This window comes from Psychrobacter proteolyticus, assembly GCF_003350005.1.
Lineage (GTDB): Bacteria > Pseudomonadota > Gammaproteobacteria > Pseudomonadales > Moraxellaceae > Psychrobacter > Psychrobacter proteolyticus.
In genome coordinates, this window is the sequence record NZ_QLKS01000003.1 from 519,042 (window position 1) to 618,874 (window position 99,833).

Genomic DNA, 99,833 nt, shown 5'->3' on the forward strand with positions numbered 1-99,833 from the left:
TGAATGTCTTTACGCTTCATTCTCATGGTTTTTTTGGAAGCGCCTACTATCTCTTCGTCACCAAACTTTATGCTGCCAGCATTGGCTCTCACTAAGCCGATAATCGTTCTCGCTAACGTTGACTTACCGCAGCCCGACTCACCTACGACGCCTAAAGTCTCGCCAGCGAATAGCTCAAACGAGACACCATTGACCGCTTTTAAAGTATCAGGCTTTTGCCAAAAGTACGTCCCTTTTTGTTTAATATTAAACGTCGTATGCACATCTTGCACTTGTAGTAATGGGGCCTGGCTATTTTTAACCATGTCTACATTGGGTAACGTCATCCCTTAGCCCTCCAGCGTTGATAGATGATTGGTATCAGTGTTAGTATCGGTTGTCATGTCCTTGGTAACGTCTGCTGAATCATCAACCTGCATCTCAGGATGCCAATGGCAAGCACGTTGACGCTCATGGGGTAAAAACTCAAGCGGCGGTGGTATATCACGGCAGATATCCATCGCATGCGTGCAACGCTCATGAAAAGGACAGCCAGTCGGTAGATTCAGTAGATTTGGTGGACTGCCAGGAATGGTATCAAGCTTACCTTTGTCATCATCGAGACGCGGAATGGCTTTTAATAGACCAATAGTATAAGGATGCGTCGGTGTGTAGAAAATTTCTTCCGTTTCCCCATATGCCATAGTACGACCAGCGTACATCACGAGTACCCGATCACAGATACCAGCTACCACACCCAAGTCGTGAGTAATCATAATAATAGTGGTACCAAAGTCACGCTTTAGCTCGTTTAACAGCACCATAATCTGTGCTTGGACGGTCACATCAAGTGCGGTCGTTGGCTCATCAGCAATCAGTAGTTTAGGACGACATAGCAGCGCCATCGCAATCATTACCCGTTGGCGCATACCTCCTGAAAACTCATGCGGATACATACCAATCCGTTTTTTTGCCTCAGGAATTTTGACCGCATCTAACATACGTATCGACTCCGCCCACGCATCTTTTTTGCTCATACCCTTATGCAGAATCAACACTTCAGCAAGCTGATCGCCTATTTTCATATAAGGATTAAGGGAGGTCATCGGATCTTGGAAGATCATAGCGATTTGCTCAGCACGAATCTTATTCAATGCTTTTTGCGACAAACCTAATAGCTCATTGCCTTCAAATTTTACGGAGCCTTTGGTACGGCCGTTCTTTGCCAGCAGACCCATGATGGCGAACGCCGTCTGTGACTTGCCAGAGCCTGACTCACCAACGATACCCAACGTCTCACCCTCATGCAGATTAAAGTTCAAACCGTTCACTGCGGTCACAAGTCCATCTTCGGTCGTGAATTGTACAGATAAATCTTTAACTGCCAATAAACTGCTTTCTTGACTGACTTGTTTGACCTGATCGACTTGGTTATTGAGCACTGAGTCAGCGCCCACTTTACGGACAGTAGAGTCTATTTTCTCAGGTACGCTATTGCTATCCTGTATTGACATGATGTTGTTCTCCTAGCGAGCTTGAGTCTAGCGGTCTTTAGGGTCAAACGCATCACGTAGACCATCGCCGATAAAGTTAAAACAAAATAAAGTAATGACCAAGAAAGCCGAGGGAATCAAAATTTGCCAAGGCGCAACTTGCATTGTTTGTGAACCCTCTTGGAGTAGCGCACCCCAACTTGTCATTGGCTCCTGCACACCAAGTCCTAAAAAGCTCAAAAACGACTCAAATAAAATCATCGTCGGCACTAGCAAAGAGGCATAAACCACAACCACACCAAGCACGTTGGGTACGATATGACGCAGGATAATATTAAAACCTGATACCCCGCCGACGTGTGCCGCTTCGATAAACTCTTTACTCTTCAGACTCAGTGTCTGACCACGGACAATACGAGCAACATCAAGCCAAGAGACCAAGCCAATAGCGACGAAAATCAAAATGAGGTTACGACCAAATATTGTTACTAGTAAAATCACAAAAAACATAAATGGAAAGGCGCTTAGAATCTCTAAAAAGCGCATCATAATCATATCTACCTTACCGCCTAGATATCCCGATGTTGCGCCATATACCGTACCAACCAATACCGCCACCGTGGCACCAGCGATACCCACCAATAACGATATTCGCCCGCCGACTGCGGTACGCACGAGTAGGTCACGACCGAGCGAGTCAGTACCGAAGTAGTGCTTGTTTTCAATCGACGGCGCAGATTGCATAAAGTTCCAATCAGTCTCTGCATAACCAAAAGGCGCTAGCATGGGCACAAAGATGACAAACATACCGACGAGTAATAGGATAAAAAAGCTCGTCACTGCCGCCTTGTTTTGATAAAAGCGGCGCCATGCATCTTGCCAAAGGCTGCGGCCTTTTATCTCTTTAATAGGCAGTTCCATAAGCTCGGTTGGCTGGTCTACGGTCAGGCTCATAGTCGTCCTTTTACTCATTTAATTGAGAATCTGATATGTATTTTTAAGTGATAATTAGCGTTTATAGGGTGTGATTTAAGTGGCCATTAATACCAATATCAATATTGAATTTTTGGATCAATAATGGCGTATAAAATATCGACGATGGCGTTAAAGGCAATCGTCAATACACCAACCAAAATGGTCAAACTAAGTACAACGCCATAATCACGATTCAGCGCACCATTCACAAATAACTGCCCGATACCCGGTAAACCAAAAATAGTCTCGATTACGATAGAGCCAGTAATGATGCCGACGAATGCAGGACCTAAATAAGAGATCACAGGTAATAATGCAGGTCTGAGCGCGTGCTTCATCACGATTCGACGCATTGGCAACCCTTTAGACTTTGCCGTACGGATATACTGACTATTCATCACCTCAATCATCGAACCACGCATGATACGTGCAATACTAGCCACGTAAGCCAATGCTAAAGCTGTAACGGGCAATACTAGGTTTCGCACTGCTCCATCATTCCAGCCACCGGCTGGCAACCACTGTAAAAGAATCGCAAATACCAGTACCAATAAGGGGGCTTTTACAAAGCTTGGAATCACGACACCCGTCATGGCAAACGCCATAAGAATATAATCCATCCAAGAGTTTTGCTTGAGCGCAGCTATCACCCCAAGAATAAGCCCTAGAACCAGTGCTAATATAAAAGCGTACAAGCCAAGCTCCATTGATACCGGAAACGACTGCGATAACAACTCATTGACCGTATAGTCTTTATATTTAAAAGATGGGCCAAAGTCGCCTAGAGCCAGCTGTTGTAAATAATGAATATACTGTAGCCACATAGGATCATTGAGGTTGTATTTGGCCTCGATATTGGCCAACACAGCTGGCGACAAACTACGCTCACTAGTAAAAGGACTGCCCGGTGCCAAACGCATCATAAAAAAAGACACGGTTATCAAAACAAACATGGTCGGAATGGCTTCTAAAATCCGCCGAAAAATGAGCTTTAGCATAATGCCTCTTTATAAGGTTACCTGTACAACAACGCTTGATTTCAAAATGCTCGTTTTGAGTATTTACGCCACTTTCAGATTTTCTCTGGTCCATAGCAGACGGACGCTATCAATCGGAATTGCTCCTTTTCATAGCGCCTGCTGATAAGACTATTGGATTTCATTCTTTGATGATCAGTGTTTAATGATCAGTGCTTGGCGATAGAGATATCTTTACCTTGCCAGTTGTCTAGAGGATCTTTCGTTGAAAAGCCGATGACGTAAGGTTTTACTAGACGAGGGCTGACATAATGATAGATATTAAGTAGCCCCATATCCTGATCTAACTGTGCTTCCGCTTTTTGATACAAGCTTGCACGTTGCTCAGGCGTGACGCCCGCTTTTAACGTTTGAGCCATTAAGCGATCAAAATTGGCGTTGGCGTACTTACCGTAGTTGCCGCTATTGTCAGATTTGGCAATATTCAAAAATGCTGAAGGTTCGTTGTAGTCGGCACACCAGCCAGCACGAGCGATTTGATAATTGCCGTTACGGCGCGTATCAAGGTAGGTTTTCCATTCTTTATTGGTCAAGGTTACATCGACGAAACCGAGCGCTTGTTTCCATAACGAAGTGGCGGCAACTGCGACCTTTTTATGATTGTCATTGGTGTTGTAAAGCAGCTCAAAGGAGAGCGGATTACTCTCGTTGTAACCAGCTTCATTTAGTAGTTTTTTGGCTTCAGCAATACGCTTCTCTTTATCCCACGTGGACCATTCTGGTTTGTTTTCTACCTTGCCATTAGCTGCTATAGGTGTGAGCTGATAAGCCGCTGTTTGGCCTTGTCCAATAACTTTATCGGCAATGGTGTCACGATCTAGTGATAAGGCTAAGGCACGACGTACTTTAGGGTTGTCGAAAGGAGGCTTGACGGTATTGAACTCGTAATAATAGGTACAGAGATAAGGTGAAACTCTAAGCTCATCACCATTTTTCTCTTTCAAAGAAGCAAACTGCTCGGTTGGAATCTCATTATAAGTGACGTCCACTTCACCAGCCTGATAGCGTGCTACATCGGTCGTGCTAGAAGGAATAGGTAGCATCGTGATGGTATCAAGCGTTGTATTGGCATTATCATAATAAGAAGTATTACGTGTCAAAACGAGCTCATCGTTAATCTGCCATTTACTGACTTTATAAGGGCCGTTGACGACGATATTGGCAGGATCTGTCCATTTATCACCGAATGCTTCGATTGTTTTTTGATGCACAGGTTTGACGGAATTATGGATAAGCATATCTGGAAAATAAGGTACTGGCTCTGATAAAGTTACTTGCAGTGTTTTTTCATCAATTGCCTTTACTCCAAGTGTATCTATACCTGCAGCACCTTCAACGATTTTATCGGCCCCAACCACTTTAGCATCAACCAAATAGCTTGAGTAAGGCGACGCTGTATTTGGATCGACTAGGCGGCGCATGCTATAGACAAAGTCTTGCGCAGTAACTGGATCACCATTTGACCACTTAGCATCACGTAGTTTGAAAGTCCATACTTTGTTATCCGGACTCTCCCACTCAGTTGCGATTCCTGGAATGGTTTTACCGTCTGCATCGGTATTGGTTAGCCCTTCAAATAACTGACGACCAATATTAGACTCAGGTACACCAGACACTTTATGTGGATCAAGCGATTCAGGCTCTGTTCCATTATTAATGACCAGCTCTTGAGTATCTGCTAGTACGTTTGGATCAATATTGGCTGATGAGCTGGCATTATTGCTTGCCGTATTGTCACTACAGCCAGTTATAAACATAGCCAGTACAAGAGCAGTAGGTAAAAATACAGCAGTACGAGGGGAGAGAATGTTGTGGGTCATATAGCGTCCTAGCGGGCAGGTGGCGATCAGATTAACTAATCTAGTAGTAAATCCATTTACAGTTAATATATCGTTTTCATATGCATTATTTACGTCGTTAAAGGCCATAATCTGACCAGTAACTTTGCAATGATTATAGTTATCTAAATTGTTTGAAGTGTCTGTCTAGATGACTACCATCTGTTCATAATGCGTGTTAGAAAACTATTGGTAATAGTAATAATAAAAAAAGTTATCGATGTCAACAATTTTTCAGTCCATAGAAAAAACGTGAATTTAGTCAAACATCTGCATATACTATTAATGAGTAAAAACGAACAAAAAACATACTAATTTACGGAATTCTACAAGGATTTAAACGGTTTTTTTATGAGAAACCCATCACTCGTCAAAATTCTACTATTATGTTATAAATTGTATCTGACATATGTTTGACATTTTATAGTGCTTACGAACTAATACTTGGAATAGCATTCTATTATTAAGCGTAAGACATTTGATAATTTAGATAATCATATGGAAGAGCATTCATATGATACGTTCTAGTGCGACCTTGAGTAGCATGGTGATTAATTAATCATATTCGCTGTAATTCATTGAGTCATGTTACCAATGATTTTTCTTTTTAGTTTCTCTCTAAAAAGCCCTAGTCATTAGAGAATCCTGCTGAAACCCATAAATCAAATAGCATGAACAGCTCTAGATCAGTGTGAGCGGTAACACAAAGAATATGACCGATGTAAGCCAAGCTTTCTATAACAAAATCCCGTTAGCGCAAATGTATCCAACTCCTAGACGACCAGTCTATTTTTAAGTATAGTGTCTTTGTTAGTCGATAACCTCTAAGCATCATTATCATGGTATCGTTTCTACTAGAAGAAAAAATACATCGATGAATGATCTCAATGACATGATGTTTATAGTCGGTTATTCATACACTTATACATAAATTGAATCATAAATACATAAAGGAAATCATCATGCGTAGTGCTATTCATAACAGCTTTGGCAAACCTTCTGACGTATTAAGCGTTGGCGACAGCCCCATGCCGCAGCCAGCTGCCAACGAAGTCCGCGTCAAAACCATTCTCTCCCCTATTCATAACCATGACTTGCTGACCGTAAGTGGTCAATACGGCTATAAGCCTGAGATGCCAGCCATCGGTGGTAGTGAAGCGCTAGGCATTATTGATGCCGTGGGCGATGACGTCACAGATCTAAGCGTCGGCCAACGTGTGGCTTGTGCTAGTGTGCACGAGACATGGGCAGAGTATTTTGTTGCACCTGCCAGCATGGTATTTAACATGCCTGATAGCATCGAAGATGAGTTGGCTGCACAGCTGATTGCTATGCCGCTGTCTGCCCTAATGCTATTAGAGTTCCTAGAAGTAGATAGCGATCAATGGATTATCCATAACGCGGCAAACGGCGCTGTCGGTAAAACGCTTGCGATGCTAGCAGCAGCACGCGGTGTAAATACGATCAACCTAGTACGTAGTAAAGATGCGATAGAAGAGCTGACCTCGCTCGGCATCAAAAACAATGTCGTCACAGCTGATGATGACTGGAAAGACCAAGTTCGCGCTATCATTGGTGATGACAAAATTACAGCAGCCGTCGATTCAGTTGGTGGTGAATCGAGCAACGAGCTACTATCATTACTTGGCAGCAAAGGCACGCTGGTCTCATTTGGTATCATGTCAGGCAAACCAATGGCACTAGACGCTGGTAGCTTGATCTTTAAGCAAGCGACTGTGAAAGGATTTTGGGGCAGCAAAACCAGCCAAGAAATGGACCTTGATAACAAACAACGTCTGATCGATGAGTTACTAGAGCGCGCTTCAAATGGCGACTTAAAGCTACCTATTGAAGCTATCTATAGTCTAGATGACATCACAACTGCCGTCTCTGGAAAAGTACAATCAAGCAAAAAAGGCAAGGTCATCCTAAGACCTTAAGCGATACTTTACCTTGCAGTGACTGTCATTGAAGGCATCATAAATATGAAAAGTCCATTTGTATTACTCGTCAGATAATACCGTGGGCTTTTTTATTTTAACAGTGCTGTTGTTATGATGATTCTAATGCAGACATATACACAAGCAATTACTTATCAACCCAAATAATAATATTTAATAAGGATATAACCATGTCTAACGATACAACCTTCAAAGCCTTAGTCGTCGAAGAAACCAGCGACGGCCAATTTAAAAAAAGCATTCAAGAACGTAAATTTAGTGACTTACCAGAAAATGACTTGCTCATCGAAGTCCATTATTCATCGTTAAATTATAAAGATGCCATGTCAGCATCAGGTAACAAAAGAATCACCAAGAACTATCCCCATACGCCAGGTATCGATGCCGCTGGCGTCGTGGTCAGTGACAAGTCTGGCACTTTTAAAGAGGGGCAAGAGGTCGTCGTATTCGGCTATGATCTCGGTATGGATACAGATGGCGGTCTCGGTCAAATGATCTCAATCCCAGCAGACTGGGCGCTGGCTTGTCCAGAAACGCTGACGCTAAAAGAAGCGATGACCTATGGTACTGGCGGTCTCACCGCAGCGTTAAGTGTGCAAAAGTTAGAAAAAATGGGTGCAAAACCAAGTGATGGTCCAGTTGCTGTAACAGGCGCAACAGGCGGCGTCGGTACGATCAGTATCGCTATCTTAAAGCAGCTCGGCTATGACGTGATTGCGTTCTCAGGTAAGCCAGAGCAAAGCGAGCATTTGAAAGAGCTTGGCGCGAGCGAAGTACGTCATCGCGATACGATCAATGAAATCGGCAGCAAGCCTATCGGCCGTGAGCTGTGGGCCAATGCCATTGATACGCTCGGTGGCGATTATCTAGCTAATTTGCTCAAGCAAACCAAAGCAGGCGGCGCAGTGACTAGCTGTGGCCTAGCAGGTGGCGCTGAGTTTTCTATGACGGTCATGCCATTCATCACTAGAGCAGTATCATTATTGGGTATCGACTCAGTTTATATCCCATTGGCGGACAAAGAAGCCATCTGGAAACGTGTCGCCACTGATATGAAACTGCCTAATCTTGAAAGCTATGGTGAAGAAATTACGTTAGAGCAAACGCCAGAATACCTAGATCGCTTTATTGATGGTAAGACGGTGGGGCGTTATGTGGTAAATGTGAAGGGTTAAATTTTAGTTTTAAAACAATTAGTATTGATAAAAAAGCAGTGCTGAGAGGTGCTGCTTTTTTTTAGTTTCAGAAATAGCCTTATTCATACTTAACTTATTTGAAATAAGTCGTATAACGCCTTAAAATCCAACCTTGCTCTAACTCACCATTAATCTCAACCTCGACAAGAAGCCATGAACGATCGGACTTATTTATAACTCTTGCAATAGTTCCAATTGGTAAAGACTTAATCACATTAGAATGCATACTAGGTTTATCACGAAGATTAAGTAGACTGACCGTAGCAAATCGATGACCTTTTAATGCTTGACGGTCAAATGTAACAGATGGCGCTCTTGTGAACGCGTTTACTTCTTTCTGAGTTGTTAATACATCTAATTCTGCTTGAGCTTGCTGGACATGAGGAGTTATTAATATACCCATAATCAAAAACATGAACGGTATTAGATAAGAGTGGTAGATATAGGATAAATATTTCTTATCTTCATCTGAATATAACCTGAAATCCTTTCCTGATTTAACTTCATCACTTATATCAGAATCAATTGCAGATATCGGTTTTTCAGAAAATCTTGTTACGTCTTCTTGCATCAAATTAGTGCTTATGATCTCTTCAAACTGAACGTCATTTAGTCTCGATATTGCTTTAAAAGACTCAAGATTGCGCAACGACTCAAACTGTTCAAAAATACTTGAATACTCTGATGAAATAGAATTAGCTAAAGCTACTCGGGATTGTAGCTCTCTTGCAAGTCTAAAAGATTCGCTTGCTTCAAATGAAGTACGCACTGTATCAAAAGCACTTCTATATGGTTCTAGTGAGTCCCTAATTAGATTTACCGATGACATCATATTTTCATATACACTAGTGCCTCCTGTACTTTGTATCAGACTGTCTCTTAAAGACATAAGACTATTATTATAGGCACTCATTCCCTTCTTCAATTCAAGAAAAGTATCTTGCACAGCCATTGCTTCTGGGACTCTTAGCTGAGCATTCATTGCTATTGTCCTATGGTCTACAATACTGCTAGAAGCGAAATCCACTGGTTGAACAGCTTTTCTTACAATCTCTCCTAAGCTCTCAGCTGGGCTAACATGCTCATATTGGTTTGCTATCCCCTGTATACTGTTTAATTTTTCGAGCTGGTAGGATAACGGGTTCATTTGACTCTGAACTTTATCAAACATTTCTAACATCGATGGTAGTTTGTATTCTTTTCTAGGTTCTTCATCCATTTCCAAATTCCTTTTATTGAACCGTTTTTAATTGTCCAAAATAAATTTTAAAGATAGCACAATAGTTAGTGAGACAGAGCGCTAGCTTTTACTTGTCTTCTACTTCTTTGAATAACAAAAAAAGCACCCAACCAAGTTGAGTGCTTTTTTATTGCCTATGATCACTGTTCGAGGCTTAAAGCTTACTAATGATCTCATTTAATTGCTCATTAAACGCCTCATCCGTCACTTGTTCTGCCTCAACATCGTAGTTATCAAAGAAATTGGCCAGTGACAATGCACCTTTAACATCCGCTGCAAAGAACGGCGCTGAGCCTTTAGCAGCAGCAAGTACGCTTTGTGCGCCGCTAGGCCCTGGTGAGGTGGCAAGCATAATCATCGGCTTGTTTTGATAAACCTTCATGTCGATGCGTGACGCCCAATCAAACAGGTTTTTATAAGCAGAAGTGTACGAGCCGTTGTATTCGGCAAAGGAGATAACCACCGCGTCCGCTTCACCAATTGCTTGATAAAAATCATGCGCAAATGCAGGAATGCCACTTTCTTTTTCACGCTCTTCGCTAAAGATCGGCATCTCAAGGTCATGAATATCGAGCAAGATAATATCTACATTATTGATGGCATTATTAATCTGCGTGGCTGCATAGCGTGCCAGCTTTTGATTGATTGATTTTCTGCTGTTGCTGGTGCCAAAGGCAAGTACTTTCATCATAAAATCCTTATGGGTTGTGAGTTATATAGAGGCGATATCACGCCGCTTGTGCTTTGAGCATGGCAGCGCTTGCGACTGCTAACAGCGCAGTAAAGCCCGCCATAAGTAAATAAAATGGCTATAAGCCAATATTGCGATGAGGGCAGAAAACACCAATAGCACCAGCAACAGAGCCGCGTTTGATGACGCAATAGCTTTAAGAATACAATTATAGTGTCCATTCTATGAGAAGAACGACAGCAATACTAATTTATGTCAAAATAAAAAATATCTAAGTAGTACCATCTTTACTTAAGCACAGTAAAATAATGTGAGCATATTACTTCTTATTTTTATCACTGATGAGAATGTTGCGAGTAGATATGGTTAATCCAATCCATGAAATAGCGTAGCTTTTTAGGTAAGTGCCGTTTTGATTCATATACAATGGAAACGGGCATATCTTGGCAACAATACTGCGGTAGAACGATAACGAGTTTTTTTTGCTGTAAATAGTTTGTAATACCACCTTCTGGTAACTGAATAATACCTAACCCATTTAGTCCAGCAGATAAATAAGCATCTGTTGTACTGACCGAAATCAAGCTTGACATCGCGAGGTTATGATTAGTTCCTGAAAAATAATATTCAAATGCAGCATTATTTTGTCGCCGATTAGGGGCGTAATCGACGATAAAGTGATGGCTCAAATCTTCGAGCGAGGTCGGCGAACCATATTTTTTTATGTATTCTGGGCTGGCGCAATTAACCATTTTCATGGTGCCAAGACGCTTTGCGATGAGCTCGCTATCATCAAGCTCTCCTACTCGAATCACACAATCAACCTGTTCTTTGATGGGATCAATTCGGTAATCAGCGCCAATGACTCTAATTTGGGTCTGGGGATGCCTATCAAACCATTCTTGCAATCTAGGCATGACAATCGTAGACAAAAATCGACTAGGCATATCGACGCAAATGGTTCCTGTGAGTATTGGGCTTTGCATTTGGAATTGCAAATCTAAAGCCTCAAGCTCTTCAAGTAATAATAAACATTGCGGTAAATAACGTTCGCCTGCTTCCGTTAGGCTCACTCGCCGAGTACTTCGCTGTAATAAACGAGTGCATAAATGTGCTTCTAACTGACTTACTGAATTCGATATTGCTGACTTAGGGGCATTTAAATTTTCTGCCGCTTGAGTAAAGCTTCCTGTTTGCGCGACAGCCACAAAGCGTCGCATTGCTTCTATTTTATCCATCAATTTTCTTATTATTCCATTATCAAGAACAGTTTGATTGGATTTTGACCATTTATCAAGCTGCAATTATTCACTAACCTATCTCTGTTACAAGCGGTTCAAATTAACGAAAGTAAAAAGGTGAAAGAATGAATAAGATTGTATTAATTACCGGTGGTAGTCGTGGACTTGGTCGTAGTGGTGCACTTGAATTAGCAAAACAAGGCACGGATGTCGTTATTACCTATTTACATAATAAGCAAGCAGCACTTGAAGTCGTTGCTGAAGTAGAAGCTCTAGGACAGAAAGCAGTTGCTATGCAACTTGATAGCCGAGATTTTGCTTCTTATCCAGAGTTTGTTGAAAAATTAACACAGAAATTGAGTAAGGTTTTCGGTCGTGACCATTTTGATTATTTAGTCAATAATGCAGGTAATGGATTGCATAAGCCTTTTTCTGAAACATCAATGGAAGAATTTGATGATTTGTATCAGGTACATTTAAAAGCACCCTATTTTTTTACTCAAGCATTACTTGGGCTAATTACAGATGGTGGGCATATTCTTAATGTGTCGTCAGGTTTGGCACGTTTTAGTCTGCCAGGTTCAAGTGCTTATGCTGTGATGAAAGGTGGCGTTGAAGTGCTAACGCGTTACTTGGCAAAAGAGTTGGGTGAGCGAGGTATTAGTGTTAATACAATAGCACCGGGGGCAATAGCGACAGACTTTAATGGTGGGAGTGTTCGTGATAATCAGCAGATAAATACTTTCGTGAGCTCCGTTACTGCAAAAGGCAGGGTTGGTGAAGCACAGGATATTGGCGCGATGATGGCTATGTTACTTTGCGATAAAAGCTATTGGATAACTGGTCAGCGTATTGAAGCTTCAGGTGGAATGTTCTTATAGATTTTATCTGAGGGTGTTCAGAATTCTGTATTAGTTAATGTTGACTAAATATCTAAGATGTCACCGAATCGACATTCAAAATGAATAGACAGTGATATCCAAAAAAATTTCCATTACTTATTGGATGAATTGGTCAACTAACCTTGATATTTCACCAAAAATAGCACAAATAAAGCCCACGCTATCGTGGGCCTTATTTATAATTAACAGTGCTATCTAAGGAGGGATTATTCCCATTCAATCGTTGCAGGAGGGATTATTCCCATTCAATCGTTGCAGGCGGCTTGCTCGACACATCATAAGTCACGCGTGATACTTCAGCGATTTCATTCATGATGCGGTTCGATACCGTCTCGATCAGATCATACGGCAGATGCGCAAAGCGAGCCGTCATAAAGTCTACCGTCTCAACTGCACGTAGCGCGATTACCCATGCATAGCGGCGGCCATCGCCGACCACGCCGACAGATTTGATTGGTTGGAATACCGCAAATGCTTGTGCCGTCTTGTCATACCAGCCTGAGCGCTCAAGCTCTTGCATAAAGATTGCATCTGCCAAACGCAGGATATCAGCGTATTCTTTTTTGACTTCACCAAGGATACGCACGCCCAAACCTGGACCTGGGAACGGATGACGATAGATCATTTTGGCTGGTAACCCTAGCGTAATACCAAGCTTGCGTACTTCGTCTTTGAACAAATCACGCAACGGCTCAATTAGTTTAAATGCCAAATCATCTGGCAAACCGCCTACGTTATGGTGGCTCTTAATGACGTGTGCTTTGCCTTGATGCGACTTAGCAGATTCGATGACGTCTGGGTAAATCGTACCCTGTGCCAAGAACTCAACGACTTTACCATCACTCTGCTCGCTCACTTGACGCGCGCTATCAGCGAATACGTCGATGAAGGTTTTGCCGATGATTTTGCGTTTTTTCTCTGGATCAGACTCACCTGCTAGCGCATCTAAGAACAAGTCTTCTGCATCAACACGGATGACTTTGACACCCATGTTTTCTGCAAAAATTTGCATCACTTGGTCGCCTTCATGCAAACGCAATAGACCGTTATCAACGAATACACAGGTCAGCTGATCGCCAATGGCTTTGTGCAATAGCGCGGCAACGACTGAACTATCAACACCGCCCGATAGACCTAGCAGTACTTGCTTGTCACCGATTTGCTCTTTTAGCTGTGCGATACGCATATCAGCGATATTGTCTGGCGTCCACTCACCTGCACATTCACAGATTTGATGTACGAAACGACCAAGCAGCTCTTGACCTTGTAGCGTATGCGTCACTTCTGGGTGGAACTGTAGACCGTAGTATTGCTTGTCGTCATTTGCCATAATCGCGATCGGACAGCTTGGCGTGCTAGCGATGATGTCGAAGCCTTCAGGTACTTCGATGACCTTATCACCATGACTCATCCAAACATTTAGCTTGGCAGCCGCGCCGTCAGTCTTGCTGTCTTCGATACCGTCAGTCAGCTGCGAGTGACCATTTACTTCGATGGTCGCCGCACCAAACTCATGAATATCACTGGCATGGACTTGCCCGCCAAAACGATCTGCCATCGCTTGCATACCGTAGCAGATACCTAGTACTGGTACGCCTAGATCAAATACCGCATCGTTGATACGTGGGCTGTTTTCTGCGTGGACGCTCTCAGGGCCGCCTGACAAGATGACGCCTTTTGCGCCAAAATCAATGATGCGCTGAGTGTCGATATCATAAGGGAACATCTCACAAAACACCCCAGAATCGCGCACACGGCGAGCGATTAACTGGCTATATTGCGAGCCAAAATCGAGGATTAAGATGCGATCTTCTTTGATTGCAGGAGTGGCAGCAGCAGTGGTCATAAATCGATATCCATCAATAGATAAATTGGTGCCCTATTTTAACAAGTTTACGCCCTCTATTGGCTATTAGATGGTTAATTATTCGCGATTATTATTCGCGTACACCCTCAATTTGAATAATTACTCTCTAAATAATGATAAAAATAAGCAAAGAGTAAACAGCAAACTCAATTATGAGGAAACTATCTTCCTCTCTATTAATCAGCCACTTGCTAGGTTTACTACGTAATATCACTCAAAGCTGAGTGCATACGATTCAACCCTTCCCTCAATATTGCTTTAGGACAGGCCACATTTAGGCGCATCTTTAAATGTCCCTCCTCGCCATATTTAATGCCGGCGTTTAGCTCAACTTTGGCAGCTCTAAGCGCGTCATACAGCGCCTGATCGTCTTGGCTATATGCTGAGCAATCTAGCCAAATTAGGTACGATGCTTCTGGCCGCATGATTTTAATATCAGGCAAATGCTCATTTAAAAACTGCACGGTCAATTCAATATTGGCTTCGATATAACTAAGCGCCTGCTCTAGCCACTCACCGCCGTACTCATAAGCACTACGCATGGCTGTATACGCAAATAGATTCAGCTCGTACTCATCATTTAACTGCTGCTGATGACTGATTTTTTTGATTAGCGCCTTATCTTTAGCAAATATCATAGAGCCTTTGATACCTGCAATATTAAAGGTTTTGGTCATCGAAGTCAGGCTGATGACGTTGTGCTCATAGCCTTCTGCAAGCGTTAAAAATGGTGTAAACGTATGATCAGTCAAGGTCAAGTCTTGATGAATTTCATCACTAACAATTGCCACATTGTGCTTTTTACAAATGGTCAGTAGCGCTCCAAGTTCGTCCCTCGTCCATACACGCCCGCCAGGATTGTGTGGATTGCACAGTAGATAAAGCTTAACCTCATGCTCGATGATTTTGGCTTCGATATCAGCCAAGTCCAAATGATATTTACCTTCGACTTCCTTTAATGCAGAGAGCACAAGCTTGCGGCCATTTTGCTCAACCTTGCTCATAAAAGGCGTATAAATAGGATCGTTGACCATTACCGCCTCGCCTACCTTGGTAAAGACATTCATCATCAGCGCTAGGCTTGGCACGACACCCGGGGAAAACAAGATATTTTGCTTCTCTAACTGCAAGTCATAACGACTGCCATGCCAGTTAATAATCGAGTCGTATAAAGCGTCAGTAGGCTTGGTATAACCCAAGATACCATGCTGCATGACTTGCTCAACCGCGCTTAATATCGGTGCAGCAGCCTTAAAATCCATATCCGCCACCCATAGCGCAATCGTGTCATCGCTATAGTGCCACTTGAGTGAACCGGTATCACGTCTGTCGATTATTTCATCAAAATTATATTGCATTGGTACTCTTCTTATTTAGAATAATAATGGTTTGGAACGTCAAAAACACAGCGCAATATGTGCACTATATTATAAATATACGCTACGCTATCTGCTCTAGTAGATTAAGGCGTATTCGATTTTTCATAAATAATTAAAGTGCTTTTAGACCTTAATTATCCATTTATCGGCTTAAATAACCTTCAAAGATATAAAGTAAACATTATTTCAATAATGATTAAAAAATAATGCTACATTAAGGTTTCGGACTCTATCTATCATAAAGTTATTTATGCCAGAGTGCGCTGATGTTGCCATGATTATAATCTACCAACATCTACCCAAACTATCTAATAAGCCATCAAGGCTAACAAAAAGGAATGAAGAATGAAAATGGACTTTTTACCGAAATCAGTACTAAAGATTAGTGCCCTCACCTTTGCCATTGCCGCAACTGCTTCTTGCACTGCTATGGCAACAGGAACTGACCATCAAACTGCAAACGCAACTAGCAGCACCGCTATCACTCTTGGCAACGCTGCCACAACTAGCGGCACCAATGATACCGTTGCTATCGGTAGTCAGGCTAATGCAGGATTAAACTCAGCTACTGCCGTTGGCGGTCAAGCTAACGCTGCTGGTCTAGGCTCAACCTCTATCGGTTGGCAATCAAAAGCCACTGCCGAACGTGCGCAAGCATTTGGTCATCTAGCCAATGCAAGCGGTGTACGCTCTACCGCTGTCGGTGAAGCCGCTATGGCAGGTGGCAATAATGATACGGTTGCTGTCGGTAATAAAGCCAATGCAGGTCTAAATTCAGCAACAGCCGTTGGCGGTGAAGCCAATGCCGCTGGTCTAGGCTCAACGTCTATCGGTTGGCAATCTAAAGCCACTGCTGAACGTGCACAAGCTTTTGGTCATCTAGCCAATGCAAGCGGTATGCGCTCTACCGCTGTCGGTGAAGCAGCTATGGCAAAAGGCGCAACTTCGGTCGCTGTCGGTAATAAATCTATGGCAGGCGGCATGAACAGTATCGCTATCGGTAATGAGGCAAAAGCATCTAAGGACAACCAAGTCGTCTTAGGTAACGCTGGACAAGTCCAGTCGAGTACCGCAGCACAATCAGGTACGGTCAGAATCGTCACGATCGATGACAACGGCACTTTAGGTACTATGATGGTTGATTACTACCAAAAAGCTAAATAATTATAGTTGAGTGGTTAACACTGACGCTATTGTAGTCAGTCATACTCGATAAAATAAAAAACCTCGCAATTGCGAGGTTTTTTTGGTTTGCTTGGTGGTGTTTTGGAGTGCTGTGTTAGATTTTGTAGTTATCAAAGTTATTACAAAGCTAGAGCCAATTCTGCCATTTGCTGCTCTATGTAAGTAGACGGTTTCAGCTAAAGTAGCTTAAAGTAATATTTCTATTCTTAATTCACTTTTTTAAAGATATTACACCCTTTCAAAATCTTAGTAAAAGACTCGTTTAGCTTACCAACGGTTGTGTTGAAACTGACCGAACCTAAAACTATGTACATACCCAAATCCATCAAGATCAGGAAATAACGTTAAATGTCTTATATCAAAAGTCTCTGCTAGCTCTTTGAAAGCTAGTTTTTTAAAGGAAGGAGTAATGTTTATGGCTATATATGAATCTATATTATTAGATATAGCTACACTTCCAGACGGTTTATTAGTAACTCCGCTATAAAGAAACTGGGCACTTTGAGATGCTATTCTTTTAGAAACTACTGGCGGTTGCCAAACGAATGGATGATCATAACCTTCTAGCTCATTACACACATCCGCATAAGACCTAACTTCAAGCTCATTTTCATATCCTCCAACAAAGTCTGAATGAAATCCGAAAAGTAGCCCATTTTTTTCTTGCTCAGATGTGCAAGCAAACCATAGACCTATTAACAAATTTCTAGAGCAGTCAAGCAATCTCGTTGCAGCTCCATGATGTTGAAGTTTAGCTAGTAACTCTAGATCTTTAAGCTCTCTATTATTATCGTATCTATAACCTTGATGAGTAGCATGCTCTAACAAAGACTTCTCATAACTTTGCATAATTTGCTCAGTCACTTCTTTATTAGTAATTTTCAACCGTCTGTAAGCTGCACTATGAATAGGCCATTGGATATCACTTTGCCCTCTCCAAAAATAAACATTTCTACGATTTGGAGCATGACTCTTAACTAAGGCTAATAAATCTTCAATGGACTCTGGAGAAGGAACTTTTCCAAACAGCTCACTATCGAAAAACATCATTATCTATATCCCCTTAAACTCAGCCTCACGTCTCTCAACCATCGCCATTACACCCTCTTTCGCATCTTCTGAATGAAACAGCGGTGGTAGATAGCTATGGATATTAGCCAATGCAGTCGCTGCCCCATTACGGCTGGCATCTTGTGCTGACGACAATGCGCCTCTAACACCCAAAGGCGCGGCTTTGCAGATCTCTTGGGCTAGCGTCAGTGCGCGCTCATATTCAGTGCCGTTTGCTACCACTTCACTGACCAAATTCAGCCTATCAGCCGTTTGCGCATCGAATGCTTTACCAGTAAGCAGATATGGCATGGCTTTTTGCCAGCCTGCCGCTGCGACAAACCGTACCGTCGCACCGCCAAATGGCATGATGCCGCGCTGTACTTCCATTTGTGCAAAGTTACAGTTATCACTAGCGATGACCACGTCGCTGTTTAGCATCAGTTCAATAGCCACAGTGAAGCAAGTACCTTTTACCGCGACGACCACAGGTTTGGTACGTAGTTTTCCGCTAATGCCCCATGGGTCGATTTGATCGTCATTAAACTCAAACACGCCATCGTTTAGCTTGTCCTGTAGCTCTACCAAATCTAGCCCAGCGGTGAAGTGATCTCCATGGGCAAATATTAATGCACAGCGCAAGTTGTCGTCCGCCTCATAGCGAGTCATGGCGTCAGACAGTTGGGCAATCATATGACTGTCAAAGGCGTTGCGTTTATTGGCACGATTTAGCCCGACAAGGCAAACATGGCCTTGCGTGTTATAAGTGATGCGGTTTTCTGTGGCGTTACTATCCGTAGTCATGGTTCCATCCTTGTTAAAGTAATTATTTGCATATAATGAGTGGTTATATAGTCAAATCTCGATAATTTATCGGTAGAGATTGAGCGATAAGTCACCTTTAATATAGACACCCTCGTTCTATAACACAAGCCATAGAGATGACTCGCATAGTGCAAAAATCGATAAAAGTTGACCTCATTTACGATAAGTGCAACTATGTTGCAGGTCTAAGTATGGTTCAGAGTATTTTATGGAATTTTGGCACGGTTTTTTGCTCATCACTAGCGTACATCTATTGGCTGCGGCCTCACCTGGCCCTGATTTTGTCTTGGTATCGCAGCAGACGTTGGCAAAAGGTCGACGCACAGGTTTGATCTGTAGTCTCGGTATTACCTTGGGGCTTGCCGTACATATTATTTATTCGGTGTTGGGACTGGCGACTGTCATTGCTCATTCGCAGCCATTATTGACTACTATTAAATGGTTGGGCGGCGGCTATCTGATTTATTTAGGTTGGCAAGGTATCCAAGCCAAGCCTAAAAAACCAGCAGATTTAGACACAGCTCATTTTGTAGAAAAAACACATCCTTTGGAAAAAGCAAACCCGCAAGTGGGTTCAAGCGCTCACGTTTCACAAGATGTGCATGCTAGCCAGACCACACCTGCAGCTAAAGAAGCCACTATCGAAAAATCGTCTAGCAATAGCGAATCTACCTTTGCCACATTGCGTCGCGGATTCCTTTGTAATGTCTTTAATCCAAAAGCGCCTGTCTATTTTGTAGCTATCTTTACTCTTGTATTGTCGCCTGATATACCGCTTTGGCAATTGGCTATTTATGGTGTATGGATGATGGTGTTACAGATGGCGTGGTTTAGTACGGTCGTCATGCTACTCTCTATCCCTGCGGTACATCGACGCTTCCAACGATTTGAGCATTGGATCGACCGCGTATTGGGTACTGCGATGATCGTATTAGGGCTTAACTTGATATTGCGTCACCGATAAGCGACCGATAAAGCGCGGATAAACAATTAGCAACCTGCGAAATCTGCTACACTGGTCACTTATATCCATATATCGTAGCCTGACATTATGACAAGTAAGCCCATGACCCGTATTCCAGCAAATAGTACACACAGAAACAGATCACCGGCGACCGCGAAGAAACTCGGTCAGCTACATCCGCGCAACCCACATCAGGGTCGCTACGACTTTGCGGTATTGACTCGCGCTTTACCTGAGCTAGCTGACCATACCATTACCAATCCTAAAGGTGAGTCGACGATTAATTTCTCGGATCATCAGGCTGTTCGCGTGCTGAATAAAGCACTATTGGCGAACTATTACGGGGTTAAGTTTTGGGACATTCCTGAAGGCTATCTATGCCCGCCTATTCCTGGACGTGCCGATTATATTCACTATATTGCGGACTTATTGGCGCAAACTACTCACGTAAACGCCGATAACACACCGCCAACGGGTAAAGAGATTCATGCCCTTGATATCGGTACTGGTGCCAGTGCGATCTACCCTATCGTCGGTAGTCAGAGCTATGGCTGGCGCTTTACAGCAAGTGATATTGACCCTATTTCGGTCAACACTGCAGCGCTGATTTGTGAAGCCAATCCAAAACTAAAGAGTGCGGTCAAAGTAAAGCTGCAGCCTGAGCCTAAGTTTATCTTTAAGAACATCATTGGTCGTCAAGATTATTTTGATGTCGTGGTTTGTAACCCTCCATTTCATGCTTCATTAGAGGAAGCGATGGAAGCCAATAGCCGAAAGCAGCACAATTTGCAGCGCCATCGTGGTAAGAATGAAAGCGAGCAAATCAGCCGCAGTTCAACCAAATCAGGCAACGCTGCGCAAAACCTAAACTTTGGCGGTCAGCACAAAGAGCTATGGAGTGAAGGTGGCGAAATTGCGTTCTTGACCAAAATGGCAAAAGAAAGCCAGAGCTTTGCCGAACACGTTGGTTGGTTCACAACCTTAGTATCAAAATCTGAAAACGTTAAGCCATTGCAATTATTATTAAAGCAGTTGAACGTCGCTCAAATGCGTATTATTGAAATGAGCCAAGGTCAGAAAAGCACTCGTGTACTAGCTTGGCGTTTTGATACTGATGAAGAATAGTCACTAAGCAAAACTACTAACTTGAGTTTCACGTGAAACAAAAAAGCACCGTTTTGATATTCAAAGCGGTGCTTTTGTATAAATACTCAGTAAAAATCTAAATATATTAGCTAAAAAAACATTACTTTTAGACCAATCGCAATAAGCACGATACCGCCCAATGCTTCAGCTTTATCTTCTAGCCATGTGCCCGAGCGACGTCCCAAATAGACCCCGAGCCAGCCAAATATAGCGGTTACTATAGCGATAATAAGGCAGGCTAACCACGCGTTCAGTGCCAATAAGTTCAGCGTAAACCCTGCTGCCATTGCATCAATACTGGTTGCAACTGCTAACGTAAACATGGTGCGGTGATTGATATGTCCATGCTTACTCGTGGCTGTTACTGTATCACTATCAGTGTTAATAGCATCATCATTGACGTCCAGATCATCACTGTCAGTATCTGACTCATCGGCAGTAAACACTTCATAAAGCATTTTCCCACCTAGAGCAATCAAAATAGTGCCACCAATCCAAGGTGCGGCAGCGGCCAGCCAACCCAACATTGCCGCACCTAATAAGTAACCAATAAGCGGCATGACACCCTGAGCGATACCAAAGTAAAGCGCAGCATAGATAGCCAAGCGCAGTACATATTGATGACTATATTTTTGAGCCTTAGCACCCAACCCTATCGACACTGCAAACGCATCCATCGCTAAAGCAATAGCGAGTAAAATTACTTCAACCATTTGGTTCCCACAAATTATAATTATTAAGTAATAGCAACGTTAAAAAATGAGTTTCACGTGAAACAAAAATACCGCCTTGAATATCAAAGCGGTATTTTTATAAATTGTCAGTAACCAGTTTCAAATTTAAATATCTAGGTTCGATACTGTTAATGCATTCTCTTCGATGAAGATACGTCGCGGTTCAACATGATCACCCATCAAGCAAGTAAACATATGGTCAGCGGCGATAGCATCTTCGATAGTAACGCGTAGCATACGACGGTTTTCAGGATCCATCGTTGTATCCCACAGCTGGTCGGCGTTCATCTCACCTAGCCCTTTGTAACGTTGGATAGCTAGACCACGACGTGCATCAAGCATCATTTGTTGCCATAGATAATCGAAGTCACGTACTGGAATGTCTTTAGTCGTCCCTGCACTTGCTTCACGGCGGATAAAGGCATCGCTCTCAAGCAACGTATTCCACTCGCTTGATAAACGTAGCAGTTTGCCATACTCACCCGAGTTGATAAAGCTAGCATCTAACAGATAATGGTGTGCCAGTTGATGCACATATACTGTGACGCGTGGCAGCCACTGTGCCTTGGTAGATAAAGCCTCACTATCTGACGCTTCACCTTCTTCAGTACCTACTACTGGCGTCATACCCAATAGATCTGCTGCGGCTGCATCCATATTTTTTGGCTGCGGCGCATGAATATTAACCAGTTCAATCTCAGGGCTTAGATCGCTACCGAAGTGATCAAGCTTAGTCTGCATTGCTGCTTTCCAATCCTGCATAGCAGACTCATCATAAGTCATGTCAGTGCTAAGTTTTGGCGTATGCGTCAATGCGTCCAAAATTACCGCTGGGAAACGAATCTGCAAACGCGCTTTGATCAACTGCGTTTGGTTATAATCATTAAGCAGTGTCTCAAGCGCTTGACCAGTAATCGCAGGCGCATCAGCACTGATATGCAGCTTGGTATTGTCAATTGTTGAAGACAATAGATACGCTTTAAGCGCTTCATCATCTTTTAGGTATAACTCTTGACGACCTTTTTTTACTTTGTATAGCGGTGGCTGAGCAATATATACATAGCCGCGCTCGATTAATTCAGGCGTTTGACGGAAGAAGAACGTCAATAACAAGGTACGAATATGCGATCCATCAACGTCGGCATCGGTCATGATGATGATTTTGTGGTAGCGTACTTTGTCAGGATTATACTCATCAGGACCAATACCACAACCTAATGCAGTAATCAGGTTACCCACTTCGGCAGACGATAGCATTTTGTCAAAACGAGCACGCTCGACGTTTAAAATCTTACCTTTTAGTGGCAAAATTGCTTGCGTTTTACGGCTACGACCCTGTTTAGCTGAGCCACCTGCAGAGTCACCCTCCACAATATATAGTTCAGATAATACTGGATCTTTTTCTTGGCAATCAGCCAATTTACCAGGCAGACCTGCAATATCCAAAGTGGTCTTGCGACGTGTCATTTCACGCGCTTTACGAGCCGCATCACGTGCACGTGCTGCATCAATAATCTTATTCGCAATGGCTTTACCAGCACCTGGATTTTCTAGCAGGTAGTCATTGAACTTGTCATGCATGGCTGATTCAACAGCAGATTTCACTTCACTTGATACTAGCTTATCTTTGGTCTGACTTGAGAATTTTGGATCTGGTACTTTTACAGAGACAATTGCCGTCAACCCTTCACGAGCATCATCACCCGTTGCGGCTACTTTCTCTTTTTTGAATAAGTTTTCACGATCCATATAACTGTTCAAGCAACGCGTCAATGCTGAACGGAAACCAGATAAGTGAGTACCCCCATCTTTTTGCGGGATATTGTTAGTGAAGCACAGTACTTTTTCGTTATATGTATCTGTCCACTGTAGCGCGACTTCTACGCTGATACCATCGTCTTGCTGACTGGTAAAATGGAATACTTCGTTGATACCGTCTTTACCAGCATTGATGTAACTAACAAACTCTAGCAAGCCACCTTTATGCTCAAACTCATGACGCTTATCAATACGCTCATCAGTCAAAACAATACGCACACCAGAGTTCAAAAATGATAGCTCACGTAAGCGTTTTGCCAAGATATCGTACTCAAAGATCGTACCGGTAAACACATCACTGCTAGGATAAAAGCGGATTTGTGTACCTGTTTGATCGGTTGCTTCCATCTGTTGGATATCGCTATCAGGTACGCCATCAGTATAAGTCTGATGATAATGATAGCCTTCACGCCAAATATTCATCTCAAGCTTTTGAGACAGCGCGTTAACGACTGATACACCTACACCGTGCAAGCCACCTGACACTTTATAGCTATTGTCATCGAACTTACCGCCCGCATGCAATACAGTCATAATAACCTGAGCAGCTGACACACCCTCTTCTGGGTGGATATCAACAGGCACACCGCGACCATTATCCATCACACTGACAGACTCATCTTCGTGAATAACGATATCAATCTGATCACAGTGACCAGCCAGCGCCTCATCGATAGAGTTATCCACTACCTCAAAGACCATATGATGCAAGCCTGTGCCATCATCGGTATCACCGATATACATACCAGGACGCACACGTACGGCCTCTAACCCACGCAATACGCGAATATCTTTAGAACTATAATCAGAAGGCAATACTTCTGAAACTACCGTAGGCACGGCGGCTTCAGTAGCACTGTCATCTATCAATTGCTCGTGGTCAATAGGTAATGAATCACTCATGTACATTCCTTAATCTAGCCATAATCAGCCATTTACGATTAGCGCACTTATAAAAAGTCCACTACACAATGGCATCTTAGAATTAACGTCTATTATTCATAATCTAAAGTGCATATGAGCAGCTAAACCACTAACCACCATTAGCCTCAAAAAAGGCCGCACAGAGATAAAATTAGTAAATTATTTATTAGTAATAGTCTTTGTTTTTCTAACCGTTGTTAAAACTATTGAAATAAATAAAATACATATTTATCAAATACTTATAGACAATTAAAAAATAGAAATCTTTTCTATGATGCTATCAGATAAATTGCTGAGCACAGGACAAAAATAAAGGGTTATTTTAACATTTTTTTGCTTCTAAGTCACTGTTTACTGAGAGTTTTACGGTCTGTGAAAGGTCGTTTTAACATAGAAACTGTTAGGACAAATAGTATTGGCTAGTGTACTGAATAATGAGAAGTTAAAGTAGATGGGTAATCATCAAAAGTATAAGCAGAAGAGTGAAATATTAGTTAGTAAACAGAATCTCACCTTGTTTCACGTGAAACACATTTGGTTGTAACCAAAGTTCATTAATTAAAGGTAAAATATCATCTGTCAGACTGGTCATGAATACTTGGCAAGGGAGTTGAGCTAGGGTCGATAGCAGTATTTCTATAGCTCTATCATCCAATTCTGCAGTGATATCATCTAGGAGTACAACAGGGGTTGCTTTCGATGATAAATCATCATTGAGTGAGTCACTGCGCTCTTCATCGTTTAGCAACAGTGGTAGTTGCGATAGGCGCAGTGCAGTAATAAGCAGTTTCTTTTCACCGCGAGACAATACATTTGCTGCCTGCTCTTTTAAAGTCGGTAATTTGGTTTGGATACTATGTGCTGAAGCTGCTGTTCTGTGATCTGTCGTTTGGTCGCTTATAGACTCATCAGAACGCCAATGTACATGAATATCAGCACGATGATTGCCTATACGGGTATATCCCAATTGCAAATCCTGCTCTAACCGCTCATTAAGCTGCACATCTAGCGCGACACTGGTGTCATAACCAGCGTTATAGCTTAGGCTCAGTTGCTCAGCGTAAGAGGGCAATAGCTGTACGATACTCTTAGCAAAATAAGGCTGCCATTCAGTAAATACTTGCTCGCGATAATGATGAATCAAAGCAGCATGGTTGCTCAACCCTTTATCCCATGATTTTAGCTCAGTAAGCTGTACTTGAGTTAAATGACGAGTGCTTTTTAGCAAACTATTGCGCTGTTTTAGGAGGCGTTGGTAAGCCATCCATTGTGGATGAAACCCTTGTTTCATGTGAAACACTAACCAATCTAACAGCTGTCGACGGCTAGCGCTTCCCTGCTCCAACATATCCATTGTCGATGGATCTATCAGCAATGTAGGTAGCTGCTCTGTTAAGATACTCTGGTTGTAAACAGTGGTTTGATTGAGACGTAGGATAGTCGTAGCATCTGCTTGCTTTTGAATAGCTAAAGTACGGCTATCATTGAGCTTAGCATGAACAGTCGTGTTATTTTGATGATGTTGGATATAACGTTTGGGCTGGTGATGGCGAAAGCTCTTACCTCTTGATAACAAGAATATAGCTTCAAGCAACGAGGTTTTACCACTACCATTTGCACCAATAATGATGTTGCAGGCAGCAGGCTTTAAACTAATTTGAGTAAGGTTTCTAAGATGGGATATTTGTAGACGTTCAATCATAGTATCGATAGCCGCCCATTAAAGCCTGCTTATTTAGCAGGCAAAAGTTTATTAAAAACCAATATATAGTACTGAAAATAAAGCTCTTTGAAACGTACTATTTCTATTCAATTTTGTTTATTTTTAAAGAAAAACGCACTAGATACGCATTGGCATAATGACATACTGATGGAACTCATCATTTAGTTGATTGACCAATACAGAGGCATTCGATTGGCTCATATGCATTTGTAAATCGCCTTGGATGACACCTAATACATCTTGCAGATAAGCAGCATTAAATGACAACTCCATTGGCTCACCTTGATACTTAGCTTGTATCATCTCGACTGCTTCATCCTGCTCAGCATTATTAGCACGTACTTCGACCATGCCATCGCTAGCAAAATTAAAGACCACACCACGAGATTTTTCATTACTCAAGATGGCAACACGACGTAGAACATCTGTCATTTTTTCCTGACTAAATAAAGCCAGCTTGTCAGTATTGCTCGGCATCACACGGCGATAATCAGGGAACTTACCGTCAATCAAACGTGCGGTAAATGTTACCATCAGATCTTGACTGACCTGTCCTGCACTATCGACATCACCAAATGGCAAACTTACTTGTAAAAACTCTCGGCCAAAACTTAGGGTGACTACGTTGTCTTGATCACCCAACATTTTACCAAGCTCAGAAGCTAAACGCTCAAGTTCAATCACTGCCTTACGCGGCAAGATAGCTTGCATATTGAGATCTTCGCTTACATTGATAACACTACGGGCTAATGCCAATCTATGGCCATCTGTTGCTACCGTGGTCAGTTGCTGCTGTGAAACGTCAAATAACATACCTGTTAAGTAGTAGCGTACATCTTGAATCGCCATTGCAAACTGCGTTTTGTGAATCAAATCTGTCAGACGATTACGGCTAATAGTCAGAGGGGTGATATTTTCAGGGTTACCCAAGCTCGGATAGTCTTCGCTTGGCAATGTTCCTAATGTAAAACGACTCTTACCGCTAGTTAACAAGCAACGCTCATTTGCTTGAGTTGCTAGATTAACTTGCGCCTGTGCAGGTAACGATTTACAAATATCTTTTAGCTTGGTTGCAGGAAGCGTTGTTGTACCTGCTTCTACACAAGCACCAGCAGGCAATTTCAATGTCGATGTCAGCTCTACCTCTAAATCTGACGCTGTTAAGATAAGCTCAGAATCTGATAGCTGTAGCTTGATATTACCCAATATAACCATATTGTGGCGTTTATCAGCGGCTTTGGCGATCAAGTTGATAGCTTTCAGTAACGATTCTCGATTGATCGATAATTGCATGCTTAGTTACTCTTATTTGAATGATTCTTTTATAAAAATTTGTCGTAATGACTCAATAATACCTTGTCTGCTGACGATAATCTACAGAGCATCTGTGCACTTGTATTTTCGATATTATAAACCATCTGTATCTACTAAAACACAATGATATCTGGCGCTTTTATCCTGCCTGTAACATTAGAGCTAGGGTTTTATAATCCTTATCAAATGCAGGATCTGCTGCTCTTAACTCATTTACTTTGTCGCAAGCGTGCATCACCGTCGTATGGTCACGTCCACCGAACGACTGACCAATTTCAGGGAAGCTATCGCCTGTTAATTCACGCGATAAAGCCATCGCTATTTGACGTGGTCTTGCAATACTACGCGTACGTTTACGTCCCATGATATCTTTGACCGTGACATCATAGTATTCAGCAACTATCTTACGAATGTTATCCATATTTACTGCCTGCACACGCATCGCAACGATGTCTTTTAGTGCGTATTGCACCATCTCAAGAGTAATCTGTGCCCCTGTTAAGTTAGCATTGGCAAACACTTGATTTAAGGCACCTTCTAAACGTCTGACATTAGACACCACATTTTGCGCAATGAATAGCGCACATTCCTTTGGTAATACCATACCGTAGGAAGCCGCTTTTTTCTGCAGAATTTGCACTCGAGTATCAATCTCAGGAGGATCAACAGCGACTGTTAACCCCCAAGAAAACCGTGATCTAAATCGTTCATCAAATTCCGTCATTTGGGAGGGATGTCGATCAGAGGCCAAAATAAGTTGTTTATCACCACTAGTAAAATCTGCAAATAATGTTAGAAACTCATTACTACTTTTAGTCTTTCCTGCCAATACATGAATATCATCTACAATTAATAAATCTACTTTTTTTATTTTCTTTTTAAAATCTTCTATTTTATTATTTCTTAATGAATAAACTAATTGATTAATAAATTTTTCAGAAGTGAAATAATAAAAACTTTGATTATTTTTTAAATAGCGATGAGCTACAGAATGCATTAAATGCGTTTTTCCCAATCCAGAAGGACCGTATATAAATAAAGGATTGTGACGATTTTTTGATTGGCGCTTACCAAGTTCATAACAGGCCTTGTAAGCCAGATTATTGGATTTACCTGTAACAAAGGTTTCAAAAGTAAATTCGGGGTTCAGATAACTCAATGACTTTGTATCAGCAGACTCAACTGGCTCATTATGACGCATGTTCGCGTCGATATCAGCTTTTGCGTTGTTGTGATGAATAGATTCAAATTTATGTTCGGATGGGGTAGGGGAGACCTCGTCTTCTACAAACAAAGAACCTGATTGACTGTTATCTTCTACATTGCGACCAGCATTATCAACACGTACGACGACCTCTTCAATACTACCTTGGCTGTGTTTGGTCACCAATTGCTGAATATCTTGAAGATGATTCTTCTTGATATACGTCACAAAATAATCGTTAGGAGCAAGAATGATCAAAGTTTGCGCTTCTTGATGAGCTGACAGAGGTCTCAGCCACATAGTAAACACGTTGTCTTTGACGTTGTAACGCAAATCGTTTAGACATTTATCCCAAATATTTGCTGTGTCTATCATGAAAAATACTGACCTTGTAATCTGAAATAATAGTTATTTTTTAGCAATATAACTTGCTACCTAAGCCTTGATGTTACACGTAACAACTAACCAAAGAGTTTGTACTAATACCCTATATAAAGGTGTATACCAAGTAGCGCCTAATTTAACACAGATACCCTGTGGATAAAACCTTGTTTTTTGTGGACAAGGCTGTGGACAATTTTGTGTATAACTTTTAGAAGCTAGTTATCCATATTTAACCCACAGTTTATCCACAGGATTACCCATAGCCTAGTAAATTGATAATAAAAAGAAAAATAGACTTAGCCACAGATAATCATGGTCCCAATAATAACAATACTATATTTATATTAATTAATTATTATTATAGTACTTGAGTCTAGCTGTGGATAACTTTGTAAATCATAGAATATATAACTATAAAATTTGGTTAACTAGAAATATGTTTTTAAGGAGATATTTCTATTAGGTTCGTATGAGTTATTTCTCATTTGGGGATAAAGCAAATTAGTTTATTGACCAAAACTATACTGAATGGTATAATCCTCCGTTATTACGAATTTAGTCCATTATTTTGATAGGTGAGTTATGAAACGTACATTCCAACCAAGCGTGATCAAGCGTAAACGTACTCACGGTTTCCGTGCTCGTATGGCAACTAAAAAAGGCCGTCAGGTCTTAGCTCGTCGCCGCGCTAAAGGACGTCATCGCCTTACTGTATAATCAGTAGATTGCGATAAGCATGGCTAATAGTGCTTGTTGTGTTCTTATTGTTTATAGATTGCGATAGTCAATCATCACAACTGACACTTAGCCATATATTAAAAGCGCCCACATCGGCGCTTTTTTTGTCTCTATAATTTGTTATTATTTCTTCTATCGTTATTCTACTAGGTTGTACTATGTCCAATACTCTTTCAAATACACCTGCAGCTAGTTTCACTAAACAGCAACGTCTGCTTACTCCTGCAGCCTTTCGTGAGGTATTTGACGCACCTGAGCGCAAGATTCATCAGAGTCATTTAATGGCTTTTGTGCGCACCAACGAGCATGCACAGCCGCGAGTCGGTATGGCTATTACCAAGCGTAAAGTACCTACTGCTGTTGCTCGTAATCTAATCAAAAGATATGTGCGTGAAGAGTTCCGTACAAAAGCTTTTAAAATGGAAAATAAAGATATTGTTTTTATTGTAAAAAAATCTATTAAAGATATAGATAATAAAGAATTAAAAAATCAAATAATTAATATTATAAAAAAAATAGAAAAAAAATAAAATGAATATTTTTTTTAAAAGAATATTTATAAATAAAATTTTTTGTAAAATATTTTTTAATTTAATTGTTTTATATCAAAAAATAGTTAGTCCTATAATACCTGCTCGTTGTCGCTATTATCCAACATGCTCAAATTATGGCAAACAAGCTTTAACATGGCATGGCGCCCGTAAGGGTGGTTGGTTGTTGTTAAAACGTCTTAGTAGGTGTCACCCTTTAGGTGGGCACGGTATAGACTTTGTACCCTTACCCTTAGCTTCTTATAACTATCAATACATATCTTTTACTGATGTACCAAATATTAGCACCCAGGGTCTGGGTGTCTATCGAGACAATACTAGTTATGTTTCACAGCTTAATTATTTGATGAAATTAACATAAAGTCGATCTCTTTAGTCTCAGATAGATACTCTGTTGAGTTACCCACAAGTTATCCACACTCTTGGTATCATTTGAGACAGATTTTTAGTAAAATGATGCACATTTTATGTAAATGACTACTTATGCAGTTGCAATGTGACAGGACAGCTGTGTAGTACAGTCATGACACATGCCCTAATTTTTCATTCCCTAATTTTTTAATCTAGGAAAGGTTTATGCAAAAGATATTTCGGGTGATGATCATCATTGCGATGCTAATTACCGCTTATCTGCTGATTTTGGCATGGCGAGATGATTATGCCGATGCTCCAGCGGTAGATGCGGTGCCAGAAACTACGAGTTCGGTAGGTGCTGACATTCCTTCTACTACTGGTGCAGCAGGTGATATCCCGGTACAGACGTTACCTGTGGATAATAGTGCTGTGACAGCGACTCCTGCGAAAAACGCTGGTCTAATCACGGTAACAACTGATCGCTATGATATAAAAATCAATCCAGAAGGTGGTGATATTGTTTATGCTGCGCTCAAGCAGTATGACGCAACGCTCGATAGCGATAAGCCTTTCGTATTGTTAGAAAACAACAGTAACCGTGTTTATGTGGCTCAATCTGGACTTATTGGTCAGAACGGTATTGATACAGCAGAAGGTAGAGCGACTTATAACCATACTGCTAACAGTTATGTGATGGAAGATGGACAGCAAACGTTGTCAGTGCCGCTTACTTACAAAAAAGACGGCGTGACGATTACCAAAACGTTCACTTTCACTGAAAATAAATATCCAATCGATATTAGCTATCAGATTCAAAACGCGTCTACCAATGCTTGGCAAGGTCAGATGTTTGCGCAATTAAAGCGTGATGATAGTAAAGACCCTGGTATGTCTGATAAAGGCGCGCTGAGCATGGCGACTTATCTAGGCGGTGCTTGGGGTACACCGGATGATCCTTATAATAAGCTGAAATTTGGTGACTTTAGTGATGGTGAGTTGACGACGACTAGCGATAAAGGCTGGGTTGGTATCGTACAGCATTACTTTGTCTCTGCTTGGACGCCTGAAAATTTCACTGGTAAATTCTTCACTCGTGAAACAGGTAGTGATTACTTTATCGGTTTTAATAGCCAGCCAGTAAACGTAGCACCAAACAAACAAGTTACTTTAAATGCAACACTGTATGCAGGTCCAAAAGTTCAGTCTGAGCTAAAAGACGTTGCGGTAGGCCTTAACAAAACAGTTGATTATGGTCTGCTGTGGCCAATATCAAAGGTCTTGTTTGCTATCTTGGAAGGTGTGCATAAGGTTGTTGGTAACTGGGGTTGGTCAATTATTTTACTGACTATCTTAGTAAAAATTGCCTTAATGTGGTTCTCTAATAAGAGCTATTACTCGATGGCTAAAATGCGTGCCATTGCACCAAGACTTAAAGTGCTTAAAGAAGAGCATGGCGATGATCGGATGAAAATGTCGCAAGAAATGATGGCGATATATAAAGAAGAAAAAGTCAATCCGATGGCAGGTTGTCTACCAATCTTGATGCAGATGCCTATTTTCTTAGCCTTATATTGGGTATTAGTAGAGAGTGTTGAGCTGCGTCATGCACCATGGATTTTGTGGATTCAAGATCTGTCAGCGATGGATCCATGGTTTATCTTGCCGTTGTTAATGGGTGCATCAATGTTTGTACAGCAGCAGTTGAACCCGCAGCCAGCAGATCCGATGCAAGCAAAAGTCATGAAGTTCTTGCCGATTATCTTTACTGCATTCATGCTGTTCTTCCCAGCAGGTTTGGTTTTATATTGGACAGTCAACAACTTGTTTAGTATGACTCAGCAATATATCGTCAATAAGAAAGTCGATGAAGAGCAGAAGCGTCGTACGGTAAAGGTGGTTGATTAATTAGTTCTTTGTCAGAAATACAAAAAACCATCGCGCAAGCGGTGGTTTTTTTATACGTGATGGACAAGTGGTAAATGTTATCCACAGCTTATCAACATTATCCATAGTTTATAAACATTAAAACGAAAATATATCTGATGCGGCTACCTTTCAAAGTTTGCTTTGTCAGTATGAGTCCAGACGTCTATAATGGAGCTTTTAAACATTGAGAGTCATTGTGGATTCCTTAGAGACAGCATTAGCCGTACCTAATTCTTCTGAAAAGTCTAATACATCTGGATTGGCTACAATTGCTGCGATTGCAACGCCGCTCGGGCGAGGGGGTGTAGGTGTCATACGTCTATCAGGCAGCCGTGCTTACGATATGGCATGTGCTCTAACAGGTAAGTCTGCTTTTACGCCGCGAATGGCTAGCTTTTGTCGTTTTTATCAAGCTGATGGCACTGTCATTGATGAGGGATTGGTATTGTTCTTTAAAGGTCCGTATTCATTCACAGGTGAAGATGTGATTGAGCTGCAAGGGCATGGTGGTGTTATTTTGCAAAACCAGTTGCTTGCACGAGTTTTTGAGCTAGGTGCCAAGCAAGCGAGTGCAGGAGAGTTCTCTTATCGTGCCTTTGATAATGACAAGTTGGACTTAGTGCAGGCAGAAGCGATAGCTGATGCGATTGATGCGACCAGTACCGCCGCGGCCAGTAGTGCGATTCGCTCTCTGAGCGGTGAGTTCTCACAGAAGATTAACCAGTTATTAGAACAGTTAATTCACCTTCGTTTACATGTTGAAGCAGCGATTGATTTCCCCGACGAAGAAGACGTCGATTTTTTGTCTGATGGCGTCATACAAAGTAAACTTGAGCAAACGCAAGATAAGATACAACAAGTCTTAGCAACGGCAAAGCAAGGTCAGCTTTTGCGCGACGGTATCCATGTTGTGCTAGCAGGTAGGCCAAACGCAGGTAAATCTAGCTTGCTCAACCGCCTTGCAGGGCAAGAGCGTGCTATCGTGACTGATGTCGCCGGTACTACACGTGATACGCTGCAAGAGACAGTTGTGCTCAATGGTTTGACGCTACATTTGACCGATACGGCAGGCCTACGCGAGACAGAAGACACTGTGGAACGTATCGGAATTGAGCGTGCCCGTACTGCTATCACGCAGGCTGATATGCTACTAATGGTCTATGATGTGACTCGCGATGTTGAAGAGGAAAGCACACCGTTACAGCTTGCTGAACAGTTATTTGGTGAACTACCAGAAGCTAAACGCTTACTAATCATTGCTAATAAGAGCGATCTATTGAGCGATAATGATAGAGAAGAAAGTGCTGCTATGACCCAAGCTGAGATCAAAAATAGAGGCTATCAGCAAGTTAATGTTTCATGTGAAACAGGTGTTGGTATTGATGATTTAGTCGAAGCACTATGTGAGAAAGTAGGCTTCCATCCACCAGAGAATAGCTTAATCGCTCGTACCAGACATCTCGATGCGCTTAGACGAACTGCTAATTTCTTGGCAGAAGCTCATGAGCAATTAACCGTATTTGAAGCGGGTGAGTTGGTTGCTGATAGTTTACGTCAGGCACAGCAGAGTTTGAGTGAAATAACAGGTGAGTTCAGTGCCGATGACTTATTAGGTAAAATATTTGGTAGCTTTTGTATTGGTAAATAACTGATAAACGGTGTTCTTTATTATTTAATGAATTAGCTATCTTGAAAACACTGCTCTTATTCTCAATCGTAAAATAAGGAAATGCTATGCACTGTCCGTACTGTAATGCGTCAGAGACCAAGGTTATTGACTCACGTCTTGCTGCGGAAGGGGCACAAGTGCGTCGACGCCGTTCGTGTAACAGCTGCCAAGAACGTTTTACGACTTTTGAGATGGTAGAAGTTGTCATGCCAAGGATTATCAAATCAAGCAACAAGATTGAACCTTACGACAATGAAAAGCTGCGCCGTTCTATTTTACTACCCTTGCAAAAGCGTCCTATCACTATCGATGAACAAGAGGCGATGATCAGTCGTATTGAAAAGCGTGTTAGGCAGATGGGTGAGCGAGAAATCAGTAGTAAAGTACTAGGTGAAATCATCATGAGTGAGCTCAAAACTTTGGATGATGTCGCTTATGTACGCTTTGCTAGCGTGTATCGCGACTTTCAAGATATCGATGCATTCCATCAAGAGATTGCCAATATTCGTCCAAATGAAAAGTAAGCGAACTAAGTTGATAAATGAGTCCTAATTGCTCATCAGCTTTCAAACCTTACTTTCTTATATAGAATTCTCAACCATTTATTAAGCCTAGCCTTATGTCTATTCAAAGCCATGCTCAAGATGCACAAGACCGCTACTTTATGATGCTTGCTATCGAACAAGCAAAGCGCGGTTTGTATACTACTAGACCCAATCCTGCAGTAGGCTGTGTTATTGTTCAGGCAGGGCAGATTATTAGTCAAGGGTTTCACCCTAAAGCTGGTGAGCCACATGCAGAAGTATTTGCGCTTAAAGAAGCGGGCATACGAGCGGCAGGAGCAACTGCTTACGTTACATTGGAGCCATGTAGTCATACGGGACGTACGCCGCCATGTGCGTTGGCGCTTGTTGACGCTAAGGTAAATCGCGTTGTGATTGCAGGTCTAGATCCTAATCCGCAGGTCGCAGGTCGCGGTGCAAAACTATTGGAGCAAGTTGGTATTGAGGTAACAGTCGGTGTCCTAACAGAACAGGCAGAGGCACTAAACCGTGGTTTTCTAAAAGCCATGCGTACTCAAATGCCTTATGTACGATTGAAAATAGCGACCAGTTTAGACGGCCGTACAGCGATGGCATCTGGCGAATCTAAGTGGATTACCTCGATCGCTGCTCGCGAAGATGTACAAAAACTACGAGCACAAAGTGGTGCGATTATTACAGGTAGTGAAACTGTAATAACTGATAACCCGCAGCTCAATGTGCGCTCAGAACAATTGGACGTGCCACCTGAGAAAATACCTAATCCTAAAATAGTCATACTTGATAGGCGTCAGCGTTTAAAGCACAGCCTACAGTCTGATTATCAGCTATGCCGGCATCCAGATACTATCTATTGGCATGAAGACGATTTGTCGGCGTTGTTGGCGAAACTGGTTAGTGAGCACCAGTGCTATGATGTGTTGGTGGAAGCAGGTGCTAGCGTTGCAGGTAGCTTTTTGAGTCAACAGTTGGTAGATGAGTTAATCGTTTATCAAGCACCTTGCTTACTTGGTGATGACGCTCGTCCAATGGTTGATTTTAATCCTATGTCCCTTGCTCAGCAGTTACGGTTTGATATAGAAAGTCATCAGCAGCTTGGTCCAGATCTCAAATTAACCTTATTACCTTTATAAATATTTTCCGTATTGGTTAGTTCGTCCATGAGTTCTGATAATAAGCCCAAAATGTGGATAAATTAGTTATTGGTTTACGTGTTTCACATGGAACTGTGCATAACTTTGTTTCACATGAAACAGAGGAAGGGTGTCCATCTTAAGTATTTTAATAAATGTTACTTTAAATCAATAACTTATGATTTATTTTCTAGATGAGTACGTAACATGAGAAATTTGCATTTGTTGTGGATAACTATGTGTTTATAGCGGGTTCTAGCTATACCTCTATTGATTTATCCCTACTTATCCACAATCTATCCTATTAAAGGTCAAGTCTAACGATGTTTCACTGTCATCTATTTGAGCAAATTGTGATAAAGAATTTATAGATGATTTGATAAACTAAAACATATCGCCTATAACGGCAATACTGTAATGAGATGAGGATAATATGTTTACTGGAATTATAGAAAGCGTTGGAAAAGTTAAATCTATGCAGGCTACAGGCGGTGACATACGTTTGACAGTAGAGTCTAATGACTTAGATTTCAGTGACGTGAAGCTAGGCGATTCTATTGCATCAAATGGTATTTGTTTAACCGTGGTAGAGCTCGGAAGTAATTACTACTCTGTTGATGTCTCACGTGAAACTATTGCTAGAACAGCATTAGAAGGGTTAAAAGCAGGTCATACCGTCAATCTAGAAAAAGCCATGCTACCGACAACTCGTTTTGGTGGTCATATCGTAGCTGGTCATGTAGATGGAGTAGGGGTCGTTAGCAAATTACAACAAGATGCTCGTTCTATCTATATTGAGATTGAGATACCGCAAGAGCTAGCGCACTATACAGCGACCAAAGGCTCTATCACAGTAGATGGTATTAGTCTGACGACCAATTTAGTGCGTGACAATATTGTCTCTCTAAATATCATTCCGCATACTGCTCAAGTGACGAATATTGCTAAGCATTGGTTAGTAGGTAATAAAGTTAATATTGAAGTAGATATCGTTGCCCGTTATCTAGAGCGTCTACTAAATAAATCTCAATCTGGCGGTATGAATGCGTCAAACCCGCAACGCCAAATCACAGAAGCATTTTTGGCCGATAATGGATTTATGAAATAACAATTAAGCTTACCGAAATATCATCCTCGCACCAAACTTTTCGCCCTTTGCATACTACTTTGAATAAGTGATATGAAAAGGGTGTTTTTTACTTGTATTCAAAAACTATTGTATAAAACTCCGCAAAACAGATTCTAAGTCTTTCTTACTAATGGGCTTGGATAAGAACTCGTCCATACCTACTTGCATACAAGCCTCGCGATCTTCTTCTGTATTATTCGCAGTCAACGCCACAATAGGTATTTTGTCACCTTGTGAGCGAATAACCTGTGTAGCTTGTAGGCCGTCCATGACGGGCATACGGCAGTCCATCAAAATCAAAGAAACCTCTTCACGTTGGCTTTCGAGTTTCTCAAGTGCTTGCTGTCCATCTTCTGCGACGATACTACGATAACCAAGTTTACTTAACATCTTGCAGGCTATTTTTTGGTTAGTAGGACTGTCTTCTACGACCAAAATCAGTGGAGACAAGATTTCTTTCTTAGGTATCTCTTCTTCCATAAAAGATAAACTGCTGTCATATTGATGTTTGACCAGTATGTTTAGCGTTTTCCTTGCAAACAAGGTTAAGCGTAGCAGTTCAGAAAGTAGTAAACTTGCGTCCAAGGGTTTGGTCAAAAATCCATCATATTGGCCTAGTAAAGTAGAAGGGATATGCCTTTCAAGTTTCATACTAAGTAATATCTTTGGTAGTGAAGGCGTAGTGACTAGGTCGTTTAACGCTTCTTGTTGCTCGCTATACTTGTTGCTCGCATGAGCTGATAAGGTGATAGATTCGCTGTATTCATAATCTAATAACAAGACAGGAATGACGGTTTGTTCATCTTGTTTTAATTTATTTTTTAGCTGCTGTACAGTGGCTCTATCTAACGTGCTGTAGATAGTCACGGATATCGTTAAGTACTCGCACAAACGTTGTAAATGTTCAGCAACTAGAGGCTGATTGATGATAGCGATAAGGTGGATATGGGGTAGTTGCGAACAACGATGATATACCGATTGATAAGTGGTATGAGGATAAGGAAGGTAGAGGCTAAATATCGTCTCTTTATCCACCGTATTACTTAGTTCGATGAAGCCGCCGAGTAACTGAGCAAAGCTATTGGCATCACTCAAGCCAATATTACTGTCTTCAACTAAGTTATGATTGTTTTGATTCAAGATATTGACTAATTGATTTTGTCTCTCAGGAGTAATAGTTACTCCAGTGTCTTTTACGCTAAATCGAATCCAATAAGATGTCTGCGCAGGCATTGTCGTGTCATTGTTAGGAGTTAAATGCTGATTACTTATTCGCGTTACTTTATCTTCAGGTACACGATCAACAGTAAGCGCGACATAGCCTGATGTTGTAAAACTAATAGCGTTTTTCAATAAGTTTAATAGGATATGGTGCAGTCGAATGTAATCAGTTTCGATGTAACGAGGACAGTCCGGCGCAAAGAAATAGATCAATTCTAACCCTTGTTGTCTTATTTCTTTTGTGACTAAATTGCTAACCTCTTTGCTTACCTTATAAATATCAACCGTTTCGATACTTAGACGTGTTTTTCGGACTTCAACTTCCTCTGTTGCTAGCGTCTCATTGAGCACAGTCAACATGCTTTGACTGGTTGCAATCAATGTATTTAGAGTTTTTTTGCCTTGAGCCGTCAATGTTGAAGGGTCGATGGGTTCCAACGAATCAATTATTTTCTCTAGTGGTATCCTTAACTTGCGACCTATAAATGCTTGGGCTTCGTTTGATTCATCAATTTGTAATTGCAGTTGTTGGTTGTGCAGCTGTAAATGCTCAGATTTTTGGAGAATATCGTCGACGTTATTAAAAATCACAGTAAAGCCATGAACTTGGCCATGTTCACCAAACCATGGTGTTACGTGAAGTTGATAGGCTTGCTGGTTTTCTAAGCCATAAACGATGAGTGTGCGGGTAATGCGTAAGCTGGACATATTTTGTAGTAGGACTTGTGTCGCTTCATCTTTACCTTGAATAAAGTCAGTAAGTCTATAACTAATTTCTTTATGTACAGAAGGTGCAAATACCTGTTCAAAGCGCTGATTATAAAAACTAATCTGACCATGGCGTACGCTCATTAGCATGGGTAACGGCGCTTGCTCCACTAAACGTTCTAAACGATGCTTTAATGTCGCGATACGACGATAGTCATTATGCAATTGATAGCTGGCGCGACTTAGCGCATGTCCTAAAAGCATGAACTCAGTAGTAGATTTTTTTTGTAAAAAAGGCGGTGGCGTATAGGGTTTTTTCGCCTGGCTACTCAAATTATCAGTGTAAATCAGGAGCTGTTCCCAATTAGTTCGACGGCCGAGCATGTAGAGTAATGCCATAATAAAAAGTGCGATAGCTACGATTAAAGGTAGCCAATAGCGGTAAGATATCCAGTCAATCACAAAAGGTTCGTGGCGCAATATGACGTAAAACTGATGACCGCTTTTGAGATTAATTGTTCCTGTAAGATCACTACTATTGATGGTGTAAGAGCTATAGTTATCACTGCTCGACGCTACTGTACCAACGGCAGGAAAAGTGATCGTAGAAAAAGCGGATTCATTAGGGCGAGTATTTTGGTGAATATAGGTTTGACCTGAAGGCATCATTAGAATTAATTGATAACTAGTGTGTTCAAAAATTGGCTGCTGTATAATTTTTTTTATTTCACTGTCTATAGGGTCTGAATGCTCAGTAACACAGTGCTGTAATGTTTGAAAGATATCTACACTATGTTGTTGACTATGTTGCTTCATCCAATCAAACAAGGCGACATAGTAAAGCAATAACATGACCAATAAAGTCAAAGTGTAAAAGATCAATAAGCGTTGCAAGGACTGAAACTGTTGCATGAAAGCGTGGCCCTATCTCGACACAAGAATATGATGAAATTATAATGAGTTTTTTATATACAGTAATTGAATTACTCAAAATTTTGCTATTTACTTCCTCTTCTTTCTATTTATAGCAGAATAAATGCCTACTGTTTACGGGACGTCGTTATTAACACTGAATTGTTTTGTAAAGGTAGGTAAGTAGGGTGTCTAATATTTTTATATCATAAGAACAAATAACTTCATTGACTGTATTGATGGAAGGCCGTGACAATCATGGCACTGTATTGCAAACTCACCTATAATGAACCAATAAACCTTATATAATGCATGACTATGACTACAACTGCTCCTACCTTTGATACATCCAACTCGCTTACTGACCATGATAACCTAACTACTAATCGATTAAGGGTAGTATTTGCGGGTACGCCTGAATTTGCCGCCATCAGTTTAGCGGCATTAATCAATCAGCAAGAAGCTCTTAATATAGAGGTAGTTGCTGTTTATACGCAGCCTGATCGTAAAGCAGGTCGTGGTCAAAAACTGTCAGCCTCTGCGGTAAAAGAAGTTGCATTGGCGAATGATATCGCTGTAGAGCAGCCAGTCACTTTCAAAAAATCTAGTGCAGAAGGTCTATCTGCTAGGCAAACTCTACGTACTTATCAGCCAGATGTGATGATTGTCGCCGCTTACGGATTGATTCTACCTATCGGTGTATTAGAGACGCCTACTCATGGTTGTTTGAACATTCATGCTTCACTGTTACCACGCTGGCGCGGTGCTGCACCTATCCATCGTGCACTTTTAGCCGGAGATGATGAGACCGGCATTACCATTATGCAGATGGACAAAGGTCTTGATACGGGTGACATGCTTTATAAAGTCAGTGCAAATATCGCCTCTGATGATACCGCTGCTAGCCTACATGATAAGATGGCTGCACTTGGCGCGACAGCCATTAGTACGGTGTTAAAAGACTTAGCTGCTTATAAAGCGCAAGCTATCGCTCAAGATGATAGTCAAGCCAACTATGCTGAAAAGCTGGTCAAAACTGAAGGCGAAGTTGATTGGTCGCAGCCTGCTGCCGCTATTGAACGCCAAATTCGTGGGCTGACGCCATGGCCAGGTGCTTATACTTTTCTGGCAGGGCAACGAGTCAAAGTGCTGGCTAGCTTACCATTAAATACATTGCAGCAAACCAATGAGCCTGCTGGAACGGTTATCAGTGTCGGACGTAAAGCGATTTTAGTCGCTTGTGGTAAAGAGAGTGAAACTGAATCATTAGCCACCACTTTAGCCATTACTCATTTACAGTTTGCTGGTGGCAAGCCGATGACAGCTGAACAAGTTTGCCATGGCAACCAATTAAATGACAGCGATCAATTTACGTCAGAATCAAAATAACTTTTACTTATATTTAACCTACTTGCACAAGACGCTATCGATCATACGTCAAGGAAATGAAATTTAATGAGACAAAACAGTACTGCGCCTAGAAACAATAAGCTCAAACCATCAAGCAATCTTATTATGAATGGCAGCGTACGCGTGCGTGTGATTCGTACCTTACTGGCTATTCAAAATGGTCAGTCGCTCTCAAGCGTCCTTGATCCATTGCTAAATAGTCTGCACGATGGTGACAAAGGCTTTGCTCATGCGTTACTGCTCACGACATTGCGCCAATGGCACGCGCTGGCACGTTTGCTCGATAGCTTAGCAGACAACCCTATCGACGAAGTTGAAGTGCGTACCACCATTCAAGTCGGCTTAGTACAGTTGCTATATTTAGAAGTGGCTGACCATGCTGCGATCCATGAAACCGTTGAAGCAGCCAAAGAGATTGAATTCGCTCATTCGACTGGTTTGGTAAATGCTATTTTGCGTAAAGTCGCTAAGAATCCAAGCAAATTCCGTAAGAAATGCGATAAGAAGCATAGTTTACCGAATTGGCTCGCTTATCAGCTTAAGCAAGATTGGAGCGAGCAGTATGATGAGCTGACACAAGGCTTGCGCCAACCAGCACCGATGTTTTTACGAGTGAATTCTGCGGTTACTTCGGTAGAGGAGTATCAGCATGCATTGGACGTGGCAGAAATTGATGCAGATCTCGTTGAGCTAACGACTGGTTTTAAGGTAGCGAATTCGTCAGGGTCTGCCACTTCTACCACGCTATCAACCAAAGGTCTTAGACTACATCAAAGCACAGCCGTTAACGCTTTGCCTGATTTTGCCTTAGGAACGGCTAGCGTTCAAGACATGCATGCTCAGTTAGCTGCACCAATTATTAATAAGGCACTGATGACTAAGCTTAGTGCTAAAAAATCTGATACGGAAAATACGAATAATGAGATACATATTCTAGATGCTTGTGCAGCACCTGGTGGAAAGCTTGCTCATTGGTTAGAGCTCATAAGCGCTAACGACGAATCATCGTTGTTTCACGTGAAACAAGACAGTGCTGAAACGTCACCTGCAATTACTGATATCAAGGTAACGGCTATTGATAATGAAGCACCACGTATCGAGCGTATTCGTGAGAATTTACAGCGCCTAAATCTGAGTCAGCATGATTTGCAGCAAGCAGATAACAGCATTGCATTGAACATTGTCTGTGCAGATGCAACCAGATGGCAGCATGGAAAAAATAAAAAAGCGGCTACCAATGAACCCATATTTGATGCGATATTATTGGACTCTCCTTGTACCGCGACAGGCGTAATTCGCCGTCATCCTGATATCAGTATCCTGCGTACCGAAGAAGACATCGAGCAAACGGCACTGTTGCAAGCAGACATCTTGCATAACTTATGGCCACAACTCAAAGCAGGTGGTTATCTGCTGTATGTGACATGTTCTATCTTAAAGCAAGAGAACGTCGAGCAAATGCAGGACTTCATCACTCATCATAATGATGCGGTAGCGATTGAGTTTACCGAAGATTGTAGTTGGGGTATCGAACAAGCGATTGGTCGTCAGTGCTTACCGATTGATAGCGTGAGTGGCGATGGCTTCTATTATGCGCTGTTGATGAAGAGTTAAAGTAATGACTACTCAAGCTAAAAAAGTATTGGGTGATTTGCGGCAGTCATACTTAATGTTAGAAAATGAAACGAATTATGAGAGTTTTAGAGTACTATGGGTTGCTGCTATTACTCTAGCGAGAGCAATTGGACATATATTAGATAAAGTTGACTCTCGACAATCTGAACTAATGAAAATAACTGTCAGTAATAAATGGAAAAGTCTTAAAGAAAACAAAGAAGCAGCAGCTAATAAAATATTCTTTGAGTTCATTGAAGATGAAAGGAATAAAATTCTAAAAGAGTATGAGTTTGGACTACTGTCTTCCCCTATTGATTTATTTGTTGTAGATACTGACTCTATTCCTAGTAAATTTACGTTGGGTGATGGGATTTATATACCTTTACAAAATGGATTTTATGTTGGGACTGACTGTAGAGACGTTCTAGCTGAAGCCATTCAGTGGTGGGAAGAGTACATAAACGAGATAGATGTAGAAATAAAATAAATTTACTATTCAGTAGCTAGAAAAATTGACAGGACAATCTAATGAAATATATCAGTACCCGTGGTCAGACAGCGCCGATGGATTTTAGTGATGTGCTTTTGATGGGTCTTGCCCCAGATGGTGGTTTGATGTTGCCTGAGCATTATCCGAATATCAATAGTGCAACGCTTGATGAGTGGCGTACGCTCAGCTATCCACAGCTTGCGATGGCGATTATGCAGCGTTTTGCGACAGATATTACTGTGGCTGATTTACAAGATCTCATTGAACGCACTTATACCGTTGATGTATTCGGTAGTGAAGAGATTGTTCCTGTCCGCAAGCTTGAAGATAACTTATATATTCTAGGATTATCAAACGGTCCGACATTAGCATTTAAAGACGTCGCCATGCAGTTCTTGGGCAATGCATTTGAGTATGTACTCAAGAAAAAAGACGCACGTATTACGATCATCGGTGCGACCAGTGGTGACACGGGTAGTGCAGCAGAATATGCACTACGTGGCAAAGAAAATATCGAAGTGTTTATGCTATCACCTCATGGCAAAATGAGTGAATTTCAACGTGCGCAGATGTATAGTTTGACCGATAAAAACATTCATAATATCGCTATCGATGGGATGTTCGATGATTGCCAAGACATCGTCAAAGCGCTACAGCAAGATGCTGAGTTTAAAGCTGCTTATAACCTAGGCACGGTAAACTCTATCAACTGGGGGCGTATCCTAGCGCAGATTGTTTACTACTTTAAAGCTTACTTCGCGGTCACGACGAGCAACGATGAAAAAGTCAGCTTTAGCGTACCATCAGGTAATTTCGGTAATATCTGTGCCGGTCACATCGCTCGCGAAATGGGACTGCCAATTGACCGTCTGATTGTTGCAACCAATGAAAACGACGTATTGAATGACTTCTTCAATCAAGGTGCTTATCAGCCGCGTCCGACTGAAAAAACCTATGTCACTTCAAGCCCGTCGATGGATATTTCAAAAGCATCTAACTTTGAGCGTTTTGTTTATTTGCTATTAGAAAAAGACAGCGCACGCGTTCATGAGTTATTTGACGGCGTAAAATCAGGTCGAGGCTTTGATTTGTCTGATTTGATGGAAGCGGTTAATACGCGTTATGGCTTTGCTGCTAGTAAATCTACTCATAGTGACCGCTTGCAGACTATCAAAGCGCTTTATGAGCAGCATGGTGAATTGGTTGATCCACATACTGCAGACGGAATTAAGGTTGCCAAAGAGCTACAGTTAGATGGCGAAGTAATTGTTTGTGCAGAGACGGCATTACCAGTTAAATTCGCTGACACCATTGTTGAGGCTATTGGTCAGATAGATATCGCTCGTCCAGCGCATACTGAAGGGTTAGAAGATTTACCACAGCACGTAGTGGTACTGGATAACAAGGCAGAATTGGTCGCTGAACAAATCCGCCAACATGTCGCACCGAATCCTGCTTAAGTAATTACAGTCTTTAGGCTTATCATCAACAAGAAAAGTATCCGCATGAAAGTTACACCATTGTAATAAAGTGTTTATGATTGTGTTATGGTAGATATAATTGTAATATTAGAAACAGCGTCAGCAAGTCATCATCGTGCTAGGCGCTTTTTTAGGAATTATTCTAGCCAATTACACTGAACAGTTACCCTATAATCGCCATGAGAATTTTATTGATAAGTTGCTGATAAATTTGATTTTTTATTAATTTAAGAAATTTTTATAGTAATAAATCAAGTACAGTTCTTTACGTCGAACACAGTGGTACATATTGTGGATATAACGATGAAGATGAGCTTAAAAAAGATAGCAAAAGCACTGTTAATTACGACGTTTAGTAGTGCCATATTGATGAGCACAGCTCAAGCTAACAATCCGCCACCAACTATCAAAGCTGATGCGCCTAATCGTTATATCGTCAAAAAAGGCGATACCTTATGGGATATCTCAGGTCGTTATCTAGACAGCCCTTGGCGCTGGAAAGAAATTTGGGCAACCAATAAGCAAATCAAAAATCCAAACCTTATCTACCCTAATGATGTTCTTATCCTTTGTGTGATTCAAGGAAAAACACTAATTGGCGTTGATACTGGTGAAGGCTGTGCTGGCGTTGAAAAGCAGCTTACTGGAAGTGTCAGTACGAGTACGGTCGCGATTACCTCGACGGCCAATAGCATTCCTCCTATTCCGTGGTCAGCTATTCAGCATTGGCTTGATAAAACGCTTATTGTGAATCCTCAAGACTTTAATACCACCCCTTATATTTTAGCTTCTAAAAATCGTAACTTGATTACCGCTAGCGGTGATAAAGTCTATGCTAAAGGCGTACCACTTATCGTGGGCCAGCGTTATGGCGTCTACCGTGAGGGTGAGTTATATGTGGATCCTAAAACTCAAGAAGTGATCGGCTTAGAAGTTACACAGGTAGCGACTGGTCTTGTTACTTCTACAGAAAGCAATGGTGTGACTAGCTTGCAGCTTATCGACAGCTATGGCAAAGAAGTGCGTGAAGGGGATCGCGTATTTGTAGAATTAGATAACGCTATTCCTCCTGTCTTTTACCCAACGCCTGCGAGTGTCAGTCGTGGCGGTATGATCGTACGTGTGATGGACTCTATCAGCTCGGCTGCTAAGGGTAGTGTAGTCGCTATCAACTTGGGTAGCTTACAAGGCGCCAAACCAGGTGATGTGCTGACGGTTTATCAAAAAGGGCCTTTGGTACGTGATACCAAAGATAATGACACACCAGTACGTCTACCAAACGAGCCTAGCGGTATGGTGATGGTTTTTAATACTTTTGACCACATCAGCTATGCTTATGTACTAGACTCTGAATTACCACTTAATACTGGTGATCAATTATTACCGCCCCCTTATTTATAAATAGCTACAAGGCTGTATTAAGCAATATATCAAACTAAATACTAAACTAAGCTTGCCTATACGAGACAGATGACAATGACGGCAGTCACCTCTTCTTTATCCGACGATCAGCGCGCTATCCTAGCGCTGTGGTACGAGGTGAATGCATCGTTATCTGCTTATCACAAACTGATCACTTCTTTCGGTTATCCGCAGCTTGCTTGGGAAGCCAAAGTAGAGGCATGGAAGCAGCTAGGTATTCATCATATCCATCTCAAACGTCATGAACAGCCAGAGCAAACACTCGCCAGTATCGATAAGATTCAGCAAGCATTGATAGATGGGCGCTATGGTTTGCTATTCGCTGCTGACGCCGATTATCCTGCCCAACTCTCACAAATCTACGACCCACCGCCATTATTATTTTATCGTGGTAATAGCGCACGCCTGCATCAAGCACAAATCGCTATAGTAGGTAGCCGCAAACCTACCGCGCATGCGCAAAAAATCACGTTTGATATGGCGCAATACCTAGCGCAGGCAGGCTATATCGTTACTAGCGGTTTGGCTATGGGTGTAGATAAACGCGCACATTTAGGTGCGCTAACACAGGCAGACCCTGACTACCAGGGACGGACGGTTGGTGTAATGGGTACGGGGATCGATGTAAACTATCCCAATCATCGGGATCAGTTATTTACTCAAATTATTGAGCAAGGTGGCTGCATTATCAGTGAGCTACTACCACACACTCAGCCTCATAAGCATACTTTTCCGCGTCGCAATCGTTTGGTAGCTGGGTTGAGTCTCGCGACCATCGTAACGGAAGCGACAATCAAAAGCGGCTCGCTTATCACAGCACGTCTCACGTCTGAACAAGGTAAACAGGTCTTTGCTATTCCTAGTCATATTGATAACAGTAATGCAGAGGGTTGCCATCATTTAATACGTGAAGGTGCGACCTTGGTTTATCATCCTCAGCAAGTACTAGAGGACGTCAATGGTCAGCTTGATTACGATAAAGGCGCTTATAGAACAGCGAACGCTACCAACTCTAATAGTAATCACTCGAATGTTATTCAGACTTCAGATGCATTTGAGATAGAGAAAAAATCAATCAAATCTACTAGCCAGCAACCATCTTCTGAGATAAAGCCTGCGCGCAGCACAGTCGTTGTGCCTGAGCATTTAACTGCAATCTATGAGCAGCTTGACTGGCATGGGCAAGATTTAGATGCGCTTATTAGTGCAACCAAGCTTGCACCGCCGCAGTTGATTGGACAGCTAATGGAGCTTGAACTAATGGGTCTCATCAGCGAACAAGGTGGACGGTATTTACGCGTTTAAAGTATCGTAAATATTCCTTATTGGACACTGGCATAGATAGCACTTAGTTATAGTCTCTCCTAGATAATATCTCTCTTGTGGTATTATTAGAATTTACTTCTACGAACCATTTAAGTCATGAGCCAACCTACACCTCTTATTACTGATTCCGCTATTCAAGCTGCTGAGTGGCTAAAAGACGGACAACTGCTCGCGTATCCCACAGAAAGCGTTTGGGGTATTGGTTGCGACCCTTATGACCAAGCAGCTGTTCAGCGTATTTTGGATATCAAACAACGTCCACAAGCCAAAGGCATGATAGTTGTCACTGATAGTGTCTCTCGCTTAGCACCTTTGCTAGCCTCTTTAGATGATGTTCAGCGCCAGCAGGTTATTGATAGTTGGCAGACAGATGATAGTAGAAATGAACAGCAAAATCGCCAAGCACATACTTGGTTATTACCGATTCCTCAGCCGCTTGCGAGCACTGTACCTACTTGGATTACAGGTCAGCATCAGACTATTGCTGTTCGAGTTATCTCGCATCCTACAGTTCGTAAGCTTTGCCAACAGATGGTCAGTGAAGAGAACCCATTTGGTCTATTGGTTTCTACAAGCTGTAACCCATCAGGTCAAATACCTGCTAGCACTTTTGAGGCCGCCTATGCTTATTTTGATGAGCAAATTGGTTACTTGCAGGGTGATACGTTGGGTTATACCTTACCTAGCCAGATTCGTGACGTAACGACAGGTTTCGTCGTTCGATAGCGTTGTCTATTAAAACTCTTAAACTTTTCAGAAGCGATTGTTTGCAATGCAAAGTGATAGGTGTCGCTGTGCCTTATTTACGTGAGCTTCCATAAATTAACCATTTGCTAGCTTGCCTATTTTTCTACCTTCCTTTACCAAAAGTATGTAAAAGTCGTTTTGATAAAAACCACAAAAAAGTAGACGATGGTTATAACGGTCTGGTTTTTATTGAACGATAAGTACTTCAGCAATAAGTAACTCAACGATAAGTCATAGTGGTGATATTTGAGGCATATAGGGAGTAGGGTATGAATGTTTTGATTAGTGGCGGTTCAGGGTTTTTGGGAAGTGCGTTTAGCCGAGAGCTAATGGCACGGTCTCGCGCGCAGAATAAAGACGTGACGATTACTTGGCTAACTCGTAATAGCAGTCAATCACATCCCGATGATATCAATATGATGACTTATGACGAGCTTGCGATGTCTGATATGAGCTTTGATGTCATATTGAATTTGGCAGGTGCTGGGATTGCTGACTCTCGTTGGAGCGATGATCGTAAAGAGCAGTTGATGGCGAGCCGTATCAAACCTACTCAATCGATATTGGATTTTATCGCACGTGCTAGCACAAAACCTAAGTTACTGGTGAGTGGATCAGCAATCGGCTGGTATGGCACGCAAGGCGACAAGCCACTGACTGAAAACAGCGATTATGAGTCAGATTTTGCTCATACATTATGTGATGAATGGGAGCAATTAGCACTTAAAGCGACCCATCATGATGTTCCTGTAGCTATCGTCAGAACAGGTGTAGTCATCCATCCTGAAGGCGGAATGGTGGCAAAATTGTTGCTACCATTTAAATTTGGTGTCGGTGGTCAGTTGGGTAATGGACAGCAAATCATGAGCTGGATCAGCCGTGAAGATTGGGTTAGTGCGGTTATCTTTATTATCGAGCAGCAGCTTAAACTTACTAACGACTCAGACGTTAATCACATCGAAAGCTTAGCCCAAGATAATGCACCTCTTAGTGACAGTACTATCAAGACTGCAAGCGGTACCGTAAATGATACACATACAGTCGTATATAACCTTACCGCTCCAAATCCTGTGACCAATCATACTTTTACCAAAGCACTTGGTTCGTGGCTACATCGCCCCACGTTTTTTACTTTACCAGAGTTTTTGCTTAAGCTAATGTTTGGCGAAATGTCGACGTTACTTATCGATGGTCAAAAGGTGCTGCCACAAGCGCTATTGGATGCAGGTTATTCATTTAAACACTCAACACTCCAGCAAGCATTAGAAAACCAAAAATAGTTATATGGGTGTTGTTTCATGTGAAACATTACAAACCATCTTCTGATAATCAATTATTGAACCGTGTTTATGTCTAAGGGCAGTCCATGCGTTACGCATTCTTCTTCACCATCTTTTTGCTATTACAGTTGTTTAGCTTAGGTACAGTATTGAGCATACAGTGGTGGCTCCAGCCTTGGATAACGCCAACATTACAGACAATGACATGGGCCAGTGTATTCATTATTACTAATGGCCTATTAGTATTGAGCGTAAAAAGAGCATTTGCTAACAGTTATCGCTGGGTTAGCGGTTGGATGCTAATCATGCATTTTATGATACTGACGGCATTGGCAGTGAGTCTACTCTACGGAGGGTATCTGCTAGTAATCTTTTTATCAGGCAGTACGTTACACCAATCGAATGAAATGGCTATAGGGCTAAGAGTGCTAGCGCTACTCCTATTTATAGGACTATTTATTTATTCATTATATAGCGCCTATGCGCCTGTCATACGCAAGCTTTCTATTAATATAGATAAGCCTTTAGCCAAGCCACTGCGTATTGCAGTCGCTAGTGACTTGCATATAGGGCGATTATTTGGTGTGAAAGCCATAGATAGATTGCAACAACTTATGATTCGCTCTGATGCAGATATGCTGCTGATGCCAGGGGATATTATGGATGATAATACAGAGGCCTTTAATGCATATCATATGGAACGAAACCTAGCAGAATTGTGCAGTAGTCTGCCACGTGGTGTTTATGCGACATTGGGTAATCATGATTTGTATGGTCATGAGCGACCTATTAGCGAAGCGCTGCAAAATGCAGGTATACAGCTGTTGAACGATGAGGTGCTCTGTATCGAGCATGAGAGTCAACCAGTATGGTTAGTTGGACGTTTTGATAATCATAAACGTCAACGTGTAGCGACTACTGATCTGCTGACGCAAGTAGATACATCGCAGCCAGTGATATTGTTAGACCATAGACCGAGTGATATAGATAATCACAGTCAATTACCTATAGATTTACAAGTCTCGGGACATACCCACAACGGTCAAGTATTCCCCGCTAATTTCATCGTAAATGCTATTAATCGAGTAGGTTATGGCTATGAGCAGATTGGTAAAGGACACTTCGTCGTGTCCTCTGGCTATGGTTTTTGGGGCATTCCCTTTCGATTGGGATCGCGCTCAGAGATTTGGTTAATTACACTATCTGGCGATACAAATTAGTTAGTTATACAAATCAATAATTGGCTGGCTAACTAACGGTCTATGCAGCTAACTGGGATTGTGTACTGATGATTTCACGTACAAAGCTGCTAAAGCCATGAATAATATCGCTTGTCTCTTGTCCAAGTCCTTGGTGAACACTCATAAAGTGAATAAAGCCATGCGGTGCACCAAGCACAGTATAGGTCTTTGTAGCAATGCCGTAACCTCTCAGCTGCTTTGCATAAGCAAATGCCTCATCACGTAATACATCGAGCTCAGAAGCTACAATATAAGTTGGGCAGACTTTACTATTATCACCCAGCATAGGTGAGTTCAGTATGTGTAAGCGAGGCAGCGGACTATTCTCCAAACAAGCAGCATCAAATACTGCTACATCAGCATGATCTAATAGTAGACCCTCGCCGTATAACTCCCAACTTGGATAATCTGTCTCAATATCAGTGACTGGATACAAAGGCATCTGCGCTAGAGGTTCGGGTAATTTCTCTAATAGATTAAACATTTTCTGTCCATCTAACCCTAGGTCTGCCCATGCGCTTTTGCTCGGTGCGGTCAGCTGCTGCGCAATTAAAGTTGATAGACCACCACCTGCGCTATCACCTGCCAAGACTATACGAGAAGGTAACGCGCCCAATGTGTGACAGTGATCAACTAACCAAGCATACGCAGTGATACAGTCTTTTAAGGCTGCGGGAGCAGGACATTCAGGCGCTAAGCGATAATCGACACTAACCACAGACCAACCAGTCTGCTCACAGACCGCATGACAGAATTCATGATGTGTATCGACATCACCAATACAGAACCCGCCGCCATGAAAGAACAGCATGACTGTTTCATCGGGATTATGGATACGTTTTCTTCTAAAACCAGACTTTTTGCCGCCTGCTTTATAACAACGGACAGTCATGTCGCCATCATCAGCATTGGCAATCGTTTCATCTTTCCAACTAACAGGTGAGTCACTTTTTTTAGTGAAGGCCTTTATATTGCCTAGCATAGTCGTATTGGCTTGCTGCCATACTCTAGGTGATTGCATGGCTACCGCATCAGCAGTAAATCTCTCACGCAATTCCGGCATTGGAGTTAATTCTAACGGCGTTTTGAGGTAACTATTTACTGCAAGGATGAGACGCAGATGAGCGTTTGCATGCAGATACTGTTTTGAATTAGGGCCTTTAAGGTAAGCAATTGCACCTTCTAAAACAGGGTCTGGTAAGTAGCCCAGACTTTTCATTGCGTAATGCAATGTATGCGGCTGGTAGTTTGCTACAGGGTTGTAAGCGAGTATTTTCTCTTTAACGCTCAGACGTTTTTCTAATGAGTCATACGCTTGCGCATCTTGATTTGATGGCTCTTTTGACGCTAAGTGCAATGTCATCAATGCTTTATTGAGCAAAGTATTGATAGATAAATTTTTTGAATTAGACATAACAGCTCTCATAAATGATTTTTAGCGTGCATTTGAGTGTGGGCGATAATATTTATAGCAATGATAAAATAGCTAGCAGAATAATAGGGTATCGTTTGGTAATAGCTTGATTAATAAGCGTAAAGCAATTGGAATAAATAGCGGTTTTTTGTTCTTTTTGTGAGTGAATATTGAGATTTATTGACATGGAACAAAAATGTTTGACGCATCGTATTAATGACACTTCACGAATATTTGTCATAAATGGTAAAAATTCCTTTGCTCTAGGCTTGAAATTTGTCCTTATCACCTTTATCAAGCAGCTATTGAAGCGTATTAAAAAAAACAATGAGTCAGAAACATCGAGCATTTAATAATGGCATAGTAGGACCAGTAATTATTCGGTCTACTATGCCGTCTCTTAATCTTCATTATTGAAATTCCAAGGAGCTATCATGAGCGAGCAAAACCCGAACCACGAAAATCTTGACCAAAATGTGGCACATGAGAATATTGATCACAATGACAGTATCTTAGAAGAAACCATGAAAGAGTTTGATCCACAGAATAATTCAGGTGAAGAAACGACTATCGAAAACGAAATCAACCTTGATACTTTTAAAGCGCGTATTGCTGAGCTAGAAGGCGAAGTAAAACAAGCCAAAGAAGGTACTGCACGCGCTAATGCTGAAGCTTACAATGCGCAAAAGCGCATGGAGCAAGAAGCGGATAAAAGCAAAAAGTTTGCACTACAGAAATTTGCTAAAGAATTGTTAGACATCGTTGACAACTTAGAACGCGCTATCGAAAATGCCGATGCCAATGATCCAGTCGCTGAGGGTGTGCAATTAACGCACAAAGCATTGGTAGCAGTATTGACCAAAAACGGCGTAGAAGTGGTCGATCCACAAGGCGAAAAATTCAACGCTGACTTCCATGAAGCAGTGGGTATTGACCCAGAAGCAGCGGCAGATACAGTTGGTACAGTCTTACAAAAAGGCTATAGCCTAAACGGTCGTCTATTACGTCCGGCCATGGTTCGTGTTGGTCAGTAATATTTTTAGGGCTAAACCCTACTAATATGAAGGTTTTTCACAAAAAATGACATGAAACACAGTTTTTGCGTGATTATCACCTTGAAAAATACGACGGGTAAACCGATATATAGCAACAAGTGACCGACTACGGTCTGGATAAATAAGTATTTATAGTTAAAAACAAATTAGGAGCAATTGATTATGGGTAAAGTAATTGGTATTGATTTAGGTACTACTAACTCGTGTGTAGCAGTAATGGAAGGTGACAAAGTTAAAGTCATCGAAAATGCTGAAGGTACTCGTACAACACCATCAATCGTCGCTTATAAAGATGACGAAACGCTTGTTGGTCAGTCAGCTAAGCGTCAAGCAGTAACCAACCCAAGCAACACTTTGTTTGCGATTAAGCGTTTGATCGGTCGTCGTTTTGATGACAAAGTCGTGCAAAAAGATATTGGCATGGTTCCTTACAAAATCGCTAAAGCAGATAACGGCGATGCATGGGTAGAAATCAACGGTAAAAAGCTTGCGCCACCACAGGTTTCTGCTGAAATCTTGAAAAAAATGAAAAAAACAGCAGAAGATTATCTTGGTGAGAGTGTGACTGAAGCGGTTGTAACTGTACCTGCTTATTTCAATGACTCACAGCGTCAAGCAACTAAAGATGCGGGTAAAATCGCTGGTCTTGATGTAAAACGTATCATCAATGAGCCAACTGCTGCGGCACTTGCTTATGGTATGGACAAGAAGCAAGGCGATAGCACTGTTGCTGTATATGACTTAGGTGGTGGTACTTTTGATATCTCAATCATCGAAATCGCAGACGTAGATGGTGAGCAACAGTTCGAAGTACTAGCGACCAACGGTGATACTTTCCTAGGTGGTGAAGACTTTGACTCAGCATTGATTGATTTCTTAGTTGCTGAATTCAAAAAAGAGCAAGACGTGAACCTAAAAGGTGACTCTCTTGCGATGCAGCGTCTAAAAGAAGCCGCTGAAAAAGCGAAGATTGAGCTATCAAGTGCACAAAGTACTGAAGTAAACTTGCCATACATCACTGCTGACAGCAGTGGTCCTAAGCATTTGGTTGTTACTATCAGCCGCTCGAAACTAGAGAGCCTAACTGAAGAATTAGTACAACGTACAATGGGTCCTTGTAAGACTGCACTTGAAGATGCTGGCCTAAAAATTGGCGACATCAACGATGTAATCTTGGTTGGTGGTCAGACTCGTATGCCACTAGTACAGCAAAAAGTACAAGACTTCTTTGGTCAAGAGCCACGTAAAGACGTGAACCCTGATGAAGCAGTTGCAGCTGGTGCAGCAATTCAAGGTGCCGTATTGTCTGGTGACAAAACTGACGTATTGCTACTTGATGTAACGCCATTGACCTTAGGTATCGAAACGATGGGCGGTGTCATGACGCCAGTTATCGAGAAAAACACCATGATTCCTACTAAGAAATCACAGGTATTCTCAACGGCTGAAGATAACCAACCAGCAGTAACGATTCAGGTATATCAAGGTGAGCGTAAAATCGCTAACCAAAACAAAATGCTTGGTCGTTTTGACTTGACGGATATTCCACCAGCACCACGTGGCCTACCGCAAATCGAAGTGTCTTTTGACATCAATGCTGATGGCATCATGAACATCTCTGCAACCGATAAAGGTACTGGTAAAGCACAAAGTATCCAAATCAAAGCGGATTCTGGTTTGTCGGACGAAGAAGTCGAACAAATGGTTCGCGATGCAGAAGCCAATGCTGCTGAAGATGAGAAGTTCGCTAACCTAGCGCAAGTTCGTAACGAAGCAGATGGTCGTATTCATGCCGTACAAAAAGCGCTAAAAGAAGCAGAAGATAAAGTCACTGATGAAGAAAAATCAACAGTAGAATCTGCTATCACTGAGCTTGAAGCCGCAGCGAAAGAAGACGATCATGACGAAATCAAAGCTAAACTTGAAGCATTAGACAATGCATTCTTGCCAATCAGCCAAAAAATCTACGCTGATAGCGGCGCTGGTGCGGAAGGTATGGATCCAAGCCAGTTCCAACAAGGTGCTGACGATGCTGGTAGCAACAAAGCTGATGACGACGTCGTTGATGCTGAGTTCACTGAAGTAGACGAAGATAAAAAATAATACGGCTACTAACTAGTTAAATTAAAAAACGCATCCTTTGGGGTGCGTTTTTTTATGGCTGTTTTTCCTATCGGCTACTGTTTCTGATAGCTATTGTTTCTATTAATAAGTTATGTGCTTATGGTTTAAACGCACTTACTATGAGCACTTCATAGGTTAAATTAACCATGAGCTGTCCTGTTTCGTCCACTTCTGAAAAATGTTGCCAATAGTCTGACTCAAATTGCTGTAAACGCGACTTTGTCCATACAAAGGTTTGAGTGTCATCTGACGTAACCTGAGTTTGATTGGTCGATACGCCGGTGAGTTTCATATGCTTTAAGATAGCGTAGGGGGTTGGAAATGGTAAATCAAAGCGTTGAATTGAGAGTTCGATATTCTTAAAGCCAGCACTATCTAATGCCAATTGCCATTCATCAATATCTGGATAGTGAAGTCCTTGGCCCGTGAGAGTTTTGATTTGCAAAAAGTTATTTGGCGTAAAAGTACTAAAAACTAGCTGGCCTCCAGATTGTAAACGCTGCGCTGATTGTGTGATGAAACTCAACGGACTATCAAACCATTGCACGGCATTGGCACTAACTATCAAGCTATGATTTTCTGCTAAATTTATCGTTTCAGCATCGCCAATCATTACGTCAGCAGTTGGCAGTATTGATTGCAATGTAGCCGTCTGCTCATTACATAACTCATTAATAAGCCAATACTGGCTTTGAATATGATCAGCGAGTAGGCGTGTCATTTGACCTGTACCTGCACCCACTTCTAGCACACTGGCTTGTTCGGTATTAGCGATACTGTCTAATAAATAATGACAAACAGTCTGTTGAACATTGGCATGCTGGTCATAGTCACTTGCATTGGCAAAGTGGCGAGCGATGGTTTGTTTTCTAACACTGAGGTCATCAGCTGTGTCGAGTGTTGTCATAGGCTTTATTATGTCCGAGTGCGCCAGTTATCTATCGATAGTAGGAGTAAATTCTGTGTTAAACGATAAAGTTACAACTGCTGTATCAGTCGTTCGCAGTCTTCGTTAGTCAGTTTGGCATTCATAACTAAACGAATGCGAGCAGTATTTGCAGGCACAGTAGGTGGCCTGATAGGCAGCGCGTAAAATCCAGCGGTTTGTAACTGTTGTGCTTTGGCAAGCGTGCTCGCGTTATCGCCTAATATATAAGGAACAATAGGGGATTGATAATCTATATCTTGCAAAGTTGGCGATACACGGTGCCGTGGGTCAATGGCTTGGCTAAGCGTGGTAGACAACTGTGCTAGATGCGCACGTTGATTAGTTAAGGTCGGCATTTTTGCTAAAATAAACCGTGTCCATGCGTGATTGATAGGAGGGAGTGCAGTGCTAAAAATCAGTGGACGCATAGCATTGATCAGCCATTGTTTGACGACTTCATCACACATGATATAAGCACCCATTGAAGCAAATGCTTTACCAAAGGTACCCACCAAGTAGTCAATCTCCGCCAAGGTATGCGTTTCTTCCGCCAATCCTAGACCTGTATTGCCAAGCACTCCAACAGCATGTGCTTCATCGACATACAGCTCAATGCGAGCATCTTTGGATTTTATTTGTACTAGTTGAGGCAAGTCAGCACGGTCACCATCCATACTAAATATACTCTCGGTGACAATAATGATGCGTTCAACCGTTTCGTCTGCTTGTTCAATAAACTTGGCCAAATTCTCGTAATCGTTGTGACGGTAACGACGATAGGTGACAAGTTTACTTTGGCTCAAGCGCATCCCATCGATAATGCTGGCATGTACTAGCTTGTCAGCCAAAATAAGTGTCTTAACTGGCAAAGCTGTCAATGCTGGCAAGGTACCTAGGTTGGCGTGATAGCCACTGTTCAACACCAGCACCGACTTTGAATCGGTTAAACTCTGTTTTTCTATGGCGCTTTGATACCAGCTTTGTAGTTCTTCTTCTAGAGCTTCTAACTGTATATCGTTGCCTGTCAGTAGGCGTGAGGAAGTGGCACTCATTTTAGGAGTGTGCGTAGTAGATACCTGCCCCACTTGAGTAAGAAACTCAGCTTGCATCTCGGTATCGCCGCCTAAACCCAGATAATCATTACTCGCAATATTAAGTAAAGCCTTACCTGCACTAACGACGTATCGCCCATCGTGCTGCAGGTTTGGTAATTGACGATACTGCTGCTTTGCTTTTAAGTCTGCAAGTGCGCTTTGCAAACGCTCAGTGATTGAATTTTGCATTTTTTCTCTCTAATTATTGTTATATCAGCCATGTTTAGCCGATTTGTATAGCAAGAAAACTGTGAAATGAGTATGGATTATTGCATAAACTGGGTGGATGTAACAAAAGGTTTCATATCTAAGCCTTTGTAACCCACACACTGATAAACACTTTCAAATCTTAACTTTCGTACCATTAAACACTGACAGAGTGTCTGAAATAGTTTGTTACTATGTATTCATCGTTAGCAGACAAGGCGATAGGGCCACAAGGCCAATATAAATAAATAACTTGTTTGTCCAAATTTCTTTCAAGGAGCTAATAATGAAAACTCTACAAAAAACAATACTTGCACTAGCAACTGGTTCTTTACTTTCTGTAGGTGCACAAGCTGCTGTTAACTATGGCAACGGCTACACAGGTCAGCCATATGTTGCTGCTAAAGTTGGTCAGTTTGATCTAGATGTTGATGGTGCTGATGACCCAACTGCATACGGTGTAACTGCTGGTTATAATTTTGATCCTAACTTTGGTATGGAAGCAGAATACGTAGGTTCAGATGATGCTGACTATAGAGGCGGCGACATCGATGCTAAGACATACGGCGCTTATGGTACTTACCGTTATGCATTCCCAAATAGCGGCTTATACGCAAAAGGTAAGCTAGGTGTTGCAAAAACTGAAGTAGAAGCTAACAACACTAACTTTGCTGGCGCTTCTGATTTCTCAGACGACGATACTAACATCGCTGGTGGTGTAGGTCTTGGTTACGCAGTAAACTCTGATTTCAGTGTTGAAGCTGAATACGACATGCTAGGTAGTGACGCTGATCTTATGACTGTTGGTGCACAGCTAAAATTCTAATGACTTAGAAAATAAGCTTTTAGCTAAACAGCTATAGTAAAGAAACGATCACTTTAAGTGGTCGTTTTTTTTTGCTTAAAATTTATGTTGAGGTCTTTAAGTTAGTAATTTATAAGCATCCAATAAGTAATATATCATTACCGTTAAAGCGTTGTTCTCCTTAAAAATGTGCTACATTAAAAACTGGAATGATAAAGATAGGAATGGTGGCAAGGATGGAGATACTTTGGATGATTGAACCTTGGCATTGGTTAGTATTAGGCTTCTTGTTACTAATCGTTGAGATGTTTGTACCGACGTTTGCCAGTCTGTGGTTTGGTGCCGCTGCCATCATCGTTGCAGCGCTATCATGGCTGTTGCCTATTTCTGTCTCTGTTCAAATTATAGTCTGGTTAGTGCTCTCTGCTGTGTTTTTGCTGGCTTGGTTTAAGTTTATCAAACCGTTGTCAGTAGATCGTACCAAAGCTGGGCTAGGCGGTAGTGTCATAGTTGGTGAAGTCGGGATGATTATCGTGTCACCGCAGCTAGATAAAGCTGGAACGGTTAGATTTAGCGTTCCTATCGTTGGTGCGGCTGAATGGATGTGCCGTACGAGAGGGGAGCAGGTGGCAATCGGCGATAGAGTGGTAGTGACTGATATCGTTGGTAACGAGCTGATTGTGAGCAGTACAAAAGCGCAGGCAGTGATGCATAAAAGTATGCAGGTATAATAATAAGGGATGAGTTATGGAAAGCTTTAGTATTGTCATGGTGGTATTGATTGCACTGGTGGTATTCACCGTGTTTAAAGGCGTACGTATTGTACCGCAAGGTTATAAATGGGTGGTGCAGAGACTGGGTAAGTATAGCCAAACGCTAGAGCCTGGACTCAACCTCATCATCCCTTATGTAGATGATGTGGCTTATAAGGTAACGACTAAGGACATCGTACTCGATATTCCGTCACAAGAAGTCATTACTCGTGACAACGTCGTTATTATTGCAAACGCTGTCGCTTATATTAATATCGTGCGTCCTGATAAGGCGGTCTATGGTATTGAAGATTATGAGTACGGTATCCGTAATCTAGTACAAACGTCGCTACGTTCGATTATTGGTGAGATGGATCTTGATAGTGCATTGTCCAGTCGTGATGAGATCAAAACCAAGCTAAAACATGCAATTTCAGAAGATATCGCAGATTGGGGTATTACTCTTAAGACAGTAGAGATTCAAGATATCAACCCTTCGCAGACCATGCAAGCATCTATGGAAGAGCAAGCAGCGGCAGAGCGTTTACGCCGTGCGACCGTGACCCGTGCTGATGGTCAAAAGCAAGCTGCTATCTTAGAAGCGGATGGTCGCTTGGAGGCGTCACGCCGTGATGCTGAAGCGCAGGTTGTACTAGCCAGAGGTTCTGAAGAGTCGATTCGTTTGATTACTAGCGCGATGGGTGAGGAAGAGATGCCGATTGTATACTTGCTGGGTGAGCAATATATCAAAGCAATACGAGAGTTGGCTGAATCTGACAACTCCAAAATGGTGGTATTACCAGCAGATATCTTAAGCACTGTAAAAGGTATGGTCGGTGATAAATTAAAAGTGTAAGAAATCATAGCACTATTAAAAAAAGACCTCGTTTGAGGTCTTTTTTATGTTTAATAATTGGACGAATGACTCGCTAACTTAGATAACTTTCGAAAAGCGGTTTTGATGTTTCTTTTCTAAGTATTCATCAAATACCATGGCGACGTTACGGCCAAGCAAGCGACCTCTGGGTAAGACGCGAATACCTGCTGCATCCATATCTATCAGCCTGTCGTCTTGCATAGTGCCCAACTGCTGAATCTCATTAATAAAATAGGTGATGGCATCAATACCAAATTTTTGATTCACATCTTTAAAATCGAGGTAATCATGACATAGTAGGTTCATGATGACGTATTCACGCAAGCGGTCTTTAATAGAGGTTTTAATATACTTTACCGCAGGCATGATAGTCGAATTGATTTTCGCCATATCAATCTTGGCTTGATAGTTCTGTAGATCAGTATCGTTTTGCAAAATATAGCGCGTATTGGCATTAGAAATCTGACTGATTGATGAGACACCAAAACCTAATAAGTCACAATCACCCATGATAGTGTAACCCTGAAAATTACGATGTAATTTACCTTCGCGTTGGGCGATAGCCAATTCATCATCAGGTTTGGCAAAATGATCGATACCGATATATTGATAGCCAGCTTCGGTCAATGTGTTAACAGTACTGCCGAGCATCGTCAGTTTGGCAGCTGGGCTAGGCAAGTCTTCATCTTTTATCTGACGTTGGGCTTTAAATCGCTCAGGCAAATGCGCATAGTTAAAGACTGACAGGCGATCTGGCGACATCTCGATGATACGATTTACAGTTTTGTCCAAAGTATCAGGCGTTTGATGCGGCAAACCATAAATCAAATCAATATTGATAGAGCGAAAACCAAGCTCACGTGCTTCTGTTAGCACGCTTTCAATAAGCTCTGCTGAGTGCACACGATTAACGGCGATTTGCACCGTTTCGTCTAAATCTTGCACACCTAAGCTAATACGGTTGAAACCGAGATTACGCAATATTTTTAGATTGTTTTCACTCAGCTCACGAGGATCAATTTCGATAGAATAGTCACCTTCATCTTCTGGCAAAAACTCAAACTGAGTTTGTAAAAACTCCCATAATTGTACCATCTCTTCATCACGCAAAAACGTTGGTGTACCACCGCCCAGATGTAGTTGCTTGACCAACGGTTTGTCGCTGCCTTCTGGCGCAGATAACAAACGGCGCTTATGAGTAATTTCAGCGATTAAATACTGCAAGTAATCACCAGAATCACTATTTTTTTTGGTAATAATCTTATTACAAGCACAGTAGTAGCAAAGGTGGCGACAAAACGGAATATGAAAATATAAGGATAAGGGAGCACGCGCTTCACGGTTTTGCAGGATTTTCGTCTCAAGACCGATAGCTTCAAAGCTGTTTGTTTCAAAGCTATCTGATATTGGGGTGAACTCTAGAGCAGTTGGATAAGAGGTATAACGCGGTCCCGAGCGATTGTACTTATTGATAATTGCCTCATCAAATGCTGGTAGCTGCTTGCTAGTAATGCTGCCGCGTGTACTGGCATAAGGGTTGTCAGGCTGCATAACAGGGCGCACAGTCGTGGGCGGCTCGTCCGCACGGTTGTAGGGCTGCTGAGTGTTCTGTTCTGAATAGTCTGTCATGCGTTATTCCTCGTTTTTACTCTAGATACTGCTGGTTTCTGGATTAAAAATGATTTCAGATTTGGTATTTATTTTTCGCTTGTATCAATGATTGATAATAAGATTCGTATACGTCATCGGCAGCAGTATGTATCGCTAAATGTATAATAGATAGTATAACAAATCCTTATTATCAGTGGGGTGGTCGGTGAGTATTCTTAATTATTGAAGTAGAGCGTTATTTATACATAAAAAACCCCAGAACGACGCTGAGGTTGTGGTGATTCTCTCTACACCAGCAATAAAACACGACATTTGCGCGTTGATAAATAATACTTTATTATCAATGACACTCTGTATTAGGAAGATGCTGATGTCGTTTGCCCAAGTCTATACCCGTTCGGTGGTTGGTCTGCATGCTCCCAAGGTCATCATTGAGGTGCATCTATCGCAAGGACTACCCGCATTGACCATCGTTGGCCTACCTGAGGCCGCCGTGCGTGAGAGTAAAGACAGGGTACGCTCTGCCATTCTCAATTCAGGTTTCCAGTTTCCCAATCGTCGTCTCACGATCAATTTAGCCCCTGCTGATTTGCCTAAAGATGGCGCGCGTTTAGACTTACCAATTGCTATCGGTATACTGGCAGCAAGCGGACAGCTTGAGCCAGAGGTGCTATCAGGATATGAGTTTATTGGCGAGTTAGCGCTAAATGGTCAATTGCGACAAGTAACTGGTAGTTTGGCAGTTGCACGAGCAATAAAAGCTGAGAAGTTGGCATTAGCATTGTCGCAGTTAGCAGCGAGTGACCAAGGACAAAATAACTCAAATAACTCGCCGCCGATGACACCGCAACTGATCGTACCGATTGATAATGGTCGTGAGGCCAGCCGCGTTGATGGCGTAACGATACTAGCTGCTCAGAGTTTAAAAGCAGTTTGCGACCATCTACAGTCGCTCGTTGACCCAAGTGCAAGCTATGAGAGTTTGTCAGTGGTGCAGCCTAATCCAGCACCGCAGCATGTTGGCTATCAAGTGGACTTAGCCGATGTCAAAGGACAACATCATGCTCGGCGCGCGTTAGAGATTGCCGCTGCGGGCGGTCATTCATTATTATTTACAGGGCCACCAGGTTCTGGCAAGACGCTTATGGCGTCACGATTGCCAACGATATTGCCAGATTTAAGTGATGAGGATGCGCTAGAGGTTGCCAGTACCTATTCGGTGGCAGACAGCGATTATGACTATGGGACGCGGCCATTTAGACAAGTCCACCATACGATATCAGCAGTAGCACTAGTCGGTGGTGGTTCACGACCAAAACCGGGTGAAATCACACTTGCTAATAAAGGCGTGTTATTTCTTGATGAATTACCTGAGTTTGATCGAAGCGTATTGGAAGTATTGCGTCAGCCGCTAGAAGCCAAACAAATTACCATTAGTCGCGCTAACTCTCAAATGACTTTTCCGGCTAATTTTCAACTGGTTGCCGCGATGAACCCTTGCCCATGTGGCTATGATGGCGATACATCAGGACGTTGTCGCTGTCGACCTGAGCAGATCAAACGCTATCAAGACAAACTATCTGGGCCTCTCTTAGATCGTATTGATTTGCATATCACTGTGCCTGCATTACCGATTGCCGATCTGCAAAATAGTCAGGTAGGTGAAACCTCCAAGCAAGTACGGGCTCGCGTAGTGGTCGCGCATCAGCATCAAATGCAGCGCCAGCAAAAGGTTAATAATGAGCTTAGCCCTAGCGAAATCGATGAATATATCCAGCTAGGCGACAATGAAAAGCAATTATTGCAACTTGCTCAGCAGCGTCTAAATTTATCAGCGCGTGGCTACCACCGAGTATTACGAGTAGCGCGTACAATCGCGGATTTGGCTAACAGTACCGATATCAACAGCGCGCACGTATCTGAGGCGCTGAGCTATCGTAGTAAAGCATAATCTATGTTTGAGAAAGTTACACTGTGATGAAAGATAGACTTCACATAGACTAGACTTTATCTTTCATAATCCAAGCAACCAAGTCAGCAAAGTGGTCAAATGCTTCGGTCGGATTTAGTTCGCGAATGTCTTGCCCATAGTTGTAGCCATAAGACAGGCCGAGCGTGTCCATATTGGCGTTCTGTCCAGCCAACATATCGTTTCTAGAGTCTCCAATCATAACTGCCTGATTGACACTGATATTGAGAGTCTCACAGACATGCAGTAGGGGCGTTGGGTCTGGTTTTTTGACAGGTAAACTGTCACCACCCATCACTTCACTAAACAAATCTTGCCAGCCAAACGACTGTAATATCTTCGGTACAAATCGAATGGGCTTGTTGGTAACTAAAGCAAGCGTATAGCCAGCTGCGTGCAGTTTTTTGAGTCCGTCATCGACATCTGGATAGGCAACCGTTTTACTACCACTGAGGTTTTTATAAGCCTCAAAAAATATTTGCTCTGCATGATCGGCTTCCTCAACCGTTAGCTCACCCTCTGCTACTTCCACTTTACCAACCAACGCGCGCTCTACGAGCAGGCGTGAGCCATTTCCTATCCAGTTACGTATCGTCTCGATAGGGTAGGTGTCTTTGCCTAATGTGGTTAGCATGGTGTTGGTGGCGTCGGCCAAATCAGGTACGCTATCAATGAGCGTTCCATCAAAATCAAAAATTAAAAGCTGCTTATTCATCGTTCCTCACTATTAAAAATCGTTATATTTATTATATTGGCCATACCTTAGCACAGTAGTACTTCGAGACCAGTCAATTTAGCTACTTGTTGGGCTTAATGTCTTGAGTATTAGCAACTATTCGACATCTTTGTAGCGTTCACGATGCTCTTTTTTCATTCTTAAATAATCTTTGTTCTCACGGCATTCATCCCATTTAACTTTAAAGATTCGTGCAGATTCTGCCTTGATTGGATCTTCCTCTTGTCGTGGCAATTCTTCGCGGCCATGAGCGCCGCTTTGACCTTTTTTATCATCAGGTACCGCGCCTTTATATTTTTTGCCGCCTTTATGATTGGCATAGCGTCGAGCGCGGGTATAGCCCATTTGTATAAACTTTCGCGCCATATCTGCACCGACAAAGTCGTCGTCAGCCAAGTAATCTAAAAACATCTGATAGATAGCCTCACTACTCTCGCGGGCGATGTCAGGAGTCGCAAAGCGCCAATGGGGTAAAATCTCAGACTTATAAGGCTCTACCAGTAATACGCCTTGCTCACCGCGACCGACACGGTACAACTCAGGCTGAGCGCGCAAATCCAAACTCTTATAATCCAAGTCGTAATCAAACTCTCTCATAGCTATGACCTATTATTTTTATCTATTCGTATATGGTTATTGAGTATACTTAGCCAAGCTGTTTAGAAAAAAGCACAAAAATGTTATGCAACCGTGACAGTAGGTATTTAGCATCAAGAGCGTTCAGTAGAAATAGTTATGGTAAAGTCAGCTGTGAGACGTATAAAGGCTATGAGTATGACGAATACAATGCTACGAGAGATATTATGTTGAGAAATAAGATAAGTGTAAATGAGCTGAGCCGTTTGCGATTACCCAAAAATATACTGGTAGCGTGGCTATTGTTAACGATAAGCGTACTAGCCAATACGACTGCCCACAGCGCGTGGTTTGAACGTTTGATTCCGCAAGGTGAGACTTATACGGTACGCGAGATAGATCGCGATTTGGCATTTGTGATAGATGGCTTTATCTACGATGCGCGCACGTCTTGTTTTTTAGCAGTGGGTGATCGAGTGATATTTTTTGAAGGGCGTCACGGTATTGACTACCGCGCAACTATATACGACTTGGATTCGCGTGAGCGCTGTAATTTACTACTACGAGGTCGGTTGTCCGAATAATGGTCGGCTCTACGAATAAAAGCAACGCATGAATAAAATGGACGCTAAAGAGTACGGTAAAGTTTAAACATAAAAAAAGCCCCGAACATTGCTGTTCAGGGCTTTTTAGAATTCTATTAACGAATGGTGGCTCGAGGCAGGATCGAACTGCCGACACACGGATTTTCAATCCGTTGCTCTACCTACTGAGCTATCGAGCCGTCTTCGTTGAGGTCGCTATTAAACTAAATATACGCGCTTCTGTCAAGCTGTTTTTGCATTATATCTGATAAAAGACGATAAATAATTAAATATTGGCAAAATTCACCGTTTTAGGGCTCAGTTTAGTCTTTTACACGCAATAGTTCGTACTCGCTCATGATACGGTGAATATCGGCGTCCGCGGGGACAAATTTACGTACGCCTTTTCTAACTTCGCAATCATAGACCAGTTTAATAAACTTGGCATCGATAGCACGTTTACGATTCTCTGGATGCACAGTGAGGTACTGCAGGCGCTTAGCATTGGTCTGCCCATCATCAAAGCAGGCGACAGCGGCAATAGGCTTATCATTGAACATCCCGACATAGAGGTACTGTCCACGTTTAAACCCTTGCTCAACGATATTTAATACCTCGAGACCGTCAGGCTGTGCATCATCACTATCGTACAACGCTTGCAAGCGCTCTGCTAGCTCATTGTCACGAGCAGGTTTTTTGATAAGTGGTGCATCCAAACTATTAATGGCGATCGCTTCTAAAGGCATAGCAGTTCCTATAAATAGAGGGTTTCTATAGTATAAATTAGCAGTATGAGACAGCACAATGTCATAGCGTGCAGTGCCGTAAATAAGGGTCTTCAAAGTCGGCGCGAGTCATGATTGATAATACTGAACACACTATTTTAGCAGAATGAGGTGATTTTGTGCGTGGTTTACCGCTTGGTCGTGGCAGTAAATGTTAGGGTTTGCTATGATGAGGCTATATAATATTTGGTATGTATAAACCCTAATATGTTGATATCTTTTGTATATATCATTTTTTAATACATTTTTTGCTAAGGTCTGTCCCAGACACTAGTAAAATATTTTGGGCAGGTTTTTGCCTTATTTACTGACCGCTTTTCACTGATAAAAACTGATAGAGAGTAGCCATGACAGCCAATGCAACGACGACTGCTGCCACACCTGAGCAAACTGAGTCGAAAAACGTAAACCTATATGGTCGTCCTGAACGTATCGCGACCGTTGAGCGTATCACTGCCGAAACACAAATCACCTGTACCGTTAATTTAGATGGTACAGGTAAAGGCGTGGTAGACACTGGTGTGCCATTTTTGGACCATATGATTGATCAAATTAAGCGTCACGGTTTGTTTGACTTAGACATCAAATGTACCGGTGATACCTTTATTGATGACCATCATAGCGTCGAAGACACTGGTATTACCCTTGGTCAAGCCTTTAACAAAGCATTGGGCGATAAAAAGGGCATTCGTCGTTATGGGCACTTTTATGCGCCGCTAGATGAGTCATTAACCCGGGCTGTCGTCGATCTGTCAGGGCGCCCTGGTTTGCATATGGATATCCCATTTACGCGCTCGCACGTCGGCCGTTTCGATGTGGATTTGTTCAGTGAGTTCTTTTATGGGTTCGTTAATCATTCATGGATGACCGTACACTTAGATAATTTGAAAGGCAAAAATAGCCATCACCAAATCGAATCAACCTTTAAAGCTTTTGCTCGTGCGTTACGTATGGCCTGTGAATATGATGAGCGTGCGTTGAATACCCTGCCATCGACCAAAGAGGCTTTCTAAGGTGTATTTAAGGCTCTTCTACGGTGTCAGTCAAGCTTGGCGTACTAGCTGTACAGCCTGCGCTTGACTTCCTTGTAGCAAAACCTTATCTACACCCGCGATAATAGAAAAGGCCATAGCCAACAATATAAATGGTCAATAATATAAATAGTACAGTAGTCAAAATATTTAAAAATGAGAACCAATCGATGACTAAAGTAGCACTATTAGATTATGGTATGGGCAACCTGCATTCTGCTAGCAAGGCCCTATCGGTAGTCGGGGCAGAAGTCTCTATCACCAATGATCCAAAAATCGTCGCGGCGGCAGATAAGATCGTTTTCCCTGGTGTGGGTGCGATGCGTGACTGTATCGCTGGTATGCACGAGGCGGGCATTGATGAAGTGATACGCCATGCAGTGTTTAACAAGCCCGTTATGGCCATCTGTGTGGGCATGCAGGCGTTGTTTGAGCAGTCAGCTGAAAATGGTGGCACGGATTGCCTAGGCATCTTAAACGGCACTGTAGAAGCGTTTGACCCTACGTGGAAAGACAAGCAGGGCGCAACGATAAAAGTACCGCATATGGGCTGGAATACCATTAGCGGTATGGATTTTGACCATCCGCTTTGGCACGGTATCGAAGACAACGCGCATTTTTACTTTGTGCATAGCTATTACTGTGAACCTGCCGATAGCTCACAAGTGGCGGCGGTATGTGACTATGGGCAACCGTTCTGCGCTAGTGTGATCCAAGACAATCTATTTGCCACCCAGTTCCATCCAGAAAAGAGCCATACTGCTGGCTTGCAACTGCTCAAGAACTTCGTAGAGTGGAATGTGTAAGTAGTTGATCAACGTGAAGTGAATATTTAATTTAGTAGAAGGTAGATTATCAATTGTATAATCTGCCTTTTTTATGCTCAGCCATCACTTTGTAGCGGCTATTCTTTAGCTATTATAGTTTAGCCGTTATGGTTTAGTGATACGCTCAGTTATTTTCTACTCGCTTATACTTGGAATATCTCAGTGGATTTTACTGCCTTTAAAATGAATGTTGTGGAAACAACTGGCCTTGCCAAAGATGCCTTACATATCTATGTCGGTGTTGGTGTTTATCTGCTGTGTCTGGTTGCGCTGCGTCCTATTATCAAAAGCCAAGGTATTCGATCATTTATCGCTCTGATCTTCGTGACTTGCATTGCGCTGTTGGGTGAGTATTTAGACAATCGAGATACGATTGAATCGCTTGGCTTGGCAGGCTTGAGCCGTGATCAAATACTCGCAAGTATCCGTGATTTGATTAATACGTGTATGCTGTCGTATGTGCTCTTTGCCCTGAATAAGTGGACAACCATATTTCGACCAACCAATAAATCGACTTCATTGACCAAACGCCATAAAAAAACGGACTATTAGTTAGTCCGTTTTTTGTTGTACCTCAAAAAATATTTAGTTTGTTGCTTGAGGAGAGGAACAAAGCTAATACCACAGCAATTATCGGCAACACCAAAAATTTACTCCATCCAAACGGCAAAGCATAAGCCAGCTTCGGGTAAAAAGGGCAGACATAGACAGCTATTCTGTCTTCTGAAGTTATCGAATTCGCTACTGCCTTTCTAACTCCTTTTTCACCAAAACTACGCACCCCTCCAAAAGCATTCAGTAATGTGCTGGTATAGATGACACCTTCGAACTCATATTGATACTTAATAAAAAGCTCATGCACATCATGCAGATAAGAGAATTTGGCAGAAGTAATCACTACTCTTTTGCTTAAAACCTTTGAATCTACTTTTGGAAAACATAAAAATATAAAGTCAGTTATGATCGCTATTAAGATCCACACCAAAAAAATAGCTGAAAATATAAATATGCCATAGAGTAAAAATATTGGGTACATATCCATCAGACTCTAAGTTTATATGTTAGCTATTAGCCTCATCATATAATGCACGCACTACTTCACCAATAACTCTAATACCATCAGTCAGCGTTTGCTCATCTGCGGCAATACTCATACGAATACACTCGTGCGCATGCTGATAATTGCTGACATCGACACCGGGGAAGAAGTACTCGCTTGGTACAATAAGCGTGCCTTTTTCTTTCAGGCGCTCGTACAGCTCAAGCGTGCTAATCGGCAAGTCTCTAAACCATAGCCAGAAAAATATCGCCCCTTCAGGCTTATGAATCATTAGCGGATAGTCGCCCAATGCGTCTTTTAATAGCTTCACAGCGAGTTTCGCCTGCTTTTGATAAAACGGCTTAATCTCATTATCGGATAGCTGTTTGATACGATCGTTTTCGACCAATGGCGTGGCAATCGCTGCACCAAAGCGGGTCGGTGCTAGATTGACCACGGCATTCATCGCGCTAACCGCTTCAATCACTTCCGCATCGGCGACGATAATACCCGTACGCATACCGGGCAAGCCAATCTTCGACAGGCTAAAGCAAAGAATCGTATTGTTGTCCCAATTCAAATTGACATCAGAGTAGATGATATTCGGGAAGGGCATACCGTAAGCGTTATCGATAATCAGTGGTATGTCATAGCGCTTGGCAATCTCGGCCAAATGCGCCATTTCGTCATCGGTGAGCACGTTGCCAGTCGGGTTGGTCGGGCGTGAGCAACAAATCGCCCCAATACGACCTTCCTTTAACGCTGGCAAGTTTTCTAACGCGTCAAAATCCACACGATATTTAAAAAAGCCTTCTTCGCCATCATGCGTCACCTCATCGATATGCGGCAATACGGCTGCGAAATGTTGACCTTCTACATGCACATCACTATAGCCAATATACTCCGGGGTCAATGGCAGTAGAATGGACTTGTCGACAGACTCGTTCTTTTCATCTTTGAACGCACCGCCAAACAGATTAAACAAATAGAAAAACGCATTCTGTGAGCCGTTGGTCAGGGCGATGTTTTCTGCCGTGAGATTCCAATCATAATGACGATTAAAGAAGCCAACCAAAGCATCGATAAAGCCAGCATCCCCTTGCGGGTTGGAGTAGTTCGCCATGCTGATAATGGCACTGCTATTGGCTTCGCCCGTATCATTATCAACACCCAGTGCCTTATACGTCTCCAAAAACAGCTCATTGACGGCATCAATTTTGGCAGGGTTACCACCGCCCAGCATGTTGACTGGCTGATCGCTTTTTAGCGCATCGCCCAGATCATCCATCAATTGTGAGATGCCAGTGGGCTGGGTAAATTTTTGACCGAACTTCGAGAATTTCATAAGGCTACCATGCTGTTTGGGAGGGTGTTATAAGTGGGTATTTAACCGATAAAGTTGGGCTAGTATAGCAAATGAGAAGTATAAAATAAGCAAAGTGCGTGGCAGATGTGGGTTTATATGTCTATACAGCTTATGAAGCAAAAAAAGCCTTCTATATGAATAGAAGGCGTTTAAGTTTGAGGTTTTAAAGGCTGGGTTTCTTGGAGTTAATCTCGCTATCCGTTCATATCGTATATGCCCACTGGCGCGGTGATTAAAGGCTGATAGCGTTTCTGTTGACTCGATAACCCTATCAGCTAAGTCCTTAGAATAGGCAGAATGCTTCGCGTACTCTTATTATTGCAATGATGGTTAAAGAACTAGGAAGGATTCTAAAGAAGTTTCTTTTGACAAATAGAGAGGGTGTTTAGGCTGATTGTTTTTAGTTTTTCCAAAGCAAAAATATTCTTCTCGATATGAATTGATTAATTTAAGCACATCTATATCACGTGATTCATGACTCCCGTGATTACCCCAACATAAAATTGTTTTGTTTGTTCGAGCGATAGCATCTATAATATAAGCATCGTTTTTTTCACCTATAGGATTAATAAACTCTTTCATTGCTTTAGGCGATGTCGAACGGTAAGCGAATAGATTTACTAAAATCAAACCATCAAACCCTAGGGATTTGCTAAAGTTCATGCATCTTACTAGAGTGGGATCATCTTTGTTCGCATCCGCGGTAGAAGGGTTTAGACCTATAAGTGACACCAGATTTTCGCCGTTTGGATTCCATTTTCGCATTAAATTGTACCGATATTGGTCACAAGTCGAGATAGTGGCTTGTTTCAACATAATTTATAAACCTATAGATAGCGGGTAAATTCATGAATATTCAAGATAAAAACTTGAAATTCGACTTTAAAGAGCTTGGTTCGTACCAAGTCAGACAATATGAGCATGATATATCTTATCATGCAGATATTGTAGCTTTAGGCTTGGTTAGAAGGCTGACTCACGTCGCACTTCATTTATCCAAATATGCTTACGGTATTTCATTACCTAGACACAATGAAAAGTTTCAAAAGGATTATACAGACTCTTTTGTAATGATTGTGTCAGGCGCTAATCTACTTGATATAGATTTATCGGAAATCAATAAACGTAATGATTTTGTAGAAGGTGGTTTTTTATCCAACTATTTATATTTCTCCTCAATTTTTAGTAAAAGTTGTGAATCATATGATCACTTCGAGAAACACAGTTTTCATAAAAGTTGGGAAGAATCTATATGTAATCTGTTTGAATTATTTGAACAAGACTCCACTCAACATAATATCAACCTTATTGAAAACGCTAATAAGCGTCTAGATGATGTTGAAAATAAAATAAATTCAAAGAATGTAGTATGCAAAATTAAAAATAAGTTAAGAGTATAAATTGAGCTTCTGGTCTACACAAACAATCATAAGTCGCAATAAGGAACTGTCTAAATTAGACAGTAGTAGACCTCTGATTTCAAATTTTAAAGAAGATAGGGTGAAAGAAGCTTCTTATACACTTACTGTAGGTAATGAAGCATTTATAACTGCTAGTCCAAAAACTAAGCTAGATAAAGTAAAAAAGTTAGATATTAGCAAAGGAATTTGTTATATACCTCCAGGACAGTTTGCTTATCTTATAACCCATGAAGAGATTAATATACCGACAAATTGCTTGGCTTTTATTTCAATGAAGTTTTCTACTAAAGCTTCGGGACTAGTTAACGTCTCGGGCTTTCACGTAGATCCTGGTTATTCAGGAAAACTTATATTTGCTGTTTATAATGCTGGTGTAAAGAGAATACCCATACGAATGGGCATGGGTATATTTCTAATATGGTTTAGTAGTCTAGATTATATTGATAGTAAACCAAAAGATGAAGAAGGGTTTGATAAAATTCCAACTAATATTTTAGAAAATTCCCAAGATGCTGAAACCTTGAAAAATTTATCGGATAAGATTGCTGAATTAGAATTTAAGTCTAACCAGTCATCTTTTAAGTCAACACTTCTTTTAACTTTATTGATTCCTCTTGATATTTTTCTTTTTAAAAGTTTTTATGAAAAATATGATATATCTAATATCTATAATACAGATCTTGGTTACTGGGTGGCTATAGCAGTTATATTAGTTGTTTTACTATTCCATATTGAGTTTTACTTAATAATGAGAAAGATAAAGAATACGATAATACAGCATTCTATTTTTCTAAGATTGAAATACATGATTATAGGGTTGCTTACAAGGTTTGAAGCATTCTGTATAAAAAAACCTAAGAAAAAAGACGATAATTAATATTACATTCTAACTCAATGGTTGTATCTGGAATTAAGTGCAAAGATAATTTATTACCTGACAGAGTTTAAATTTACTTTGAGACTCTAACTTGTTTTCTTAAATAAATTTCGATTGAAGAGGCGATTTAGCTCTGTTATTACCTCGTTCAAACTGTTAAATAGTAGTAAATCAAAAACCCCCTATGAAGGGGGTTTTTCGTGTAAAGCTAAAATTGAAGATACTTAAATCATCGCCCTAACCCTTGCCATAATCCCGCGTCCAATCACCAATCTCACATAAATGATGGCAATGGCAAACAGCAATACGATTAATGCCGCACCGCCAATAGCCAAGCTCATCCACGGCACACTAAACTGTAGATTAAACCACTGAGTAATAGCTGCCCATGCGCCAACGCTGGCAATGACAACCGCAAAGGTCGCCGCGCTAATACCAAGCACACCCAGCTCTAGGATATTGAGCATATACAAGTCACGCTTTTGCATACCGAGCAGTCTAAATGACGCGCTGTCTTTCATACGGTCTTGCGAGGTAGACAGTAGCGAGCTGATCAGCACCATGACGCCAGTGAGTAGGGCAAGCAAGGTGAACACATAGACCAAGCGGCTCATTTGTACCACCAACTCTTGGATTTGTTTCGCAATGGCAGTGCCATCGATCGTAGTGACAGCAGGGAACTCGCGTACCAGTTTACCTTGTAGCTCTGGAATGTCACTCTCTGGCACATGCACAGTGGCAAACTGAATCTGCGGCGCAGCGGACAGCACGGACGGCTCAAATAAGAAATAGAAATACGGGCTTGGGCCACGCTCATAGCGCGTGCGAATACTGGTAATCTGCCCGATGATTTCGATACCTTGAATGTTAAAGCGTACCTGATCACCCATACCGACATTGAGCATACCTGCGGCAGTGTCCAAGATAGATAAAGGTTTGATTTGTTCATTTGTCGCATCGATAGGGGTGTATAGCGCGTCGTCTGTGAGCGATTCAGTGATGTATTCGGTCTCCATGACCGTATCTGCATAGCTCAAGTTAAAGACACGCGTGGGATCATCAAACCCATCAGCAGGCTCGATATCTTTTGCCGCCACATCATTTGCTGTCTCCACACGCGCACGAATGACGGGATAATAAGTGACGGGCGCCTCAATGATCGCATCAATATCATCATGCTGATCGCTCTGCACATCGAGCAAAAACAGATTGGGCGCGTCTTCAGGATAGGCATTGATAAACTGCGCTTTGATACTGTGATTGAGCGTCGTGATAAGCGTCAGTACCGCTACCGATAGCGATAAGGTGACAAAGAATAATGCTGATTGGTTGCCTTTACGCGCAAGGTTATGAATGGCGATACGCTGCATCCAACTGACCTTGGTATTGCTTGTTAACTTATTAAGCAGCCACAGCCACCCACGCGCCAATAGCCAAAATATCGCCACAAAGCCGATCAAGCCGCCTAATAGCTGCGCGCCTAATGACAGTGAACCCACTTCATAAGCAAAGAAAGCATACAGCCCTGCCAGCACCAAGCCATACCACAGTAGCGGCACGCGTCGATACCAAGGCAAGTTTTGTGTTTGCGTGCTTGCCCCTTGATTGAGTAGGGTAGCGGGTTTGGTTGTGTTAAGTGCGCTTAGACCACGCTGCGCAATCAGTAGCGTCAGGGCTAAAGCAATCACAATAGTTTTGATCGCACTGATTGGATTGATGGCTAGACCAACGTCGGCTGGCAAGATAGCCACCAGATACGGCTGACCGATTTTGAGTAAGCCCAGACTAAGGGCAACCGCTGCGATACAAGCAATGACAGTCGTGATGATAAGCAGCTGATAGTAGCTACGTTTGAGTGAGCTAAGTGGCTCGCCGAGCGCCAATCGGATGGCATTATTGGACTGCTGCTTGCTGACAAATGCGCTAATGACGCCGTACATAGCAACCGCAGATAGTAGCAACACCGCGATTACCAACAGTTTTAAGAACATCAGCACATTGTCAGAGATACGCGAGACCGAAGTATCTGCGGACTCAGCGTCAGATAGCTCAATATCAGGATAATTGGTCAGGATATCTGTGAGCTTGTCACGCTGCGTGGTTATTAGCTCTGGGTCGCCTGCCATCTCGATACGATAGTTTATTCGGCTACGTTGACCCAATAGATTGGTTGACGGAAGTGCATCTTGTTTCATCAACACACGCCCACCAAAACCAAAGGTAGTCAGCGGACGGTCAGGCTCTTTGGTCAGTACATCACTGATCGTAAATTGCGCATCGCCAATGGTGATACGGTCGCCAACATCGGCCTGTAGACTACTAAGTACTTCTGGCGCGACGATCACACTGTCAGATGTTAGCTGATTCCACAGCGGCTGCCCCGAGGCAAGCTCCGCTGTGCCGTATAAGGGATACGACGGCGAGACGGCTTTGACGCTGGCAAGCAAGGTTTGCTCATCATTGACCAGCATGGCGCTAAACTGGTAGTCATACACCGTCTGTGTATTAGGGATAGTTTCTACCTGTGACAATACTTCGCTTGGCCAGTCTTGCTTACTGTTTAGGATTAGATCACCACCAACAAGCGCGCGCTGATTGTCATTGATATAGCTATCGACAGACTGCTGCACAGAATCGAGGGTCAGGTAGGTTGCAAGCGACAAGGTCAAGGTCAGTAGAAACAACACAGGATATACCCGGCGCTGCCACCAGCTACGACTGAGTGCTTGGGAGCCTAGGGTTTGAAAACCTAGGGTACGGGTAAAGAATTGACTAAGGATGCCGCTAGGATAACTGGACTCTTGATGCATACTGGTATCAGTCTTTTTTGTATCAGGCGATTTGTTGTCTGTGGGCTTACTATTCATTAAGATACAATCCAGTTATTCATGTAGGTACAATGCGGCCATCATGCATGGTGATGACGCGATCTGCCATTTCGGAAAGTGCTGGATCATGAGTTACGACCACCAGTGCCGAGCCAACCTGTTGGCGTAAATCCAATAGCAGCTGCATGACTTGATCGGCATTTTGCTCATCCAAGTTGCCCGTTGGCTCATCCGCAAACACAATCTTTGGGTGCGATACCAGTGCTCGTGCTACTGCTGTACGCTGCTGCTCACCACCAGATAGTTGATTGGGTAAGCTGTGACGTCTATGACCCAAATCAACCGCATCTATCAGCTCGTCTACTCGTGTTGGGTTTGGACGTCTGGCAATATCAAGTGGAAAGGCGATATTTTCAGCGACGGTCAGTGTGGGCAATAGATGAAACGACTGAAAGACAAAGCCCATATCCTGTTGACGAATAACGGCTAGCGCATCTTCGTCGAGGCTGCTAAGCATTTGACCTGCCAGCGACACCGTACCACTATCGGGATAGTCTAATGCTGCGAGTAACCCTAACAAAGTAGATTTACCCGATCCTGATTTACCCATGATGACTACAAACTCGCCAGCGTTGACATAGATATCTACGTCTTTAATGATGGACAACTTTTGCTCACCGACTTGCACGGTTTTATTTAACTGTGAGGCGGTCAGTAGTGCTTGTGTCTTAGCGTCTGCTTGTGGCGTTGCTGTGGCAGTCGAAGATGATGATGTCATTACAGTGTCTCGTTAAGTAGTCTCGTTTGTCTTATTTTTTGTCGTATTGTCTTGAGCAGTCGTAGCTGTGTTATCGGTATCGGTTGTTTTTAACTCTTTTAGCTCTTCTAACTCTTTTAACTTAGGCTCTAGAATAGGCAATATATTGTTATTAACAATAATCTCGTAGCCTTCTTTAGTCGGATGAATCGCATCCGCCTGGTTTAGCTCTCGGTCACCGCCGACACCCTCTAAGAAAAACGGAATAAGCGTCAGGTTCATGTCTTTCGCAACACGTGGATAAATGTCTGAGAATGCCGCGACGTATTCACTGCCTAGATTGTCATAGATCGACATACCGCCCAAGATGACGACACTGCCATTGTCCTGTAGATGCTTAACCGCAGTACGAATATTGGCTTCAATTGTGGCCACATCGATACCACGTATCGCATCGTTAGCACCGATAGTCAATATTGTGATGTCGGGTTTGGTTTGCGATACCCAGTCCAATCGATTGACCAATCCCGTACTGGTTTCACCGCTTAGACCTGAGTTGATAACTTTGGCATTAGCGTAGCCCATTTCTTGCAGACGATCTTCTAACTGAGCAGGATAGTTGTCATCTTTATCTACCCCCAGACCTTCTGTCAGTGAGTCACCAAGCGCTAAAATAGTAAGTGATGAGGATTTGACCTGTTGATCAGTTGATGCTGCGGTTTCAGTGGCTACTGGAGCAGTGCTGGCTTGACTGTTAGTCGCTTCAGTACTGGTACTCTGCGTGTCAGTAGTAGATGTCGTTTCAGCATCTTTTTGACAACCACTGATAGCCATTACAGCTGCGAGCATGGCAATAGCAGGCAAGCGCTGAGCAAAACGAGAGGGGAGTTTCATCATGGGTGTTATGTCCTATATGCAATCAAACCAGTGTCTAGTCAAATCCTATCTAAACCAGATATAGTAACAGTCGGATAAATCGTCAGGATCGCTCAGTCTACTATTGGTAGTACTTTCACACGCTGTCCTTTTATCCAGCTTATATTAAGTATCTAAGTTATATTGAACTGACTATAGCAAAATAAGACAGTGACCTATATTGCCCTAAGGTTAATTTAAGGCTGCTTTATTGCGCGTTAGCAATCATAGCCTTGTAGACCACAAAAACTGATAGAAATGAAAGCTGATAGCAATCAAATATATTTGCCATCGACCATCACTGGACGACTAACAAGCCAAGCAATCACGACGTTGACAATCATCAGTATCAGCATAATAAAAAGCGGCATACTCCAACTACCAGTCATTTCATGCAGCCAACCTGTACCTAACGGTCCAAAAAATGCAATGACATAACCAACTGCTTGAGCCATACCAGACAGCTCACTTGCCTGATTGGTCGTATAGGTGCGCATAGAGAACAGCATCATGCTCAAGGTGAAAATCGCCGAACAGCCCATGCCCATCATGCCTGACCATAGCCATGCCAAGTCAGTCGATAGATGACTGACGCCCAATATACCAACGACATTTAGCACAGCGGCGAACACTGCTAGCGCTTGAATAGGGCGGCCACGATTGACCAACCAAGTTAGGCTTAAGATAGAGACTGGTGCCATAAACTGAAATACAGAACCCATTTGTCCAGCGCTGACCGCAGATAACCCTTTACTAACCCAAATCGACGGTAAAAAACTGGCGACGGTATAAAACAGTAATGACTGCAAACCCATGAAAATCGCAATCTGCCACGCAAAGGTCGTGCGCCACATGGAGATTTCAGAAGAGCCTAAGGCCGCAGGGATAACTGCTTGATGGTTGGATGAACCCAAACGCACACGTAACAACAGCCAAATCACGAAAGCAAACACACCTAGTATCGTCCAACCACCTAATGCCCACTGCCAACCAACTTGCTCCGATAGCGGTAATACGACGCCTGCGACGATACCTGCTGCTGTGGTCATCGTTAAACTAAACAACCCTGTAATCAGCGGAATATGTTGCGGGGTACGCTGCTTAATGACAGGTGCTGCTAAAGTATTAGCGAAACCAATGGCAAGGGTAAGCAACAAAGTACCAATTAAAAACCCACTCCACGTCGGGATAGCAGTACGGATAATCATCCCTACCGTTAATAGCCCAATCATGGCAATCAGCGTATTTTCTAGCCCGAATCGCTTACCAATGGCTGGGGAAATCAGCGCACCAACGGCAAAGCTCAGCATAGGCACTGCTCCTAGCCAGCCTATCTGAAACTCAGAGATATCAAGCGCGTCTTTTACCACTGGGGCGATAGAACCTAGTGCAACGATAGGTGCACGCATATTGGTGGCTAGTAGAACCATGGCACACAGGACCAACCAAAAGGTAAAGCGTGAAGAGGGCAGGCTAGATGAAGCAGATAGATTGGACGAGGTAGACATAGCAGCACAACGATGACAGCGAAAAAGAACACGTTATTAAACAGCGTCAAGAAATTGCCGCTTATAAAATAACACCAGAGAGCATTTACTTAGATACGTACCTAGACGGTAAGCAATATCGTAAATCAGACCGAAAAATATATGTAGCGCGTAAGACATACAATCTACTGAACTGACTTTGCTAAATTGGCAGGCAGGTTAGTCAAGATATATGTGTGGTTACTGCGAGTTACGGCTTTAGAACAGTGATAATAAGAGATGGCAATAATAAGGAATCTTAAATAAGCAGTCTTATCGCGCAATAAAAATAGCGCCAACTCATTTTTAAATGACTTGGCGCTATTATAAGAACATATGTTAGGTAAATGCTACCAGCGTATGGTAACCAATAGGCTAGGCTATTAAACCGATTTACCCAATTGAGCAGCTCTTAATGCATTCTCTTGTTGTTCAGCGATTAGTGAATCGCACTTATTGGGATCATTACCACAAAACGAGCAATTTTCGTCGCCCATCAATTTGGCAACACCGCCACAAGATCCTCTAAGCGGCTTTTTTTTGACCATATAACCGACGCCCATAAAAATGAAGAATAGGACAAATACGGTGAAAGTAATGGCAAGCATAGGAAGCAGTTGGCTAAGCATAGAGGAAACCTCATTTTAAAAAATAGGGCAGTTATTAGTGGTGCTGTTATTAGTAGTGCTGTCTAAGTCAATGACAGCTAAGCACGGTTAATAACAACTGTATAATAGTATAGCAAATTTTAGTGCGGCTCGTTGTGCGTTAACGTATTCTCTTGTTTCACCTCTATCGCTTACCAGTGGCTGTTAGAGTGTGCCGTCTAGAGCTTGAAGAACGTTTAGAGCTTTTTGTCAGCACGTAATGCTTTCATCGCTGGTGTCTGCACCACCTGCCAGTCGTCAATGTTATCGTCAGCAGCTTCGTTAGACACATTATCAGAACCCTTTGCTTTTACATCGTCAGCTAGTACCACGAACATAGCCGCCAGATTTTGTGTTTTAGCGAGGTCTAGTGCTTTGTGATAAGGCATCGCCGTAAGGGCTGTTGCCCATGCATCTGCCAATGCAACTGAATCAGCAGCGACAGTGACTGAAGGTGCACCGCCTGCAATAGGGTTACCCGTTGTCGGATCGATAGTATGGCTATAGCGTTTGCCATCAAATATGACAGAGTTGCGATAGTTGCCAGAGGTCGCTAGATGCATTTGGCTAGCCGTATTCTTTGGTTGATGAATAGCAGATATAGTTTGACGTTCGCTGACAGTGCTGCCTTCGATAGGAGCATCAATCGCAATTTGCCATGGCTGCTGCTGATTATTCACACCAGAAGTGGCAACTTCACCGCCTATTTCAACCATATAATTACGGATCTGATAGTCATCTTTCAGGACATTAGCGATGACATCGACGCCATAACCTTTGGCAACAGCGGAGAAGTCTAAACCAATGCCGTCTTTGGTTTTATAGATGGTGTCATCTTTCTTTATGATGCTCTCAAAGTCGACTAATGCTTTAGCTTGCGCAATCTCAATAGCGGTCGGTGGACTTTGTAGACGCTCGACCGTCATGGTACTACCAAAGCCCCATGTGTTTACGAGTGGCATAACGGTAGGGTCAAAAGCACCGCCAGATTGCTGATAAACAATTTGTGATACATCTAGTACACGACTAAAATCAGAATCGATAGTGATAGGTTTGTCTTTGCCCAAACGATTGAATGTAGATATCGTTGAGTCGTTTTGATAAGTAGACATGCTATCGTTAATTTGTTTTAGGCGCTCGTCTACTGCAGCTTGTATGGCAGCTTCGTCCGCATCATCAGGCAACTGATAGCTAATATGGTAGCTCGTCCCCATCGTCTCACCGATCAGATAGTTATAATCTGGGGTTTGCTGGCAAGCGCTGAGACCCAAAGTACTAGCAAGGCTGATGACGCCTACTAAGGTAAGGTGTAGAGTTTTTTTGGAAGATAAGCAGTATATAGTGTTTTTCATAATATTTTCGGTATGGCGTAGAAATGAGTAGGGTGTAAAACAAGCCACGCTTATTTTACACCCCTTGAACCCAAAAATACCAACAAAGGCACCATTCAGCGACAATTCGTTCGGTTGAGTAGCTTACTTCACTTGTGACTCACGTATGAGCTTATAGAGTTTTGGCGGAGAGACGCGGTTGACCTGTGTGGCCAGTTTTTCTTTGCGACCAGCGACGATGATATATTCTTCTCCCTTGGTGAGCGCCTTTACTACTTGTTTGGCAAACTCAGTCGCCGTCAGACCGTTATTGGTGGCTTCATCCATCGTACCCTGTGCGCTACCGTCGCCAGTCAACGCATTGATAGAGATGTTAGTCTGAATAAACCCGGGGAATATCGTGGCTACTTCGATACCTTGGTCATGTAGCTCAGCACGCAAACTATTTGCCCACATATGCAGCGCTGCCTTGGCTGCCCCATAAGCGCCGCGATATTGTGTACCCAATAGGCCTGCCACACTCGATACCATGACTATTTTACCGCCGCCTTGTGCGACCATGTCAGGCAATGCAAGTCTAGTAAGGCGCGTCTGAGCAAAGTAATCTATTTCCATGATCTGGCGTTCAACCTCTTCAGCCGTATCCATGATGAGCGAACGTTGGCTAATACCAGCATTGTTGATGAGCCAATCGATTTTTCCTGCCTGAGCTTTAGCAGTGTCATAAGCTTCTTTAGTTTGATTGGCATCACTGATATCAAAAGGAACGACGATATGCTTGTTAGCACGTTTGCAGCTGTTTCTGACCACCTCTAGCTTATCACTGTCACGTCCACTTAGAATAATTCTAGCGCCGCGCTTGGCGAAGGCAACGGCTAATGCTTGCCCAATACCGCTAGAAGCACCTGTAATCCAAATAGTTAAATCTTTGTATTTCGTTTTCATAAGAATCCTTTCTCAATGTTTAGATAGTCCATAATATAGGATAATAAAGCGACTCTACTAGCTAGATTTGTAGTCTGTAACGGCATTACTATGTGTAAAAATCGCACAAAAAAAAGAGCCTCAATTGAGACTCTTTTTTTATTCTTACATTTCTGCTGTTAGATTAATTATCTAACTTAACCACCGAAATCATCAAGCATGATGTTTTCGTCTTCCACGCCCATGCTGTGTAGCATATCGATTACAGCAGCGTTCATCATCGGTGGCCCACACATGTAGTATTCACAGTCTTCTGGGTTTGGATGATCTTTCAGATAGTTTTCGAGCAATACGTTATGGATAAAGCCTGTTGGACCTTCCCAGTTATCTTCTGGTAATGGGTCAGACAGTGCAACATGCCACTCAAAGTTATCGAACTCTTCTTCTAGCTGATCATAGTCTTCGACGTAGAACATCTCACGGATAGAACGAGCACCGTACCAGAAACTAATCTTACGATCAGTATTCAAGCGTTTGAGCTGATCAAAGATATGTGAGCGCATTGGGGCCATACCAGCACCACCACCAACAAAGATCATTTCAGCTTCGGTCTTCTTGGCAAAGAACTCACCGTAAGGACCTGAAACTGTCACTTTGTCACCAGGTACTAAGCTAAATACCCATGAAGACATTTTGCCTGGTGGAATACCGTCAGGACCGCGTGGCGGTGGACTTGCGATACGGATGTTAAATTTGATGAGGCCTTTCTCTTCAGGATAGTTGGCCATCGAGTAAGCACGGATAACAGGCTCATCAACTTTTGAGACGTAGTTGAAGATACCGAATTTTTCCCAGTCTTCTCTATACTCTTCATCAACCACAAAGTCTTTGTAGTGTACTTCATGCGGTGGCGCTTCCAACTGTACATAACCACCAGCGCGGAAGTTTACTTCTTCGCCTTCTGGAATTTTTAGTACCAGCTCTTTAATGAAAGTGGCAACGTTATCGTTAGAGATAACTTCACATTCCCATTTCTGTACATCAAAGAACTCAGGATCAATCTCAATTTTCATGTCTTGCTTAACAGCTACCTGACAAGCTAAGCGCATGTGATTGCGGATTTCACCTTGAGTAAAATAGCCTTCTTCGGTGGGCAAAATAGAACCACCACCTTCAATAACGCGGCAACGACACTGCGCACAAGTACCACCACCACCACAAGCTGAAGATAAAAATATACCTTCGCCCGCTAGCGTTTGTAGTAGTTTGCCGCCAGCTGGTGTCACCACATCATTATCGGGATTATCATTAATATGGATAGTGACATCGCCTGAACTGACCAGTCTTGAGCGCGCCGCCAAAATAATAGCGACAAGGCCCATGATGATCAAGGTAAACATAGCAACGCCACCAATCGCCGTAGCGTAATCCATGGTAGGTATCCTTAATCTATGGGGTAGGGGTGTGGGGGCATAATCTATGCTGTACCCAAACCTCTACCGAATAAATGAATTAAATAAGTCAAATAGCTAATGAAAGCTTTGAGCTTAGCGGTTTAGATGGACATACCACCGAACGACATAAAGCCGAGCGACATAAGACCAACCGTGATAAAAGTAATACCAAGACCACGCAGCGGTGCTGGAATATCTGAGTATTTTAGCTTTTCACGGATACCCGCCAATGCTGTAATAGCAAGTGCCCAACCGAAGCCTGCACCCACACCATAGACAACAGATTCACCAAAGTTATAGTCACGCTCAACCATAAATAGTACACCACCCAAGATGGCACAGTTTACGGTGATTAGTGGTAAGAATACCCCAAGTGCGTTATATAGACTCGGTACAAACTTGTCCAAGAACATCTCTAGGATCTGTACGGTGGCTGCAATCAAACCGATATAACTTAGCAATCCTAAGAAGCTCAAGTCGATATCAGGGAAACCTGCCCATGCTAGCGCACCATCTTTTAGGATGAACTGGAATAGTAAATTGTTTAGTGGAACGGTAATTGCCATCACGACAACAACTGCAACACCTAGACCAATCGCTGTAGAGACTTTTTTGGATACGGCCAAAAAAGTACACATGCCTAAAAAGTAGGCAAGCGCCATGTTCTCAATAAAGACTGAGGTTATAAATAAACTAACATAATGTCCCATTAGTGACCGCCTCCATGTGCCATGCCTTTAGATTGCGGCTTCATTACAAACTCAGCTTCTTCAACTTGTTCTGGTTTCCAGATACGGACAACAGCGATGAACAAACCAATGATAAAGAACGCTGATGGTGGTAACAATAATAAACCGTTTGGTATGTACCAACCGCCATCAGTGACTGGCTGTAGAATCGTAATACCGAACCAAGTACCAGCGCCCAATAGCTCACGGATAGTTGCGACGAATAGCAATACTGCTGAGTAACCAAGACCGTTACCAATACCATCTAAAAAGCTTGGGATTGGTGGGTTGCTCATAGCAAATGCTTCAGCACGGCCCATAACGATACAGTTCGTGATGATCAAACCAACGAAAACTGACAAACCTTTACTGACGTCATAAGCAACTGCTTTTAGTACCTGATCAACCAAGATAACCAACGAAGCAATAATCGTCATCTGTACGATGATACGAATGCTTGATGGAATCTGCTTACGGATAATCGAGATAAAGAAGCTTGAAAATGCCGTTACCAAGGTCAATGCCACACACATGACCATAGCGTTAGCCATGCTGGTGGTGACAGCCAATGCCGAACAGATACCAAGAATCTGTAGGGCAATAGGGTTATTATCAAAGATAGGCGTGGTTAAAATGCTTTTAGTGTCAGCCATGTTATGCCTCCTTGCCGTTTGCTACTGGTAGCTTGGCTGCCAATTCGGTTTTAGGTTGAGCTGCCGGCTTTGATTGATTTGCTTGCGTGTCTGCACCTTCAACCGTTTGGCCGCTCTTTTCGCGTAGCGTATCTAGATAAGGCTTGTAACCTTGCTCGCCTAACCAAAATTGAATCATGTTGCTGACGCCGCGGCTAGTCAATGTTGCACCGCTGATGCCATCAACCCAGTTTTCTTTTGGGTTACCAGCTTTGGTCACACCAGTGGCAACGTTACCATTCTCGTCATAAGACTCGATACCGCTCCACTTTGCACGCCATTCTGGCTCTTCGATACGAGCGCCAAGACCTGGGGTTTCTTTATGCTCATAGAAACTGATACCTTTGATGGTATTCATATCACTTTCGAGTGTTAAGAAACCATAGATAGTGCCCCATAGACCGTAGCCCTGAATTGGCAATACAACCGTTTCTGGCTGACCTGCGTCATCATTTTTGACATAGACCTTGGCATATTTTGGCTTACGACCAATACCAGCAGGATCGTTGTCACCTAAGTCTTCACTTAAAGCTTGGTTTTTTGTCGCTTGACTGGCGTCATAAGCATTACGATCAGGGATGCCAGCAGTTTTTAGCGCATCATCATCGAGATAAGTACCTTCGTTTAAATCAATGATTTTTACTTCAAAATCTTTAAAACGTTCGGCAACATCATCTGCTGTATCAGACTCAGCGTCATACATATCAGCAGCAACTAAGATGTTTTTGTTACGATCTAAACGAGCGTTTTCAACTTGCGCAGGCTTTAGACCAACAGCCACTGCTGAGACCAACACTGAACATACCAAGCATAGCGTCAAAGCCACACTGATGGTTTTCGCGTTATTACTTTTGGGCTTGGACATAGCGAACCCTCCGAGCGGTTTGGCGTTTGATATTTGCTTGAGTCACAAAGTAATCAAACAATGGAGCAAATAAGTTGGCGAATAGAATGGCCAGCATGATGCCTTCTGGGAAAGCAGGGTTGATGACGCGAATCAATACGGTCATAAAACCAATCAAGATACCGTAAGCCCAGCGGCCTTTGTTTGTATGTGCAGCTGATACTGGATCGGTTGCCATAAATACAGCACCGAAAGCAAAGCCACCGATAACTAAGTGCCAGTAGAACGGCAAGCTCATCATCATGTTGTCTTCAGAGCCAATCATGTTGAACACAAGAGACGTAGCAATCAAACCGACCACACAACCTGCCATAATGCGCCAAGAAGCAATACGCGTCCATAGCAACACTGCCGCACCCATTAGGATGGCTAGTGTCGATACTTCACCGATACTGCCTTGCATGTTGCCTAAGAATGCATCGCTCCACGTAATGGCATTACCATAGACGTCGACGAAGTCCTGAGGAACCACACCAAGGGCTGCAAGGCCAAGAGGCGTCGCGCCTGAGAAACCATCTACTGCCGTCCATACTGAGTCACCAGACATATAGGCTGGATAAGCAAAGTATAAGAATGCACGACCCGATAGGGCAGGGTTAAGGAAGTTTTTACCAGTACCACCGAACACTTCTTTTGCGACGACTACACCGAAGATAATACCTAGGGCAACTTGCCATAAAGGAATATCAGGTGGTAGACATAATGCAAATAGAACTGAAGTCACAAAGAAACCTTCGTTGACTTCGTGTCCACGGACGACAGCAAAGATAATCTCACAGAGAATACCCACTGCAAACGTCACGATATAAATAGGCAAAAACTGCATCGCACCATAGACGAAGCTGGCCCAGATACTGTCTGGGTTATAGCCTGCCATGCTAGTGATCACAGTACGCCAGCCTTCAGGCTGCAAGCCAAGCTGAGCGATAGCGGTTAGTGCTTGATGACCAATGTTGTACATACCCCAAAACATCGCTGGGAACGTACATAGCCATACGGTAATCATAATACGTTTTAGGTCAATCCCGTCACGTACATGCGATGACGCATAAGTGGTTGAGCTTGGTTGACGTAAGAACGTATCAAACATCTCAAAAATAGCGTAATACTTTTCGTGTTTGCCGCCTTTGGTGAAAGATGGCTCCATACGATCGAACATATTGTGTAAAAATTTCATCGTGGTTAGCCCTCCAGCTCAATGCGCGTTAAGTTATCACGCAAAATATCACCGAATTCATATTTGCCAGGAGATACAAAGGTGCATAATGCCAAATCTTCTTCGTCCAGTTCAAGCACACCCAAATCTACGGCGCTAATGATGTCTTCGACGATCAATGCACGTAGTAATTGAGTTGGTAGGTAATCTTGTGGCATGACTTCTTCATAGACACCGATTGGTACCATCGCTCGAGGTGAGCCGTTACTTGTCGTAGTAAAGTTGTATTTTTTGCCACCAAAGAACTGCGAAATATAGATAGGCAGTTTTGAGAAGCGGTTTTTACCTGGAGTAAAGAAGTGAAACGCAGGACGCTCACGGCCTTCAGTCAATACGCTGATCTGATTGTGAAAACGACCCAGATAGGCGATATTTTCAAACACTTTGCGACCAGACAATACTGAACCTGAAATGATACGGTTCTCGCCAGCAGCCAGTGTACCTTTGGTCAATGCAGTAATATCAGCACCGCGTTCAGTCATAACCAACTGCGGGTTAGTGACAGCAGGTCCTGCTAAGCTCACCATGCGGCGCGTATATAGACGACCTGTCGTGAACAATTTACCGATTGCAATCACGTCTTGATAACCAATCGTCCATACGGTTACACCGCGGCTGATAGGATGCAAAAAGTGAATGTGCGTACCAGCAAGACCAGCTGGATGCTTACCAGCAAAACCATGATACTCAGTGACGTTATTCGCTGCAGTTTTTGCTACTGGCGTCAGTTGAGTATCGCCATGATGGCAGACAAAGGTATTTGGACTAAGCGTAGATAATACAGTAAGTCCATCATTGAACGCTTGTAGCTGCTCATTGATCACAAGCATCGGGTCAAAGGCAAGTGGATTGGTATCCATTGCTGTGACAAAGATAGCATGTGGACGAGCACCGATTTCGGGTGCGCGGCTATAAGGACGCGTACGGAACGCGGTCCATTCGCCAGAGGCAATCAGTTGGGTTTCAACGACTTCAGAGTCTAGGTCAGCAAGCTGCTGTGAGTCATAGCGCTCAAAGTCTACTTCTTCACCATTTGGGTCGACCGCAATCACAAGACTCTCAAACACTCGACGTTCGCCACGTTTAACAGCGACGACCTTACCGGCAGCAGGGGCAGTGTAGATCACGCCAACACGTTTTTTGTCTTCAAAAACGGGCTGACCTTTGGCTACAATGTCACCTTCTTTGACATTCATAGTGGGCTTCATACCCACATAATCATAGCCAACAAGTGCTACATGTGTCGGTTGGTGCTCAGATATCTCGCGGGAGGGTTCACCAGTGATGGGCAAATCCAAACCTTTTTTGATGGTAATCATAAGCGAAAACTTAGTCCATAGTCTAAAACGATACCAGACGTCCTGTTTGGTATATCGGTAGCATGAACATTTGTATCACTCAATAAAGCCTTCAATCGTCTATTTCCTTTATTGTGAAATAGGGATGAAAGCTCTGTGAAGACAATACATGATCATAACTACTAGTAAGAGTATTAACGCTGACCTTAGACTCCTTAACAACACGTTAATGTCTTATTCGAATTACCAAAGTGGCGACTGGCTACCAAGGTGTATGCTAAAACCGTTTCATCGAAATCAATCGCTACAGCGCATGGCTAAAAGAGACTGGTTTAAATACAAATGGCTTTATCACACGTTTCATTGAAATTTAAAACTTGTAACACCAGTATGCTTGACCATCTCTCGCTCACTAATACCGTCTAAAAGTATTCGATAGAATAAGAGTGTGGCCAAATAACGATCTATTAAGGTAGATGATATACTGGTTAAAAGACAAACTAGCTAAGCAACTGATAAGTAAACCTCACTTATTATAAGCTGCTATAGTTTTAATCGTAACGGTTTTAATATAGTTAGCTAGTGATAGAGAATTGCAAGACATCTAATTAAGGTTAAATACCGCAGAATCGATGGTTTAGAGACTATTGGTCAAGATTTTTCAGATAGCCCTTTTTAGCAATTTCTTGGCCAATATTTTATTGGCGTATTGAGCGATTGCTCGATCCATCCTGATCACCATGCTGTATTAGTGAGTTGTAACAACTCAACAAAAAGCGTAACACATGGTTACTATCACATAGAAACAAATAAAAATTTACCTAGGATTATACGCTAAATTGACCTAAAATTGCCAGTCAGTAATAGAATTTAACGATTGTTGGTAGTGATTCTACGTACTAAAACTTATGGTTATGATTGTCTAGTTTCTGTCTTTCTTATTTATATTCAAACAGATTGCTAACTTAGCAGTATCTTGGTTTTCGATCTGTCCATAATTTATGCTACTTTTAAGCAGCGTTTTCTCTCGTTATTTGACGCTTCAATAACGTTTTATTCTCAAAATTGTAATTTACTAAATTTATTGCCAATCTTGTGCTTTATAAGGAATGCTATATGTGTGCTGTGCCCGTCATTATCCCGGCTATTGATTTAAAAGATGGTAAGTGTGTACGTTTAAAACAAGGCCGTATGGAAGATGATACGGTGTTCTCTGATGACCCAGTTGCCATGGCAGCGCGTTGGGTAGATGAAGGCGCTCGTCGCTTGCATTTGGTCGATTTGAATGGTGCTTTTGATGGCGTGCCAGTACATAGACAAGTGGTCAATGATATCACCAAAGCCTACCCGAACCTGCCTATTCAACTAGGTGGCGGTGTACGCAACATGAACACCATCGAGCAGTATATTACTGCAGGTTTGACATATATCATTATCGGTACAAAAGCCGTTGAAGATCCTAATTTTGTTGCGGAAGCTTGCCGCGAATTTGCAGGACATATCATCGTCGGTATCGATGCTAAAGACGGTATGGTAGCCACTCATGGCTGGGCAAACGTGACAGATACCAAAGCGACCGAACTTGCTAAGCGCTTTGCAGACGTCGGCGTGTCATCAATTGTTTATACTGATATCGCCCGCGATGGCATGATGCAAGGCGTTAACGTCGAACAAACCGTTAATTTGGCGCGTGAAGGCGGACTACCTGTGATTGCATCAGGTGGCGTTACTGACATGAAAGATATCGAGCTGTTAAAGCCTTATGGTGATTGTATCGAAGGTATCATCACTGGTCGTGCTATCTATGAGGGCACGCTGAACTTGAGCGAAGCACAGCTCTATTTAGATAGCTAAATAAAATCAGGCAGCTAATCATCAGCAATCAGCTAAGCGAGAAAATCCGTAAAAAGTAAAGGATGCTTATGGCCACTTATATTGACCGCCCGATAGTACGCAGTTTTATAAAAGCGTGGGGTCAAATAGTGTTGCTACTAAGCATCCTTTTTGCGTTTTCAGCGCATGCTGCCAGTGAAGAAATTTCTGGTATCGCAGCAGCACTAGGTATGGAGACAACTGAAGGTGTAGAAACGACAGAGGAAAGCGTATCTAACGATAATTCTGCCACATCAGAAAATGAAACATCAAAAGGTGAAACCACACAACCTGACAGCTCATTGCCAACGCCTGCTCCACCGCCAGTAATCAGTGGCGAAAGCACTAATAATGCTCAAATCGAGACTACACCCACACCGCAAAAAGACAACGACATTCGTCAACGTATCAGCGGTATTTTCTCTGAAATCGAAGGCTTACAAGCCGTCAACGTTAGTGTCACCCAAGGGGTCGTTACCCTAACGGGAGAAACAGCCAACGAAAAAAAAGCACAACAAGCTATTAACCTAACCAACCGTCTAACAGATGTCGTCACTGTAGAAGACAGAATTAACCGTACACTAGATGTTCAAGAGAATGTCTCAACGGTCTATCAAGGTCTAAAAGCGCAGGTGACCAATCTAGTGAAGGCGCTACCACTACTATTAGTTGGCATCGTTATATTTGCCTTGGTGGCATGGTTTGGCAGTTGGTTATCTAATCGCAAAAAGATGTGGCAACGTCTCACACCCAATCCGTTTGTCGCTGAGCTGCTGTCACAAACGGCCAAAGTCATCTTTATTATCTTTGGTCTGATTCTAGGACTAAGTTTGATAGGTGCAGAGACTATTTTAGGTACATTGCTTGGTGGGGCAGGTGTCATTGGTATTGCGGTTGGTTTCGCAGTCAAAGACACTATCGAGAATTATATCGCTTCATTGATGCTGAGCATTCGCCAACCTTTTCGTGCTCGTGATCATATCGTGATTAATGGACAAGAGGGCATCGTGGTTCGTTTGACCTCACGTGCAACAATACTGATGACATTGGATGGTAATCAGCTGCGCATTCCTAATGCTGAAGTTTTTAAAGGTACAATTCTAAATTACACCAAAAACCCTGAGCGCCGATTTACTTTTGAATTGGGCGTTGATGCCAATGATGATCCACTAGCAGCAATCAAAGTCGGATTGGATGCGATACATACGCTGGCGTTTGTGTTGAATGAACCAAAGGCGATTGCGGTCATTACCAATGTGGGTGATTCTAATATTGTTTTGGAATTTCAGGTTTGGGTAGACCAATCAGAGACTGACTTTGCCAAAGCGCGCAGTATCACTATTCGTGAAACCAAGCATGCATTAGAAAATGAGGGGTTTAGCTTGCCTGAGCCTATTTATCGTCTGCGCTTCAACAATAAGTTAGAAAAAGCCTTTGAGCACATGCAAAGCAGTGTCAGCAATGCTAATAATATTCAATCTGATATGACGATTACTCCGACTGTCCCTAAACCTGATGAAAACAATCAGGTCAGCGAAAGTCATACGGATGACCAAGATAAAAAACAAGCCAAGGCTCGAGCCAAAACCATTTTACAAGGTCGCAGTGCTAATGAGGTTCTCGACGCCCGTCCTGACGACAAGCTGATGGAAAAGGTTGAACAAGAGATTGCTCAAAGCTCAGATGAGACGGATTTATTGAATAATAATAGTCCGCAAGAATAGATGTTAGACGTTAAAGAAGGTTTAGGCATAAAAAATGCAACAGAATCTATATTTGGTGGTTATTCAAATATGGGGCTTTTTATGGAAATGAAACACGTTATTATCTTTGCAGTAATTGGTATTGTGGCATTGCTTGGCTTTAACATTATCAATGGTAATAGTCGCGAACAAAATAGAGAAATCGCAGCCAGTAGCGTAGCGGCTGAACAGCATGATTCTACAATAGCTACCTCTGATACAGATATTACTAGCCAGCCACTTAGCCAACAGCCAAAAGCTATCGTAGATAGTGCTACTAGTAAAATTGACCAAGCGCAGCAAGCCGAGCAAGAACGTGTAGACCAATTAGACGATGCGCAATAGGCACAATAAATAGCTATATCGTTGATGATTGAAAAGTAGACAGCATAAAAAAGGCTAACGATCACGTTAGCCTTTTTTATTGTATTACAACATCAGTACCTAAGCATCAGTCTAAGCTTAGCTTTTTTTGGCAGCGCCTCTGCGGTTGCTGCTTCTTTTTGCTGGAGTTTTCTTCGGCTGCTCTTTCTTCGGTTGACCTTTTTTGCTTTGGTTCATTGCACTAGATTGCAATTTAGCCTTCAAATCAAAGTCAATTTGTAGCAGGTCCATGTTAACACCCGCAACCTTCACTTTAACCGAATCGCCAAGTCCAAACAGCGTGCCTTTATCTTTACCGATAAGCTGCTGTTGCTGCTCATCGTAGACAAAGAAGTCATCGCCAACATTTGAGATATGAACCAAACCATCGATATATAAATCAGTCAATGTGACGAATAGACCAAAGCTAGTAACCGTAGTCACAACGCCTTCGAACTCTTCACCGACATGATCGGTCATATAGTGACACTTGAGCCAAGACTCTACATAACGTGATGCTTTTTCTGCACGGCGTTCTGTATCTGACGTTTGTGTACCAGCACCTTCAAGAGAAAAGTCCATAACAGGCTGTGGGCTGTTGGTAACTTTTGCCTTAATCGCACGATGCAGCATCAAATCTGGATAACGGCGAATCGGCGAGGTAAAGTGGCTATATTCGTCATATGCTAAGCCAAAGTGACCAATATTGTCAGGTGCATAGTTTGCTTGCATCATTGAACGCAGCAGCATGCTATGAATACTGATGGCATCTGGTCTATCTTTAGTCGCTTCGATAATTCGCTGATAATCCGCTTGAGTTGGATTCTCTTCTGGAAATGGTAAGCCAAAGTTTTTTGCATATTCATGAATACGCATCGACTTCTCATTATCAGGCTTATCATGGTTACGATATAAAACTGGTAACTCATGCTTAAGTGCGAAGTTTGCCGCACAAGTATTGGCAAGCAGCATACATTCTTCGATTAGCTTCTGAGAGTCGCCACGAGTGCGCGGTAAAATCGCTTCGATTCCGCCTTTTTCGTTGAACTTGATATACGTTTCAACTGTTTCGAACTCCATTGCATGACGTTCTTCACGCTTTTTAAGCAGTAGCTCATACAACTGATGTAACGTATCAACAGACTTTTTAACGTCTTTATTACCCGTTAATGATTTAGGTAATCTCTTATCATTCGGATTCACAAGATAATCGTTTACTTGATTATAGGTGAGACGGGCTTGTGAGTGCATCACTGACGGATAGAACTCATATCCAGTCACTTTACCGGCGCGCGATATCTTAATATCAGCAACCATACATAAGCGATCTAGATTAGGGTTCAATGAACACAGACCGTTAGATAGTACTTCAGGCAACATCGGAATCACGCGATGCGGGAAGTATACCGAAGTACCACGTTCATAGGCATCTTGATCAAGTGGTGAATTCGGTGTCACATAATAGCTGACGTCCGCAATCGCAACCACGACACGGTAGTTACCACCAGAACGCTTTTCAGCAAATACAGCATCATCAAAGTCACGAGCATCTTCGCCATCGATAGTGACAAGCGGTAGGTGACGTATATCTGTACGACCTTTTATGTCTTTTTCAGTTGGCTCTTGATAATCATCGGCTTGTTTAAGCGCAGCTTCGCTAAAATCTGATGGAATATCATAGTTGAGCAGGGTAGTCTCAATAATTAATTCACGATCATTGTCATCAGACAGCACTTCAGTGATTTTACCAGTGGCAAATTCATGCTGGTTTGGCCAGTCAATGATATCGACTTTAACAGGAGCGCCTTGCTTGATATTTAGCGCCTGAACATTGTCATCAGTAACCGTAATCGGTTGATGATTGTTTGGGCTACCAAGCTCAACACAATAACCGTCTTCATCACGAGCAAGTGTACCGATAAAGTTGTTTTGACGACGTTCGACAACATCAACGATGCGCCCTTCGGTACGTCCACGATTGTCTGTCGAAGTGCCGACGGCTGCTACTGTATCGCCATTGAATACCCAGCGCATTTGTTTTTCATGTAAAAACAAATCTGGCATGTCACTTAGCACCACAAAACCAAAACCTTTTGGATGTGCAGAAACTGTACCTGAGACGATATCTTGCTTGGTCACTGTACGATAGCGATAAGGACGACCATCACGATTCACTTGGCCATCTCGCGCCATTGCTTTTAGGCGATTGCCCAAAGCATCAAACTGATCAGGGTCATCAATATTAAAGGCTTTTGCCAATTGTTGATGCGTGACTTCCCCATGCTCATTAATCGTGCTGAGTATCAGCTCACGACTAGGAATCGGGTTGTCATATTTTTTTGCCTCACTTGAGGCGTTTGGATCATTCCAACTCATAAATTACCGTATCTATTTTTAAAATTATTAATAGTGGCTATCTTAACACGAACGACGTCGCAATATCTTGCGTCAATTGTCTTATGTGTATTCGGTAGCAGGAAGCGGTCAGTTTTCTGGCGACCGCTATAGGGATAAATCAAATATCGATATCGACATTGCTCGATTGATTAGTAATTTTTTTACTATCCAACTCTTTTGAGACTTCTAGTACCGTAGTCTGATTTGATTTATCCAAGTATTTTTGTGCTTTATCTACTTCCGTGGTCAGTATATTGACCGTTTGCTTCATATTCTCTAGCGCTTCAATTTTGTAATTGCTAATCATATCCATAGTGTCATAGACATTATTGAAGGCATTTTGTAGTTTATCAAGCTCAATGCTACTGCTGGTCGCCTGCTCATGGATTTCACCTGACTGACGTTTAAGCATCGCTGAAGTTGATTCAATCAAACTACTGGTGGTTTTATTCAATGCAGTGATTTGATCTAATACCAATTTTTGATTGGTCATTGCTTGAGCGACGACAACAGCCGTGCGTAATGCAGACACAGTAGTCGTGGTTGCGCGATCGACACCCTTAATCAGCTCTAAGTTATTACGGCGAATAGTATCAAGCGCCAAGTAACCTTGTATATTCACTGCTAACTGAGTTAAAAAGTCAGTGTTTTTTTGACGGACATAAAACAACATCTCTTCTTTGATAATGCGCGCTTTTTCTGGATCTGTTGCTTCTATCGCATAGACCTTTTGTTCTAGCTGTTCATCAATCTTTTTGCCAACGTAGACATACTGGCGAATAGACTGCATCAGCTCCCACATGTTGACTTTTTCTTGCTCAATCATCGCATTGTCTTTGAGCAGTTCATCTTTACCATTATAGAGACTGGTAACGACCGCATTGATATGTGATTGCGCTGATTCATACTGACGGAAATAATCCTGTACCTTGTTGCCGAACGGAATAAGACCGAACAGCTTGCGTGAGCTGGTCAGCTCTTTTTTGCTCGGATCTAAGTCTTCAACAATACCACGTAGTTCTGTCAACGATTTGGCGATAGGGGAATTATCAAATAAGCTGTCATTCAAACTTTTTGCGGGCAAATCTAACATTCGATTAGATACTTGTGCAGATTCACGAATCTCTTTGGTACCTAGATTATGAATAGACTGAACGTTCTGTCGAAATTCATCGCTATGCACAGAGTTGGTAATCACATGATCAACAAAAGCATCAACCTTGGCATCGAGCTCAGGAATTTGGCTTTCATCCAATTTGACCATCTGATCTGCTTCACTTTTTTGTATTTCTTTGACAGGTTCAGGTGCTGTTAGAGAGATACTGGGAGTTGTAGCGTTTTCTGGTGGTGTCAATTCTTGCATGAAATATCCTCTGATATCGGAGAAGGGAAGTGTTTTTTGTCAACGACTCTGACAGTCGTGATATACATTGTTTTTATTTATACACTTAGCTTTTATACATTTATAAAATGTCTTTAGCTCATACTAACTTCTATCAAATGATCACTAGTGACTGCTAAATGCCGACTAGCAAATATAACTAGACCTTTAGATTACCGTGTAATCAGAAAGTTGAGAAGGTAGATTTTGTAAAATAGCGTCAGTCAATGATACTAGGCTATTATGTTCAATATAGCTGCGTTCATTACAGCCGTTTTTGAGTCCAAATAATAAAAAACCATCAATATCCCGCAGCATATTGATGGTTAGAGTTATAAATAGCTATATAGACTAACAGCCACCACTCAAAGCAATCCAATAGACAGATTACTTTTTCTTAGTGGGTCCAAGCAGCATACCCATTTGACGACCTTCCATCTTAGGATATTGTTCGACGTTTGAGATATCAGCAGTATCTTCAATGATACGATCAAGTTGTTTGCGACCGATGTCTTGGTGCGCCATTTCACGTCCGCGGAAACGGATGCTAATTTTAACTTTATCTTGATCTTCCAAGAAGCTCACGATTTTTCTCAGTTTAACCTGATAATCGGCTTCTTCGGTGCTAGGACGTAGCTTCATCTCTTTGAGCTGAGTCTGCTTTTGGTTTTTCTTAGCTTCTTTAGCCTTTTGCTTTTGATCATAGAGGAAATGTTTATAATCCATGATCTTACATACTGGCGGCTTAGCTTCAGGAACTAATTCAACCAAATCTAGGTTTTCATCACGTGCCGCTTTCATCGCGGTTGCGATATCAACCACACCCATTTGCTCGCCATCTTCTTTGACGAGACGGACTTCTTTGACGTTGATATCTTCGTTGATGTTCAAACGGTTGGACTGTTTAATAGGTATTACTCCTCATCTGTTTTTGGGGTCTGTCGGCCTTTTTTACTGACAGCGGTCTGTACTAATGTAATAAATTCAGAAACACTCATCACGCCAAGGTTCTCACCTTCGCGAGTTCGGACGTTGACGCTGCCCGATTCCACTTCTTTATCCCCTAATACTAGCATATAGGGAATACGTTCTAATGTTTTCTCTCGTATCTTAAATCCAATCTTTTCGTTACGCAAGTCGCTAATAGCGCGCAAACCTGCATTTTTGAGCTCGCTAACCACGTTTTCGCATGCATCAGCTTGTTTATCAGTGATATTCATGACCACAACTTGCTGCGGTGCTAGCCATACTGGCATCCAACCAGCATAGTTTTCGATCAAAATACCAATGAAGCGCTCAAATGAACCTAAGATTGCACGGTGCAACATAATAGGCACTTCGCGATCGTTTTGCTCATTGACGAATTCTGCATCGAGACGCTCAGGCATGTTTGGATCAACCTGAATGGTACCGCACTGCCAAATACGTCCTAACGAGTCTTTTAGACTAAACTCAATCTTTGGACCGTAAAAAGCACCTTCGCCAGGTAAGTAATCCCAGTCTAGCCCTGAGCTATCAAGCGCATCTGCTAAAGCCTTTTCTGCAAAGTCCCAAGACTCGTCACTACCGACACGTTTTTCAGGACGGGTAGAAAGTTTCATAATAATGTTATCAAAGCCGAAATCTTCATAAACAGCAAGTGTTAGCTTAATAAAGTCAGCAACTTCTTGTTGAATTTGCGCTTGCGTACAAAAGATATGCGCATCATCTTGAGTAAAACCACGTACACGCATCAAACCATGCAATGAACCTGAAGGCTCATTACGATGACAAGAACCAAACTCTGCCATACGCAAAGGCAGGTCACGGTAAGACTTTAGACCTTGATTAAACACTTGCACGTGACAAGGGCAGTTCATCGGCTTTACCGCGTAATCACGGTTTTCACTAGATGTCGTGAACATATTAGTTGCGTAGTTGCCCCAATGTCCTGAGCGTTCCCACAAGCTGCGATCAACGATTTGAGGTGTCTTAATCTCTTGATAACCGTTATCATATTGTACTTTACGCATATACTGCTCAAGTACTTGATAAATCGTCCAACCATTCGCATGCCAGAACACCATGCCTGGTGCTTGCTCTTGCATATGAAATAGATTTAACGCTTTACCAATTTTACGATGGTCACGTTTTTCTGCTTCTTCAATACGTTGGATATAGGCTTTTAACTGTTTCTTATCAGCCCACGCAGTACCATAGATACGCTGTAACTGTTCATTTTTCGCATCGCCGCGCCAATAAGCACCTGACATTTTGGTCAGTTTAAATACTTTCAAAAAGCGTGTGTTTGGCACATGCGGGCCACGGCACATATCGACGTATTCTTGGTGATGATACAAGCCAAACGCTTCTTCACCTGGCATATCATTAATAAGTTTTAGTTTATAGTCTTCATTACGTGATTCAAATATCTCAATCGCTTCGGCACGTGGCGTCATTTTTTTGATAACGTCATAATCTTGCTTGATCAGCTCCATCATGCGTTTTTCAATCGCTTCCATATGCTCAGGCGTAAATGGCGTTTCACTAAAGATATCGTAATAAAAACCATCATCAATGACAGGACCAATGACCATCTTCACATCAGGATATAACTGCTTAACAGCATGACCTAATAGGTGAGCGCATGAGTGACGGATAATATCGACACCGTCGTCGTCTTTCGGCGTTACGATTTCAACATTGGCATCAGCGACGATAGGATCATGTGCATCTACCAGATGACCATTTACACGTCCAGCAACCGTCGCTTTAGCGAGTCCTGTCCCAATACTTTGCGCCACTTCCATGACTGTTGTATGACCTTCAAAGTCTTTTACACTACCATCGGGTAAAGTAATCGCTACCATAATTTATTCGCCTATTATTGGGTCCGTTGGCAGTGATGATTGCAACCATCAATCATATAACCGTGAGACCACATCAATTATATCTAATCATCGTGATATGTTGTGAAAGGGACGCATTACCTAGAGTCTTACTATGACTATATATGCTAGAACTGATATAAGGCTCGAAGCCAGTAAATCAATAGCATTGCAGCAAAATGCATTTTGCTATAGAAGTAATATAACAGCCAACATATATAAGTAATGCAGCAAAATAACTATTATAGCAAAAACCGTCTCTCAACACTAGATATCAAGGGATTGCGCGACGACTAATGTGAGACCCATATCTTATGATAAAGGTAGCATCAGATACTGCACTATATAGGACAGTATATTGAAAGCGCCGTATAATCCTGAATAACTTAGCTCCTATATAGTGTTAATTATATGAATATCAACATTCAAAAATATAAGAGATAATTTGTTTAAGGAAAATACTCAAGAATGACAGGATGAATAAGTCCAGTTATGAATATTAGATAAAGCTTGTTTTTAATGAAAATTGGTGGATTAAAACATATTGAACACTAGTATTTAAAAAATAGAGAACCTCAATTCTATAACCTATTGAAAAAGTTGGTAATTTATTCATCTCCTAAAATAAGATTAAAAACATTAATAAAACGGGTTGACACAAAAGTTAAACCGTCTATAATACGCCCTCACAAGACGAGCTGGAAGTAGCTAGTGTGTAGATTACACATTAATAACCCAGTTAACCTGTTGAAACAAATTAAAATAAAGCTTGACAATTCAAATCATTATGATAAGATAGTCGGCTCGCTAGTTAGCTTAACCGGCAACGGAAAAGGCGAATAGCGTCAGTAGTACCCTATATATCGATGACTGGACGACAGTGATTGAGACTATTTAAAAGCATAACTAAAGAACAACTTGTGTGGATTTTTGCTGATTCAGAATG

83 protein-coding genes and 1 tRNA gene (1 of these 84 only partly in view) are annotated in these 99,833 nt (G+C 42.3%); 38 read left to right on the top strand and 46 right to left on the bottom strand.

Annotated elements, in window-relative coordinates; all coding sequences use genetic code 11:
* The 5 genes from oppF to DXK30_RS09390 form a co-directional block, all read right to left on the bottom strand.
* A protein-coding gene (oppF, locus tag DXK30_RS09370) for a murein tripeptide/oligopeptide ABC transporter ATP binding protein OppF (RefSeq protein WP_227670802.1) crosses the window boundary here: on the bottom strand, positions 1-326 show its beginning. Its footprint begins 691 nt before the window's first position; the window shows 326 of its 1,017 coding nt (coding positions 1-326); it begins with the start codon at positions 324-326; its stop codon lies beyond the left edge, outside the window.
* Positions 327-329: 3 nt separating this feature from the next.
* Complete coding sequence (gene oppD / locus DXK30_RS09375; protein WP_114701460.1) at positions 330-1,493, bottom strand: oligopeptide ABC transporter ATP-binding protein OppD; 1,164 nt, start codon at positions 1,491-1,493, stop codon at positions 330-332.
* 27 nt (positions 1,494-1,520) lie between these two features.
* Entirely contained in the window at positions 1,521-2,426 is a 906-nt protein-coding gene (gene oppC, locus DXK30_RS09380) for an oligopeptide ABC transporter permease OppC (protein WP_057757598.1), read from the bottom strand.
* A gap of 98 nt (positions 2,427-2,524) precedes the next feature.
* Positions 2,525-3,445, bottom strand: coding sequence for an oligopeptide ABC transporter permease OppB (gene oppB, locus DXK30_RS09385; RefSeq protein ID WP_114701461.1), 921 nt, complete (start codon positions 3,443-3,445; stop codon positions 2,525-2,527).
* Between the two features lie 188 nt (positions 3,446-3,633).
* Positions 3,634-5,304 (bottom strand): ABC transporter substrate-binding protein, encoded by a 1,671-nt coding sequence (locus tag DXK30_RS09390; protein ID WP_114701462.1) that lies wholly within the window; start codon positions 5,302-5,304, stop codon positions 3,634-3,636.
* A 980-nt stretch (positions 5,305-6,284) separates the two neighbouring features.
* Here DXK30_RS09390 and DXK30_RS09395 point away from each other — a divergent pair.
* Complete coding sequence (locus DXK30_RS09395) at positions 6,285-7,262, top strand: zinc-binding dehydrogenase (protein WP_114701463.1); 978 nt, start codon at positions 6,285-6,287, stop codon at positions 7,260-7,262.
* Positions 7,263-7,453: 191 nt separating this feature from the next.
* Positions 7,454-8,458: an oxidoreductase gene (locus DXK30_RS09400; protein ID WP_114701464.1), complete on the top strand. Its 1,005-nt coding sequence runs from the start codon at positions 7,454-7,456 to the stop codon at positions 8,456-8,458.
* A gap of 94 nt (positions 8,459-8,552) precedes the next feature.
* On the opposite strand, the gene DXK30_RS09405 is transcribed toward DXK30_RS09400, so the two are convergent.
* From DXK30_RS09405 to DXK30_RS09415, 3 genes are all read right to left on the bottom strand, one after another.
* Positions 8,553-9,698 (bottom strand): SH3 domain-containing protein, encoded by a 1,146-nt coding sequence (locus DXK30_RS09405; RefSeq protein ID WP_114701465.1) that lies wholly within the window; start codon positions 9,696-9,698, stop codon positions 8,553-8,555.
* 175 nt (positions 9,699-9,873) lie between these two features.
* Positions 9,874-10,410 carry an NADPH-dependent FMN reductase gene (locus DXK30_RS09410; RefSeq protein ID WP_201637775.1) on the bottom strand — a complete coding sequence of 179 codons (537 nt, stop codon included), beginning with the start codon at positions 10,408-10,410 and terminating at the stop codon, positions 9,874-9,876.
* Positions 10,411-10,745: 335 nt separating this feature from the next.
* Positions 10,746-11,714 carry a LysR family transcriptional regulator gene (locus tag DXK30_RS09415; protein WP_227670801.1) on the bottom strand — a complete coding sequence of 323 codons (969 nt, stop codon included), beginning with the start codon at positions 11,712-11,714 and terminating at the stop codon, positions 10,746-10,748.
* Positions 11,715-11,776: 62 nt separating this feature from the next.
* Here DXK30_RS09415 and DXK30_RS09420 point away from each other — a divergent pair, with 62 nt between their 5' ends.
* Positions 11,777-12,532: an SDR family NAD(P)-dependent oxidoreductase gene (locus tag DXK30_RS09420; RefSeq protein ID WP_114701468.1), complete on the top strand. Its 756-nt coding sequence runs from the start codon at positions 11,777-11,779 to the stop codon at positions 12,530-12,532.
* Positions 12,533-12,788: 256 nt separating this feature from the next.
* On the opposite strand, the gene guaA is transcribed toward DXK30_RS09420, so the two are convergent.
* Positions 12,789-14,399 (bottom strand): glutamine-hydrolyzing GMP synthase, encoded by a 1,611-nt coding sequence (gene guaA / locus DXK30_RS09425; protein ID WP_114701469.1) that lies wholly within the window; start codon positions 14,397-14,399, stop codon positions 12,789-12,791.
* 221 nt (positions 14,400-14,620) lie between these two features.
* On the bottom strand, positions 14,621-15,778 hold the full coding sequence (locus tag DXK30_RS09430; RefSeq protein ID WP_114701470.1) for a MalY/PatB family protein: 1,158 nt from the start codon (positions 15,776-15,778) through the stop codon (positions 14,621-14,623).
* Positions 15,779-16,144: 366 nt separating this feature from the next.
* On the opposite strand from DXK30_RS09430, the gene DXK30_RS09435 reads away from it, so the two are divergent.
* Positions 16,145-16,963 carry a hypothetical protein gene (locus DXK30_RS09435; protein WP_114701471.1) on the top strand — a complete coding sequence of 273 codons (819 nt, stop codon included), beginning with the start codon at positions 16,145-16,147 and terminating at the stop codon, positions 16,961-16,963.
* Positions 16,964-17,251: 288 nt separating this feature from the next.
* Here the strand turns inward: DXK30_RS09435 and DXK30_RS09440 are convergent, their stop codons facing one another.
* Positions 17,252-18,034, bottom strand: coding sequence for an FRG domain-containing protein (locus tag DXK30_RS09440; RefSeq protein ID WP_114701472.1), 783 nt, complete (start codon positions 18,032-18,034; stop codon positions 17,252-17,254).
* A 3-nt stretch (positions 18,035-18,037) separates the two neighbouring features.
* Positions 18,038-18,838 (bottom strand): crotonase/enoyl-CoA hydratase family protein, encoded by an 801-nt coding sequence (locus DXK30_RS09445; RefSeq protein ID WP_114701473.1) that lies wholly within the window; start codon positions 18,836-18,838, stop codon positions 18,038-18,040.
* Between the two features lie 229 nt (positions 18,839-19,067).
* Here DXK30_RS09445 and DXK30_RS09450 point away from each other — a divergent pair, with 229 nt between their 5' ends.
* Complete coding sequence (locus DXK30_RS09450) at positions 19,068-19,823, top strand: LysE family translocator (RefSeq protein WP_114701474.1); 756 nt, start codon at positions 19,068-19,070, stop codon at positions 19,821-19,823.
* Between the two features lie 87 nt (positions 19,824-19,910).
* Positions 19,911-20,948 carry a 23S rRNA (adenine(1618)-N(6))-methyltransferase RlmF gene (gene rlmF / locus DXK30_RS09455; RefSeq protein WP_114701475.1) on the top strand — a complete coding sequence of 346 codons (1,038 nt, stop codon included), beginning with the start codon at positions 19,911-19,913 and terminating at the stop codon, positions 20,946-20,948.
* 110 nt (positions 20,949-21,058) lie between these two features.
* Here the strand turns inward: rlmF and DXK30_RS09460 are convergent, their stop codons facing one another.
* The 5 genes from DXK30_RS09460 to dnaA all read right to left on the bottom strand — a co-directional run bounded on the left by DXK30_RS09460 (position 21,059) and on the right by dnaA (position 29,061).
* The gene (locus tag DXK30_RS09460) at positions 21,059-21,682 is read right to left on the bottom strand and encodes a manganese efflux pump MntP (RefSeq protein WP_114701476.1); all 624 of its coding nucleotides are present in this window, start codon (positions 21,680-21,682) and stop codon (positions 21,059-21,061) included.
* Between the two features lie 126 nt (positions 21,683-21,808).
* Entirely contained in the window at positions 21,809-24,424 is a 2,616-nt protein-coding gene (gene gyrB / locus DXK30_RS09465; protein ID WP_114701477.1) for a DNA topoisomerase (ATP-hydrolyzing) subunit B, read from the bottom strand.
* A 511-nt stretch (positions 24,425-24,935) separates the two neighbouring features.
* On the bottom strand, positions 24,936-26,147 hold the full coding sequence (recF, locus tag DXK30_RS09470; RefSeq protein WP_114701478.1) for a DNA replication/repair protein RecF: 1,212 nt from the start codon (positions 26,145-26,147) through the stop codon (positions 24,936-24,938).
* 138 nt (positions 26,148-26,285) lie between these two features.
* Positions 26,286-27,461 carry a DNA polymerase III subunit beta gene (dnaN, locus tag DXK30_RS09475; RefSeq protein WP_114701479.1) on the bottom strand — a complete coding sequence of 392 codons (1,176 nt, stop codon included), beginning with the start codon at positions 27,459-27,461 and terminating at the stop codon, positions 26,286-26,288.
* A gap of 160 nt (positions 27,462-27,621) precedes the next feature.
* Complete coding sequence (dnaA, locus tag DXK30_RS09480; RefSeq protein WP_114701480.1) at positions 27,622-29,061, bottom strand: chromosomal replication initiator protein DnaA; 1,440 nt, start codon at positions 29,059-29,061, stop codon at positions 27,622-27,624.
* 591 nt (positions 29,062-29,652) lie between these two features.
* Here dnaA and rpmH point away from each other — a divergent pair.
* From rpmH to DXK30_RS09520, 8 genes are all read left to right on the top strand, one after another.
* The gene (gene rpmH / locus DXK30_RS09485; protein WP_007394757.1) at positions 29,653-29,787 is read left to right on the top strand and encodes a 50S ribosomal protein L34; all 135 of its coding nucleotides are present in this window, start codon (positions 29,653-29,655) and stop codon (positions 29,785-29,787) included.
* A gap of 179 nt (positions 29,788-29,966) precedes the next feature.
* Positions 29,967-30,338, top strand: coding sequence for a ribonuclease P protein component (gene rnpA, locus DXK30_RS09490; RefSeq protein WP_114701481.1), 372 nt, complete (start codon positions 29,967-29,969; stop codon positions 30,336-30,338).
* Between the two features lies 1 nt (position 30,339).
* Positions 30,340-30,720 carry a membrane protein insertion efficiency factor YidD gene (gene yidD / locus DXK30_RS09495; RefSeq protein ID WP_114701482.1) on the top strand — a complete coding sequence of 127 codons (381 nt, stop codon included), beginning with the start codon at positions 30,340-30,342 and terminating at the stop codon, positions 30,718-30,720.
* 215 nt (positions 30,721-30,935) lie between these two features.
* On the top strand, positions 30,936-32,618 hold the full coding sequence (gene yidC, locus DXK30_RS09500; protein WP_114701483.1) for a membrane protein insertase YidC: 1,683 nt from the start codon (positions 30,936-30,938) through the stop codon (positions 32,616-32,618).
* A 280-nt stretch (positions 32,619-32,898) separates the two neighbouring features.
* Entirely contained in the window at positions 32,899-34,287 is a 1,389-nt protein-coding gene (gene mnmE / locus DXK30_RS09505) for a tRNA uridine-5-carboxymethylaminomethyl(34) synthesis GTPase MnmE (RefSeq protein ID WP_114701555.1), read from the top strand.
* Positions 34,288-34,373: 86 nt separating this feature from the next.
* The gene (nrdR, locus tag DXK30_RS09510; protein ID WP_057762240.1) at positions 34,374-34,832 is read left to right on the top strand and encodes a transcriptional regulator NrdR; all 459 of its coding nucleotides are present in this window, start codon (positions 34,374-34,376) and stop codon (positions 34,830-34,832) included.
* 95 nt (positions 34,833-34,927) lie between these two features.
* Positions 34,928-35,983 (top strand): bifunctional diaminohydroxyphosphoribosylaminopyrimidine deaminase/5-amino-6-(5-phosphoribosylamino)uracil reductase RibD, encoded by a 1,056-nt coding sequence (gene ribD, locus DXK30_RS09515; RefSeq protein ID WP_114701484.1) that lies wholly within the window; start codon positions 34,928-34,930, stop codon positions 35,981-35,983.
* Between the two features lie 433 nt (positions 35,984-36,416).
* A complete protein-coding gene (locus DXK30_RS09520; protein ID WP_114701485.1) occupies positions 36,417-37,091 on the top strand; it encodes a riboflavin synthase in 675 nt (224 codons plus the stop codon).
* Between the two features lie 105 nt (positions 37,092-37,196).
* On the opposite strand, the gene DXK30_RS09525 is transcribed toward DXK30_RS09520, so the two are convergent.
* A complete protein-coding gene (locus tag DXK30_RS09525; RefSeq protein ID WP_114701486.1) occupies positions 37,197-39,953 on the bottom strand; it encodes a response regulator in 2,757 nt (918 codons plus the stop codon).
* Positions 39,954-40,271: 318 nt separating this feature from the next.
* Here DXK30_RS09525 and fmt point away from each other — a divergent pair, with 318 nt between their 5' ends.
* From fmt to DXK30_RS09570, 9 genes are all read left to right on the top strand, one after another.
* Positions 40,272-41,342, top strand: coding sequence for a methionyl-tRNA formyltransferase (gene fmt / locus DXK30_RS09530; protein ID WP_114701487.1), 1,071 nt, complete (start codon positions 40,272-40,274; stop codon positions 41,340-41,342).
* A 66-nt stretch (positions 41,343-41,408) separates the two neighbouring features.
* Positions 41,409-42,977: a transcription antitermination factor NusB gene (locus DXK30_RS09535; RefSeq protein ID WP_114701488.1), complete on the top strand. Its 1,569-nt coding sequence runs from the start codon at positions 41,409-41,411 to the stop codon at positions 42,975-42,977.
* A 4-nt stretch (positions 42,978-42,981) separates the two neighbouring features.
* Positions 42,982-43,467 carry a hypothetical protein gene (locus DXK30_RS09540; RefSeq protein WP_114701489.1) on the top strand — a complete coding sequence of 162 codons (486 nt, stop codon included), beginning with the start codon at positions 42,982-42,984 and terminating at the stop codon, positions 43,465-43,467.
* A gap of 41 nt (positions 43,468-43,508) precedes the next feature.
* A complete protein-coding gene (gene thrC, locus DXK30_RS09545; RefSeq protein WP_114701490.1) occupies positions 43,509-44,930 on the top strand; it encodes a threonine synthase in 1,422 nt (473 codons plus the stop codon).
* Between the two features lie 324 nt (positions 44,931-45,254).
* The gene (locus DXK30_RS09550) at positions 45,255-46,352 is read left to right on the top strand and encodes a LysM peptidoglycan-binding domain-containing protein (protein WP_114701491.1); all 1,098 of its coding nucleotides are present in this window, start codon (positions 45,255-45,257) and stop codon (positions 46,350-46,352) included.
* Between the two features lie 75 nt (positions 46,353-46,427).
* Positions 46,428-47,678, top strand: coding sequence for a DNA-processing protein DprA (gene dprA / locus DXK30_RS09555; protein ID WP_114701556.1), 1,251 nt, complete (start codon positions 46,428-46,430; stop codon positions 47,676-47,678).
* A 117-nt stretch (positions 47,679-47,795) separates the two neighbouring features.
* Positions 47,796-48,425: an L-threonylcarbamoyladenylate synthase gene (locus DXK30_RS09560; protein ID WP_114701492.1), complete on the top strand. Its 630-nt coding sequence runs from the start codon at positions 47,796-47,798 to the stop codon at positions 48,423-48,425.
* Between the two features lie 290 nt (positions 48,426-48,715).
* The gene (locus DXK30_RS09565; RefSeq protein ID WP_114701493.1) at positions 48,716-49,726 is read left to right on the top strand and encodes a TIGR01777 family oxidoreductase; all 1,011 of its coding nucleotides are present in this window, start codon (positions 48,716-48,718) and stop codon (positions 49,724-49,726) included.
* 86 nt (positions 49,727-49,812) lie between these two features.
* Positions 49,813-50,946: a metallophosphoesterase gene (locus tag DXK30_RS09570; RefSeq protein ID WP_114701494.1), complete on the top strand. Its 1,134-nt coding sequence runs from the start codon at positions 49,813-49,815 to the stop codon at positions 50,944-50,946.
* 40 nt (positions 50,947-50,986) lie between these two features.
* Here the strand turns inward: DXK30_RS09570 and DXK30_RS09575 are convergent, their stop codons facing one another.
* Positions 50,987-52,381, bottom strand: coding sequence for an alpha/beta hydrolase (locus DXK30_RS09575; RefSeq protein ID WP_114701495.1), 1,395 nt, complete (start codon positions 52,379-52,381; stop codon positions 50,987-50,989).
* A 434-nt stretch (positions 52,382-52,815) separates the two neighbouring features.
* Between DXK30_RS09575 and grpE the strand changes: the two genes are divergently transcribed.
* Together grpE and dnaK are read left to right on the top strand one after the other, a co-directional pair.
* A complete protein-coding gene (gene grpE / locus DXK30_RS09580; RefSeq protein ID WP_057762215.1) occupies positions 52,816-53,415 on the top strand; it encodes a nucleotide exchange factor GrpE in 600 nt (199 codons plus the stop codon).
* Between the two features lie 183 nt (positions 53,416-53,598).
* On the top strand, positions 53,599-55,539 hold the full coding sequence (gene dnaK / locus DXK30_RS09585; protein WP_057762214.1) for a molecular chaperone DnaK: 1,941 nt from the start codon (positions 53,599-53,601) through the stop codon (positions 55,537-55,539).
* A 118-nt stretch (positions 55,540-55,657) separates the two neighbouring features.
* On the opposite strand, the gene DXK30_RS09590 is transcribed toward dnaK, so the two are convergent.
* Positions 55,658-56,467: a methyltransferase domain-containing protein gene (locus DXK30_RS09590; RefSeq protein WP_114701496.1), complete on the bottom strand. Its 810-nt coding sequence runs from the start codon at positions 56,465-56,467 to the stop codon at positions 55,658-55,660.
* A 71-nt stretch (positions 56,468-56,538) separates the two neighbouring features.
* Positions 56,539-57,771 carry an 8-amino-7-oxononanoate synthase gene (locus DXK30_RS09595; protein WP_114701497.1) on the bottom strand — a complete coding sequence of 411 codons (1,233 nt, stop codon included), beginning with the start codon at positions 57,769-57,771 and terminating at the stop codon, positions 56,539-56,541.
* 304 nt (positions 57,772-58,075) lie between these two features.
* Here DXK30_RS09595 and DXK30_RS09600 point away from each other — a divergent pair, with 304 nt between their 5' ends.
* The 3 genes from DXK30_RS09600 (at position 58,076) to DXK30_RS09610 (ending at position 60,202) form a co-directional block, all read left to right on the top strand.
* Positions 58,076-58,615 (top strand): porin family protein, encoded by a 540-nt coding sequence (locus DXK30_RS09600; RefSeq protein WP_114701498.1) that lies wholly within the window; start codon positions 58,076-58,078, stop codon positions 58,613-58,615.
* A gap of 230 nt (positions 58,616-58,845) precedes the next feature.
* On the top strand, positions 58,846-59,325 hold the full coding sequence (locus DXK30_RS09605) for an NfeD family protein (RefSeq protein ID WP_114701557.1): 480 nt from the start codon (positions 58,846-58,848) through the stop codon (positions 59,323-59,325).
* Between the two features lie 16 nt (positions 59,326-59,341).
* The gene (locus tag DXK30_RS09610; RefSeq protein WP_057762202.1) at positions 59,342-60,202 is read left to right on the top strand and encodes an SPFH domain-containing protein; all 861 of its coding nucleotides are present in this window, start codon (positions 59,342-59,344) and stop codon (positions 60,200-60,202) included.
* Positions 60,203-60,280: 78 nt separating this feature from the next.
* Here the strand turns inward: DXK30_RS09610 and hemN are convergent, their stop codons facing one another.
* Positions 60,281-61,774, bottom strand: coding sequence for an oxygen-independent coproporphyrinogen III oxidase (gene hemN / locus DXK30_RS09615; RefSeq protein WP_390178038.1), 1,494 nt, complete (start codon positions 61,772-61,774; stop codon positions 60,281-60,283).
* 430 nt (positions 61,775-62,204) lie between these two features.
* Here hemN and DXK30_RS09620 point away from each other — a divergent pair, with 430 nt between their 5' ends.
* Positions 62,205-63,785, top strand: a complete 1,581-nt coding sequence (locus DXK30_RS09620) for a YifB family Mg chelatase-like AAA ATPase (RefSeq protein WP_114701500.1) — start codon at positions 62,205-62,207, stop codon at positions 63,783-63,785.
* A gap of 49 nt (positions 63,786-63,834) precedes the next feature.
* On the opposite strand, the gene DXK30_RS09625 is transcribed toward DXK30_RS09620, so the two are convergent.
* On the bottom strand, positions 63,835-64,518 hold the full coding sequence (locus tag DXK30_RS09625) for a phosphoglycolate phosphatase (protein ID WP_114701501.1): 684 nt from the start codon (positions 64,516-64,518) through the stop codon (positions 63,835-63,837).
* Between the two features lie 117 nt (positions 64,519-64,635).
* On the bottom strand, positions 64,636-65,136 hold the full coding sequence (locus tag DXK30_RS09630) for a DUF4385 domain-containing protein (RefSeq protein WP_114701502.1): 501 nt from the start codon (positions 65,134-65,136) through the stop codon (positions 64,636-64,638).
* 206 nt (positions 65,137-65,342) lie between these two features.
* On the opposite strand from DXK30_RS09630, the gene DXK30_RS09635 reads away from it, so the two are divergent.
* On the top strand, positions 65,343-65,699 hold the full coding sequence (locus DXK30_RS09635) for a hypothetical protein (protein ID WP_162799525.1): 357 nt from the start codon (positions 65,343-65,345) through the stop codon (positions 65,697-65,699).
* A gap of 124 nt (positions 65,700-65,823) precedes the next feature.
* On the opposite strand, the gene DXK30_RS09640 is transcribed toward DXK30_RS09635, so the two are convergent.
* Positions 65,824-65,899 (bottom strand) — tRNA-Phe (locus DXK30_RS09640).
* Positions 65,900-66,022: 123 nt separating this feature from the next.
* The gene (locus tag DXK30_RS09645; protein ID WP_114701504.1) at positions 66,023-66,445 is read right to left on the bottom strand and encodes a hypothetical protein; all 423 of its coding nucleotides are present in this window, start codon (positions 66,443-66,445) and stop codon (positions 66,023-66,025) included.
* A gap of 386 nt (positions 66,446-66,831) precedes the next feature.
* Between DXK30_RS09645 and hisB the strand changes: the two genes are divergently transcribed.
* The 3 genes from hisB (at position 66,832) to DXK30_RS09660 (ending at position 68,894) form a co-directional block, all read left to right on the top strand.
* Entirely contained in the window at positions 66,832-67,497 is a 666-nt protein-coding gene (gene hisB / locus DXK30_RS09650) for an imidazoleglycerol-phosphate dehydratase HisB (RefSeq protein ID WP_057762189.1), read from the top strand.
* A gap of 188 nt (positions 67,498-67,685) precedes the next feature.
* The gene (hisH, locus tag DXK30_RS09655; protein WP_114701558.1) at positions 67,686-68,321 is read left to right on the top strand and encodes an imidazole glycerol phosphate synthase subunit HisH; all 636 of its coding nucleotides are present in this window, start codon (positions 67,686-67,688) and stop codon (positions 68,319-68,321) included.
* A gap of 204 nt (positions 68,322-68,525) precedes the next feature.
* Entirely contained in the window at positions 68,526-68,894 is a 369-nt protein-coding gene (locus tag DXK30_RS09660; protein ID WP_227670808.1) for a hypothetical protein, read from the top strand.
* 22 nt (positions 68,895-68,916) lie between these two features.
* On the opposite strand, the gene DXK30_RS09665 is transcribed toward DXK30_RS09660, so the two are convergent.
* From DXK30_RS09665 to DXK30_RS09675, 3 genes are all read right to left on the bottom strand, one after another.
* Positions 68,917-69,384 (bottom strand): hypothetical protein, encoded by a 468-nt coding sequence (locus DXK30_RS09665; RefSeq protein ID WP_114701506.1) that lies wholly within the window; start codon positions 69,382-69,384, stop codon positions 68,917-68,919.
* A gap of 19 nt (positions 69,385-69,403) precedes the next feature.
* Complete coding sequence (locus DXK30_RS09670; protein ID WP_114701507.1) at positions 69,404-70,726, bottom strand: valine--pyruvate transaminase; 1,323 nt, start codon at positions 70,724-70,726, stop codon at positions 69,404-69,406.
* A 351-nt stretch (positions 70,727-71,077) separates the two neighbouring features.
* Complete coding sequence (locus tag DXK30_RS09675; RefSeq protein ID WP_114701508.1) at positions 71,078-71,563, bottom strand: DUF1643 domain-containing protein; 486 nt, start codon at positions 71,561-71,563, stop codon at positions 71,078-71,080.
* Positions 71,564-71,595: 32 nt separating this feature from the next.
* Here DXK30_RS09675 and DXK30_RS09680 point away from each other — a divergent pair, with 32 nt between their 5' ends.
* Both DXK30_RS09680 and DXK30_RS09685 read left to right on the top strand, forming a co-directional pair.
* Positions 71,596-72,147, top strand: coding sequence for a hypothetical protein (locus DXK30_RS09680; RefSeq protein ID WP_114701509.1), 552 nt, complete (start codon positions 71,596-71,598; stop codon positions 72,145-72,147).
* Position 72,148: 1 nt separating this feature from the next.
* The gene (locus tag DXK30_RS09685) at positions 72,149-73,045 is read left to right on the top strand and encodes a dCTP deaminase (RefSeq protein WP_114701510.1); all 897 of its coding nucleotides are present in this window, start codon (positions 72,149-72,151) and stop codon (positions 73,043-73,045) included.
* Between the two features lie 224 nt (positions 73,046-73,269).
* On the opposite strand, the gene DXK30_RS09690 is transcribed toward DXK30_RS09685, so the two are convergent.
* The 13 genes from DXK30_RS09690 to DXK30_RS09750 form a co-directional block, all read right to left on the bottom strand.
* Positions 73,270-75,912, bottom strand: a complete 2,643-nt coding sequence (locus DXK30_RS09690) for an ABC transporter permease (RefSeq protein ID WP_114701511.1) — start codon at positions 75,910-75,912, stop codon at positions 73,270-73,272.
* A 19-nt stretch (positions 75,913-75,931) separates the two neighbouring features.
* Positions 75,932-76,651: an ABC transporter ATP-binding protein gene (locus DXK30_RS09695; RefSeq protein WP_114701512.1), complete on the bottom strand. Its 720-nt coding sequence runs from the start codon at positions 76,649-76,651 to the stop codon at positions 75,932-75,934.
* Between the two features lie 12 nt (positions 76,652-76,663).
* Positions 76,664-77,527: an arylesterase gene (locus tag DXK30_RS09700; RefSeq protein ID WP_114701513.1), complete on the bottom strand. Its 864-nt coding sequence runs from the start codon at positions 77,525-77,527 to the stop codon at positions 76,664-76,666.
* A gap of 293 nt (positions 77,528-77,820) precedes the next feature.
* Complete coding sequence (locus DXK30_RS09705; protein WP_114701514.1) at positions 77,821-79,053, bottom strand: MFS transporter; 1,233 nt, start codon at positions 79,051-79,053, stop codon at positions 77,821-77,823.
* A 401-nt stretch (positions 79,054-79,454) separates the two neighbouring features.
* Complete coding sequence (gene nqrM / locus DXK30_RS09710; RefSeq protein ID WP_057762175.1) at positions 79,455-79,700, bottom strand: (Na+)-NQR maturation NqrM; 246 nt, start codon at positions 79,698-79,700, stop codon at positions 79,455-79,457.
* A gap of 215 nt (positions 79,701-79,915) precedes the next feature.
* Complete coding sequence (locus tag DXK30_RS09715; protein ID WP_114701515.1) at positions 79,916-81,070, bottom strand: FAD:protein FMN transferase; 1,155 nt, start codon at positions 81,068-81,070, stop codon at positions 79,916-79,918.
* Positions 81,071-81,193: 123 nt separating this feature from the next.
* On the bottom strand, positions 81,194-81,994 hold the full coding sequence (locus tag DXK30_RS09720) for an SDR family oxidoreductase (protein ID WP_114701516.1): 801 nt from the start codon (positions 81,992-81,994) through the stop codon (positions 81,194-81,196).
* Positions 81,995-82,170: 176 nt separating this feature from the next.
* On the bottom strand, positions 82,171-83,406 hold the full coding sequence (gene nqrF, locus DXK30_RS09725) for an NADH:ubiquinone reductase (Na(+)-transporting) subunit F (RefSeq protein WP_102078341.1): 1,236 nt from the start codon (positions 83,404-83,406) through the stop codon (positions 82,171-82,173).
* Positions 83,407-83,528: 122 nt separating this feature from the next.
* Positions 83,529-84,137: an NADH:ubiquinone reductase (Na(+)-transporting) subunit E gene (gene nqrE / locus DXK30_RS09730; RefSeq protein ID WP_011281361.1), complete on the bottom strand. Its 609-nt coding sequence runs from the start codon at positions 84,135-84,137 to the stop codon at positions 83,529-83,531.
* Complete coding sequence (locus DXK30_RS09735; protein WP_057762168.1) at positions 84,137-84,808, bottom strand: NADH:ubiquinone reductase (Na(+)-transporting) subunit D; 672 nt, start codon at positions 84,806-84,808, stop codon at positions 84,137-84,139. Before DXK30_RS09735 ends, nqrE begins: the two co-directional genes overlap by 1 nt.
* Position 84,809: 1 nt before the next feature.
* On the bottom strand, positions 84,810-85,712 hold the full coding sequence (locus DXK30_RS09740) for a Na(+)-translocating NADH-quinone reductase subunit C (protein WP_057762167.1): 903 nt from the start codon (positions 85,710-85,712) through the stop codon (positions 84,810-84,812).
* The gene (locus DXK30_RS09745; RefSeq protein WP_057762164.1) at positions 85,693-86,928 is read right to left on the bottom strand and encodes an NADH:ubiquinone reductase (Na(+)-transporting) subunit B; all 1,236 of its coding nucleotides are present in this window, start codon (positions 86,926-86,928) and stop codon (positions 85,693-85,695) included. Before DXK30_RS09745 ends, DXK30_RS09740 begins: the two co-directional genes overlap by 20 nt.
* Positions 86,929-86,933: 5 nt before the next feature.
* Positions 86,934-88,286: a Na(+)-translocating NADH-quinone reductase subunit A gene (locus DXK30_RS09750; RefSeq protein WP_114701517.1), complete on the bottom strand. Its 1,353-nt coding sequence runs from the start codon at positions 88,284-88,286 to the stop codon at positions 86,934-86,936.
* 1,095 nt (positions 88,287-89,381) lie between these two features.
* Between DXK30_RS09750 and hisA the strand changes: the two genes are divergently transcribed.
* The 3 genes from hisA (at position 89,382) to DXK30_RS09765 (ending at position 92,224) form a co-directional block, all read left to right on the top strand.
* The gene (hisA, locus tag DXK30_RS09755) at positions 89,382-90,119 is read left to right on the top strand and encodes a 1-(5-phosphoribosyl)-5-[(5-phosphoribosylamino)methylideneamino]imidazole-4-carboxamide isomerase (protein WP_102094878.1); all 738 of its coding nucleotides are present in this window, start codon (positions 89,382-89,384) and stop codon (positions 90,117-90,119) included.
* Positions 90,120-90,187: 68 nt separating this feature from the next.
* Positions 90,188-91,861, top strand: coding sequence for a mechanosensitive ion channel family protein (locus DXK30_RS09760; protein WP_114701518.1), 1,674 nt, complete (start codon positions 90,188-90,190; stop codon positions 91,859-91,861).
* An 81-nt stretch (positions 91,862-91,942) separates the two neighbouring features.
* Positions 91,943-92,224, top strand: a complete 282-nt coding sequence (locus DXK30_RS09765) for a hypothetical protein (protein WP_114701559.1) — start codon at positions 91,943-91,945, stop codon at positions 92,222-92,224.
* Between the two features lie 117 nt (positions 92,225-92,341).
* On the opposite strand, the gene rnr is transcribed toward DXK30_RS09765, so the two are convergent.
* The 4 genes from rnr to thrS all read right to left on the bottom strand — a co-directional run bounded on the left by rnr (position 92,342) and on the right by thrS (position 98,869).
* Positions 92,342-94,618, bottom strand: coding sequence for a ribonuclease R (rnr, locus tag DXK30_RS09770; RefSeq protein WP_101204722.1), 2,277 nt, complete (start codon positions 94,616-94,618; stop codon positions 92,342-92,344).
* 139 nt (positions 94,619-94,757) lie between these two features.
* Complete coding sequence (locus DXK30_RS09775) at positions 94,758-96,002, bottom strand: toxic anion resistance protein (protein ID WP_114701519.1); 1,245 nt, start codon at positions 96,000-96,002, stop codon at positions 94,758-94,760.
* A gap of 405 nt (positions 96,003-96,407) precedes the next feature.
* On the bottom strand, positions 96,408-96,911 hold the full coding sequence (gene infC, locus DXK30_RS09780) for a translation initiation factor IF-3 (protein WP_057762155.1): 504 nt from the start codon (positions 96,909-96,911) through the stop codon (positions 96,408-96,410).
* Between the two features lie 23 nt (positions 96,912-96,934).
* On the bottom strand, positions 96,935-98,869 hold the full coding sequence (gene thrS / locus DXK30_RS09785) for a threonine--tRNA ligase (protein WP_114701520.1): 1,935 nt from the start codon (positions 98,867-98,869) through the stop codon (positions 96,935-96,937).
* Between the last annotated feature and the right edge of the window lie 964 nt (positions 98,870-99,833).

What these genes read in the sequence shown, in the direction of transcription:
- oppD (WP_114701460.1), bottom strand. Translation starts at nt 1,493, where the DNA reads ATGTCAATACAGGATAGCAATAGCGTACCTGAGAAAATAGACTCTACT.
- oppC (WP_057757598.1), bottom strand. Translation starts at nt 2,426, where the DNA reads ATGAGCCTGACCGTAGACCAGCCAACCGAGCTTATGGAACTGCCTATT.
- oppB (WP_114701461.1), bottom strand. Translation starts at nt 3,445, where the DNA reads ATGCTAAAGCTCATTTTTCGGCGGATTTTAGAAGCCATTCCGACCATG.
- DXK30_RS09390 (WP_114701462.1), bottom strand. Translation starts at nt 5,304, where the DNA reads ATGACCCACAACATTCTCTCCCCTCGTACTGCTGTATTTTTACCTACT.
- DXK30_RS09395 (WP_114701463.1), top strand. Translation starts at nt 6,285, where the DNA reads ATGCGTAGTGCTATTCATAACAGCTTTGGCAAACCTTCTGACGTATTA.
- DXK30_RS09400 (WP_114701464.1), top strand. Translation starts at nt 7,454, where the DNA reads ATGTCTAACGATACAACCTTCAAAGCCTTAGTCGTCGAAGAAACCAGC.
- DXK30_RS09405 (WP_114701465.1), bottom strand. Translation starts at nt 9,698, where the DNA reads ATGGATGAAGAACCTAGAAAAGAATACAAACTACCATCGATGTTAGAA.
- DXK30_RS09410 (WP_201637775.1), bottom strand. Translation starts at nt 10,410, where the DNA reads ATGATGAAAGTACTTGCCTTTGGCACCAGCAACAGCAGAAAATCAATC.
- DXK30_RS09420 (WP_114701468.1), top strand. Translation starts at nt 11,777, where the DNA reads ATGAATAAGATTGTATTAATTACCGGTGGTAGTCGTGGACTTGGTCGT.
- guaA (WP_114701469.1), bottom strand. Translation starts at nt 14,399, where the DNA reads ATGACCACTGCTGCTGCCACTCCTGCAATCAAAGAAGATCGCATCTTA.
- DXK30_RS09430 (WP_114701470.1), bottom strand. Translation starts at nt 15,778, where the DNA reads ATGCAATATAATTTTGATGAAATAATCGACAGACGTGATACCGGTTCA.
- DXK30_RS09435 (WP_114701471.1), top strand. Translation starts at nt 16,145, where the DNA reads ATGAAAATGGACTTTTTACCGAAATCAGTACTAAAGATTAGTGCCCTC.
- DXK30_RS09440 (WP_114701472.1), bottom strand. Translation starts at nt 18,034, where the DNA reads ATGATGTTTTTCGATAGTGAGCTGTTTGGAAAAGTTCCTTCTCCAGAG.
- DXK30_RS09445 (WP_114701473.1), bottom strand. Translation starts at nt 18,838, where the DNA reads ATGACTACGGATAGTAACGCCACAGAAAACCGCATCACTTATAACACG.
- DXK30_RS09450 (WP_114701474.1), top strand. Translation starts at nt 19,068, where the DNA reads ATGGAATTTTGGCACGGTTTTTTGCTCATCACTAGCGTACATCTATTG.
- rlmF (WP_114701475.1), top strand. Translation starts at nt 19,911, where the DNA reads ATGACAAGTAAGCCCATGACCCGTATTCCAGCAAATAGTACACACAGA.
- DXK30_RS09460 (WP_114701476.1), bottom strand. Translation starts at nt 21,682, where the DNA reads ATGGTTGAAGTAATTTTACTCGCTATTGCTTTAGCGATGGATGCGTTT.
- gyrB (WP_114701477.1), bottom strand. Translation starts at nt 24,424, where the DNA reads ATGAGTGATTCATTACCTATTGACCACGAGCAATTGATAGATGACAGT.
- recF (WP_114701478.1), bottom strand. Translation starts at nt 26,147, where the DNA reads ATGATTGAACGTCTACAAATATCCCATCTTAGAAACCTTACTCAAATT.
- dnaN (WP_114701479.1), bottom strand. Translation starts at nt 27,461, where the DNA reads ATGCAATTATCGATCAATCGAGAATCGTTACTGAAAGCTATCAACTTG.
- dnaA (WP_114701480.1), bottom strand. Translation starts at nt 29,061, where the DNA reads ATGATAGACACAGCAAATATTTGGGATAAATGTCTAAACGATTTGCGT.
- rpmH (WP_007394757.1), top strand. Translation starts at nt 29,653, where the DNA reads ATGAAACGTACATTCCAACCAAGCGTGATCAAGCGTAAACGTACTCAC.
- rnpA (WP_114701481.1), top strand. Translation starts at nt 29,967, where the DNA reads ATGTCCAATACTCTTTCAAATACACCTGCAGCTAGTTTCACTAAACAG.
- yidD (WP_114701482.1), top strand. Translation starts at nt 30,340, where the DNA reads ATGAATATTTTTTTTAAAAGAATATTTATAAATAAAATTTTTTGTAAA.
- yidC (WP_114701483.1), top strand. Translation starts at nt 30,936, where the DNA reads ATGCAAAAGATATTTCGGGTGATGATCATCATTGCGATGCTAATTACC.
- nrdR (WP_057762240.1), top strand. Translation starts at nt 34,374, where the DNA reads ATGCACTGTCCGTACTGTAATGCGTCAGAGACCAAGGTTATTGACTCA.
- ribD (WP_114701484.1), top strand. Translation starts at nt 34,928, where the DNA reads ATGTCTATTCAAAGCCATGCTCAAGATGCACAAGACCGCTACTTTATG.
- DXK30_RS09520 (WP_114701485.1), top strand. Translation starts at nt 36,417, where the DNA reads ATGTTTACTGGAATTATAGAAAGCGTTGGAAAAGTTAAATCTATGCAG.
- DXK30_RS09525 (WP_114701486.1), bottom strand. Translation starts at nt 39,953, where the DNA reads ATGCAACAGTTTCAGTCCTTGCAACGCTTATTGATCTTTTACACTTTG.
- fmt (WP_114701487.1), top strand. Translation starts at nt 40,272, where the DNA reads ATGACTACAACTGCTCCTACCTTTGATACATCCAACTCGCTTACTGAC.
- DXK30_RS09535 (WP_114701488.1), top strand. Translation starts at nt 41,409, where the DNA reads ATGAGACAAAACAGTACTGCGCCTAGAAACAATAAGCTCAAACCATCA.
- DXK30_RS09540 (WP_114701489.1), top strand. Translation starts at nt 42,982, where the DNA reads ATGACTACTCAAGCTAAAAAAGTATTGGGTGATTTGCGGCAGTCATAC.
- thrC (WP_114701490.1), top strand. Translation starts at nt 43,509, where the DNA reads ATGAAATATATCAGTACCCGTGGTCAGACAGCGCCGATGGATTTTAGT.
- DXK30_RS09550 (WP_114701491.1), top strand. Translation starts at nt 45,255, where the DNA reads ATGAAGATGAGCTTAAAAAAGATAGCAAAAGCACTGTTAATTACGACG.
- dprA (WP_114701556.1), top strand. Translation starts at nt 46,428, where the DNA reads ATGACGGCAGTCACCTCTTCTTTATCCGACGATCAGCGCGCTATCCTA.
- DXK30_RS09560 (WP_114701492.1), top strand. Translation starts at nt 47,796, where the DNA reads ATGAGCCAACCTACACCTCTTATTACTGATTCCGCTATTCAAGCTGCT.
- DXK30_RS09565 (WP_114701493.1), top strand. Translation starts at nt 48,716, where the DNA reads ATGAATGTTTTGATTAGTGGCGGTTCAGGGTTTTTGGGAAGTGCGTTT.
- DXK30_RS09570 (WP_114701494.1), top strand. Translation starts at nt 49,813, where the DNA reads ATGCGTTACGCATTCTTCTTCACCATCTTTTTGCTATTACAGTTGTTT.
- DXK30_RS09575 (WP_114701495.1), bottom strand. Translation starts at nt 52,381, where the DNA reads ATGTCTAATTCAAAAAATTTATCTATCAATACTTTGCTCAATAAAGCA.
- grpE (WP_057762215.1), top strand. Translation starts at nt 52,816, where the DNA reads ATGAGCGAGCAAAACCCGAACCACGAAAATCTTGACCAAAATGTGGCA.
- dnaK (WP_057762214.1), top strand. Translation starts at nt 53,599, where the DNA reads ATGGGTAAAGTAATTGGTATTGATTTAGGTACTACTAACTCGTGTGTA.
- DXK30_RS09590 (WP_114701496.1), bottom strand. Translation starts at nt 56,467, where the DNA reads ATGACAACACTCGACACAGCTGATGACCTCAGTGTTAGAAAACAAACC.
- DXK30_RS09595 (WP_114701497.1), bottom strand. Translation starts at nt 57,771, where the DNA reads ATGCAAAATTCAATCACTGAGCGTTTGCAAAGCGCACTTGCAGACTTA.
- DXK30_RS09600 (WP_114701498.1), top strand. Translation starts at nt 58,076, where the DNA reads ATGAAAACTCTACAAAAAACAATACTTGCACTAGCAACTGGTTCTTTA.
- DXK30_RS09605 (WP_114701557.1), top strand. Translation starts at nt 58,846, where the DNA reads ATGATTGAACCTTGGCATTGGTTAGTATTAGGCTTCTTGTTACTAATC.
- DXK30_RS09610 (WP_057762202.1), top strand. Translation starts at nt 59,342, where the DNA reads ATGGAAAGCTTTAGTATTGTCATGGTGGTATTGATTGCACTGGTGGTA.
- hemN (WP_390178038.1), bottom strand. Translation starts at nt 61,774, where the DNA reads ATGCAGCCTGACAACCCTTATGCCAGTACACGCGGCAGCATTACTAGC.
- DXK30_RS09620 (WP_114701500.1), top strand. Translation starts at nt 62,205, where the DNA reads ATGTCGTTTGCCCAAGTCTATACCCGTTCGGTGGTTGGTCTGCATGCT.
- DXK30_RS09625 (WP_114701501.1), bottom strand. Translation starts at nt 64,518, where the DNA reads ATGAATAAGCAGCTTTTAATTTTTGATTTTGATGGAACGCTCATTGAT.
- DXK30_RS09630 (WP_114701502.1), bottom strand. Translation starts at nt 65,136, where the DNA reads ATGAGAGAGTTTGATTACGACTTGGATTATAAGAGTTTGGATTTGCGC.
- DXK30_RS09635 (WP_162799525.1), top strand. Translation starts at nt 65,343, where the DNA reads ATGTTGAGAAATAAGATAAGTGTAAATGAGCTGAGCCGTTTGCGATTA.
- DXK30_RS09645 (WP_114701504.1), bottom strand. Translation starts at nt 66,445, where the DNA reads ATGCCTTTAGAAGCGATCGCCATTAATAGTTTGGATGCACCACTTATC.
- hisB (WP_057762189.1), top strand. Translation starts at nt 66,832, where the DNA reads ATGACAGCCAATGCAACGACGACTGCTGCCACACCTGAGCAAACTGAG.
- hisH (WP_114701558.1), top strand. Translation starts at nt 67,686, where the DNA reads ATGACTAAAGTAGCACTATTAGATTATGGTATGGGCAACCTGCATTCT.
- DXK30_RS09660 (WP_227670808.1), top strand. Translation starts at nt 68,526, where the DNA reads ATGAATGTTGTGGAAACAACTGGCCTTGCCAAAGATGCCTTACATATC.
- DXK30_RS09665 (WP_114701506.1), bottom strand. Translation starts at nt 69,384, where the DNA reads ATGGATATGTACCCAATATTTTTACTCTATGGCATATTTATATTTTCA.
- DXK30_RS09670 (WP_114701507.1), bottom strand. Translation starts at nt 70,726, where the DNA reads ATGAAATTCTCGAAGTTCGGTCAAAAATTTACCCAGCCCACTGGCATC.
- DXK30_RS09675 (WP_114701508.1), bottom strand. Translation starts at nt 71,563, where the DNA reads ATGTTGAAACAAGCCACTATCTCGACTTGTGACCAATATCGGTACAAT.
- DXK30_RS09680 (WP_114701509.1), top strand. Translation starts at nt 71,596, where the DNA reads ATGAATATTCAAGATAAAAACTTGAAATTCGACTTTAAAGAGCTTGGT.
- DXK30_RS09690 (WP_114701511.1), bottom strand. Translation starts at nt 75,912, where the DNA reads ATGAATAGTAAGCCCACAGACAACAAATCGCCTGATACAAAAAAGACT.
- DXK30_RS09695 (WP_114701512.1), bottom strand. Translation starts at nt 76,651, where the DNA reads ATGACATCATCATCTTCGACTGCCACAGCAACGCCACAAGCAGACGCT.
- DXK30_RS09700 (WP_114701513.1), bottom strand. Translation starts at nt 77,527, where the DNA reads ATGATGAAACTCCCCTCTCGTTTTGCTCAGCGCTTGCCTGCTATTGCC.
- DXK30_RS09705 (WP_114701514.1), bottom strand. Translation starts at nt 79,053, where the DNA reads ATGTCTACCTCGTCCAATCTATCTGCTTCATCTAGCCTGCCCTCTTCA.
- nqrM (WP_057762175.1), bottom strand. Translation starts at nt 79,700, where the DNA reads ATGCTTAGCCAACTGCTTCCTATGCTTGCCATTACTTTCACCGTATTT.
- DXK30_RS09715 (WP_114701515.1), bottom strand. Translation starts at nt 81,070, where the DNA reads ATGAAAAACACTATATACTGCTTATCTTCCAAAAAAACTCTACACCTT.
- DXK30_RS09720 (WP_114701516.1), bottom strand. Translation starts at nt 81,994, where the DNA reads ATGAAAACGAAATACAAAGATTTAACTATTTGGATTACAGGTGCTTCT.
- nqrF (WP_102078341.1), bottom strand. Translation starts at nt 83,406, where the DNA reads ATGGATTACGCTACGGCGATTGGTGGCGTTGCTATGTTTACCTTGATC.
- nqrE (WP_011281361.1), bottom strand. Translation starts at nt 84,137, where the DNA reads ATGGGACATTATGTTAGTTTATTTATAACCTCAGTCTTTATTGAGAAC.
- DXK30_RS09735 (WP_057762168.1), bottom strand. Translation starts at nt 84,808, where the DNA reads ATGGCTGACACTAAAAGCATTTTAACCACGCCTATCTTTGATAATAAC.
- DXK30_RS09740 (WP_057762167.1), bottom strand. Translation starts at nt 85,712, where the DNA reads ATGTCCAAGCCCAAAAGTAATAACGCGAAAACCATCAGTGTGGCTTTG.
- DXK30_RS09745 (WP_057762164.1), bottom strand. Translation starts at nt 86,928, where the DNA reads ATGAAATTTTTACACAATATGTTCGATCGTATGGAGCCATCTTTCACC.
- DXK30_RS09750 (WP_114701517.1), bottom strand. Translation starts at nt 88,286, where the DNA reads ATGATTACCATCAAAAAAGGTTTGGATTTGCCCATCACTGGTGAACCC.
- hisA (WP_102094878.1), top strand. Translation starts at nt 89,382, where the DNA reads ATGTGTGCTGTGCCCGTCATTATCCCGGCTATTGATTTAAAAGATGGT.
- DXK30_RS09760 (WP_114701518.1), top strand. Translation starts at nt 90,188, where the DNA reads ATGGCCACTTATATTGACCGCCCGATAGTACGCAGTTTTATAAAAGCG.
- DXK30_RS09765 (WP_114701559.1), top strand. Translation starts at nt 91,943, where the DNA reads ATGGAAATGAAACACGTTATTATCTTTGCAGTAATTGGTATTGTGGCA.
- rnr (WP_101204722.1), bottom strand. Translation starts at nt 94,618, where the DNA reads ATGAGTTGGAATGATCCAAACGCCTCAAGTGAGGCAAAAAAATATGAC.
- DXK30_RS09775 (WP_114701519.1), bottom strand. Translation starts at nt 96,002, where the DNA reads ATGCAAGAATTGACACCACCAGAAAACGCTACAACTCCCAGTATCTCT.
- thrS (WP_114701520.1), bottom strand. Translation starts at nt 98,869, where the DNA reads ATGGTAGCGATTACTTTACCCGATGGTAGTGTAAAAGACTTTGAAGGT.